This window comes from Sulfobacillus thermotolerans (assembly GCF_039623705.1).
In the GTDB taxonomy this organism is placed as follows: Bacteria; Bacillota; Sulfobacillia; order Sulfobacillales; family Sulfobacillaceae; genus Sulfobacillus; species Sulfobacillus thermotolerans.
This window is the reverse complement of record NZ_CP133983.1, coordinates 1,439,654-1,554,996: the sequence shown is the minus strand read 5'-3', so window position 1 is coordinate 1,554,996 and position 115,343 is coordinate 1,439,654. Positions and strand designations below refer to the sequence as shown.

Genomic DNA, 115,343 nt, shown 5'->3' with positions numbered 1-115,343 from the left:
ACTGTCGGTTGATGCATGAAAATAACAAGCACCACTGACCTGTGCAACGGGCTCCAACTGCAAGTGCTCCGTCAGATAAAAGTCAGGGGCCGAATACGTACTCATCCAAGGCAGTTGCTTATGCACCGTCTTGTTCAGGCGTTCTTTTGCCTTACGGGGCAAATCACCCGCCGCCAACGCCTCTTGATCAGCCTCGACGTCCGCTAAGCTTTGGCTTTCATAGGTCACGGACGGTACAGAAGCCTCAGACGTTCTGCCTATAGGCGGTTTCGGGGGTCTACGAAATAGCGGCATAACCTGCTCCTTTCATCGATAATCGCCTAACCATTCGTATCATTCATCGGCAACACGAGACCTGGGGCTTTAATCGCGGTCTCTTGAAATTTGACAACGGCCGTACCTACCGCGAAAAATTCAATAATGTGCGAATCCCAACTGTGATTGTTCTCATCAAGATGGACGCCAACAATACCCTGCGCCTGCAAATCTGCGGCTTCAAGCTGCATGCGCTCCATGGCCCGTTCCCGTGCATCATAAAGGCCTTGCGTATACGGCAGCAGTTCGCGGTTTTGGCCCATCTGACGAATGCTCGCCAACGCTCCTTGATGGGCGACATGATACACGCACGAACCCATCACTAAGCTAACCGGCCGATACCCCGCTTGCATGAGTAAATAAAAATCTTGGCCGGATAAATCGGAGGTAAACGGCTTATTTTTTATTGTCCGGTGGCTTGTTCCATCCTTAGCGCGTACCGCCGTGCCCACCGCTACAAATTCTGCGACGTGTTGGCCCCATTCTTTGTGACTTACCTGCAAACGCACCCCAATAATCCCATCAGCCTTTAAGGCATCCGCTTCTTCTTCCATACGGCTCATCGCCAGCTCACGGGCATTGTACATGGCTTGCGACAGAACCGTCATTTCTTGGTTTTTGGTCCAGTTTGCTTGTTGATAGCCGATATGGTAGATCGACGATCCCATGACAAGCCCTAACGGGGTAAATCCTGCTTCTTCCACTAAGACAAATTCATTCACGCTTAAATCGCTCGTAAAAACAAAGTGCCCACTATCTTGTTGTAAGCGGGTTAAAGCATCTTGTGGGATATCTGGAAATTCCGGCATGAATTTCATCGACTCGCAATACGGACGTCGTCCGCATCAACGGAGTCTGCCCCCTTTCTAGTGACTGATTTCCTCCAGTATACCAAACGCCACGAGCGAATCCGTGTTGAAGCGTGTGCTATACTAAATATGCTAAGAACCCGGTCGAAAAGCCAGGCACAGGGAGTTTAGAATGTACAAATCTCTTGGCCTGATATGAGCTAGGTACGGGGCGCTTCACATTCTCACGTAAGGCGGGACAAACGATGCCAGATCCAATTGAAACCGTAGAAGGTTGGTATGCACTGCATGATTTTCGCCAGATTGACCGTACCGTGTGGGCGAAATGGTCACCAGAGGAGCAGAAAGAGAGTCTTGCAGAATTTCGTCAAATCCTCACATACTGGAACCAAGTCGAGGACACCCGCCAGGGTAGCACGGGCAGCTATCAAATTATTGGGCATAAGGCGGATCTGTTGTTTTTAAACATGCGCCCATCGATGGACGAGTTAGCCGAGATTGAGCTGGCCGTCGATCAGTCGCGCTTAGGCCAAGTTCTACGCAAGCCCTATTCCTATTTCTCGGTGGTAGAACTGAGCAAATATCTTGTCAAATCTGAGCGCGATTTGACGGAACTACCCGGTACCAAAGAGCGCCTCTACCCGATTTTACCGAAAACCCACTACGTGTGCTTTTATCCGATGAATAAGCGGCGCGAAGGACAGGATAATTGGTATTCCCTCACCAAAGAACAGCGGCGTGAGATCATGAAAGGACATGGGATTATCGGGCATAAGTATGCTGACCGGGTCACTCAGATCATCACAGGCTCACAAGGGCTTGATGACTGGGAATGGGGGGTCACGCTTTATGCTGACGACACCTTGGACTTCAAGAAACTGATCTACGAAATGCGGTTTGATGAAGCCAGCGCGCGGTTTGCAGAATTCGGCCCCTTTCTCGTTGGACGGCGCATGACCACAGCCGATTTTCTACGCTGTTTTGCATAATCTCTCTTTCGATTGAGGAGATTTATGCGTGTATTCAACGTCTTGCCGTTATTATATCCCCTGCTCTCTTTCTCCGTTAGAAGACAGTAGGGGATATTTTATAGGTTATGGTGCTCAAGGCGACAATGATTGTAGTGGAACCGCCAATTTTCTCAAAAATGGTTGAGCTTCGTATCGAGACTATGCTAGCATGTAAACATCTTTCTCAGGAGTGTGCCATCTAATGAACAAGGGACTCATTCATCGCTACCACCCGTGGTTAGGACTACCTGATCTGACCCCCGTGACGTTAGGAGAAGGCTCCACCCCCATGGTCCATTGGGCGGATTGGGGTCCGCATCATATTTGGTTAAAGTTAGAAGGTTGCAATCCCACCGGGTCATTTAAAGACCGTGGCATGACCGTGGCGGTCAGTCAAGCGAAATATGAAGGGGCCACGGCGGTTATCTGCGCCTCGACGGGAAACACCGCGGCATCAGCGGCAGCTTATGCGGGGCGCGGTGGTTTAAAAGCTTTTGTTGTGGTGCCTCATGGCCAAGTGGCACTGCAAAAAATGATTCAAGCCAGCGCCTATGGAGCCATTATCTTGGCGGTTGAAGGCAATTTCGATCAAGCCCTCAGTGCTGTCCGTCACGTTGCAGAATCTGAACAATGGATTGCCTTGGTAAATTCTGTAAATCCATGGCGGCTTCGCGGGCAAGAAACGGGAGCATACGAGATTCTTGATGACCTTGGGCATGCGCCCGCTGGGTTTGTCCTACCGGTTGGCAATGCGGGCAATATTTCCGCTTATTTTCATGGATTCCGTAGACGCGGTGAGGGATTGCCGCAAATGTTCGGGATCCAGGCGCAAGGCGCTGACCCCTTAGTGCAAGGCCATGATTTGGACAACGTATCGACTGTCGCCTCCGCCATTCGCATCGGTAAGCCGGCTAGTGCTCATCTCGCCCGAGAAGCCGTTGCGACGACACGGGGACAGTTCCGATCTGTTTCTGATGACGCCATCTTGCAGGCGCAAAAAGAATTGGCTCATGGCGGTGTGTTTGTCGAACCGGCTTCCGCTGCCGCCTATGCCGGGCTCAAAATGTTATATCAAGAAGGGCGGCTTCCCGAAGGAGATATTGTGGCCATTTTGACAGGCAATGGCTTGAAGGATTCCGCCACAGCAGGACTGTGGGCAGCCGTTGAACCCCAAGTGGTGTCCAGCAACGAATTGCTGAACGCTATTGCAGACTTAATGACGCCCTAGGAGAGTGAGACTGTGCTTGAAGTGCGCGTGCCCGCTACGAGCGCCAACCTTGGATCCGGCTTAGACAGTCTCGGTCTCGCCTTATCTTTGGAGTTAACGCTCACATATCACCCAAGTTCTTCCCTTCATATTTTCACTGAAGGCGAAGGGGCAGACGAGCTACCGACTGACGAAAGCAATTTAATCTGGTCCTGTGCTACTAAGTTGTACGAAGAGATGACGGGCGAGCCGTTACCGTCTGGCGTCGTCCGCGTGACCAATCACATTCCTGTCAGTCGAGGATTAGGATCCAGTGCGGCGGCCGTTGTGGCCGGGTTATTGCTTGGCAATGCGCTATTGCCCCATCCCCTAGGTCGTGCAGCTCTCTTGGAACGTGCTACGGCATTAGAAGGCCACCCGGATAATGTTGCCGCAGCCCTATATGGCGGCTTTGTTTTAGTTTATCGCAATCGCCATCATCAATTAGCGGTCAGCCAATATGCTCCCCCGCCGTTAATCAGTTTATTAGCGATTCCTAGCTATCCCGTGCCCACGAAAGATTCCCGCGCCATCCTTCCATCTCATGTTGCGCGCGACGACGCGATTTTCAATGCCCAACGGGTAGGGCTATGGGTTCATGCCATGGCCAGTCGCGACTGGTCCCTGCTGCGTGACGCGGCTGAGGATCGATTGCATCAACCCTACCGTACCCAGTTGGTGGCGGGGCTTGACGACCTGATTCAAACCAGTTACGCCCATGGCGCTTATTCTGCCACGTTATCAGGATCAGGCCCCACAATTTTAGCGTTGGTGCCGCCTGACAACGTCTCAGACGTAGAATCCGCATGGACGGCGTTAGCCATCCACTATGACTGGCCCCTTCAGGTGGTGCGCAGTTCTCCAGTTGCTGACGCGGCATCGGTCAAGTTTCACTCTCCATCCAATGCCGCAAGCGACGGGTAACAGGCTCCCCCGATTGCGGCACCGCATACCATGCGGCGCCGACCGTACGTTGGTAGACTTCTGGATTTTGCAGCGCCTCGACATGGCGCAACCAATCCTCGGGTTGTGTTGCCACATGAATGCCTCGTTGAATGGTCTGCGGCAATGCCATGATCCCTGTAGGACTGCAAATGACGGGTCGACCAAAGCCTATCGCTTCAAGAATTTTATTTTGTGTTCCCGTGCCTAGTTCAACGGGACTGAGGCTAATGCCGGTTTGACGGTAGATCTCTTGAAGATTGGGCACATAGCCATAGGCTATAATCCCCTCCCCCCGAATGCGTTCGCTCCCGCATCCGACCACATGCAAGCGGTATTGATGGCGAGCCAAGTGGGGCCAAACTGTGCGTAAAAAGCGCTGCAATCCTGTGCGATTGGGCAGATAGGCAAGGTTGCCCACAAAGAGTAGATCACGGGGATTTCCTGGCGGTAGCAAGATTTTCTCCCGTACGGCATTAGCGACCACTTGGGCTGTGACCCCGTGCTCCTTGAGCCATTGCGCATCTTGCCAACCACTCACCCACACATCATCAAAACGCTTGGCCCACGCGACTTCTGCGGCCTCAATTCCGTGCAAGATCCACTGCCGCAAGCGGCCAACATGGGCCTGCTCCAGACGATGGCGAAACAAACCCAAACTATCGGTCAAATCCAAAATGCGGTGGCGGCCCCCAATGAGTGAAGCAAATGGGGCTGTTCGTAACTGAAAGGCTATCACCACATCATAGGCCGTGGTGGGTGGATTTCGCGGCGCGTAATACGCACGTGCCCAGTATAGCGACCGTGTCTGCCACCACGCCTGCATCTGGTGACGCACGTCATAGGTAGGCGTTAGACGCCAGTGATCCACAGACCCCAACGCTTGGGCGCCTTGAATCAGATTATCCAATCGGAGGCGATCCCCTTGAGCCGGCCCCATCAAATCAATCGTCGAGATAATCAAGGTTTTCATGCGCGTCGTGTCTCCGCCTGTAATAAGACCGCTTCCGTATTCCTGAGTTGGTGCTCCAACGTATAGTGTTCGGCAATGACGGTCTGTGACCTTTGCGCAATCGCCGCATAATGATGGGCCACATATTGCACAGCACGAACCATTGCCGCCGCATCGCCAACTGGAAATAGCAAAGCACCATCAATCGCCGTCATCAAATCGGGCAATCCTCCCACCGGCGTAGAAACCACGGGGATTCCCCGAGCTAACGCGTCTAAAACGGTATAGGGCAATCCTTCTTTAAAAGACGGTTGCACCAACACATCAATTTCCCTAAAAAACTCTTCCGGATTGTCAATCCAGCCCCGCCACGACACCTGCGGGCATGCCTCCACGGCCTCGGTCACAAGAGCGCGTAAGGCGCCGTCCCCCGCTATCATCCAGGTCCATTGGGGATTCATGCGTGCAGCGGTTAAAAACGTCGGCAAGCCCTTCTCTGCAGAAAATCGTCCAAGAAAGCCAATTCTCAACCGGTCGGGGAGGGTGGGTTGATGCCCCGTTTGCACGGTAACTCCGTTTGGAATATACGCCACCAAGGTTTTAGGCGCTACACGCCGGACAAACGCTTCGTCATACCGGGTCATAACAATCACCGCCGCACTGTGCCGACTTCCCCACGTCTCTAAGACCCGGTAGAGCCACCGACTACGTGGTGAGCGCATCGGATCCGTAAAGACCATCCCATGCGCTGTGTAGATGACAGGCACTCCTAAGCGCATACCCGCTCTGCGCGCTAAAATGCCTGCCTTCGAGCTATGGGCATGCACGACGGCTGGTCGAAGATCCCGAATAACCCGGGTCAAATCGCGCAAGGCCACCAGATCGTGCCCCGATATCGCCCGGCGCATGGGCGGCATATAGTGCACCGTGGCGACATGTTCCACGCGTTGGCTAAGCCAGTCCCCTCCACCGTGCACAACATGCACGTCATGGCCGCGATCTGCAAGATATAACGTCAGTTCTGCCACATGACGTTGTGCACCACCGGCCTCCCCTCCCGTGATGACTTCCACTATTCGCATGGAACCCTCCTGTCTTGCTATCTCTCGTATTATACAGAATTGTGGCAGAGTCGGTGGAATCGGGAACGATACGGCCTTGTCAGAATCTATCCACGGAATAGCGGAGGATTCTGCCGTTTTAAAGCCCAGGGCACATTTCTTTTCGAAACACTTTCAGTACCTCTCACAAAATTATTTAGAAGATCTCACAAATTTGTCGGCAAAGCCTCTTGGAAGCTCGCGCACATCGTGCTATCCTAAGAATTAAGTTATTCTCATGGAAGTTTATTCGAATCAAGGCATTGCACAGCTCGATTCCGTCGTTGTTACTCACGCAACACCTGTGGTTACCTTGACGCTGATACCCTAGTTTTTCAATGCGAAGAGGTCGTCCTCAACGATATTATTCTTTCGATTATCACTTTTTAAGTATTTTATGCATAAACTTTCATTTTATTGATTATTTGCCATCCGGCGATTTTTTTAGAAAGAAGGCGGATTGATGATGGAAAACTCCCTACAGGCGCTTCGCTATATCGGCATCGAACACGATGCCTGTGCTATTTACGCAGCCATTTCGAAGAAACCTACAGGTGTCGGCACCCAAAGCGTGGCGCTGTGGAAAGTTGGTGTGGAGTCGCTCCGCCAAATGGATCACCGGGCCGGTTGGATTGATGGACGCAGTGACGGTATGGGCCTTTTAGTGGACATTCCGCGCGCGTTATGGGCACAACGATTGTCCGAACATGATATCCCTCTTTCTCCGTTTACCGAAAACTTTTGGATTTTCCAAGTCGTGACGCCGATGACGCAGCGGCGCGACAGCCTTCACACATTAGGTCATGCGCTGATAGGAACGCCGTTTCGGCGTCTTTTATCACACCTGGAGTTAACAGATAATGGGCAAGCATTGGATTCTCATGCCTTATGGCTTGATGACGCGAGTGTGAACCCCCAAGAGATTTACCGCACCCTCGAAGCTCTCGAACGAGCCTTCCCTGGGCGCATCGCTTCGTTTAGTAATACGCATATTGTCTTGAAAGTCACGCAAGGGCCCGAAGCGTTAGAACGGGTCTTAGGAGATCAAACATCTTCCGCGTTTCAGCCCCGCGTCGTCATTGGTCATAACCGGTTTTCCACAAACACTGCCACGGATTTGTCGCGCGTGCAACCCTTTTTAGGTCTAGCCCACAATGGCGAAATTGACACCATCGACCGCCTCCAGCGCGAAATGGCGGCGCATGGAATCCAGACCATTCCGGACGGGAGTGATTCGCAAAATCTTGACCGCCTTATTACCGCACTGGTTTGGCGAGATGGGTTAGGCCACGCCGAAGCCGTTCGTACGGCCATCAGCCCCTCCCCGGCTGTCATCGCAGCGTTGCCCGAAGCCGAACAGGCGCTGTGGAACAAGCTTCATAGCATTTGGGGACCCTATGCGCAAGGTCCGGCCGCTATCGTTCACCGAATGGGCAATTCGGTCGTCGCCGCGGTCGATGCCTTAGGTCTTCGGCCGTTGTGGATCTTAGAAACTGCAGATGCTTATATTCTCTCATCCGAGCCCGGTATCACTTCCCCTGACCAATGGATTGCAGAACCACAAGTAATAGGGCCGGGACAAATGGTGGCCTTTGAATGGGATGCCACCAGCGAGGTTCGGCGTATTGAGCAACACGCCGTGATGGACCGATTGGCCACGCGTATTACGGGTCCCGAACCGTTATCATGGTCGCGGTCGTCGTCTTCCGTGAGTCCTCAATATCCGGTATGGTGGTTTCGGATGAACGGTTGGCATAAAGATGACGAACAACTCGTGCATACCTTTGCTCAAGAAGGCCGTGAACCCATTGGATCCTTGGGCTTTGATGGACCGTTGGCGCCTTTTTCAGAGTCCGTGGTGAATATCAGTGACTTCTTGCAAGAGACCGTCGCGGTTGTGACCAATCCCGCATTAGATCGTGAACGGGAATCGGAACACTTTTCCTTGCGCACCTATTTAGGCAAGCGTCCCGCATGGAGCAAGCAAATCAGCCCGTCCGTCATTCCGCTGACCTTGGAGTCGCCCTGGCTCAATGACGAGGACGTGACGGCCATTACTCAACACTTTGAGGGGTTTGTTGCAACTCTACCGCTCACACTGGCTTTGGACGCGGACGAATTGCCCACGTGTCAACTTCTCGCAGCAGCCGCAGTCCAAGCGGTCCGTGATGGCGCAGAACTCCTCCTTTTTGACGACAGTGATGCGGCCAAGACGCCAGGAACCCTTGGCTTAGACCCCGCCCTGGCCATCGCCGCCGTCGACCAAGCTTTGATTGACGCAGGGTTGCGACGGAACACGGGTATTGTGGTACGCTCGGCCATGATTCGCAACCTTCACGATGGGGCTGTACTCCTAGGGCTCGGCGCCAATGCTCTAGATCCCTATTTGATGTGGAGTGTGGCGGGCCCGGAGCAGTTTATCAAAACACGCACGGTGATGGATCATGGTCTCGAAAAAGTGATATCGACCATGGGCATTCACGAATTGGCAGGCTATGGCCGTGTATTCTCGGCTATCGGCTTGCCCGATCCCGTAGCTAATGTGCTTCAGGTCCGTTCGTTTGCCGCCAGCCCCTATGACTCGTGGTTAGACCACCGCCGCCAACAACAACAAGAGCGCAACATGTGGCGGGATGCGTCCACGCGCCTCATGCCCATCCCGCGGGCCACTAACTATGTCTTTAAGGCGGTTAAAAAATTAATCGCTGGATCGATTGACATTGCGACCTATGAAGAGGAAATGCGGCACAACGAGGCGAAACACCCGATCGCGCTACGGCAAACACTATCTTTTCGGACCGAACGCGCCTTACATGCTGACACGCCCGTCTCTTTAGAAGTTGGTGAACATTCGTTACCCTTTGTGATTTCCTCTATGTCTTTCGGGTCTCAGGGGGAGACTGCTTTCCGAGCCTATGCCGAAGCGGGCAAGCGTCTCAATATGCTGTCTATGAACGGTGAAGGTGGAGAAATTCCCGATATGATTGGGCAGTACTACCATTGGCGAGGTCACCAAGTTGCTTCAGGGCGCTTTGGCATTAACACCACGTTGTTGAATGGAGCACGCTACGCGGAAATCAAAATCGGACAAGGCGCAAAACCAGGCGAAGGTGGGCATTTGCCCGGGAAAAAGGTATCCGCCAAAGTCGCCGAAGCCCGCAGTGCCATGCCCGGGGTTGATCTCATTTCACCTAGCAACAACCACGATCTCTATTCGATTGAAGATCTGAAGGAGCTAATCGATGAACTGAAAGAAGCCAATCCTGAATTGCTCGTCGTGGTCAAAGTGCCGGTGGTGCCCAACATTGGGACCATCGCAATCGGCATCGTCAAGGCCGGAGCTGATGTCATCAATTTGTCAGGCTTTGATGGAGGCACCGGCGCGGCGCGTATGCATGCACTGCGGCACGTAGGGCTTCCTGCGGATATTGGCGTGCCCTTGACCCATACCGCTTTGACTCTGGCGGGCCTTCGCGACCGGGTTGAACTGTGGGCCGACGGCGGTCTTCGGAGCGCCGCCGACGTCGTGCGCATGATATTATTAGGGGCTAATCGGGTGGGTTTTGGAACCATTAGTATGATGGCGCTAGGGTGCACGATTTGCCGAGGATGCCAGCTTGATACCTGCCATGTGGGGATTACGACGCAGATTGAATCCATAGAAGAAGCGCAAATGCGGGGACTCAAACGGTTTATTCCCCAAGAACTAGATGCTGCGGTGAACGCGCTGGTGAGCTTTTACAGTCAACTAGGCGACGGCGTCCGCATGCACCTGCGCAAATTAGGCTTTACTAGCGTACAAGACGCTGTGGGTCAGTCGGGATTGCTTCAGCAGTCCGCCTTCAATGCGGTATTAGGCTATGAAACCTTTATTGAAGAGCTGGGTGACCTTATCCAACAAGATGAATACGGGGTGCAAAATAGCCAAGCCGTAGGCCTCTCCGCAAAGGGCGCCGTCCGTCTGCGCAATAGCCGTTCCATTGGGACTAATGTCTCTGGCCAACGTATTCGCTATAAGGACATCAAAACCCCGATACTGAATCCGGTTGAGCGTGTCGCGGGTCAAGGGTTTGGGGCGTTTCTTAGCCATGGCGTGCATCTGATTGCTCACGGCGGTGCACAAGATGGCGTGGGCAAAGGCGCGTCGGGTAAAGATGCGGCATCCTTGTGGGATAGCGCGGCGATTAAAGGGTTTGGCTTTGAATATATGACCCGCGGCCGTGGTCTCGTGCTGGGAGATCCAGGACCGTGGCTTGCATCCGGAATGACGGGCGGTGTCATTTATGTCAAGCACTCCCCCGAAGACGGCTTAACGGTAGACTTCTTGCGAAGCCGGTTGGCGGAGTCAGCCAAGGTGTCCATCGTGCCGTTAAGCGCACCGGATATTACGGCCGTTCGCGACCTGCTCACGCCCGCATTGCAAGTATTGCGAACCACCAATCAAGAGGACGCTGCAGACGCTTTGCAGCGCATCTGGGATACACCCGATGCGGCATTCGTCAAAATTGTTCCGTCTTCTGAGCAAGTCGATCCTAGCTTGTCAACCGAATGAGTGAGGAAGCCCGAAGGCCGCTAAACATTTAGCGGCCTTCGGGTCGTATGGTGGCACATAAGGCATCAATCACTTCAGGATTTTCAAGACCGGTAATGTCCCCCTTCACTTCGCCGGAAAGTAGTATCTCTTTGAGAAGTCGACGCACAATCTTTCCGCTCCGCGTTTTCGGCATCGCATCGACGACAAAAACTTGAGCAGGTTTAGCAATAGCTCCGATGTTTTCGGCAATCTGTTCGGTGACACGATGCGTCCACTCATCTGCCGTGATAGTCGCTTGCCGTGTCGTAATGAAAGCCACAGGAACCTGTCCCTTGACGGCGTCGTCAACGCCAATAACGGCGGATTCGGCTACTCCGTCGAGATCTAATATGGCGCTTTCCATCTCCATGGTCGAGAGGCGGTGCGCGGCCACATTAATGACATCATCCACACGTCCTAAAATCCACAATTGCTCGTCCCGGTCTTGGACCGCGCTGTCAAATGTCGTGTACTGACCAGGAAATTGGGAAAAATACTGCGTGGTAAAGCGTTCGGGGTCATGCCAAATCGTTCGCGCTAAGGCGGGAAACGGAGCCGTTATCGTTAAAATACCTGTCCCATTGGTCGCCACAGGCTGACCTTTTGCATCCACAATCGCATAGGAATGCCCAGGCAAGGCACAGCCGCATGATCCGGGTTTTAACGGCGTCACCCCCGCCACAGAGGACACCCACGCACTGCCCGTTTCACTTTGTCCATAGGTATTGTTGATATCGACCTGACCGGCTCCGACGTGACGCTGCACCCACTGCCAGGTGGCGGGGTCTAGGGGCTCTCCGACCAACCCAATGAGCTCGAGGGGCGACAAATCATACGCCGCCGGTAGGTCTGGACCATACCGTGCCAGCATACGCAACCACGTCGGCGCGGTAAAAATCTTGGTCACCCGGTGTTCTGCCATAATTTGATAGAAGGTGGACGGGTTCGGGTAATCCATTGCCCCTTCATACACGATGGCGGTCACTCCGTGGGCCAGGCCCCCCACCAATTCAAAAATGGGGAACGTTAACCATCCGGTATCTGCCGTGCACCAGTACACATCCTCTGGCCGGATATCCAAAGAATAGCGCACATTGTGATACGTTCCCACCAAAAAGCCGACGCCTGAGTGCACGAGGCCCTTTGGCCTGGACGTGGTGCCCGACGTATAAATAATGAAGCCCGGCTCGTTCGCTTCCACGGGCACAGGATCTGCTAAAGGTGTATTGTCGTTAAACGCCTCGTGCCAATAGATATCACGCGGCGCACGCATCGTCACGTCTTGACCTGTACGCCTTATTACCACGACATGTTCAATGCTCGGCAAACGGTCAATCACCTTATCGAGTGCAGCCTTTAAAGGCACCACGCGTCCACGCCGGAAGGTGCCATCTGCGGTAACGACAACGCGTGGCTGGGTATCAATCAGCCGGTCAAACAAAGCCTCGGGGGAAAAACCAGAAAAAACAATGTTGTAAATTGCCCCAATGCGGTAGCAGGCATGAACGGCCGCGAAGGTTTCGAGCAAATTCGGTAAAAAGATCGCCACGACATCCCCTTTGCCCACGCCCATGGCCTTAAGGCTCGTGGCAAAGCGAGCCGTCTCGGAGAGTAGCTGTTGATAGGTCCATTCGCGCCGTTCCCCCGTTTCACTTCGCCAAATCAACGCGGTTTTCGCCCCATTCGCTCGGGCATGCCGGTCGATACAATTGACGGACACATTGGTCGTGCCGCCGCTAAAGAAGCGAAAGTCGGGCAAGCTGCCCTCCATATCTACCTGCCATGGCTCCATCCATTCCAGTTCATGGGCCACCTTTGCCCAATATTGGCCAAGATTCTCAATCGACTGTTGGTATAACACCCGGTACTCGTCCATGGTCTTTATGGGCATGAGACCAGATGGCTGATAATGCGGGGCAATCAGAGGGACATCACCCAGTGCAAATTCACTCATGACAACGATCACTCCCTGCCTTTTTATTCTTATAATTCTCTCATTATACACTTTCCGCACAGTTAAGAGAGGGCCAAGTCATCCTCAACCGGAGCTTTCCGCGCTGAACCCAATCCGTTGGTCTTTGATCCCACAGGGTGCTCCTCCATTCCCCACACCGCCCGTCTGTAAAGCGTTCACGAGGAAAATTAGTCGGTCATCGGTGGGGGGTTGACCGGGGTTGAAGTTGCGGGCATGTTGGCCATTGACCACGATGTGATTCTTGTCGAAGGATTTAGCCGACTACTTCCGGCCTTAGGCATTGGCTTATCCACGTATGCCTATAAACGCCTGATTGCTGCGGGTGTCACCGTCGTCATGGGCCAAAAGCTCGTACGCGTCACAGACACGCATATTGAACTAGAAAAAGACCATTATGGGTATGATATTCTTATCTGGGCAGGTGGCATTACGCCACCCGCGTGGATTCGCCAAAGCGGATTGCCGGTGGATAGTCGGGGATATCCAGTGGCAGACGGTTATGGGGAAGTACTACCCCAAGTCTTTGTCGCCGGTGATTTATGGCACGTGGTTGTGGATGGAGAAGATATCCCTGCAACCGCACAATTAGCAGCCCTAGCCGGCAACTTCGTCGGACAGACGATTGCGAGCCGTTTGACCAAAGGCCAACCCGGCCCCGAATTCCGCCCTCATTTGCGTGGTATGCTCATATCCCTTGACGAAGGTCAAGGGGTCGGGTGGGTATTACATGGTGGTATTCCGGTTCGCGGCTTTAGTGCACGAACGCTCAAGAACTATTCTTTTCAACAATATCGGCTGAAATTGTCTAAGATTTTTGACCGTCCATGGCCCTAAGGGACGGATCACTCTGGTCGGTAAGGAGACTTGATGATCATGAAATATATGGCGTTTGTACTGGGCATCCTGGGCGGTGTTACCGGCATTTTGGCGGGCCTCTTTGAGCATATTCCCGGCGTTTATACTGCCCTATTCCATAATTACAGTCGTTATGGGGTTTCCGCCTCACACCTGACGGTCGCTGTCGGTGTGCTGTGCTTAATTTCTGGTGTACTGTTTTTGGTCAAGCCATTGGCCGCCTCCTGGATTGGCCTGGTAGCGACCGTGCTGGGCGCTTTGGGATCGTTGACGTTATGGCTGATCCCGGGGAGCTTTATCTTTATGGCTACCGTCATCGGGTTTTTTGATGTCGCTCCTAAACGTGCCCATCAAGAAGCCCATTAAGCATGCGACGATAAGTGGTTTAACGCCTTGGCAAACCATTGGTTAAGGCTCTGGTATACGCTTAACTGATCGGGCGTTGCCTCAATTGCACTTTGCGCGGCATTAAGCGAAGCGGCCAAGCTTGGCCTGTGTTCTTGCAAGGCCTTGATGACTTGGACACCCAATATGCCCTCGCGGGCATACAAAGATACCCATGGCTTTATTTCCTGGAATAGTTCGGGCGGCAGCTTTTGCTGCAAGACCGCACTATTGCGCGTCCAGCGGGCAAATTCGGCATATAACGCTGTCTTCTCGAGATCCTTGCCGGCCGTCTGTGCCGTCCAAAAGGCTTTGATATTGGCCGTTAAAGGATCTAAGGGCTCGGGGTGCAGAAAACTCACAGAATTAGCTCCGGCGAAACTTTGCAGCGCCTCCGCCGCCCCAGGTCCCGCCACCATGTCTAAGGCTTGATGCCATGCCTTCAGCGGATGATATGCGGATGGGGTACGAAGGTATTGAGCACCGGTCGCGATAGCCACTTCCGACGCGTAGGGCTGTAGCATGGGATTGAATAGATAGCCCCGAACCACATTCGGCAAATTGGGACTGCGCCCCATCACAGGTCCCAACAAGATTTGAGGATGGTGCCACATGACATATGTATAGTCGTTTACCGGGTAATTATCCCAAATCATTAACGGATGGTCCACGTCTTTTTGCACCTGACGGGCTTGTTGCGCAGTAATTGTGGCGGAAAGGACATAGGGGCCTGTCCAAATCACGGGAATTCCGGGATCCAACGCTTTGGCAAGAGTTTGCCAGTACAGTGTATTCTGGGTTCCCCAATATACGGTCGGGGTGAAAAAAAACTGCATGTGGTGCCCCAGGCTTTTTTCTCTGGCCACCATGCTATCCACGAGAGAGGCTTGTGCCAGAGCAAGATTATCGTGATATTGGGTTTGATCTGCCGCATTCAACGTCGTAGGAATATCATCAAAACTCAGCATGATGGCATGAATCCCAATACCCCACAACGCATTGATTTTATTCAAGAGTTCTTGTCTATCTCGCTGGCTCGAATATTGAATCGAAAGCCCTGGACTAATCGAACAAATGAAGAGCACATGGTGAGCGCGCGCGGACATCACGAGCGTATGGAGTTTGTTGAGATGACTTTGGGGATATGGTACATTCCACTGGGCGCGCAAATACGGGACATTTTTAGGTGCATAGACAAACGTATTGAGCCCTTGCTTGTGCATGAAGGAAAAAATCTGTTCGGTTTGGCGCCACGACCAACGAGGGCCATAAAAACCCTCCACAATTCCCGCATACAACGGCCTAGGGGCAATGGCGGTGTGTGCTGAAAAATGCTGTGGTGATACGGGTAAGGTTCGCTTCAAATGCGATGCCGAAACCACATGCCACATTACACCGCCGACGACCACTAGTCCCGCTATCAAAGCCGTAGCGCGCCATTTACCGGCTTTCTTCGCCATATTTTGCCGTCAATCCCCCTATTCCACCATGGCGGTAGATAAACTTTATGAAAATAACTGTAACATATTGCGCAACAGTTATTGCCCAATGCCCTCGATTGCGAGAAAATGAGGGCGAATGCCACATCATCAGGGGATATACGCATGACACGTCACGCCTTAACCGCATGGAAAATTGGATTTATTGATGGGTTCATTTTTCTTGCTTCCAATCTTATCGCTTTTCTCATACGATTTCATCTGACTCTACCACCCTATAATCTACGGGCCTTCGCCAATTTATTGCCGTGGGAGATTATTAGTCTTTGGGTGATCTTTTATATTTATGGCCTCTACGACCGCCCCACGCACAAAACCTCACACGAAGTGGTGAGCTCAGTGACCATGGCCATCATCACCAACAGCTTCGTATCTTCGATGATTAGTCTAATGTTGGTCACCATTGGGCTCCCTCGCACCGTCTTCTTTTTGTCGGCAAGCATTCAAATGATGCTCTTCCTGATTTGGCGTTTAGCGTACCGGTCATGGTCTTTACGCCACGCTCCCGTCGTCACGGTACTAGCCGTAGGCGAAGAAGCCGAATGGTCGGCGTTGACGCGAAGAGCCGGACAATATTTGCCCCGTATTACGATGGTGTTTCAAGAACCGAAGGACACCAATACGGTGATCCCGTGGTACCGCATTGGAGCGGTGGTCCTAGGCACCGTTGATATCCCCACAAAATCCCGTTACTTTATCGAATGCATGAAACATAATATTCCCTGTTTATGGAAACCCGATACGTATGACCTCCTTGTTGCAGGCTCCGAACTCACATCCGTCGGCGAGGTCCCGATGTTTTCGCTCGCCTCCATTCGGACCCGCCACGGATCAGCGGCGTTAAAACGGCTAGCCGATGTGGTCGTCTCCGCTACCAGTCTTATTGTCCTGCTTCCCCTTTTTCTTGTCATCGCTCTCGTCACACTCCTCGATTCAGGCCGTCCTGTCCTCTATTTCCAAGAAAGGGTAACGGCGGGCGGGAAACACTTTATGCTGGTAAAATTCCGGACCATGATTCCCGATGCCGAAGCGGCAACGGGACCCATTTTATCCCAGCCCCACGATCCCCGTGTGACCCGGTGTGGCCAGTTCTTGCGGACAACCCATTTAGACGAGCTGCCCCAATTATGGAATGTCCTAAAAGGCGACATGTCCTTAGTGGGACCTCGCCCTGAACGTCCCGTTTTTGTGGACCAGCATCGTCAGGCGATTGACGTGTACGATCTCCGTCACTTGAGCACGCCGGGATTGACAGGTCTCGCCCAAGTAGCGGGGAGTTATACGTCAAGCCCTGAAGAAAAGGCGGTCTATGACCTCCATTACGCAACCAGTTGGTCCTGGTTCAAGGACTTAATCATTGTCGCCCGCACTTTGGTGCAACTGCCCTTTAAAAAGGAAAAGTAGTCTCATGTCCCATCGTCTTCCATAGACGACGGATCAATAGAGCACCAAGGTCATAATCGCGTTGATGCGTTCTTTATGGCTAACAGCATGAACTGCAGAGTTTAAAAGGCAGATACCCATGATCTCGCGATATCGCCGATTAAGAAGGAGCGCTGATACGTTGGGTTTAGACATGGCACTCGCGCTGTTAGGAATCGCCCTTCTTGTTCTCGCCCGTTGGGCGGGTGTTTACGTCTCGATATGGCGTCAACGCCATCATATCTCTCGCCCCGTTTGGGCTCTTGCCGTCCTGTCTTTCTTGAGTCTCCTAATTGTCGCTGCTTATCTATTCCGACACGGGAAATAAAGCTCATACCTTACGCCGCTCCATCAAACCTATTTAAACGCGTACATAAGGAGCGGTAAGCCGGTTCGCGTGGTCGGGTGGCATGGCAGCATTCCATGCACCCTGGCTGGTCGCGCAGCACGCTAAAATCTTTGAAAAATCGCCAGGGGGACAGGAACTATTGCTCCTGCCCTCCCCCCCATCTTGTCTCACACTCCCGAACCGTGCATGCGCGCCGTCAAGTGCGACGCGCTTGGCGCTTGCATGATTCGGTCTCCAAAGACGTAATACCATGCAAGTCCGATGAATAGCGTAAAGAAAAAATCACCAAATGAGACACCCCCCAGCATGAGGGATTCGACCACTTGTTGCGCTAAGCTCGCTAATAAGAAGGAAAATATTGCACTCTCTTGCCAATGATGCCAAGGATTTGTGAATAGCAAGCCTAAAAGAGCCCCTCCAACAATCAGCACCCACATCACTAAGCCCCACAAGCCGAGTTCTACGGCGGTTCGCAATAAGGAGTCGGAGGGCGTTAATCCCGCATAAATAGCCGGTACAAAAGGGCGCAGTGCCGCAGGGGAATTGCCCGGTCCCACCCCTAATACCCAATGGTGCGCCATGGCATGAAAGCCTGCAGTCCATAAGACTAAACGGCCATTTAATCCTTTTCTCCATAACAGTTGCCACTTGTGTAGGCCGGTTTTCGCCACTAAGCCTCCGGCTAAAAGGATAAGTCCGCCGAACAGGTACAGCGTCCCACGCCGCCCGTAATATAGCATCACAAACGCGATGATTCCCACCATACTGGCAATCCATGAAGAGCGAGAATAGCGTTAGGAGCATTCCAAAGGTATTCTTATTGGCAAATGGCCATTGCCATGCCAGAATCTTGTGGTGGCCCACCGGAACAACAAAGCCAGAATGAAAACCAATCGCCGCAATACCGGCACTGAAAGTCGCGAGTATGCCTACAAGACCCATGATGCGAAAGACGTCCGCGACGGTGGTATATCCTTTCTCAATAGTCCATGGAAACACGAGCAGAGCGACCACCAAAACCGCTGGTACGCCCAGCGCATAGCGCAGTGAAACGGTTCGGTCAATGCCTACCACGGTCGACGCCACTATGCCTGCCAAATAGAGGGCAAAGAGAAGCACCGATACTTTTTGGCGTCGCAACAAGGCACCCCATTCCCGCCATACGCGGGGGCCCGCTGAAATCATAACGCCTAGCCAAACGCCGACCCAGGGCAGATATTGACCGATGCCTGCATACCAATGGTGAATCACTTCCACGCTGATAGCCGCTATCACAAGGCCTGGAATATAGAACTGCGGCCGCCCCCACACGAGGAATAAGCCGACAATAGCTAGAATACTGCACACGACAAACGCCACACGGACACCTCAATCTTTAATTGTTGGCCTTATTGTACCATGCTCCTCGTGACGAAGAGCCTTGCTTCGACAAACCAATACAGGCCAGGCGCCCGCTATGGAGCACCTGGCCTGTATTTTCATCCTGAGTTACCGATTCAGAATCAGCATATAAATGGCGACAATGATGACCACGCCGGAAAAAATAAAGTTCAACGTACGTTTTTGATGGCTTAACCGGCTGGCCAACCGAGCGCCCGCAAACCCACCTAAAGCGCCCCCCGCAATATATTCAATCACCACTAACCAATCCACCAACCCTGACAGGGCGTAATTGGTGGCCGTCGTCAACCCAAACGTTCCGACGGAGAACAACGAACTTCCAATCGCGTAAATCATCGGCATACCGGTCGAAAACATCAGACCCGGCACAATCAAAAATCCACCGCCAATACCAAAAAATCCCGACACCAACCCGACTGTGAATCCCGCGGGAATGACACGGCCTAGCATCCGCCGATGCCACACAAAATGCCGGTCCTCACTTTTCTCTTTAGGACGTAACATCAACCCCGCGACGACCAACATCAAAATCGCAAACAGAAACAATAAGTCTTTTCCATTCACCATTTTTCCAATAGTCGAACCAATTAAGGCGCCAATCGCGCCGGGAATGGCAAACCCCACGGCCGCTGCCCATTGCACATTGCCATTTCTCCAGTGCGGGATCAGGTTTAAATAGGCATTGACCGCCACCGCCAATGCGGTCGTGCCAATGACAATATGCGCATCATGAATGCCGACCACATAAAGCAGCAACGGTACCGCTAAAATCGAACCGCCCCCACCAATCAGCCCTAAGGAAAAGCCCACTAGTATCCCTGAAAAGACCGCAAGACCTTGCTGGACGGCTGTCACATGCACCATAAAGCCCATCTCCTACATACTTAGTCTAAAGTTATTGTACTCTTCGAGTATCTAATTGACGACACATTTTCAATAATAGTTAATTACAGTGTTTCACATATGAATATTAGCAAGGTACAAGTTCAAAAAAATTAGGGCCGGGTATTTACCCGGCCTCTACACTCGCATTTTGAATGGCTTGCGCCAAAATCCATTCATTTGCTGCCATCACACTTAGCGTATCGTTCACCATAAAGGCTGGCAATGTCTGTAGATTCCACTTGGCAATTAACCCTTGCTGCTTGTCTAAATCGACTGCGTATAACGAAATCTTAGGATTGCGTAGAGCCATGGCTCCAATTAACCGCACCGCTTGGGCGCATTTGGGACAACTTGGAATGGTAAACACCGCCACCCTAACCGGCTGCCGAATCGCGTCCACAATCGACTCCGTCATGGGAGTCAACAAGCGTTGTTGTCGTCCGACCGCCATGACCAGATCCTTCCAACTTCTTTCTTCTTGACCAATCGGCTCGCCCACAAACCATACCGAAGGCTCAGCATTTTCGGGACCAATGCCATAATAGGCCACCGTCGGGTCAAGCCAGTCCCATGCTACCGGCGGCTCCTTTGCCCTCCAGAGCATATTGTCTCCCGACATGGCGGTAATAAACCGCTCGTCTCCGCGTGCATTGTGGACCAATGTCACGGGGAGCGCGACCTCTTGGATCCACGCATAGGTGTTTTCCATCATAGTGCCCCTTTCTCCGATTGCAAGGTGCCGCCGCTGAATTCTTCGATAGCCTGACGCCAGCCCTCAAAGACTTGTGGGAGGCGGTGAGGCATAACAAATTCCCATGCTCGCGCCACCAGCTGCTCACGCAAACGGTGATTTTCCAACAACTCTTGGATTCCCTCTGCCCAGATCTCAGGTTTGGCAGGATCCGTCAATAAGGCAGGATACCCCACCATCTGGCGCGATACAGGAGTATCAGCAACCATGGCGGGAAGCCCAGCCGCATAGGCATCGAGCAATCCAAACAACTGCCCAGGTTTTTGGTCCGCATAGACAATTAAATCAGCGGATTGATACAAGGCTTCTCGTTCCGCAGGGGTTAAGGTCGGCGCAAAAATGGCCCGCTGCGCAAGACCCATGTGGCCCACGACGGGTGCCAGCTGAGCTCGGTATGCCGATCCGTCAAGAAAAATCACTTCTCCTTGCGATGACACCAGCGAGCGCACGGCTTTCAAAAACGTCGTAAGGCCTGCCCCATCTTGATACGTACCTAAATATAAAATACGCGGACGCTCTGTCAACCTTAAGCGGTCGGTCACGTCAAACACCGCACCGGACAACTCTGAAGCAAAGCCCCCAAGCACCGGAAGACGCAGGCCACCTTCTTCGGAAGGCCCCCACTGCAAAGGGATCCCTTGCTTATTCTCTCCGCCCAAGATGACTACGCTTCCCTCGTTGTCCTTATCAATCCGTGTTTGAATGATATAGGGACGATTATGCGACAGGAGCGGCCATGACGATCTATGGAGTCGCCAGCCGCTCAACATGGACGCACAACGTGTCTCCAGGGCTTGGCCCACTGCGCTACGCGTAGGGCCACGCACAACGACCTCGCGTCCTTTAGCCGTTATCTCAGGCATACGCTTGGCAAGACCTCCCCGTCTCAGGCATTTCGATTCCCGTTCACTCTAATCTAGCGCTTTCGCAGCCACCCTTCCGCAGGATGAATTTCAGGCATTCCACAAATCGTCGGTGCTCTGCGAACGCACAGGCATCACGAGTTCATCCATCCATTTATACAACTGGGCACATTGCGTTTCGGATGCTATTCGTAAACGCACCTGATCGTTCGGCACGCCACACCGAGCCGTGACAATGCGCAAAACGGCAGCCCGTAAAGCCACCAACGTTCCTTCATGTAGTCCAACCTCAATGCCTTCCTGCCAACCTTTCACCTAATCCCAATCGACTACGGTTGCCTTTGGATAGGGTAAGCAAGTCTTAGTGTAGCATACATCGCTTTTGGCTCCATTTTAAAAAAAGGTAATCCAATGCCTAAAGGGGTCGACACTTCATTCCCTCGTGAAGTGAATAACGCTAACGTCGTCACCGAACAGACTAGGACACAGACCATCCCGCTCGGTTGCCAAGATCTTGTCACGAGCGCAAAGCCGGTTCGCGTGAAATATCTATCCCCTACGGTACCATGCCTTGAGCTCACGCTACTGGTACTGTGTGGAAGCGCGGAGCAGGGCATGCGTTCCAAGACCCCCTCGGTGCGCCTAGATAAAGCCGTCTCAAAGCCACGGTTTCTCAACTGATCACAGCAAAGGCGCCATGGCCTCACCATTTTTCGCAATAATTCCCACTCTTTTCTTGTTACATTCGACAGCGATTGCGTTAATATTGTAAGAAAGTATATTAAGGAGGCCGTATGACAACCTATCAATATCTCGTAGGTCCCCATATTTGGGTGCGTCAAACACCCCAGTGGAATGCGGTAATCGAGACCTTCTCATTGCCGATGTTTTCTGATACGCAACGCATGCGGCTCATGCAATGGGTCGATCTTGACAACCGGCAGGTCAACTGGGAAGCTATTCACCAAGAAGCTGTCCATTACAATGCGGAACAGAAGATTCTTCTCCGCATTGCCGAAGCCTTGCACAGTGATGGTGATTGCCAATTGGCCGAACTTGGGCAATTATCCAGTGCGGGACGGTCGGCAGCCATTATGCTAATAGGCTTGCGTTACCGCTAAATCGATAGTCAAGGAGATCCATATGCCGCAAATTTATTCCGTAACCAATGTGCCCCCTGAAGTGCTGGCGTATGGCATGGCAAAGTATTCACGGTCCCGGCGCTCGTTGCGACAGAATTTACTAGAACTCTCAGAGGACAAAGCTGCGCAATTTCTCAACACCTTTTATTTTGATTATGGACATGCCTCCATCGCGGATCTTGCGCATGTTGCCCTCGCGGTGGAGGACATTTCTTTGCTTGCGGCGATGGAGATTGTCGACGAGCCGCTATGGGATGGTCAAGAACGCTCAACGCGCTATCAAAATTTCGATCACGCGCCATATTATCGTCCGTCCGATGCCAAGGAGTTTTACGACGAGGCCACACAAGAATTGTTTGCCCTCTATCACAGTGTCCTAGAGGAGTCCATTGACCTTCAAAGGGGCTGGTATCCTAAGCCTGAAGAGATGGACGCCAAAGCGTATGAACGGATTATTCGGGCACGGGCTCTTGACATTGCCCGCTACTGCTTGCCATTGAATGCGTTGACCAGTCTGGGCCAAATAACCAATGCGCGCACCTTAGAGCAACAAATCGCACGACTCTTGTCCTCCTCTCTTCCTGAGGTGCAAGATATCGCTTTACAGATGAAAGCCGCCGTAACAGAAAAGCCGCCCGTCAGTATCGCGCCCTCCACGGACGAATCCCATCCCGCAGTGCCCACATTGATTAAATATGCCGTGGCTGACTCGTATCGACAGGCCTTGCGGGCTTTATTAGAGCCGATTGCGGCCCAAGTGGCGCCATCATCAATGTCGTCCATGGCTGTCGATTTGATTATCGACACCGATCCGCTCCACGCCCAAATTGCCCAGCTGTTGTACCCGTTTGGCCAGGCGTCCTACCGCCAATATTTGGCCTACGCGGCCAGCCTCTCTCGTAGCGAGCAAACCGATTTGCTCAATGATGTGTTCGCCCGGCGTGGGCCGCACGATGAATGGCCAGCCTTCATGCGTCAAGCCCCTTTAACCTTTGACCTCACAATGGATGTCGGCGCCTTTCGCGATTTCAATCGCCACCGGCGGGTTTACAAGTCGGCTCAGAATCTCTCATTGGCCATGTCCTATGCGATTCCGGCGGTGCTTGGGGGAACCTCGGTACAATCACGTCTGACGCGCCACTTTGCCGCGTACTATGAACGCCTCGCGGCGTATGCGGTGCCGCCACGGCACCTTCCATATTTGCTGCCACTGGCTCATAAGCGCCGTGTCCTCATGCGCATGGATATCACCGAAGCCGCGTACATTATCGAATTGCGCAGCCGTTCCCAAGGCCATTTCAGTTATCGCCAATTGGCTTGGGACATGTATCAAGCGATCGAGCAAGCCCAGCCGGCATTAGCCCGCTACATTCGGGTCACACCACCAGATACCTTTAATCCCTTTCAACGCTAGGGGGCTCAAAAAATACGGCCGCGAGAGGAGGCAGCGTCAAGGCTAGCGACCAGGCCTGTCCTCCCCACGGCAAGGCTTCGGCCCATACGCCGCCTAAATTGCCTTGATTGCTTCCTCCGTAGCACGCCGCATCCGTATTCAACACTTCGTGCCACAAGCCTTCGTGAGGTACGCCCAACCGGTAATGGGTGCGGACAACCGGCGTGAAATTAAACACGGCCAACACCGAGCGCCCTTCAAGGTCTCGGCGAAAGAAGCTTAAAACACTCGCCGCACGATCCGCGAAATCGCACCATGCAAAGCCCTCGTTGTCGTGGTCGCCCTGATACCAAGCTGGAGTAGTTCGGTAGCGATGATTCAAGTCTTGCACCAATTGCCAGAGCCCCGCATGACTGCTCTCCCCGAGCAAAAACCAGTCAATTTCGCGGTCATGCGACCATTCGCGCCATTGACCAATTTCCCCCCCCATAAACAGCAGTTTTTTCCCCGGTACGGCATACTGATAGGCCAACAATAGACGTAAGTTGGCAAACTTTTGCCATGTGTCTCCGGACATTTTGGTCAATAACGACCCTTTTTGGTGCACCACCTCGTCGTGCGATAGGGGCAAGATGAAGCGCTCGCTTTGCGCGTACATGGGGCGAAATGTCAAAGCATCATGGTGATAGCGGCGGTAAATTGGGTCGAGGGCCATGTAATCAAGCGTATCGTGCATCCATCCCATATCCCACTTCAAATCAAACCCTAATCCACCCTCTTGGGCGGGCCGCGAAACGCCCGGCCACGCCGTGGACTCCTCCGCGATCATCAAAACCCCGGGAAATGTCTCATGAATCACATGGGTCACTTGCCGCAAAAAGGCAATGGCCTCTAAATTTTCGTACCCACCGTAGCGGTTGGGCACCCATTGGCCCTCTTCGCGACCAAAATTTAAATAAAGCATCGAGCTCACCGCATCCACGCGCAACCCATCGGCGTGAAAGATATCCACCCAGAACATGGCACTCGACACTAAAAAGCTGCGCACTTCATTGCGCCCATAGTTGAACACATAGCTATGCCACTGGGGATGAATGCCTTGCCGTGGATCGGCATGCTCATACAAATGGGTGCCATCGAACAAACCTAATCCAAAATCGTCCGTAGCAAAATGAGACGGCACCCAATCCAATAACACCCCAATGTCGGCTTGATGTAACCGGTCAATTAAATACATGAGGTCTTGCGGTGTGCCGTAACGTCGAGATGGGGCAAAGTAGCTTGTCGTTTGGTACCCCCATGACCCATAGTAAGGATGTTCCATCACGGGCATGAATTCAACATGGGTAAACCCGGTCCGTTTCACATAATCCACAAGCTCATCGGCCAACTCTTGATAGCTCAACGATGTTTGGTCCTGATGTTTACGCCACGATCCGAGATGCACTTCATAAATGCTCATCGGCTGCGCACGCCAATCGCCCGATTGCCGACGCGCCAACCACGCCGCATCATGCCACGTATAGGATAAATCGGTGACCACCGAGGCGGTTTTCGGCGGGATTTCCATGCCAAAAGCCACGGGATCGGCTTTGTCCCCCGAAAATCCCATAGAAGGCGTTTCAATATGGTATTTATATAAAGAGCCCACGGGAACGCCCTCGACCGTGCCAACATGAACGCCCGACACGCCGGCCGGTTGCAAGGGATTGCGCTTCGGATCCCACGCATTGAACGTCCCTACAACTGACACATACGCGGCCGCGGGGGCCCATACCGCAAATCGCACGGCATCTGTTAAGAGGTCAACCCGCTGCGCCCCAAAATGCCGATAGAGTTGAGCCTCAGACCCTTCGTTGAATAAGTAGAGCGTTGCATCGTCTAAATGGTCTTTATGCATCACGTCATGTCTCCTTTCCAATTTCATGCCTTACTCTTGGGGAATGAGACTTAAGATGCCTTCCATGGGAATACGGGTCCAGGCGGGACGATTGCGCAACTCATAGCGCAGTTCATAAATGGCCTTTTCGAGAATAAATGCTGATAACCAATCCGTCCCCCACTCGGGCAATAAGGGTGCCGGCATGCTAGCTCGGTACGAGTCCAAAAAGCGTACCGTCGCTGCTTGAAACCACGCAATGGCCCACGGTCGCAACGTGTCAAAGGCCACCCCAAACTCTTCTTGACGGAGGGCCTGGGTCAAAGCGGCATAATGGAAAGAGCGCACCATTCCTGCCACATCCTTGAACGGCGAGCGTTTGATGCGCCTTTGGGTTAACGATAGCAGCGGTTCTCCTTCAAAGTCCACCACTTTGAAGGCTTCACCAGTGTACAGCAATTGCCCTAAATGATAGTCACCATGACAGCGGATTTTTGCCCCTTGAACCGTGGGCCGTGCGGCCTTGCGCAGAAGCGTATCGATTCCCTCCCACCGCGCGATAACCGCTTCGGCTAAGGGTCTTAAGACCTCGTCTAAGTGCGGCAGACGGTCTTGAAGTTCACTTAACGTCCGGTCGGCCGTTTGTCGCATGGACTGGTAGGTGGCGCGTTGGTCAAGCGCAGAAAAAGGTTCAGGCCGAAATTCGGGGATGGTGGCGTCTGAGGCCAACAGGCGATGCATTTCGGCTGTCTGACGGCCCATGAGGGCTGCTTGGCCAATAAACTCCCCCATCATCGCGTGCACCGTTTCATTCGGCACCCAAGTGCGGTCGGTCCACCAATTGTGGCACGTGACCGGTTGCACGGTGTCCGTATGTGCGGCCGCTAATTCAAAATACCGCGTCAGGTGATCCAAGGTGTAGGTCCACGCATCCCCGTGGTTCACGACATATTCTTGCAAAATACCGAGTTGGTATTGATGTGTCCCCGGATGATATTCCCACCCCATCCATGTCCTGGGAGCCACCTGTTCTCCATGATGATCCGTCAGAAATTTCCCGACTTCCCAGTCCGGATTGATGCCATCTTCAAGACGACGAAACAATTTCATCATCCACCGCGTCCCAAACACTACTGACGTGTTGCTTTGTTCCGCATGCAGCGGGGTCGGATCTTCATTCAGAGCCTCGCCACGTTCTCGGTTGCGCCAGGCCCCGGTGGTTTTCCGTTCGAAATCTTTGCTGCTTAAGCGCTCTGGATAAATCCAATAGCGCCCCAGATCGTGCCAAAACGCGGGATAGTCGGTACCTTCCAACACACTCCACGTCTCATTGTGCCATGAAAAGAGGCCAAGAGCCGCGTCCGCCACTCCAGACTCCAACCATAAGGGCAGCTCGTAACGTTCCTCGCCCCCTCCCATATAGCGCACCCGGATAATCCATAATCCCCCATGCTGACCGACCGGAATCCACGCTTCATGCTCCACTTGCATAATGCGCAATCCCTTGCCCGCGAACCACCGTTGCCTAGGCAAATACTCGGGAATGAAGTCCGTTAAGGCATCTAAGACCCGTGGCATTTGCGCGAAATCGCTAATCGCGACGGATAGAGGGCCTGGCATTCCAGCAGGCGCAGCCAACTCCTGGACCGGGTCTTCGAGGCGAAAGAGATAAAAGTCGTGAGGCCCTAACGTGTAAACCGTGCTCTCATGTGAAATCGGTGGGAACGTCGAATGGGAGAACATTTCCGCCACACTTTGCCCGATCATATCCGCCGTGTCGATGGTGACCGCTTGAACAAAGCGCGAAAGATTGGCCACCACCATAATGCGCTCTGAGTCATACTCACGTACAAAGGCCAACACTTTGGGATTATCCGTGACCAAAAAGCGCAAAGCACCCCGCCCAAACGCATTTGAAGATTTTCTCAAAGCAATAATGCGGCGCATCCACCACAAGAAGCTAGAAGGATTGTTTTGCTGCGCTTCGACGTTGACCGATTCATAATGGTATTCAGGGTCGACAATGACGGGAAGGCACAGCCGCTGAGGGTTGGCGCGAGAAAATCCGGCATTGCGGTCTGGACTCCACTGAAACGGGGTGCGCACGCCGTCCCGGTCTCCAAGATAGACATTGTCGCCCATGCCTATTTCATTGCCATAATACAACACGGGTGTACCCGGCAAGGTCATAAGCAATGCATTCATCAGTTCCATGCGGCGGCGATTGTTTCCCAAAAGCGGGGCCAGCCGCCGGCGAATGCCGACATTAATGCGAAACTGTGGTTCTTTACCATAGACCCGGTACATATAATCGCGTTCCTCGTCAGTCACCATCTCCAAGGTCAGCTCGTCATGATTGCGCAAAAAGATGGCCCATTGTGCCGATTCGGGAATCGCGGGCGTATGCTCCAAGATGTCCATAATCGGATAACGATCTTCCATGTATAAAGCCATAAACATGCGCGGCATCAACGGAAAATGAAACGCCATGTGACACTCATCCCCGTTGCCAAAATACAAGGCTGCATCTTCTGGCCACTGATTGGCTTCAGCCAAGAGCATCCGTGAGGGGTATTTTTCGTCAATGTGGGCCCGAAGCTCCCGCAAGAATTGATGGGTTTCGGGCAGATTTTCACAATTGGTCCCCTCACGCTCGTACAAATACGGTACCGCATCCAATCGCAAGCCATCAACGCCCATATCCAGCCAAAAGTCGAGGATCTTGAAGACCTCGCGCTTGACGACGGGATTGTCGAAATTAAGATCGGGCTGATGGGAATAAAAGCGGTGCCAATAATACGCATCGGCCACATCATCATAGGTCCAATTGGATCGTTCAAAATCTTGAAAAATAATGCGAGCATCAGCATATTTGTCTGGGGTGTCGCTCCATACGGCTAAGGTCCCAGTGCCGGATTTCATATTTCTCGGAATGATCATATTCTTCGCTTCCTGGCCGTACAGGTCTCGATTCCAACAGTTCATAAGCTGGCCCATAAATCCCATAGCTCGCAGCTAAAGTGGCGGCGAGAATCAACCGGATAGCGAACGCTGTGACGTTGGGTGTCTGTAAAAATTCAGGCAAAATGTCCGGGGTATTTGGCCAGAAATTGGGACGAAAAAATTCCTTGACCTCGGTGCGCGTCAATTCCATTAAATATTGCCTCAAATCCGCCGGTGTATTGCGCCATGCAAAATAGGTATACGATTGACTAAATCCGGCTTTGGATAGAGCATACATTAATTTGGGCCGCGTAAACGCCTCCGATAAAAATATGGCATCCGGATATTGCGCTTGAATTTGCCCAATCAGCCACTCCCAAAACGCCAAGGGTTTGGTGTGGGGATTATCGACACGAAAGATACGCACTCCGCGGTCCGCCCAAAATTTTACGACATCCTTTAAAGCTTCCCACAAGGCTTGCCACGCCGGCGTGTCAAAATTTAAGGGGTATACATCTTCATACTTTTTGGGGGGATTTTCTGCATATTGAATACTTCCATCGGGAAAATGGCTAAACCACTCGGGATGTTCTTGCACCCAGGGATGATCCGGCGCGCACTGGAATGTGATATCCATCGCCAATTCCATGCCGAGCTGCCGTACGGTCTGGTGGAAATGATCAAAATCCGCAAGAGTTCCTAAGGACGGTTCAATCGCTAGATGTCCGCCTTGAGCACTTCCAATGGCCCAAGGGCTGCCGGGGTCCGATGCCTTTGCCGTGGTGTGGTTATTGACTCCCTTCCGATGAATCGTCCCAATCGGGTGAATGGGGGGCAGATAGACAACATCAAACCCGAGTCCCGCGACATATTCCAAAAACGGCTCACTCTCGGCAAAGGTCCCGTGCCGGCCCCCCTCCCGCGCGCACGAACGCGGAAAGAATTCGTACCACGCGCCAAAAAGGGCCCGCGGCCGGTCGACGCGCACTAAGAAAATCTCCGAGCGTCCCACATCTTGATCATCTTGCACCTTAAGCATGAGGTCTTGCAATACCTTCGATGTGGCAACATCGGCAGCGGCTTCGACATCCAGTGATTCCAACTGTTGTTGCACCTGAGCCAGCTGAATTCGAACATCCTCGGGCAAAGACGATGCCATGGCAAGATGCTGGGCGATAATCTGCGCCAATTGTGCCAGTTCCCGCGGAAGGTCTTGGTTGATAGCCCGCTTTTTCTCAAAGCGCTCCCGCCACGTCGCATAGGCATCAATATAACCTTCCACGCGATATTCATAGACACCGACGGTCGTGGTCTTAAATGTGCCTTGGTACCGGTCGTTCCCCTGATGCGCAAGGGGAACAAACTGCCATAGTCCATCAGGCCTTACCCGGTAAGCAAGACGTCCGCGTACCACATCATGACCGTCTGCCACCAAATCCGCTGATACGGTTACCGTATCATGGACAATGCGCTTAATCGGAAAGCGTCCGCAATCCACGCTGGGGCTGACGTTCAAAACGAACACCCGAGCCGGCCGCTTCATCTCCATAGACTTCTCCCCTTTAACCCCTAATCTATATGCTGCGGGTCCGCATGAATCATGAGCAATTTTTCCAACTCCGTCATCCGTTCGTGCCATAGGGCTGGGTGCCATGTTTTAGCCTCTTGATGGAGCTGAAACACGGCCATTTGCGCAAACCGTAAGTCTACAGTCATGGTTTTACCCAATGCTTCATGACCGCTTCTTGTTCATCGCGAAATAAATGGCGCAAAGAATACGTGCGCCCTTGCAGCCATTGGTCTAAGAGGCGCAGAACCTCAGGAAATTCTGCGGAGTCAAAGGCATGACCCATTTGAGCTTCCATAGCCGTTACAACGTCATCGGCCATGTCCGCGCGCACTCCGGCGGAGACGTTGTGATCGCCTAAGTGCAGCGCTCCGAACACGAACGTCTGGGAGGCTAGGGTTAGCTGCGACTTTACGCGCACCCGTCCTATCTTTAACACGATCGCTCCGGAACGCCATATCCGGACATGGTGCTGCCATACATGGTAACAATAAATGGTTTCCGGCCACGGCCTGCGCCAATCGCGCGGTAAACGATGCCGTCAGATTGATCCCAAAAACCTCGTTAGTCAGTTCGATAGCACGGGCCGCATATTTCATCACTTGCACCGCTTCAATTCCGGCAATGTCATCGAAAAACCAGCCACAACTGGTATACATCAATAGCAGGTGTCGGCATAGTTCCATCAAGGCCAACGCCTGCACACGTTCTACTTCCGACAATGCCATTGCTTGGTGTTGATGCAAAAACGTTTGCCGATGCGTCTCATCGCGCGATAATAACACCTCAATATAGTCATTGCGCGCTGCCCACGGATCTTTAAACCACTGCCGTCCGGCATTGTCTATCAATGGCACCACCGCGTCTCGCAGGCCGTCCATCGCGTCACGCAAGGGTTGTCGCCACTGTTGATTCCACTTTGGGTGCAACCCCGTGTGACAGCCGCAATCGCTTCGCCACCGTTCAATCCCGTGAGCACAACTCCATGAGGTATTTTCGCGGATGTCAGCTTCCCACTCGGCCGGATGCCCCGCTAAGTACTCCCCATAATTGGTCAGACACACATCAGTCCTATGCTCAATCGCCTCTAATGCATAGGCTAAAGCCATTTCTCCAAAGCGATGATGATGCCCGTACGTCTCCCCGTCTGTGGCGATATTCACGATCTGTCCATCTTCATCGCCCCGTGTAAATCCGCTGGCTAAACGCGCCGCGAAATCTGCTCCGTTATTGAGTAACCCCTCAAACGCGACGGCTCGCGATAACGGGGCGTGATAAAAAAATACTGTAATCGCACGGTTCGAAGCCAGACGAATACGGTAAGAGCTCACCTCGTCCAAGCGATTTTCTCGTGCGTCCTATTGTGATATGCCTATGGTATCACACGCGCTCGTCGGTGGGTGTCACTTCCTCCCTCACGCCCTCAACTTTCCCCGGTCAGTGAATAACGAATGGTTGGCTTCTTCTGTTAAATCTGATACACTGCAAAAAGGTAAAGATTACAATGCAAGGAATATCTTTACCTTTAATCTGGAGATTCTTGAAACATATAATCCCCGTCTCCTATCTTCCAATGCTTTATTTCGCGGCATTTTTGATCGATTCTATTTCTTTTCATTCGAAAAAGATTGCGCAGAACGCTATGCTTCGCAAGGTCAGACCCCAAGGAGGGATTCCATTGACTGTAGTTGACGATCGCCCCACCGGGCACAAGCGCTGGACACGGATTATTCCCGTGGCATTTCTTATGTATACGATTGGGTTTATGGACCGCATTAACATTGGGTTCGGTTTCAGCGGCATGGAAAAAACCCTGAGTACCAACGCCACCATGGCCGGTCTGGCCGGCGGTATCTTCTTCTTCGGTTACTTATTTCTTCAGATTCCGGGCGGCCATTGGGGCGTCAATTGGAGCGCTAAGAAATTTATCACGTTGTCGCTCATATTTTGGGCTATCTTTGCCATGCTCACCGGAGCCGTACAAAATGTACCCGAGCTATTAACGGTACGGTTTTTATTGGGGGTGGCCGAAGGCGGCGTATGGCCCGCCACGTTAGCTCTCTTGGCCAAATGGTTTCCGTTTGATGAACGAGCTCGAGCGAATTCTTATTGGATGTTTTGCTTACCGGTGGCCGCCATTATTATGTCCCCGATCGCTGGCTTGATTTTGGCCCATCTCTCATGGCGCTGGCTCTTCTATCTCGAAGGATTGCCGGCTCTCATTTGGGCCGTGGTATGGTGGATATTCATTGACGACTCGCCTGCGACCGCAAAATGGCTAAGCTCTGAAGAACGAGCGTATTTAGAAAGAAAGTTTGCCGAAGATGACCAACGAACAGTGCCGCTGGCGAATGATTGGCGGCAGGCCTTTACGAATAAACAAGTGTGGCTCTTAGTCGCCGTGTATTTTTTGGCCGTGACTGGACTCTATGGGGTGACGTTGTGGATGCCAACGATCGTACAGCACCTTTCGTCGTTTGGCCCCATCGGCGTGGGCTTGCTCAGCACACTGCCCTACATTGCCGCTGTGCTGGCGTTATGGCTTAATTCCCGCCACTCAGACCGCACGGGTGAACGCAAATGGCATATTGCCATCCCCTTAATTGTCGCTGGCGTCTCTCTATTACTCTCCGCCCTCGTTGGCACCGCAAGTCCTGCCCTATCGATGATTTTGTTATCCCTCACCGAAGCGGGAGTCATGGCTTTTCTTGGTGTATTTTGGACGCTTCCCCCCCTCATGGTCGGTCCCGCCGCATTAGGATCCTCCATGGGTCTCATTAATGGCTTAGGCAATTTGGGAGGATTTCTCGGCCCCTTTCTGGTCGGCTACTTGATGACCATCAGCCACAATAGCATGCTGGCCGGACTCGGGCTGATGACCACCCTCCTTGTATTAGGCGGCCTCCTCATTTTGGGAGCCCAATATCGCTCTCGGCCTGTGTCTGCCACCGAAACCGCCATGTAAATCGAGTAGGGGCGGGTGACTAACCCGCGCCCTCTCACACCACCGTACGTACCGTTCGGTATACGGCGGTTCATGACCAGCGTAGACGTGTGACCTCGTACAGGTTGAGGAGACGGTGCAAGCCTAGTGCATCCCAATAGCTCCTTGTCAGCACGCTGTTTAAGGGCCCCGCGGCCATGCGCCATGGGCCCTTGCGTGCATTGGCGAGTTCCCTGACTTTCCACGCGGGCACCCCGAGAGCCCGCAGTTCCCGGTACCGCGTGCGGACGCGTTTCCACCGGCGCCAGACGATGGCCCGGAAGCGATGGCGAATCCAGCGGTCGAGGTCCCGTAGGGGCGTCGGCGTATCCACCAGCGCGAAGTAGCCGATCCAACCCGCGAGGTATCGATTGACTTGCTGAATGCGCGTCTCAAGTCGTCCGGGAGCGTGTCGGTCCGTGAGTTCCCGCAGGCGGCGCCTGACGCGCCGCAGTGATTCACGGGCCAGCCCGATGCGGTATTGGCCCCGGTGCGTCAGGAACTTGAACCCGAGGTATGGGCGCCGAGTCAGTCGGTCGACCGCGCTTTTGGTTGGGTTCACCGGGAGATGCAGTGTCCGGTCAAGGTATCGGGTGACCGATGCCAAGACCCGCTCCCCGGCCCGGCGGGAGTGCACAAATATCATCGCGTCGTCCGCATAGCGGACGAACGCCAATCCCCGGCGCTCGAGTTCCTTGTCCAAGTCGTCCAACACGATGTTGGCGAGTAAGGGACTGAGGGGCCCGCCTTGGGCTGCCCCGAGCGTCCGGGGGGTGCTGACGCCATGGAACATGAGCCCGGCTTGGAGATAGCGGCGAATGAGCCGGAGAACCACGCGGTCTTGGACTCGGCGCGCGACGCGCGCCATCAGGATGTCATGATTAATCCGGTCGAAGAACTTCTCCAAGTCGAGGTCGACGACCCATTCGGCCCCGCCTTCGGCGAATCGGCGGGCTTGGCGCACGGCTTGGTGCGCACTGCGCCCGGGCGAAAGCCGAAGCTCAGGTCCGAAAACGTGGGGTCAAAGAAAGGCGTGAGCACTTGTAAAATGGCTTGTTGGATAAAGCGATCAACCACGGTCGGGATGCCAAGCATCCGGACGCCTCCGGTCGGTTTCGGGATTTCGACCCCCCGGATGGGCTGCGGATAGTAGGTTCCCTCACGTAGTTGCGTGCGAATCGTCAGCCAGTGCTCGCGGAGGTAGTCCATGAACTCCTCGGTGGACACCCCATCCACGCCCGGTACGCCCTGATTGGCCCGTACCCGGCGTAGCGCACGCTTCAGATTCTCTCCGTCCAAAATTGCGTCCATAAGGTTACGGGTTGACGCGTCGGGTGTCGAGAGGAGGTTTGCCGCGGCACTCATCCCGCCTCGCGACAAAGCCTTAGGCCGTATTTGGGACTTTCCATTGTCTAGCCCGTAGGGCTTTGCCTGGCCTTAAGATGGTTCATCCACCACCCCATTGCTGAGACATTGGATGGAAAATAAAAATGGGCATAGCCTGCGAGCAAAGCTCCTTGCGCATAACCGCTTTCTTCAGTGCCTCCGCGGCCCTCAAGACGGTAGGCGGCCGGCCCTTGCTGTTGTACCGTACGCGAATAATGAAATTCATGTCCTCGAAACGCCACCCCTGGCCCGAAGTGACTTGATTCTAAAAGCGTAATCGTACGGTACCCCACGGCTTGAAGACGTGGTTGCATCGCTGTCTTGTGGGGAATGACGCCCACCATTGGATAGTCCTGGCCATCTGTGCCGCGCAAACTTTCGCTCAAAAACATATAGCCGCCGCATTCTGCGATCGTGGGAAGCCCACCTGAAATCCGCTCTCGGTATCGCCTCAACAAGGTCGTTTGGGCACTTAATCGCTCAACATATCGTTCAGGAAATCCTCCCCCGATATACAACGCATCCGCCTCGATAGGAATATCGTCACCCGCCAAGGGACTAAATAGCACAAGTTTTGCGCCTAACTCCACCAACAATTCCAGATTCTGTGGATAGTAAAAGTTAAAAGCCTGGTCTTGGGCAACTGCAATCACCTTGGATGCCGCCGCAGGGCGCTGAACAGGAGCCACAATGCCTGAAAGACGAGGGGCGTGACGGGCGATGCGAAGAATTTGGTCCATATCCAAGGTCTGGCTCGCTAGGAAGGTCAAGCGGTCGATCAAGGCTTGGGTCTGGATATTCTCGTGGGCGGGCTCGATTCCCAGTGCCCGTTCCGCAATGGCCACCTGATCGTCAGCAGGTAAGTACCCTACACAGGAAAGGCCTGTGTAGTGCTCAATAGCGTCTTGCAACAACCGGTAATGTCGTTCAGAATTTACCCGGTTAATCACTACACCGGCTAGATAACTAGGCTGCACCATGTTTTGAAATCCCCACACGATGGCTGCCAGACTGGCCGCACTGCGTTGGCCGTCAACCACAAACAACACGGGCGCCTGCAGCAGCGACGCAATGTGCCACGTGCTCGCCTCTCGCGTCACCGGATTTTTTCCATCAAAATAACCCATCACGCCTTCAATGACGCCCACATCCGCTTGCGCCATTCCTTTGATGAACGATGCCTGCACGTCATCAGGCCCGCCCATCCAGGCGTCTAAATTACGCCCTGCGCGCTGGGAAGCCGCGTAATAGTAACTGGGATCAATATAATCGGGCCCCACCTTAAACCCCTGAACACTTTGTCCTACGCTGTGCAAGCCCGCCATGACGGCCAGCGTCACCGTGGTCTTCCCTTCGCCACTGCGCGGAGCCGCAATAACCAAGCGAGGATATGCTCCATCCAACCGTTGGCTCATGACACGGTCACCACCGTACCACTGGGCCCCGGCGCCTTAAGCCACTCCATAATAACGCCCGCGACCCGGTCGGCAGAAATCCAGTGTTGGGAACGGCTTTGCTGAATCAGCCGTTCGCGCTGTTCGGGGGACAAACTCGCCGCCCAACGGGTTTTGACCCATCCCGGCGCGATCACGCCGACCCTAAACGTTGGGGCTAGCGACCGAGCCAAACTGGCACTATAGCCAATAATAGCCGCCTTAGCGGTCGCGTATAATTCTGCAGATGCGCCTTGTGCACCCGTCAAGGCCTCGTCCCACGCGATGTTAATAATCACGCCGCCTGGGCGGAGTCGGGGTAAGACCGCTTGGGTACATTTGATGGTTCCTTCAACGTCCGTCGTCCACAATAAGTGCAGTCGCGATAAATAGGGCAGTTTCCGGACATCGCCTTGTAAAATATCAGCCCCTGCCAAATTGACCCACCCGTCAAAAAGCTGTGATGGTGCGATAGCCCCTGCTATCGTAGCGCCTATTGTTTCCCGGTCCCATGTCACATCGAGGGTCTGGTGGCCTGAATGAGGATTGCGCGCAAAGCCGATCACGGATATCCCGTCGGCCGTTAACTGCGCCTCCAGTGCGGTCCCGATTCCGCCGCTTACGCCGGTAACACCAACAATCATGCTCTTATTCCCCTTCGTTTGGCGCAATAATATTGACAACAATTCCGACAAGTGCTAAATTAATTAATGAGGGACGCACTATTAGGATTGTGGAGTGACTAATATCGCTTTTGGACAGATTAGCGTTTTATCGTGGAAGGCGGGATTCCTCTGAAAATGCGCCGCGCAGGATCCACCGCGGCCGGACGGCACCAGAGCATTGGCCTATCGGCTGGCATTATTTTTGTAGCCACACTGATCAGCCGACTCAGCGGCTTTATCCGAGAAATCGTGATGGCCGCCTATTTTGGAACCTCAGCCGCCAACGATGCCTGGCTCATGGCTTCGGTTCTGCCCAACTTGTTGTTCAGCACGATAAATGGGGCCATTTCCGTCACCCTCGTTCCCCTCATGACCCAAGGGGATGCGCAGTTGTCCAAACGTTCTGTGCAAAATTTTGTCAATGAAGTCTTTACGGCTATTGTCATTTTGGCAGCCTTTTTAATCGTCGTCGGCGAGCTGTTTGCGCCCACCATTATGCATATTGTAGCGCCAGGATTTCATCACCACGAGTTGGCGCTGACAATTTCCATGACACGCATCATGATTCCCACCATTTTGTTTTGGGGATTATCGGGGTTAGTCGTTGGTATTTTGCAAGAACGCGAGCAATTTTTTTATCCGGCCGTGTCTCCGGTCGCGATTAATATCGTCCGTATCCTCACGATTATCGTCCTCGGCCACTATTTCGGAATTCAAGGCGTTGCTATGGGGTTTTTGATTGCGGTTGTCTCCCAGCTTGCCATTACCCTCCCCGCGTTAAGCAAGACGGGGCTGCACTTGCATTTCCGTTGGCACTTCAGTCATCCCCTCTTACGAAAAATGATTCGCATGTCAGGGCCCTTTTTTCTGACCAGTTCGGTCGGTACCATTGGCGTGATTGTTGATCGCGTCTTGGCATCATCCCTGCGCACTGGCAGTCTTGCCGCCTTAAACTATTCATATGTCTTGGTTCAAATTCCCGTAGGTCTCGTCATTTCGTCCCTGACGACGCCGATTTATACGCGTTTAGCCCAACACCAGAGCCAACACGATCAATTGACCTACCAAAAGCTGGCGATGCGTGGTTTTCGGCTGGTCGTGCTGCTCATCGTCCCCATTACCATTTGGTTTATGATCTTGTCCGTTCCCATCTTACGCCTCATTTACCAGCATGGCGCTTTCTCCAATTACTCAACCCGCATTACCTCCGGCACTCTATTATTTTGGTCTGTCGGCTTACCGGGTTTTGGCTTATCGTTTTATCTGCAAAAGCTCTTTTTTGCCACGCAAGATACGAAAAGCCCGGCCCGTTTTAGCATCATCACGATTCTGTTCAACATTGTAGGGGACTTAATTCTCGTGCGTTTCATGCAAGCAGACGGTCTCGCCTTAGCGACGGGGCTCGCGGCTTGGCTCAATACGACCTTATTAACTATCCGGGCTCTCAATCCTGCACATAACAGCAGCCTACACTTTCGACCTTTTGCGGTGAAAACTCTCATCGCCGCCGCCGTGACCGCCCTTGCGGTATACGGCGCCCGCCACCTCTTCGCTTTAGATGCCATCCACGGCTTGATTCCCCTAACGTTAGGGCTTGTCGGGACGGTCAGCACATCCTTGTTGGTCTATCTCCTCATGTTAACCGTGTTCCGCTTTCCCGAGATTCGCGAGCTCGTGGCCCGTTTTAGAAAAATTCGTCGCAAATCCCCATCCTCTCTGGCTTGATCTACCAAATTTCTTCCTTTTTTGTATGTTACAATGGCTGTAAAGAGAGGTGACGGTCATGGCCATCAAACAGCTGATCGAGGCTCCTCTTGTTGTGGTAACCAACCGGGAGCCCTACATCGATGAACGCGTTGCCGGTGGAATACGCACAATACAAACCGCGGGAGGAGTGGTCTCTGCCCTTGACCCGTTACTGCAAGAAATAGGCGGAAACTGGGTTGCGTGGGGATCGGGCAATGCAGTCGTGAGACCGGGCGCATTGATTGGCAAGGACGTAGTGTCCATGTCAAATCCTTTCCTATTTCGGTTGATGTCAACGCCATTGAAGCGATGGTGGAAAGCCCACGAATTCGGCGTTGGGTCCGAGGTATTCGTCGCCACGTAGACCGTCGTGATCAAATTTTAGGGATTTCTGTCGATCGCGCCGATTACACGAAAGGTCTTTTACCGCGTTTAGACGCCATGAAGGAATTTTACACGTTGTATCCGCAATACCGCGAACACGTCACGTATCTTCAAATTGTTGTCCCCTCGCGGACGGAGGTGGCTGAATATCGGCGCTTCTACGAGCAGGTAGAAAAGAAAACGCAGGAAGTCAACCAACGGTTTGCGACGAACGGATGGAAACCCATCATTACATTGCCCCACAGTCTCGATCGCCCTCGTCTCATGGGGCTCTTCCGTGCCGCGGATTTTGCGGTTGTGAGTTCTTTGGTCGACGGTATGAACCTTGTCGCGAAAGAGTTTGTGGCCGCACAAGTTGACAAACGCGGGGTCTTGCTATTAAGTGAAACCACCGGGGCCGCCAATGAACTAGAACACGAATCCTTCCCCATCAATCCCTTAGACCCGGAGGGTTTTGCCAATACCCTGCATGAAGCTTTGAGTATTTCGGCAGACGAACGGGCGGATCGTATTTCAGCCATGCGTAAGCACCTCGAAGAACACACCATCTATGATTGGATGGCCGATATTTTTCTCACATTAAAGATGGCTGCGCAATCTTATGTCTAAACCGCTCTTTTCCGAGTTCACGTTGCATCGTCTCGTTTGTGATCGCCATATTCAAAGCTGTGTGTGGTTCATGGATATCGATGGCACCTTGTTAGATCTCGCTCCGAGCCCGGACCGGGTCCATGTCCCAGAGTCTTTGCTATGGGCTCTGGGGCAAATCGCACAATCACCTCAGCACCGGATTGCATTAATTAGCGGCCGGGCGCTCTCTGACATCCAACAGCGTTTTGCGCCACTGCCGCTGATCTTCAGCGGCAACCATGGCGCCGAGTATCAGGCCGGCCCAGAGCATTGGACGCATGAGAATGTCCAAGCCTTTGGCCGCCACCATGATGCGATCGCAAAAGCTTTGGCCCCTTTGCGCCAAGAGTTTTCAGGATTGCTTATTGAAGACAAAACCTATTCCTTTAGCGTCCACTACCGACAAGTGGCAGCGGCCGAAGGCCCTGCCGTTGCCCGCCGTGTGCGTGACGCCATGACGGGCATCGAGGCTATTGAGATCGTACCAGCTAAATTGTGTTGGGAGATTCGCCCTAAGCCCGGCCCAACGAAAGCGGATGCCGTTCACGTCTTGTGGCAACGGGTGCAGGCGATCCTGCCCTCCCCAACCCTAGCTGTCGTCATAGGAGACGACCGTACGGACGAAGACGCCTTTGCCGCGCTCCCGTCAGCCGTGACTATCCATGTTGGGGACGGCCCTACAACCGCCCAGTGGACCCTGCCCTCGCCTGCCGCAGTACGCGCTTTGCTCCAACACACAGCGCAGCACCTTACGACCTTTTTTTCGTGCTGAATTCCTGACGGATATAGGCAATGAGGGGCAAGAGCGGCTCAACGCGATTGAATGAAGGCACCAGATAGACACCCTGAATAACCGATTCGAGATCGTCAAGCAATGCACAGGCCATGTCAATCCCTAGCGCTGTCCCATCTTGGACATGTTCGAACTGTGCTAAAATCTCTGTGCCAATGGTAATCCCCGGCACCTCATTGTGCAAATACAATGCTTGACGATAGGATACCAAGGGCATAACGCCTAATAACAGGGGGACCGGCAAGGGACCAAAACGGTCCAAAAATCTCTCCAGTTGTTCTTTGGCATAAATGGGTTGAGACATAATAAATCCCGCGCCGGCTTCTAGTTTTTGCTGTAAGCGAAGCACTTCATGGTCGAGGTCCTCGGCCGTCGGATTCACCCCGACTCCGATATCAAACGCCGTATGGCCACCAATTTTCTGTCCCGACGCATCTTGCCCTTGATTAAAGCCTGCCAGCACCTTCACGAGGCCAATAGAATTGATGTCGTACACAGCGGTCGCATGGGCGTAGTCACCGATGCCCGGCGGATCGCCGGTGAGCGCCAGTACATTGCGAATGCCTAAGGCATGGGCCCCGAGCAAATCACTTTGTAGTCCCATCAGATTGCGATCACGAGTGGTAAAATGCAAAATAGTTTCGACCGGTAGCTGTTCTGCAATCAACCGCGCCGTTGCAAGCGCGCTGAGTCGCACCCGTGCCATGGGACTATCACCAATATTAATGGCGTCCGCGCCGGCTTCCCATACGGTGCGCGCGGCTTCCAGCACCCGGTGGGGATTGACGCCCCGAGGCGGGTCGAGTTCCACGCTCACAACAAAACGCTTGCCAAAAAGTTGCCTTATGCCTTCAGGAGCGCCTTCACCCCCCATTGTTTCATTAGCGGCATGTTCGTCCTCAACGTTCCACGTCCGGACCTGGGGCAAAACAGGCATATGCTGCAGTGTTTGAGCAATGGCTTGGATGTGCGCCGCTGTCGTCCCGCAACACCCGCCAATCACTCGACACCCAGCTTCCGCGAGGGCTGGGGCCATGGTCGCCACATAATGTGGACTGGCCGGATAATGGACATGATTGGCCACCATCGCGGGCTGCCCTGCATTAGGAAAGGCGGCTAACGGAATCTGCAAATCTTTGGCCCGTGGCGCCATTCGAATCACGGCATCCAGCAACGGAGCCGGTCCACTTCCGCAGTTGGCACCCACCAACTGAGGAGGACCGCCTGGTAATTGGCCCATCGCTTCAATGGCCTGTTCGGGCGTAAGCCCGTAACGCGTCGCCCCTTCCGGTGAAAACGCAAAACTCACAATAATCGGCAAGAGGCTTTCCTCGCGAATGGCTTCTACCGCGGCTAATACCGTGGGAATATCAGACATCGTCTCCACAATAAAGCCATCGACTCCACCAGCTAACAGTCCCGCGACCACCGGGCGATAATAGTCCACGGCCTCTTCATGCGTAAGGCTCTCCATAACCGGCGAGGCGACAGGTTGTGCCAAAGGTCCTATCGATCCAACAATCCACGCGGGTTCGCCAAAGATATCGCGCGCGTGTCGCGCAATTTGCGCTGCGCGGCGGTGCAATAAGACAACGTCGGCTTCGAGCCCCAGTGCCGCCAGTTTGCTCCCATTGGCGGAAAAGGTTTGGGTCTCTAACAACCGTGCTCCGGCCTCGAGATATTGGAGATGGAGATTCATTAACGTGTCAGGCTGTCTTAGCGGCACGAGAGGAAGAGCAGCGGGGTCGATCCCCGCCGCCATAAGCGCCGTGCCTGATGCTCCGTCCCCTATAATCCACGTCGGGTCCCTTAAAGCATCCGCTAACGATTTCACTCGAGGCCTTCCTCTTCCCGCACTGCTTGAACCGCTTGCGCCATTACGCGCAATTTCTCTGTCGCCTCGTCCCATGTACGCGTCTTTAATCCGCAGTCCGGGTCAATCAGCAAATTGTTGAGGGGAACAATTTCAAGTGCCCGCCGAATTCCCGCCTTAACCTCATCGACGGATTCAATGCGGTGCGTGTGCACGTCCACCACGCCTAATGCCAATTCTTTGTTTTGGGGCCAAGGATGGCGCGCCAAAAGGTCGAGCAATGCATAATTCTGATTAGCGGCTTCGAGGTCGAGCTGGTCCACCGGAAGCTCAAATAATCCCGGCAAAATGGTATCAAAATCCCCGTAACAAATATGACTGATGGTCTTCGCCGTCAATCCTTCTGTGACAATCGCCATGGCTTCAATAGCCAAATCCAATTCTTCGGGCCTCGTCGATAACGCGGGTTCATCAATTTGGATATAACGAGCGCCCGCTTTTTCTAATGCCACCGCCTCCTCGTGCACCAGATGAGCTAAATCCAGCACGAGTCCTTCCAACGCTAGGAGCTTCTGGTACGCTTCTTGAACGAACGCTGTGGGCCAACGATCCGCATAGCGCGCCAGCGCCGGCTCATCCCACTGCACCTCAACAATACCCGTATCAGCGAGGTGACGGACGGTCAACCGCATGACATCAACCAAGTCACTTAATAGCGTTTCCTCATTGTGGTAATTTTTGTCTTCCACCATAGATAAAAAGGTAAAGAGGCCCGGAAGGACAATTGTCACGGGAATACGAGATAAAGAGGCCGCTTCGCGACTCCATGCCGCTAGCGTTCCCCCTTGATATTGTAGGCGACCTGTGACGACCGGATGACGTACGTAAAAGTTGTTGTCAAACAGCCGCAGTAGACCCGCACTGTACACATTATCCAAGTCCCGAACGACGGGATCAAAGAGATCGTACCAGCGGATCTGGCCATCTGTGGTCCTATCACACTGTGCATCAGCGGCTAAGTCCACGACCCGTTTTACAACACTTTCATAGGTCGAGTACAGTTGCTCCGGCGAGATTTGCCCTTTTTCGAAACGTTGAATAGCAGTCCGGACACTCGGCCCCGGACCCGCCGGAATTTTCGGATAAGACCCCATAATCGTTGTCTTCATTATATAATTTCTCCCCTGTTCTGATCTCACCGGCATCAAAGTCGTTGAGGAAATGAAGCTGGACGCGTGGCGTGGACCAGACAGAGCCCGGCACATCCAACCATAAAAAAACGCCTACTTAGAGAAGAGGCGTTAGCTCTTCTCATCTTAAAGAATACGAATCCGTATTCTTCCGGAATTGGCACCCACCCTATGGGGGTTGCCGGGTTTCATCGGGCCAGTCCCTCCACCACTCTGGATAAGAAGTAAATCTTATTGAATTGTAAGCAAAATACCATGGCGTCGCGAAATGGTCAAGAGACATTGCATAAAATAATATAATTGCCATTTTTTGGTATGGATGATAGAGTATCCATAGGAGGTGGCACCATGTCGTCATCGGGCTCGTCTTTATCCAAAGAACGGCGCCACAGCGTGCTGGATTCCGACTCTAAACCAGCTCGCCGCCGCCATGTGTTCCGTTGGTTCGTCGTCATTGTTGCCGTTCTCGGCTCTGTCTTGTTATGGCAGTTGAATTTTTTCATCCACACCTTAGGGGATGCCCAGCGCAGTCTCGAGTCATGGCAAGGAGTCCGCGCCATATTAGGCTCCTTTTTAACCTTTGCTGCTATGCAAATCAGCCACACGGCCTTGACCTTGTGGCATCACGTCTTCCATTAAGCGACTCCCGCTGCCCTTAATGCGGCGGGAGCTCTTGCTCTCCTTCCCCTACCTCTCGCCCATTCTTTCTATACAAAAATCCTCCGTCTAGGAGTTTCGTGCCTTGCACACAGCCCCATCTTCGCTGAAAATAGGAGTGATGATTGCGGGACTACCTGTCCACAATACTTAGGCCATGCGCATTAGTGAACCGACAGCGCAGGAGAAAGAAGGCGTGCCACATGGATGATAATGCGGGAATGTCTTTTGAGATTCTCGCGGCTGGACTGGAGGATGTCCGCCATGACGTCCCAATGCTTATGACCGTCTTGGCGCATAAGCTGGAGGCGTCGTTGCCCGAAAACGTGCGGGTGGTTCGTCAGTCGGGCCTCTTCTCCAAAACGTCATCCATTAAGTCGATCACCCTAACCTTTGACAATGTACGCTACCAACTTAGTGCCAAGGGCGGTCAACTGCTTCCCGAACGGCAAAAGATCGTGCACGACGTCGTATTAAAGACGGACCGTATTCCCTTAGACGCCTGGCTACGTGACGTGCTCAATTATTTATTGGAAGAAAGCCGTCGCCATGAAAATGCCCGTGATATTTTGGATCGTTTTCTCACTTCTTGATCGGCTGATATTGCCCCAGAAAGGACGATTTTTGTGCATCATATGAGGAGCCCTCAGTGGCATCCTGAAACTCTTGCTGCTCACTGCGGCGTCGGACAAGATCTCGCATATGGATCTGTTAGCACCCCGATTTATCAAACGGTGACGTATCAGCATCCGGGTGAGAACCTTGGCCAATACGACTATAGCCGGACCGAAAACCCAACCCGCCACAGCGCGCAAGAGGCTATCAACCGTCTTGATGGAGGTGCTGGCGCTCTTTTATATGGAAGCGGCATGGCTGCTCTCACGGCTTTGGTGCACATGCTCCACCAAGGCGATCATGTGATTGTCACTGACGATGCCTATGGGGGGACCTATCGCTTATTGGTAGATGTTTTTGCAAAATTTGGCATTCGCTCCTCGATGGTTAACACGCGCCAACTCGATGCGGTCGAGCGCGCCTTTACGGACACGACGCGTCTTGTTATTGCGGAAAGCCCTAGTAACCCCTTATTGCAAGTCAGTCCATTACGAGCTCTTGCGGAAATGGCCCATGCCCATGGTGCCAAATTGGCTATTGATAATACGTTTATGACCGCGGTTCGCCAGCGGCCTTTAGACTTAGGGGCCGTCGGCATTGAACATGTGGATGATCTCATGGCCGACTTAGACCAAGCGCTCAACTCCCTATCCTAGATGCGTCAAAGGAGTCTATGATGCCACACAAACAGACGGAGTTTATTCACACCGGCCAGGAGATTGACCCTGCCACCCAGGCGGTTACGCCTCCCATTTATCGTGCCACCACCTATCACCAAGCCGATCCCTGGAATCCCCCAACGTATGATTACGCGCGTTCGGGCAATCCAACCCGGCATGCTTTTGAAGCGGCCATGGCAAGCCTTGAGCACGGGAGCCGCGGTATGGCTTTTTCCTCGGGCATGGCCGCTTTGACGGCGGCTTTCATGCTGTTTTCTCAAGGCGATCATCTCCTCGTCACGCGAGACTGCCAAGGAGGCACACAGCGCGTCTTACGCGGCGTATTCAGCCGATTTGGCATTCATGCGAGCTATGTCGATACCGAAGACCTTAACGCCCTAGAAGCCGCATTAACGCCAAAGACCAAAGCCATTTTAGTGGAAAACTTTAGTAATCCGTTCCTACATGTGACAGATATCGCTCGGGTCTCGACATGGGCGCACGGTCATGGCTTATTGGTTTTGGTCGACAATACGTTTATTACGCCGTACCTACAAAATCCTTTAGACCTTGGCGCCGACATTGTCATTCACTCGGCAACCAAGATGATTGGTGGGCACTCCGACATCACCGCGGGCGTTGCCGTCACCAAAGATGAGGATTTAGGACGACAGCTGTACTTCATCCAAAATGCGTGTGGCGCTATCTTGTCTCCGGACGATGCATACATGAGCCTGCGTGGCCTGCATACATTACCCGTACGCATGGAGCAAGCGCAAAAGACAGCCCAATTACTGGCCCAATTTCTCTTGACCCATCAAGATGTTCACACGGTCTATTACCCTGGACTACCCAGTCATCCCGGACATGATGTAGCCCGAGATACCATGCGCGGTTTCGGGCAAATGCTCACGATTCGTCTGCATCATGCCGAACAGGTTCCTGGTATGGCGGAACATCTCGCCTTGGCTCGCGTAGGCGCAGGTTTTGGGGGCACAGAAACCATTGTATCTCTGCCCGAACTGCATTGCCACGCCGCTTTAACGCCAGAAGAACGCACCGAGCGGCACATCACACCCGATGTTGTACGCATTTCCGTCGGACTCGAGTCAGCGGCGGACTTGATTCAGGATTTTCAACAAGCTTTGACGGCTTCCCGTCTTTAATCCTGTGAGAGGGGACCTCCTTCTTAGGACGGTCCCTAACCAGGCGTTTAGGCCGAATTTTTGCATCGTCCTCGAGAATTGAATTGCTCTCCTCTAAGAGATTTCCGTTCCATCGGTCCTACTCAAACCTAACTAAACAGGTTCAAAGCTGACTTCCGGCTTCGCTGAGGCCGATTTCACCGCCGTCTTGCGATGGCGCTCAGAGCCTTCTGGACCTAACGGCAAAGATCGCAACTTCCGCTTCTGCCCGGGTTCGGAATTTCGTCAGGTCAATGAGGGCTGCCGTAACGTTCCCCTGACGCGGTCAACACCGCCCGAATCCGTTCGACCCGCCGGGCCCGAACTTGCGCTGGAGCACTGGGAGGGCGATGGCGCCACGCCTAAGACCCGCTTCGCGAAACGTCGAGGATTTGGCACCTCTGCGTGATGGAGACGGGGAAACGGTGTGCATGAATGAACGGAACGATGACTTCCGATCGTTGGTGACCAGGCGCAGCGCTTGGTCTTCCGCTTTCAGATGCTTCCCGACAAAGGGTTCGACCGGGTCGGCTTTGTAGGCGGCAATCCCCCCATACAACGTGTTGCTGGGAATGCCCAGTTCGCGCGCCACTTTTTTGTCGGGTCAACACGCGTTGAACCGCTTGTTCTTTAAACGCGCGATCCTATGGATTGGCCATCGGATTCACCTCAATTGAGCATTATTGTATCATCTTGTCTCAATACGAGGTGTCCACAATTTAGACTAACATCCACATCGTGACACGGCAGAATCCGCCCGGTCTCGAGCACCAATCGGCACGACACGGGCGTGACGTCACCTTCTCTGTCGCGGAATCGGGCGGCCCTTATCACGATACCTTCTGTTTCTTCACAAATTCAACCCCAAGTACACTGCATCCCGCTCTTCCCGACGAATCCCAATGTAGGCCAGCGTGGTGCCCGGACTGCTGAGGTTCAAAATCTGCTGAATAATAGCGAGATCCACCCCGGAGCGAAACGCCCAGTACCCGAACGATATCTTGTCCAGTATTTTAGAAACTGATCTTCTTGCGCTGTGGCATTTCGAACAGAGTTTTCTGCAGGCGGTGAGACTAGCCCATCCGCTGGATGGGCGATATACTTATTTTGAGCGGGCTCTTGTGCCCCGATCGGCCTCCTCCCGGCGTGCCACGTCTGCGATCTGCCGCCTCTTTGCGCGAGCAGAACCGGAAGGAGGTGGTGCTGATGAGTCTCCACCTGACCGCACCCGTGGCCTTGGCCCTTGTTGGGTTGATGGGACGCTGGCTGTTTCGGCGTCGCAAAAAGTAATCCGCGCGGGAGAGCAGCCCGGCGGATTACGATGAGTCTCTAGCTCTTTGTTTATCGATCGCAGACGTGGAGCTCTGCACGGTGCCGGTCACCCACCCGGGTGCCGTGCATCTTTCTATCATGTTTAGAATACTTCGTTTTCATACGTTCTGCAACGGGCAACGCAGGTTTAGTCTAGGCCGTTACAATCGAAGGATACGGCAAGGACGTCCGCTTCTTGCCCACACCCCTACGATGCACCGGGGATGCGTAAACTTCACCCCTCGCGGGCGGCCTTTATCACGATCCGTTTGGAGTCTCATAAATTCAATCCCAAATAGACCGCATACCCATGATGATCACCTCATTCTATTAGATGAGCATCATCGAGTTCGTGGTGTCCATGGAATAGACTAACATCCACCCGTCGGCGAACCAGCACGACCGTCCTTGTGCCCCCACTTTCCAGAGCGAGTCGCAGCCGCGCCTATGTGTTACGTTGGGCAATCGGGGTGTGCAACGGACCAACCCCCTATAATTGGTCGGCGGATTTACTTGTCTTATGGTCTTATGGCCCGAAATTCAAGGAATCGTTGCCGAATGCCATTAACATTTCGTCGCATGCGGGTCTTAGGCCAAAAGGCCTCCATTCCTTATGCCATAAGCAAGGCCTCACTAAATCACATGACCAAAATGCTCGCGGTCACACGGGCTCCGGAAATCGGAGTCAATGCCATTGCTCCAAGTCTAGTGGACACGCCCATGACGCACGCTTGGCAAGAAGTCCATGACTTGTGGCGTGCCAAGTCCCCTATGCAACGGGGTGCGTCCCCCATGGAAATTGCTGAAATCGCTCTCATGCTGGCCAATTCCACCTATCTTACGCGCGAGGTCGTCAGGGGAGATGGCGGATTAAACCTTACGTAGGCGACCTTGTGTTCTCACGAGGCCATATCTTTGATATAGTCCAAAATGAACCAGCAATCCCATGATGATTGTGTAGAAAAGAAAGGAGGCACGAGGGTGAAAATCTTTCCGGTACATTTTAAATCCGGGGGACAAGAGATCCGAGGACTCGGATATGGTCCTGAAGACGGAGTCCCTGCACCTTTTCGGGCTATTGTCATCCACGGCTATAGCTCCTCGAAACACCTCATGGACCCCGTATCGACCGCTTTGGCCAAAGCGGGGTATCCTGTCGTGTCAATTGACCTTCCAGGCCATAAGTTGGGTGCCAGCGGCGGATCGTTGATCAGCTTTGATATGGCCGTGCAAGCGGCACTCGACGCGCATCGGCAGCTGACCTCCCCCGCACCTCCCGTGTATATTGGTCACAGCATGGGCGCTGCAGCCGCATTGGTGGCGGGCAGCTTGGACCCTGCCGCGGTCGGAGTGGCAAGTTTAGGATTAGGATATCCCGTCACGGTCATGCGCCCTAATCCCGAAGTGATCCAATATTATTTAGAACGATGGGCATGGGTTGACGGCGCCAGTCCCGTCGAAGTCGGACTCGCCATGGACAAAGCTTTGCCTCAAGCTCTAGAGAAATTAGCCACCCGTCCCTTTTTGCTGGTCAGTGGAAGCCGCGACAAGGAGCTTCCCCCCTCAAGCGCAGCCCAGCTCTTTGCCATGGCTCATGGTCCCAAAACGCATAATACCGTGGATGCCGACCACTCCGGCATCCCGCTCCTCGCCGCCCCGTTCGTGGTGGAGTGGCTTAATGCTGTTCAATCCTCAAAGGCCTCATCCTAAGCCAACAGGTCGAAGGCTGCATGCGACATCCTTCGACCTGTTGACCCGTTATTCAGGATGCCGCTGCAACCAGCCCTCTTTGGCCTGACGCCTGACCACTTTGCCCGAAGGCCCGATGGGAAGTTCTTCCACGACCTCAATAATATAGGGTCGTTTGTAATCGGCTAATTGCTCTTTGGCCAGCTGATATAAACTTTCCACGTCGACGTTATGCCCACTGCGCGGTACGACTAAGGCGACCACGCGTTCGCCTCGCCTCGGATCGGGCACCCCAAAGACCGTAGCCATCCCCAAGTCGGGATGACGTAACAACGCTTCCTCCACCTCGACCGGATAAACATTTTCTCCCGCGACAATAATCATGTCCTGTTTGCGATCCACTAAAAACAATAAGCCGTCCGCACTTAAATAGCCCATATCCCCAACGGTTAAGTAGCCGTCCTGTGTGAAGCTCTCACGGGTCGCCTCAGGGTTACCCCAATACTCTTTCATGAGACCGGGACCAAACTCTCCACACTGCTCAAAGCGGGCAGAAAATCTTTGTCCGCCACGATGAGGCTAATCTGACTATCCAATAACGCATAGCGAATTTCTTCTGGTGTCCAGCGAAGGTTAATCGGTACCCCAATGATCCCCGCCTTAGCGAGACCGAAATAGGCTTCGGCCATATCCAAGCCATTAGGCAATAGCAGTCCCACCCGCTGACCTTTGGTCAATCCTAAGGACAACAGTGCCTGCGCAATACGATTAGTCTTTAAATCTAATTCCTGAAAGCTAAGCTGCTCCTCCCCAAAAATTAGCGCCGGTTTGTTTTTATGGCGGACTGCCGCCCCATGTAATGCCTCTCCGACTGTTAGCACATTGTCCAACCTTTCTCATTACGTCGTGAACAAATTACGGAACTTCAGGCCCTTCCCGACCTACTCGCCCATACCCACTGACGACCAGCGTGACCCCCATCACCACAGCAGTGGCCGCGACGGTCGCGACCAGAATATGGGCCGTACTCAATGTAAAGGCGCGCAACGTATGATCGTGGACGAGCGTCCACGTCCATACGAGCAATCCACATCCTGTTGTCGTGATGACTTCCCATCGGCTTTGGGCGATCGAGTAAAACATCGCGATATTTAAAAGTCCAAGCCCTATCATGCCCCAATCATAAGACGGGAGCCATGGCGCAATCGCAAGAAAACGAGGGCCTAATATCATTATCACCAATCGCGCGCCGTGTGCAATAAAAATCCACTGGGCCAGCCCCGCTAAGAGCCCATACACGGCAACAGTCAATCCCAAGTATGAATAGCGGTGGCTGGGATCGGATAACATGGCCGTAAGCATCACCGTGGCCAAACTCCCCGACACAAAATCAATGCTATGCCCCATGATAGCCATACCGGTATATTGGCCCGCAATCTCTGGCGGTAATGCGTATTTGGCCGCCAGTCCATCGACAATCGCATATAACACATTGATGACCGCGACGACGCCCGTGGCCGTTACCATACCGAATCCGGTTGCCTCTTCTTGGACAGGCACGGTGCGTACCATCCGGCGGCTTACCACCCACGTCACCCACGCCGCCGCGCCTTCTAGTCCGCCCACTACCACCAAACGATAAACGGGCCACAATGCACTGCTCGCGGCAACAACGCGAAAGAGCCCGTTTAATACCGCAAGCGCGCCCACTAAGAGATACCTGCGGGCGTTTTGCAATATACCGGTATTCGCCGCCAAAGCGAGGCTGGGTACCACTTCTGCGGTAAAAATGATAAGTAACAGCTGACTAACATGAAACGTACGGGACAAGGGCCCGGCAAACACCCAAATCGCTGCCCACGAGACAACACCAATTCCCCACAACCACCATGCATCTCGTTGCCCTGCTGAGCGCGGCCGTTTGCCCAAGCGCGTATAGATGAGCACCACCACCGATGCCGGCATCACTAAGAAACTTGTAACATTGAGAAAGGTTGTCAAATCACCATACTTGTGGGGACCTAGAACATGCGCCAGAACCACATGATATAAATAATTGAATACCCCAACCAGCAAGGCCGAAAATCCTAGCACAACATTGTCCGACCAAAATTGGTGATTTTTAGCCACGTGTCCCACCGCCCCCGCTTGCTTTAGGACTATCTTGTCCATAAAGCAAGGGGATCTATTTCGACAAAAAAATTCGCCCAAGCTACACGCATAGCTTGGGCAATTAATATTTCGCGGTTCATTCAGCGGGAAACCAAATCACACATCCCAAGGACTTGGTTTCTCTATCATGATTATTCGACATTCCCCCTAAAAATCCTTTCATAATCTGCCAAAATGTTAGTCGTTTGGCGACTAAGCTAAGGCTGTGATCCAATTTGATGCAACAGGAGTTGCATCACGGCGTTGTTGGCATACCCGATATGCCACAAGGCCACCCCCGCCAAATGGTCTTGTTTCGCTAAAAGAATTTTCTGATTCATGCCTTGCAAACTTTCCCACCACGCAATACGCGGCCCCGAAGACGTGTCATATCGCGCATACGTTTCTTGATATTGTTGACTCCACACCGCATGCTGGTCCATGGTAGGAGTAACGGCATTATAAGGAATCGTTTGGGCATTCGTGCTGCCAATGGGCCAACTATATCCATAAAGGGCAATGCCTAGATCAATCTTTGATGCCGGAACCACGGTCATTAACCGCTTTAAGATATTCTCCACCCACGGCATGCCTGCCACAGGTCCTTCCAAACTCCCATCATCATGCTCATCATAGCTCATTAAGATAAACTGGTTCACTTCCCGACCCAAGACCCCGTAATTATAGGCTCCACCCGAATGCGGCACGATATCGATGGTAATCGTATCGGACCTAGGCAGGAAGTCACGCAAGTCAATCATAAACCCCGATAATTGATTGACCACGCGAGTGTGGGCGGGCTCAAAATCGATATTCACTCCTTGAAAATGCATTTTGCCGACCATGTCCGCGATATTGCGCGCCGCTGCCACGCGTGTCACTGGATTATCCAAAAAAGCCTGTGTGCCTGTCCCGTCATTGACCAGGGGAGTAATCGGAATATGCGCCTTTTGTGCCTGCTGCAATATAGTCGTATTAACATGAGCACTCAGCCCGCCATACGCGTCCACCGAATACCAAAAAGGTGCTAAGTCTGTGATAGCGTGCGGATGGCTGTAGAGATAGGTCAAGGGCGTCGACACATCATTGGCCCAAAATGCTACCACCTGTAACTTGGACGGCGCTTGGCTTCCGGATTTTGCCGCACGAGCCCCTAAACCACACCCGGATAGCGCGAGCGCTATGGTCACCACCAAACTTTTTGACAGCCATTGTTTGAATTTCCCGTGAACCATGTTAACCACCTCATCCTAAAGCTTGACCGAAAAAGGGGTCAAACATGCTCTCTTTGATCTTGAGAATTCTAGTAAAGTTCCCCAATTTGACTCATCCGTCGAATCATGGACAAGGCAATTCCTGGCACTTTCTTTGGGACCTCTCATATCCCTCTCATGCACCGCGGGGTATACTATAGAGAAGCTAAGCTGATGTTAGAGGAGGGATCGCGGTGCTCCATCAAAAACCGGCGGATTCCCCAGATTCCCATCACTCCGCCACTCCCAAAAAAGGTCGGTGGATACTGGTCGGGGCTGCCACGGTGATTGTTGGCTTGACCTTGTTTTACAGTGCCAATTGGTCTGGCCTCACGCATCTACCGCAACTGACCCGGCAGCGTTTACGCCAAGCCCACGCCCCCTGGACGTCATTCCATCAGATATCACCATGGTTCTCCAAGGCTTTAGTTGCCACCGAAGACCGGACATTTTATACCAACTGGGGCATTTCTTTTGAAGGCATTGCACGGGCAGCTTGGGTCGATTTGCAGACCGATGCCTTTACCCAAGGGGGGAGCACCATTACCCAGCAGCTCATTCGCGATCTCCTGCTGTCGCCTGTCAAAACCATTCCCCGTAAAATCACGGGCGTCTTATTGTCGCTGATGGCGACCCAACTCTATTCCAAAAAGACTCTCCTGACTTTGTATATGAACGAAGTGTACTTAGGCGATCACGCCTATGGTATTGGGCAAGCCGCTCGAAACTATTTTGGCATTGCACCAAGTCAATTGACTCTCCCCGAAGCTTCTTTGCTCGCAGGACTCCCCCAAGCCCCCTCCCTTTATGATCCATTCGTTCATTTTCGTCTCGCCAAGAAGCGTCAATTAGAGGTGTTAAACAGCATGGTGCAAGACCATATGATTTCAGCCGCACAAGCGAAAATAGCTTACCGTGCGCCATTGCCTTTAACCGGTTCCCACCCAGCATAAAAAGATAAGCCGACCTCCCAGATCACTCCTTCTAGGGGGGTCGGCTCCTTGGATGCGGCGTTTCGCTTACCGCCGCAGTTTCTTCAATTCTCCCATCAAGCGGTCATTGAGCACGCGAATGTGGGTCCCTTTCATACCCAGTGAGCGTGATTCAATCACACCAGCAGACTCAAATTTCCGCAACGCATTAACAATCACCGAACGCGTGATCCCGACACGGTCAGCAATTTTTGACGCCACCAGTAATCCTTCTTCTCCACCCAGTTCATCAAAAATGTGCTGAACCGCTTCCAACTCCGAATAGGACAGCGTATCAATCGCCACTTTCACAGCAGCTTTTTTACGCGCTTCCATCTCCAATTCATCCGACTTGGAGCGCAGAATTTCCATCGCCACCACCGTTGCGCCATATTCCGCGAGCACCAAATCTTCATCATTGAATTCCCGGCCAAAGCGCGATATCACGAGCGTTCCCAACCGATCACCACCGCCATTGACAGGCACTATCGTGGTAATCTTATTTTCGTACAAACACGCCTTATCGCGGAAGAATACGCACTTACGCGATTCCTGCGATACGTTCGGATAGGTTTCATCAACCTTGAGTAAGCCATTGTTGTAATTACTCGGAAACGCTTCTTCCGCTAAGACTTCACGAATCATGATGTCACATTCAAAGCCGTCCAATAAGCTATAGCCTAAAATTTTACCCCGGCGACTTACGACATATACGTTGGCCTGAATGAGTTCGCTTAAAATCTTAGCCATCTCTTCAAAATTGACTGGATGTCCAGCCGTTCGCTGTAGTAACCGATTAATGCGTCGTGTTTTTTCCAATAATTCTTCCACGACATGCACCTCCCTGATTCGACAAAGTTCCCTGTCGTCACAATTTTCACCACTTGAGTATACCACAGCGACGTTGGATTGTGTAAACGAAAAAAAACATTCAGAGTATATACCGATTGATGTCAATATTTTCGGCGATCTTTGCCAAGCGTTGTTGTACGTATGTTGCGGTGATGGGAATCTTTTGGCCTGACAACTCCGGGGCCGAGAAATTCAGTTCCTCGAGCACCTTCTCCAAAATCGTATGGAGCCGCCGCGCCCCAATATTTTCGGTATCCCGGTTGACCTGGTACGCATATCGAGCCATTTCCCATAACGCGCCATCATCAAACTCCACCTCCACGCCCTCGGCACCTAGCAGCGCCTTGTATTGCTTAATGAGGGAATGATGGGGTTCGGTCAAGATCTTATAAAAATCTTCCTCCGTCAAGGCATTGAATTCCACGCGAATGGGGAACCGCCCTTGCAGTTCCGGAATCAAATCGCTCGGTTTGGCCACGTGAAAGGCGCCGGCCGCAATAAATAAAATGTGGTCGGTTTTTACAGGCCCATATTTGGTATTGACCGTCGAGCCTTCAACTATGGGGAGAATGTCGCGCTGGACCCCTTCACGAGAGACATCGGGTCCATGCCCCTCCTTACTACTCGAGGCAATCTTGTCAAACTCGTCAATAAAGATAATCCCTTCTTGTTCTGCGCGCCATACCGCGTCCGCATGGGCCGCATCGGTGTCAATCAACTTTTGAGCTTCTTCTTGGGTCAACACCTTACGCGCTTCGGCCACCGTCATTTTCCGCCGTTTGGTCCGTTTAGGCAAAATGCCGGAAAACATCTCACCTAAATTCATTTGGTTTTCTTCGCTACCCGGTAAATTGCCCATCATTGGCAATGCCGGACCCGCGTCCTCGACTTCCACTTCGACGACTTCATGTTCCATGGCTTTCATGCGAAGCTTCTCACGGACCTTGCGGCGTTCATCTTCAATCCTGTGACGTTCCTCGGCACTCACGCTCGACGACGGCTTGTTTTGCCGGGCACCTCCGAAAAGCGCTTCTAAAGGGTTGACATTGGCAGAGGGTTCGTCAGGAAATGGCACAATGGCGTCTACCAATCGGTCCTCCGCAATGCGCTCAGCGCGGTCTTGGACCGCTTGCGACCGTTCTTCCTTCACCATGCGGACACTCGTCTCGACTAAATCCCGCACCATGGCATCTACATCACGGCCCACATACCCCACTTCCGTAAACTTAGTGGCTTCGACTTTGATAAAGGGGACGTGCAGCAAGCGGGCCAAACGCCGTGCTACTTCGGTTTTCCCCACCCCTGTCGGACCAATCATGAGGATGTTCTTGGGCGTAATATCCTCCTGTAATTCAGGATCTAACTGACTGCGGCGCCACCGGTGCCGCAGCGCTATCGCCACAGCGCGTTTAGCGTCATCTTGCCCAACAATGTACCGATCGAGCTCTTCGACAATCTTTCTGGGTGTCATTAACCGATCATCCATACCCAATCCCTCCCTACCCCAGTGTCTCAACCGTCAAATGATGGTTGGTGTAGATGCAAATATCGGCGGCAATGTCTAAAGAGCGCCGGACCACTTCTTCCAGCGGCATGGTTTGCTCGACTGAGGCAAAGGCCCTCGCGGCGGCTAAGGCATAACTCCCCCCTGATCCAATGGCGGCAATAAAGTCATCCGGCTCAATCACTTCACCGGTCCCCGATAGGATGAATAAGTGTTCTTGGTCTGCCACCAGCAACAAGGCCTCCAACTTCCCTAACATGCGGTCGGTCCGCCACTCGCGAGACAACGCCACGGCCGCTCGCGGTAGATTGCCATGACTTTCCTCTAATTTTCCTTCAAAATGTTCGAAAAGAGTTAAGGCGTCGGCCACCGAACCCGCAAATCCCGCAAGCACTTTCCCGTGATAGAGTCGGCGCACTTTGACAGCCGTGTGCTTCATCACCGTGTTTTGACCAAAAGTCACCTGGCCATCTCCACCAATCACCGCTTTGCCATCGCGGACCATCCCTAGCACGGTGGTGCCATGAAATTCCACATTGGACACGATGTATCCCTCCTAGCTCCGCTCCTGTGCTAGGCACGAGGATGGGCATGTTGATAGACTGTAGCAATATGTTCTTGTGAGACTAACGTATACAACTGTGTCGTCCGAAGCGTGCTGTGCCCTAAGAGTTCCTGAATGACACGCAGATCGGCCCCATTCATCAGCATGTGTGTGGCGAAGGAATGCCGGAGCCAATGCGGACTAACATTGCGCTGAATAGCCGCCTTGGCCAACACACTTTTAATAATGCGCCGCACGCTGCGCGTGGTTAAACGGCCACCTTGGTAATTCACAAATAACGCCTGAACGCTGGGACGCGCGAGCCACGGACGACTATGCTCCACATACTGATACAAGGCATCGTGGGCTTTTGTTCCAAACGGAACCACTCGCTGCTTTCCGCCTTTCCCTTGAACATGCACAACATTGGCCACCAAATCCACGTCGTGCTGATCCAAGGAGACCGCCTCTTGACTCCGCAAGCCTGCCCCATAGAGCAATTCCAAAAGGGCCCAGTCACGCAATCCGAGAGGCCCCGGACGTTTCGGCGCTTGTTCAATTAGGTCGTGCGCTTCATCCATCGTCAAGGTGCGGGGCAGAGACGGACGAAACCGCGGCGCTAACAAGCGTTGGGCCGGATTGTCCGCTCGCAATCCATGGCGCTGGGCAAAGCGGTAAAATCCTCGCACCACCGCCACCTTGCGCGCCACCGACCGCGGCGCTAGCCCTTGCGCCAGCAATGAGGCCGCCCAGCGGCGCAAATCTTGACTGCTCAAGGTTTCATAAGGACCTGCCGCTTCGACTAATTGCCGCAAATCTCGGCGGTATGCCTCTATGGTATTCACTGCAGCATGCTCGACATTCTGCAAATAGCGTAAATAGTAGGCAATGCCCTCACTCTCACTCATGCACAGGCTCCAATTGGCGGACAAACTCCTCCATCCGGGCCATGGCCCGGTCGCGAAGCCACTGGCGGCGCGCTTTTTTGTCACGGAGCCCCTGCACTTCCGGAGGCAGTTCAAACAATCCAAAATTCGCATTCATCGGCTGAAAATGCGCAGGGTCCGTATGCGTAATATAATAAGCTAAAGCGCCCATCATTGTCTCGCGCGGAAACACGGGCATTTCTCGACCCTCTAGGTATGCCGACATCCCCACCGCTGCCACGATGCCCATCGCCGCCGATTCCACGTAGCCTTCCACGCCCGTCATCTGTCCCGCAAACCACAAGTCTTCACGCCGCTTGGTATTTAACGTCGGCCTTAAAAGCGCAGGGGACTTGAGATAGGTGTTGCGGTGCATCACACCATAACGCACAAACTCTGGATTGGCTAACGCCGGAATCAACCCGAACACACGCTTCTGCTCGCCCCAACGTAAATTGGTCTGAAAGCCAACCAAACTCATTAAAGATCCTACCGCATTGTCCTGTCGGAGCTGCACAACCGCGTACGGACGGCGTCCCCCTTCAAACGGATTTTCCAATCCAATCGGCTTCATCGGTCCATATAACGGAGTCTTGGGTCCGCGCCGGGCTAGCTCTTCAATGGGCAAGCACCCTTCAAAAAAGGTGCTCGATTCAAAATCATGTCCCAGATGCTGTTCCGCATGAATCAGCGCATCATAGAACACCTCATACTCCGCTTTCGTCAAAGGGCAATTCAGGTAGTCCTCGCTGCCTTCACGCGATCCCCAGAACGCATGCTCCATGTCCACGGTGTCCGTCAGCACAATCGGCGCCGCCGCATCAAAAAAAGAGAGCATACTATCGCCTAAGGTCTCTTGAATAGCACCAGAGAGAGCCTCATGCGTCAACGGCCCCGTCGCAATCAGGCAGGGCTGTGAAGGGATATCTGTCACCACTTCGTGGTGGATAACAATGCGGGGATGCCCTTGTAACCGTTCTGTGACGCGCTGACTAAACACCTCACGGTCGACCGCCAAGGCCGATCCTGCAGGAACTTGCGCGGCCTGTCCTGCTTGAAGAATTAACGAGTCAAATAGCCGCATTTCATCTTTTAACAAGGCCGCTGGCGCTGTACCCTGAATGGACCCCAAAGAGTTGGAACACACCAATTCGGCGAATTGCCCGGTCACGTGGGCAGGGGTCATCACGTCCGGCCGCATTTCATACAGGTGCACCACCCAGCCCCGCTGGGCAAGCTGCCAGGCGGCCTCCGATCCCGCTAGACCTGCGCCTATGACCATCGCTTCATTGGGCCTGCTCTTCTTCATAACCGCATCCCTCCCGCAAACACATCAAACTATCGTGGTTGCCCCGCCGTTTGAAGGCCATGCTCGATCCGCACCGCGGACAGACCTTGTCGCTTGGACGATTCCACGTAACAAAATCACATTCTGGATAGCCCACACATCCGTAAAATGTCCGCCCTTTGCGGGTTCGCCGCACCACCAAATCTTTATGGCACTTAGGACATAAAGCTCCTGTCTTCTCGACATAAGGCTTGGTAAAATCACATTCCGGATACCCTGAGCACGCTAAAAATTTTCCAAACCGGCCATATTTGACCATCATGGGCCGCCCACATTTTTCACACACCTCGTCCGTCTCTTCCAAAGGCAGATCGACCTTTTCGATGTCGTCATCCGCCTTCGCCAGTTCTTCTGAAAACCGCTCATAGAAGCCCTTCAGAACATCTTGCCACTGCATATCATCTGCGGCCACATGGTCCAGTTCGGTCTCAATTTCGGCCGTAAAGCGCGTATCCACGATTTCCGGAAAATAATGTTGCAATAAGTCGACCACCACGCGCCCTAAGTCCGTCGGAATCAGCTTTTTCTGGTCGCGCCGCACGTAGTCTCGATGCAATAGCGTCTCTACAATCGGTGCGTAGGTCGAAGGCCGTCCAATCCCGAGTTCCTCTAAGGTCTTAACTAAGCTGGCTTCGGTATAGCGTGGCGGGGGCTCGGTAAAATGCTCTTGCGGTTCGATCCGGGCAATGGTCAAGACCGTGCCCGCTACAAGATCCAAGAGGGGCTTCGCTTTGGTGTCATCGTCTTGCAACTGGGGATCGGCTTCATCAAAGGACTCTTGGTACACGGTGCTATACCCAGGGAATAAGACCCGGGACCCAGTAGCTCGAAACTTGGCCTGATCTTGGAACGCGACATCAATCGTCGTCGATTCATACACCATCGCCGCCATTTGGCTCGCCACAAACCGTTCCCAAATCAGACGATATAGACGAAGCTGGTCGCGGTTTAATGCGCCCTTTAGCATATCAGGATGCCGACGGACGTTGGTGGGTCGAATCGCCTCGTGGGCATCTTGGACGCCGGGTTTGGCCTTGCTCTGCCGTATTTGACCACTTTCGGGAACATACGCCGGGCCAAAGCGTTCGGCAATATACTCGCGCGCCTCATCACGGGCACCGTCTCCAATCCGTGTCGAATCCGTACGAATGTACGTGACCAGACCGACGGTGCCTTCCCCTGGCACTTCTAAACCTTCGTACAGTTGCTGGGCAAGGCTCATGGTGCGCTTAACCGACAATCCCAACTTCCGCGACGCTTCTTGCTGCAAAGTCGATGTGGTAAAGGGCAAGGCAGGAAACCGCCGCTTCTCCTTAGTTTTGACATCACTCACCACCACTTGGGCGCCAACCTTGACCCCTTGCAGAATTTGTTCCATCTCTTGTGCCGTCACACGACCACGGTGGCCCAAGGGCGCATAATAATGACTCAGAAGTTCCCCATTTTCCGCCACGGCGGTCATATCCACGGTGAAGTATTGCTCTGGCACAAACCGTTGAACGGCATCTTCCCGGTCTACGAGCAGCTTAAGGGCAGCACTTTGGACGCGTCCGGCTGAAAGCCCTGGCCGCACTTTGCGCCAAAGCAAGGGCGAGAGCTGATATCCCACCACCCGGTCTAGAACCCGCCGCGCCTGCTGGGCATTAACGAGTCCCATATCAATAGGCCGTGCTTCTTTAATGGCATGGCTTACAGCGTCTTTGGTAATTTCATGAAATTCAATCCGGTGCACATCTTGAGGCGCAAGGTGCAAAGCCTCAGCCAAATGCCATGAGATCGCTTCCCCTTCGCGATCAGGGTCGGTCGCCAAATAAATCCGGTCGGACTTTTTGGCCGCATCTTTCAGTTCCTTTAATAAGGGGCCCTTGCCCCGAATGGTAATATACCTAGGCTTAAAGCCGTTATCCACGTCGACGCCAAACTGGCTTTTGGGTAAATCCCGCACATGGCCCATAGATGCCTTCACCTGGTATCGTGTTCCCAAAAACCGGCTAATGGTCTTGGCTTTGGCCGGTGATTCCACGATAATGAGCGGCTTCGATCTTGCCATGACAATCCCCCCGGTTCCAAACGTTTTTTCATTATAGCAAACCTCACACCCAGGCTCGGCGTTCTGGCTCGATATTAGCATGACTGTAACAGGGAAGTTCTACGGATGCAAATCTTATCCTGACTTTATCCTATGGCGTCATGGGATAAAATTTTCTTCAAAAAGGTCACACGGTGCACCGGTGACGGCCCATAGTGTTTTAACATCTCTCGGTGATACGTCGTCGGATAACCCTTATGTTGCGCAAATCCATAAACGGGAAATTGTTCGGCTAGGGCTTCCATATACCGGTCCCGCACGACTTTGGCGACAATTGAGGCCGCTGCAATGCTCGCCGAAAGGGCATCACCATGCACGATGGGGATTTCCTGCCAGGGCCCCCCAATACGCATCGCATCGGTGAGCAACACATCCGGGACGCGCCGCAAGTGCCCGATCGCTCGCATCATGGCTAGCCTGCTGGCTTGCAAAATATTAATGCGTTCAATAGTCCGTACCCCGACCATTCCCACTCCGACATCTTCGGCACAGCGCACAATCTCATGATAAAGATGAAGTCGCTGGCGCGCGGTCAATTTCTTCGAGTCATCAACACCCCAAATCGGGGTATCCGCGCGCAAAATGACTGCCGCAGCTACGACTGGTCCCGCCAATGGCCCCCGCCCGACTTCATCAACCCCGCCGATGCGCTGATAAGGCTGTTGCCACACAGCGCGTTCATAATGAGTGAGCTGTTCCCATGCCTCTGATTGACCTTTCATTGAGGCTCCTCCAAACTGAATCGGCCCAGTTTGCCTTGCTGGAAAGCGAGCAATACCGCATCTGCCGCGCGCTGCGCGTCAACGACCCCGCCGGTCCGAAGGAATCCGCGCCGTTTGCCCCAGTCTAACCAGCCTGAAGGATTATCATGATCTTGCGTGAGTTCCCAAATGCGGTCCGCCAGTTGACTGCGTTCTTCAGCAGGGGCGGGTACTATGCCTAGCACTTGCAGTCGCCAGTCATGACTATGTCCTGGCGTCACTACCCCTGGCAAATCGAGCCATTCCCACCCTCCCGGCAGCCTAATCCACTGCGGTCCTCGTGTAATGCCCGGCTTGGCGCCTGTGGCCACGCGGTTCTTTCCGACCATCCGATTCAGTAATGTCGACTTTCCCACATTAGGAACACCGACAACAGCAAGTCGGTAAGGCGGCTTCAGGACCCGACTAATGACCGATTCAATTTGCGTTCGGGCTTTGGGGTCTTGCGCTGTCACCGCAAATGCGTGAATCCCTTGTTTCTGGTATGCCGCAACCCACGCCCGCGTCACGGCGGGATCCGCCAAATCGGCCTTGTTTAAGAGAAGGATCCGCTGGGCTCGTCCAATCCACCGCGTCATAGGGGTATGACGACTAATAGCAGGCGCCCTGGCGTCTGCTATTTCAATAAAGGCCGTAAGGTAAGGAGCCAACTCACGAATAGTTCGCTGGGTCGCTACCATATGGCCTGGATACCAATTTGCTTTGGCCATAGCGCTTCCTTTCAGTTCAATGCAAAAGATGGAAATCACTTAAAGGCCACCACACCACAAACGCCTGGCCTTTAACATTTTTCATGGGCAAGAGACCAAAATACCGACTGTCATAGCTCTTGGGGCGGTTGTCGCCCTCAACCCATAAATACCCCGGCGGAACCTTCGTAGGGGGGACATTCATGGAAGTGCGGTATTTCAAAAAGGGTTCATGGTAACGATGACCATTAATATAGACGACGTTATTCTCCACGCTAATGGTATCCCCGGGCACTCCAATCACCCGTTTAATCCAATCTTGGCTTTTGATCACGGGCGAGCGAAAGACAATAATTTGTCCCGTCTTCGGGGTTTCAAAATCGTAAATGAGTTTGTTCACCAACACCCGTTCACCGGTATGTAAAGTGGGCAACATCGAGATCCCTTCGACCTCATAGGATTCAAATACAAACGTCCGTATGAGGAAGGCCAAAACCACGGCTATCACGATCGTCTCGATAACTTCCCAATAGCCCTTGCGGCGTTCCTTGGTCACGATCACAGCCCCCCAAAGCCTATAAAGATAGCGAAGACACCCGGAAATGAGTGCCTTCGCCACAAATTAGCGCCGTTCTTTAATTCGGGCTGCTTTGCCGCGCAACTTCCTCAAATAATACAACTTCGCTCGGCGTACTTTCCCACGCCGCACGACCTGAATGGATTCAAGCCGCGGAGAATGGAGTAAAAAGGTCCGTTCAACGCCGACCCCATAGCTGACACGACGCACAATGAACGTCTTGGACAATCCCGACCCTTTGATGCCAATGACGACACCCTCAAAATTCTGCACACGTTCACGGTTACCTTCGCGAATCTTTACCGCAACACGCACGGTGTCGCCTGGGCGAAACGCGGGAAGATCCGGTTTCATTTGCTCTTCTTCTAACAATCGAATGTAATCCAATATTTTTCCCCCCTTTACGGGCCAAATGACATTATATCATCCGAAGCATAGCGTCGCAAACGGCCCTACAACAAATCGGGACGGCGCTCGGCGGTTCGCCGCCGGGCTTGCTCAGACTGCCACTTGGCAATTTTAGCATGGTCACCCGATAACAACACGTCCGGAACCGCCTGATCCCGAAACACGCGCGGCCGGGTATACTGTGGGCCTTCTAATCCTCCAGCACCGCTAAAGGATTCTTGCCATGCTCCTTCGTCAGCACCTAAGGCGCCCGGTAACAGCCGCACAATCGCATCAATCATAACCATGGCCGGAATTTCTCCACCCGTCAACACCACGTCCCCAATGGAAACCTCTTGGCCGTGCACCATATGGATCGCGCGTTCGTCAATGCCTTCGTAATGTCCCGCCACGACAATCAGATGTTCAAGCTGGGCTAATTCACGAGCCATGGTTTGGTCAAAACGACGCCCTTGGGCTGATGTGACCAGGACCGTCGGCGCAGCAGCATGATGCACTGTGGCCCATTCCACTGCCGGCACGACGACATCTGCCCGAAGCAACATGCCAATGTTGCCACCAAACGGATAGTCATCGGTGACCCGGTGCGGCCCCACTCCAAACCACCTTAAAGGCACCCGGCGAATATCCACGAGGCCACGATCTTGAGCGCGTCGCACAATGCTGGTGGTCATGGGGCCTTCAAACATTTCCGGAAATAACGTGACGACTTGGATCACCATTACGAGAGATCCTCAAGCCCTGCCGGCACGTCCACTTCCATAATCCCCATATCCAAGTCCACACGTTTCACCACGGATTTCAGGGCTGGGACCAAAAGCGGAGCCCCCTCGTCGCGAGCGACTTCAAACACATCCTGATTGCCGCCTGTACGAATCACCTGCTGGATAACGCCAATCCGGGTATGATTGTGATAATCCCGTACTTCCAAGCCTTCGAGCTGAAACCAATAGTATTCTTGGTTTCCCAATGTAGGCAAGGAGTCAATAGGCACATATAAACCCGCTCCGCGCAAGAGTTCCGCTTGCTCCCTGGTGGCCACCGTGCGCAATTGCATAATCACGAGAGGTGGGCGCGGCGTGACACGCACTACGTCTTGGGGACCCATGAGGCCATCAATCCATACCGTTTTCCGTGACAACAAGCGTTCCGGAAAGTCGGTTGTCGGATACACCCGAAGTTCCCCGTGAATCCCATGCGGCGCCGTGACTTCCCCGACGCTTACAAAATCATCCCACTTACGACTACGCGTTTTTCTCATGTTTTTTGGCCTGTTTCGCCTCATGAATGGACTTCAAAATGCCCGCCTGCCGTAACAACGAGCGCGTCGTGTCCGTGGGCTGAGCGCCATTAGCAATCCACCGTTGGGCTTTTTCTTCATCAATTTTGACAACAGCAGGATCTTTGGTAGGATCATAGTACCCAATTTCGTCCAAGAACTTACCATCCCGCGGCGAACGCGCATCGGCAACCACTACACGATAAAAAGGATGCTTTTTGGCTCCCATCCGGCGCAATCGAATCTTTACCAATCGTATTCCCTCCTTTCCTAGGGGTCCCCTGGGGGATTCTGATTGATGTGCTCAAACGAATTAATGCAGATCGGGAAATCCTTTCAAGGGCAATTTAGGCATGCCCCGTTTCTTGCCCGCTTTCATCTGCTTCATCAATTTGCGCATATCGTTAAACTGTTTTAACAACCGATTGACCTCTTGCACCGTGGTCCCGCTGCCTTTGGCAATGCGAAGACGCCGGCTGCCGTCGATGATATCCGGTTTGCGGCGTTCCTGGATGGTCATGGAATTGATAATCGCTTCCACACGGTCCACCCCTTTATCATCGACTTGGTCTTTGTATTTGTTCAGAGCCCCCATGCCGGGCAACATTTCCATGACTTTGGACAGCGGCCCCAGCTTCTTCACCTGACCTAACATCGCTTGGAAGTCTTCGAAATTAAAGTCTTTCGTGCCAATACGCTTGGCGCGTTCCTCGATTTCGTCTTTGTCCAGCGATTGTTCGGCCTTTTCAATGAGGGTCAAGACGTCACCCATGCCCAAAATGCGAGACGCCATGCGGTCGGGTTGAAAGGGCTCGAGCGCATCCACTTTTTCACCGGAACCGACCAATTTAATGGGCAGCCCCGTGACCTGCCGAATGGATAACGCAGCCCCTCCTCGGGCATCCCCATCAAGCTTCGTTAGCACAACGCCCGTCAATGGCAACTTTTCCTTAAATGCCGACGCGACGCGAACCGCGTCTTGACCGGTCATAGCATCGACAACCAGCAAGGTCTCATGGGCGGGCAATGCCTCATGCATCTCAACCAATTCGGTCATGAGGGTCTCGTCCACGTGAAGTCGGCCCGCCGTGTCCACTAAGACAACGTCTTTGGCAAGTTGGCGACTTTTTTGCCACCCTTCTTGCGCCAGCTGAACCGGTGACAAGCCCGGCGAAAACACCACGGGGACATCAATTTGTTGACCTAAGGCCTGCAATTGGTCCACAGCCGCCGGGCGGTAGATGTCCGCCGCCACCATAAGGGGCTGGCGGCCTTGCTGCTTTAACATCTTCGCCAATTTTGCGGTCGTGGTGGTTTTTCCGGAACCTTGAAGGCCCACGAGGTAGATGACCGTTGGTGGATTGGAGGCCATTTTGATGCGCTCAACTTGACCGCCCATCAGGGTGGTCAGATGGTCGCGAACAATACGCACCACCCCTTGAGCCGGAGTGAGGCTGTCCAACACATCTTGACCCACCGCTTCTTCTTCAACCTGGCTTAGAAATTCTTTGACCACTTTGAAATTCACGTCCGCTTCCAGCAACGCAAAGCGTACATCCCGTAGCCCTTCACGGACATCGTCCGCCGTCAATCGGCCTTGACTACGCATCCGCTTAAACGTGGCTTGCAGCTTTTCGGTCAAATTGTCAAACATCGCCTCGGTCCTCCTCTCCCGCCAATTCGGCAATCCAGTGTAATGCTTGATCTTGCCATGTCCCAGCCGGTGCCGCTTCAACAGCCTGCCGGAGGTGTTCAAGCAGGCGAATTTGATGGTGCCGATGTTCCACTAAATGCAATGCCGCTTCAAACATTTCCAGACTTTTGGCCGTGCGGTTTAGCAAATCATGGATAGCCGTCCGCGTCACGTGGTGAGCGTCTGCAATCTCCATCAACGACCAGTCTTCCACATAATACAGTCGCCACACCTCTTGTTGGTGCTCGGTGAGCAAAGCCCCATAGTAATCGAAGAGGAGATTGGCGCGTTCTCGGTCTGGTCGCTGCATCTCACCACCGCCTTGCACCTGTAAAGCATTATTACTTAACAGACTGTCATATCATACGCATAAGGGGGACTCTTGTCAATGGCGCCCTCAGGACATCCATTGGCGCAGGGCATCTAGCACCCCAAACGCGCCGGGATATTGGGAGCGAATAATCCATTCGGGCAAACATTCGCGGACCCGAGGTTCGCCATTGGCCACAAGGACGCCCGGATAATGCCCATTTAACATATCGCCATCATTTTCGGCATCCCCGGCAACAAAACAATTTTCGGACTTCACCCTGATTCTTCGCAAAATATATTGCAATGCACGACTCTTTAACGCGGTACAGGGTAAAATGTCGAGGCGCAGTTCTTCAGGGTACCACAGCGTGCGCACCAGCAAGTGGTGTTCGGTCAAACATTGTTGCACCCGCGTTAACAACTGAGGATCCTCCAATTCGAAGGCAATTCGCCAATGAGAACTCCGCCCTCGGTAAATCACGCCCGATACTTCGCTCAAGGCCGAACGCAGTCGGCGCGGCGACCAATGGCGGCGCTGTTCAAAAGCCCAGACCTCGTCCGCTTCCAAATTCGGTCCCCAAAAAATATCAGCGCCAACGTCCGTCGCAATCGCCAAGGGGGTCGGAAAGCCATATCGGCAGATGATCGCATGCGCGTTGCTCAAGGTGCGGCCTGTTAGATAAATCACACCTAATTCGGGGTGCTCCATGAGATAGTCGCGAACCGCTTGCTCGCCACCGTGTCCAATTAATGTGCCATCAATATCAGTAGCCAACACTCGTTTCATGGTGGCCACTGGACGCCACCTCCTCATAGACCGTTTGGAGTCTTTGGGCCATATGATTCACCGTATGATGGCGTTGAACCATTTCTTGGCCGTTCATTCCCCATTGCCGCGCCTGGCTTGGGTTATTCCACAACTGTAACGCGGCCTCCCACAACTGGTCAATACGTGTACGGTCAATCAAAATCCCGTTAAATCCGGACTCGATCCAATCTTGAACACCCGGCACATTTGTCCCAATGACCGGGCAGCCGGAGGCCATGGCTTCTACCACGGCCATGCCCAATGTGGGCCCTTGATTGGGGGCAATCAGCGCCGCAGCCGATCCCATATAGATAGCAATGGCATGATGCGGTGTGGGACCGAGGAACCGAATGTGTTTGCCTAAAGGGCGCGCTAATTCGGCTAAGGTCGGATTGGTGGGGAGCCCTCCTAGAACCTCACCCGGGCTTCCTCCTACCACTAATAAGGTCAAATCGTCGGGTAATGGATGCTGTCCCATGACCTCCAGCACCTCTTTTATCCCCCGCCCCTCTTCTAACCGGCCAACGTAGAGCAAAGGCGGACGATAGAGGCCTAGTCCCCGGAGCAAGGGACCCGCGTCACGAACAAAAAAATTGGTAATGTCAACCCCAGGAGAGACCACGTACAAAGGGACATCAGGAGCTGTTTGATGAATCATTTCGCTCTCTTCTAAGTATGGCACTACAATGGCCTGGGCTTGCGTCAACAACTGCCGCTCCCATTGCATCCGTACCGGTGAAATACGGTCGCCCGGGCGCCTCGTCCACTCTGCCATTTTATAGGGCGAATGAATCCACGGCACTTGGAGCACTTCCGCCACCTTTTGCGCGACCATGCCCGAAATCCAAAAATGGCTGTGAATGGCGTAATATTCCCGGTGCTGGTCATTGACCCATGTCAAGACCTGATCCACTAATTGGTCCCGCACATTATGCCATTGATCATCCGACCAGACCCGATCTTCCCATCCGGTGAGTCGTATCACTTGTCCTAAATGCCCAAAGGACGAGCGTTCCGCCACTTCTTGACGTTGACGCACCGTCATCACATCGACCGCGTAACCTAAATGTTGCAAATTCCTGCCCATTTGGCGTACTAGGACTTGCTGACCACCTGTCTCCCCACCATCCAACGGATTTAAGGGATCGGCCCGCATAGACAACTGCAAAACTCTTTTCATCACCTTGTGGACACCTCCCTCATCACGGAGGGCAAGAAAAACCCCCCTAATTTCCCGGGGGGAACGAGAGATACCATGTCTTAACCTTGAGCCCCCTACGCCTGCGAAGTTAGCTGTCGGGTTCGGGCTCAGAGCCTGCCCGTTGCACCGCAATTCACCCCAAATCGAAATCGGTTCCTCCGCTTCCTTGAGAATTCGGCGTTTTCAAGGTATCTTCTAAGTATAGGATCGGTCTTTAGTACGCGTCAATCGCCTAAGATCGCGCGCACATAGCTGTCTGCATCAAACGGGAGCAAATCTTCCACTTTTTCTCCCACGCCCACAAAGCGGATCGGCAATCCCAATTGGCGCTTGATGGACAACGCTATGCCGCCTTTCGCTGTTCCATCCAGCTTCGTTAACACAATGCCCGTGACCTTGACCGCCTCTAAGAATACTTGCGCTTGGGCTAGCCCATTTTGACCTGTGGTCGCATCAATCACCAGCCACACTTGGTGAGGTGCCTGCGGACGTTCTCGTTGGATCACCCGAACCACTTTTTGCAACTCTTGCATTAAATTAGTCTTGTTATGCAGGCGGCCGGCGGTATCAATGATCGCTAAATCTTTGGACCGAGCGATAGCCGCTTGCACCGTGTCATAGGCCACAGCCGCAGAATCGGCGCCGGGCGCTTGCCGCACCACCTCGACCCCGGAACGCACGCCCCATTCTTGCAGCTGTTCCACTGCGGCGGCCCGAAAGGTATCAGCAGCCCCTAATATCACCTGATATCCTTGGCGCTTCATTAAGGCCGCAAACTTTCCGGCCGTCGTGGTTTTACCCGTTCCATTTACACCGACCATGAGCCAGATACTGGGTCTTTGGGGATCCAACAGTGACGGATCGGAAGGCACATCAAATAGGTCAACCATAATTTCCCGTAAGAGGTCCATGACGTCATCCGCATGCCGCGGGCGCCTGGTGCGGACAGCTTCACGCAAAGCCGCCGTCAGATATTCGATGGTGTCAACACCTAAATCTGCCTCATACAAAATTTCTTCTAACTCTTCCCATAGATTGTCGTCCCACTCTTTCCCGTGAAACAACGCGCGCAGACGTCCGCCCAAATTATTGCGCGTTCGACTCATTCCTTCTTTGAGTCGATTCCAAATTCCGGCCATGCCATCTCCTACCCTTCCGCCACCGCAGCATTTTGATCGAGCTTCACCGAAATTAACCGACTGCGACCTTGTCCATCGCCTGCAACACCCCATAACCCATCAGCAATGACCATCGTTGATTTATGATGAGTGACAATCACGTATTGCGTCGTACCATGATGGTTTTTGATATAGTGTGCCACTCTTTGCGCATTCGCCTCGTCCAAGGCTGCCTCGACTTCATCCAAAACCACAAAGGGCGAAGGGCGGACAGCAAGCAGTGCGAACAGCCAAGCAATACCGCCCAAGGCTTTTTCGCCTCCTGACAAGAGTGTCATCGTACTTGGTTTCTTCCCCGGAGGCTTAATCCATAACTCAACGCCTGGCTCCTCACCCGCCGTCCAGCGAAATCCTCCTTCGCCGCCAATCAACGCCCGGCATGCTTCTTGAAATGCCCGTTCCACTTGACCGGCCGTTTCCTCCAGCCGGGTATTGACATCGCGATCAATTTGTTCGAGAGTCGCCTGCACCTCATCTTTGGCTAATTGTACATCGCGGTACTCGTTCTCTAAATAGCTTAGCCGTTCCCCGAGTTGTGTGTATAGGGCAAAAACCCCCGGCTGCACGGGACCTACTTGGTCCATCTCCTTTTGGAGCGCTTCAATACGCAACTTGGCAGGACCCAATTCCTGATCCGACAACACTTCTTCTGCTCCCGCCTCATAGCCGTCCCACCGCGCCTCGGACTTCGCCAATTGCTGTTCAAGATAGGCCATGCGTTGCGCAATCTTACGTTCCTCCGCATCCATTGCCGCCTGCCGGGCCCGCAATTGTGACACTCGGCTGCCTAAAGCGGTCAGGGTCGCCCTGTCTTGAGCGAGCCTCTCGCGTTGCTGGCTCAGTGCCGCGTGAGTTTGCTCATGCTTATGGCGCGTATCGTCTAAAGCCTTATGCACCACGTCCAACTTGGTTTGGATGTCGTGCATCCGAGCCTCCATGCCGCCATGTTGCTGCGTTATCCGCATTTTTTCTGCGACAGCCCGTTCCCTCAAGTCCCATTGGTGTTTGAGGATCTCATGGCGTTGTTTGGCCTCAAGCACTAAAGCCTGGGCTTCTGACATGCGGTGCGCCGCTTCTTGCCACTGGGCCTGCACATCTTGAAAGTTCTGCTCGGCCGCTATCACCCTACTGCGCACGCTCTTTACATCTTGCGCCAACACCTTCGGATCATGCGTTCCCAATCCTGATAATCCCGCCAACAAGTGTTCGATCTGATCAAGGCGCAACCGGATGCGCGCATCTTCGGCTTGTATGCGTTCCATATCCTCGCGTATTTGACTCACCTGTTGGTGAGCCAAAGCTCGGTCCGCCTCTTGGCGCTCATACAGAGCTTTCACGTGGGTTAATCGGTTGGCAAGGGGCGTGATGCGCTCAGACACTCCGGGTCCCTGACGCCTGTCGCTGCCGCCGGAAATGGCCCCTCCTGCCAAAACCACTTGGCCGTCTAGCGTCACCATTTTATAGCGAAACTGGTGTTGACGGCCCACAGCAGGGGCCACCGTCAAGGACTCCAGTACCAATACCCGCCCGAGCACATGCGAGATAGCGGGGAAAAACGCGGGCTGAAATGTGACCATCGCCAGAGCCCAACCGTGGACGCCCAGCTGGTGTTCCAAAGCTTGATCACGGTCAGGTACAAGGGATGGCCGGATTTGATCCAACGGCAACAGCGTAACGCGTCCTGCTTTGTGCGCCTTGAGCCACTCGACAACCTGCCGAGCATGATGCTCCGTCTCGGTAATCAAGTGGTGTGCGGCAGCCCCCATCGCAACGTCCAACGCCAGCCGATAAGACGCCGCAATGTCTAAGACACTGGCGACCGTTCCCACGATACCTGACAATTGCCCTTGCTCGGCAGCTCGCAATACCGCGCGGACTGGCGCAGGCACCGCCTGCTGCTCTTGCTCCATAGTGCGCAGCGCTTTAATGCGTGCTTCTAATTCCCATGATTCTGATTGCAACCGGCGTGCTTCCGCCTCGCCGGCTGCATACCGAGCTTGAGGATCTTTGAGGCTTTGCGCTAACTGGGCCAGCGTTCGTCGATTAGCCTCTAAGGCTTGGTGTAACGTCTTTCGTTCTTCTTCGAGATGTCCAAGCTGGGCCAACGCTTGGTCTGTCGTTTGCGCTTGTAAAATGCCTTCCACGCGCGCTAATTGGCGTTCACTCTGTTGCAGTCGGCGCTGAGCCTCTTCTAGCGCCGCCTGCGCTTGGTCTCGCTGAGCACGCAAGACATGCACGGCATGTTCGTAATCTGCTAGCCTTTGACGGGCCATATCCCACGCTTTTTGGGCATCGGCCAGATCATCCATTGAGGGCCCTTCGTCATCTCCCATCGTCCCCATCTGCTCTGTAACGACACGAATTTGCCCTTGCAAGCCCTCACTTTCATGCTGATAGCCCTGCCATTCTGCTTCTAAGCGTGCTAACTGCGCCGAAAGGCTAAAAGACTCCTGCTCCAGCTGTCGTACCCGTTCTTGTTGCTGCGCTACTTGACTCTCCACAAAGACCCGCTCTTCTTCTACGCCTTGCAACGCTTTGTTCACGTCTGCCGTCTCTTGTTGCAACAAAACCCGCTGAGTGCGGATCGCATCAAGCGCTGTCTGCCACTCATGGCGATCGTGCATAGCTTTAACGTACTGCGTGTATTGATACCGGGCTAAAAGCGCCGCATGTTCGTGCTGCATCGTGAGATACGCCTGCTCGCGCAACGCCTCATCATGCACCAATTCCTGCTGATGTCGCACCTCCGCCATGAGGTCCGTCAAGCGCATCAAGTTTTTTTGCACGTCCCCAAGATGCTGTAACGTCTCTTTGCGGCGCACTTTATAGCGGGAGACTCCTGCAGCCTCTTCTAGTTGTTCAAGCCGTTCCCGCGGTTTCATCAACAAAGCCTCGTCGACCCGCCCTTGCCCGATAACGGCGTAGTTAAAACGGCCGACCCCGCTGTCCAAAAACAGGTCCACCACATCTTTCAATCGGCATGTGCGCCCATTAAGCAAATACTCGGAATCCCCGGAGAGGTAATAACGACGCGTCACCGTGAGCACTTCGGGCCATTTTTCCATCTCACCGTCATGGTTATCGAACGTGAGGACTACCTCAGCAAGTTTTGCTCTTTGACCCTTGCCTCCCACGTGGAGCAAGTCATCCCACCGCTCGGCCCGCAATTCTTTCACCCGCTGTTCGCCCAAAGCCCAGCGAATTGCATCTATGACATTACTTTTGCCGCCGCCGTTAGGCCCCACAATCACGGTAATACCCGGCGACAACACGATACGGGTGTCTTGCCCAAACGATTTAAATCCATAGAGGCTTATCGTTGATAAATGCATAGAAAAAATCATCCATTCCCGGCAGTCTGAGGCATTAGTGGAAATCATTGTACCATATCGGTCCCGTTTCAGACGACGAAATCCCATGTCGCTTTCCCCCCACTGTTCTCATGAAAATCATGGATGGAGACACCGTGGTGTATGTGCATCCGGAAACCTACGAGCCTGCCACCGTGCCGGCTCAGCTTCACGGAATTGTCCAAATTATTCGTGCGATGGTTTGAATGTGTATCTAACCCGTTGTACCAGGCGACCAGTCGACTTTTTTGCCCTGCGTCCCGTGCGACGCTGCGTTTGACTTGATGCCCTATGTGACTATCTCACCCTAGTGCGTTCCTTGTATCAAAGGAGCTTGGGTTTTGTGCGCCCCAGTGTCTTCAATAGGCAACACAAGCATCGTCTATTCCACGCAGTTCGGGCCTAGGCCAAAGGGTAGTGCGGCCATCCGCATCGTGATCCGTCTTGATGGCGGGCACGGAAGCCCGAAGTTACCCCATTGATAAGGAGGGTCCCGCCCCATAGGGGCCCTCCTTACTTAACAGAGGACGCTACGATCACCAGTGCAATAGGCACCCATTCCTTTTGGGACCTTAAATCAGATTCCTCTCCCTCCATTTATATTTACATGCTTTTAAAGATAGAAAGATGCTCTAACGGCTCACGCTTAAGCGCTGTAAGCCCTTCATGCACTTTAGCCGTTGGGCTTGTGTTATGCGCTTCGCGACCCACACCCGCTCTGGAAAGACGGACCAGCTCGTTCTCGAAATGATTTGTGCTACAATGATCTGCAATTAACCGAATGGGATGCGAGAGAATGGCGGACACGGCGCAAATTTCCCGTTGGACGCTTCGAATGATATAGTGAGCGTTAAAAGAACTCTAAGGCGAGGGATGACATCGTGTATTGCCGTCACTGCGGCGACCAGATTCCAGTTGATAGTATGTTTTGTCCCAGTTGTGGCAAAAACTTGCTACCTGACGATCCTGCGCCACAGGCTCAGGCCAGTCCCAGTGCCGCAACCAGCTCACCACGTACGCCTGCGCCATGGATGACATGGTGGCAAAGCGTGCCTTGGCGACGTTACCGAAATGTGCTGTCCGGCGTTATCCAACTGAATGCATCTCGTCTACGTGCCGCGTGGACGCTGTCTCAAATTCTATTTGTGGCGAGTGCCGCGTTTTCGATTGTCGGGTTTGTACTGAGTATGTTTCAGGTCGTACAGGGTCTTGCGTGGCTGCTGTTCGGCCTTGTCCTAGGGCTTAGCGCCCTTTATACCAAAGGTCCGCCGCATCAAGGAAATCCCCCATCTCTAGGGGGTTAAGTCAAGTATTTCAAGGAGATGACAAGATAGCGTGCGTTGCCCCAAATGTGGTCAAGAAAACACTGCCGGTTCGGCATTTTGCCGATTTTGCGGAAGCAAGCTGTCTGCGCCCTCAAAAAAGCGCCGCAAGCCGGCGTCTCCCTCCTCTGGTCCGGTGGCTAAAACCTCTTCCCCGTCCAATGACACAAAGGCGCAAGGCGTCAAACGGCGAATTCGCTGGGGGCGGGTGGCTCTTTTAGCGACCGTGGGAATATTAGTGGCCGGCTTCGGTTACGGAGGATATATTGGCTATCAAGCGTGGCAAACCCTGCCCTCGGTACAGTCAATGGTCTCTCTTCAGGCGATGGGACAAGATTCCGTGATTTATGATCGCTTTGGTCAACCGGTGGCGCGACTCCACGGCACGGTAAACCGTGTCAACGTGCCGTTGTCTGAGATTTCTCCGAATCTCCAACATGCCTTGGTCGCCATTGAAGACCACAGCTTTTATACCAACCCGGGCTTTGACATTACTTCCATTCTTCGAGCTGCCTTTGTGGACATCATTCATCGGCGCGCTGTTCAAGGGGCGAGCACCCTGACCGAGCAGTTAGCCAAAGACCTATACTTGAGCGATAAAAAGACGCTGGTGCGCAAGGCTCAGGAATTTATGATTGGCCTGGAATTGGCTCACACCTACACCAAGCAGCAAATCTTAGATATGTATCTTAATGAGGTCTATCTCGGCGATGGCGCCAGCGGCGTGTATTCCGCGTCGAAGGCTTACTTTGATGAAACGCCATCGCAATTGACGTTGGCCCAAGCGGCTATGCTCGCGGGTCTTCCTCAAGCGCCATCCTTATATGATCCCCTCGTTAACCTGAAATTGGCCAAACAACGCCAACTGCAGGTGCTCAATGCGATGGTGAAGTACGGATATATTAGCAAAGCGCAAGCCAACCAGGCTTATGCGGCGCCTCTGAACTTGCACCCAGTGGCGGTCAATTCCGCCAACAGTCAAATCTATCCGTATCCTTGGTATGTCGACAAAGTGATTCAAGTGCTCGAACAGCAAGGCTTTTCCGGGACACAAATATTTGATGGCGGCCTAAAAATCTATACCGCTTTAGACCCGACCATTTACAATATTGCGCAAAACGCGGTCGATCAGACCATGAATTATAATTTTGGGCCGTCTCAATCCCCCAATCCCACCTACCAGGCGGCAGCCGTGGTCGAAGATCCCCACAACGGAGATATCTTGGCTGTAATTGGAGGCCGCACATTCAGCCAACCGTTTATGGAAGACCTGGCGACTAATCCGTCGGTGCAACGGTCCACGGGGTCCTCGATTAAACCGCTTCTCGAGTACGCACCCGCGATTGCCAAGGGTTACACCCAAATGTCTGTGATTCAAGACGTCCCGATTTTTCATGTTAATGGCCAGTGGTGGCCGCATAATGACAACCACCTCTACCGGACACAACCACCATTGGCGATACGCATTATCCGGTCAAAGTTCTGGCCCGCAATCCCAATGAATTATGGCAGCAAGGGTGTGGAGCCTATGTGACAACGATAGCTTTACGCAGAGAGTCCGATTGGCATCCTGGGGGACCCTATATCTGGGATTCGCGCTACTGGGCTCCCACCAAGATGTGTACACCGTCAACGGCGCCATCCAAGACGTCTCCGTCGACGTCGCCGTCCAGTTCACCGTCCTCGCCTTCGGCCACAGCGGCCCCGTCCACGCCGTCGACGCCACCCTCGTCACCTGCATCCTCCATCCCCCCTCGCGTCCGGTCTCTCGTTCCTCAACGCCCGTCAACGCAAACCGCAACACCTCGAGAATAAACCGCCGCGCTTGCTCCAGGCCTCCATCCAGATAGATGGCGCCAATGATCGCTTCCATAGCATCCGCCAACAAGGAATGCTTTGTGCGTCCACCACTGCGTTCCTCACCACGCCCTAAGCGCAAATAGGACCCGACGTGCAAATTCGCCGCAGCTTCTGCCAACGTCGCCTCACAAACAATAGCCGCCCGGCCCTGACTTAGTTGTCCTTCAGTCCACCGCGCATTATTGGTATAGAGCCATTCGGTCACGACAAGCTGCAAGACGGAGTCACCCAGAAACTCTAAACGCTCATTATGGGTTTCCTTACGGAAACCCTCATTGGCGTAAGACGAATGCGTCAATGCTTGTTTAAGAAGATTTTGGTCCTTCACCCACTGCGATAAGTCATTGGGATTCATGAGACATACTCCCGTGCGACAATTGCCGCATTCTGCCCCCCGAACCCGAATGCATTGGACATCACCACATGAACGGGGCGCTGTTGAGGAGTGTTAGGTACATAATTCAGATCACAATCATCACTCGGCTCCATTAAATTGACCGTCGGAGGAACCGTTTGATGCTTGATAGCCAAGATCGATGCGATAAGCTCCACAGCGCCTGCCGCGCCCAAAAGATGGCCTGTAACCCCGCGAACGCGATGGGCAACAGGACCGCTTCCGAACCTCCTGCCAACATCACATCGGCTTCGCCGTACTGGATCGCGCGCAGCGCATCTCCAATGGCGCTCCCAGACGACGCGCAAGCGGTCACCAACGTCACATTAGGCCCTTGCAAGTTGAAACGCATTGCGACTTGCGCCCCGGCTATGTTAGCAATCATCTTCGGGATAAAGAACGGGCTGACCCGACCAGGCCCCTTCGTCAGCAAAATTTCATGCTGCTCCGTAAGCGTTTCCATGCCGCCAATCCCAGTACCTGCGGCAACACCTGAGCGCTCCGGATCCACGTCATGCAACTCCGCGTCGTCGTAAGCATCCTGTGCCGCAGCCACCGCCATTTGCACAAACCGGTCCATATGCCGCGCTTCTTTTTTCTCAACATATTTCAACGGATCGAAATCGTGCACCTCAGCGGCTATACGCGTGGGAAAGTCAGACGCATCAAATCTGGTGACAGGGCCAACACCGCTCTGACCACTTATGAGGCCAGCCCACAACGTTTCTAGAGTTGATCCTACCGGAGAAACCACTCCCATGCCCGTGACTACTACGCGTTCCCGCTGCATTCGCTGCTCCCTCCCCCAGTGTCGGGGCATTGACGCCCCGTCCCCAGGGCCATTAGTTAGGCGTTTTCCCGAATATACAGTCCCGCGATTGAAGAGATTGTCACGATTCGCCCAAAGCGTTGCTTGAGCATCGGCTTTAATGCCGCACGCGTACAGGCAAAAACGCCGGTTAAATTCGTCGCAATCACACGGTCCCAATCGTCCATTCGCATCCGCAGCACTAACGTGTCCCGCGTGATGCCAGCATTATTCACCAGAATATCAAGATGACCCCAGTCTTTCAGCACTGCATTGACCAGGTCTTGCGCCTGGTCTGCATCAGAAACATCCGCAGGGTACAGAGCGCATTGGCCGCCATTGGACCGGATCAGATCATGGGTTTCTTGTGCCGCAACGGCGTTGCCACGATAATTGATTGCAACAGCGATCCCTTGTTGGGCTAATTTGAGGGCGATAGAGCGACCGATGCCTCGCGAGGCACCCGTCACTAACGCCGTTCGTTGCTCCCAAGACACCCGCAAACCCTCTTCCTATCGTCATATAGCTACCAGGCGATAATTCTTAGCTATTATAGCCTGGCCCCTGGGCGAGTTCAAGAGCTTTGCGCAGACTGCCCTCGTCTTCTACATTACCGACTTTTTGACGGCGGTCAATCTTTTTCAGCAAACTACTTAAACTACGTCCCGGTCCGAACTCTAAAAACCCTGTGACGTTCATGCCAATCGCCTTCTCGACACTTTGTTGAAAGCGAACAGGATGAGAAACTTGGGTAATCAAGCGCGGAATGATCTCGCTGGGCTTTTCGCAAAGTTCAGCATCGACATTGGCAATCACCGGAAAGGCAGCCGGTGTTAATGGCACGGTAGCCAATGCCTTGGACAACACCGCGCCCGCGGGTTCAAGCAGACGGGAATGAAAGGGAGCCGATACCGCGAGCCGGATGACTCGGGCACCTTGAGCACGTGCCAATTCCTCAACCCGCTCGAGACCGGCCACTAAACCCGATACAACAATTTGACCTGGCGCATTATAGTTCGCCGGCTGCACCCATGCAACCGCAGACGCCTCTTCGCACAAAGCCTCAACGTCGCTCGCCATAAGTCCCAAAATGGCGGTCATTCCGCCTAACCCGCGGGGCACCGCTTCTTGCATCGCCTGTCCCCGAATGCGGGTGACACGTGCGGCGTCGGCTAAGGACATGACGCCCGCCGCCACGTAGGCGGAATATTCTCCTAAGGATAACCCTAGTCCCAGCGCCACGGGAAGATCGGGAAATTCTTCATGAAAGGCCCGCCAAGCCGCCACGCTTACTACCAAAATGGCCGGCTGCTGAATCTCGGTATCTTGGAGGCGGGATTCAGGCCCATTGAAAATGATGTCCGATAAGGCATAGTGTAACGCGTCGTCTGCCTCTTCAAATGTCCGTTTCGCACTCAACGAGGCATCCCACAAGGGCCGTCCCATACCTACATATTGCGCCCCTTGCCCCGGAAACATCACTGCCCAACTACTCATCACCATCGTCCTCCTTGTTACCGCCCCCACCGAATCACATTCGAACCCCACGTTAATCCCGCACCAAATGCGCACAGCACGACCACGTCATCGTCGTGGACCCGACCTTGTTCCCGGGCTTCTTGTAGCGCCAATGGAATGGTGGCCACCGAGGTGTTTCCATAGCGGTCAATATTGACCACCACGCGGGAGGGGTCGAGTTCAAAGCGCCGCACCGCCGCGTCGATAATTCGCAAATTCGCCTGATGCGGTACGAGCAGGTCCATCTCCGAAACAGCCAAACCGGCCTTTTTCAGCCCTTCTTCAACAGCCTCTGGCATCGCTTTCACCGCAAACCGAAAGGTCTCATTGCCGTTCATCTTGAGATAGTGTTGACGCGCCGCCACGGTCTCCTCAGATGCAGGCAGCATGGAACCGCCGGCAGGCTCAATCAATAGATCGCCTCCGCGCCCATCCGCTTGTAAATAGGAAGCCAAAAGACCCCGTTGGCTTCCCTCCTTGCCTTGGAGCACAAAGGCGCCCGCTGCGTCCCCGAACAACACCGCCGTCGTGCGGTCTTCATAATCCGTAATGCTTGTCAGTTTGTCAGCTCCAATTACCAGGATGTTGTGATAGGCCCCACTTTGAATCAAAGCCGACGCCATTTCCATCCCGTAAATGAGACCTGTACAACCGGCTTGAATATCGACCCCGGGGATGGGCTTGGTGGTCAGTTGATGCTGAACGCGCGCGGCGGTCGAAGGAAAAATGGTATCGGGGGTATTGGTGGCACAGACGATAAAATCCAAGTCGTCGGCCGTAATGCCCGCATCTGCTAATGCCCGGATACTCGCTCGCGTGGCCATAACCGACGTGGTTTCATCAGGCGCTGCGATATGGCGTTCTTTAATCCCCGTCCGGGTGACAATCCACTCATCGGAGGTATCCACCATTTGTTCCAAATCTTGATTGGTTAAAATCTTTTCAGGGACATACGTACCGAGTCCCGCTACGATGGCTCTTGTGGTCATTGATTCGCCTCTTCCTCTCTGACACGCTCACGAATACGGTCCTGCGTGTGCTTGTGACAATAGCTGTATGCCAAGGTGATTGCGGTATGAAAAGCCCTTTGTTGACTAGCCCCATGAACCTTGTACACAATTTGATCCAGGCCCAAAAGAGGAGCGCCGCCATATTCTTCGTAGTCCATGCGCCTCTTCAACGCCATCAGGCCATCTTTCAACATCCACGCCGCAATTTTCGTCTTGAAGTTGGCCAACAAGACTTTTTTGAACTCGCCCATCAAATCCCGCGCTAAACCTTCCGTCAGTTTGAGCGCAATGTTTCCGCTAAATCCGTCCGAAACCACAACATCCGCTCGCCCTTGTAACAACTCGCGCGACTCAATGTTGCCCACAAAATTCAGGTCGGACTGTCTAAGACGCTCATAAGTCTCACGAGCCAAAGGCGTCCCCTTTCGAGGCTCTTCGCCCACGTTTAACAGTCCCACGCGCGGATTTGGAATACCGTAGACTTCTTGACAATAATACGCACCCATCACGCCATATTGCACCAATTGACTCGGCTTGGGATCCAAATTGGCGCCCACATCGAGCAATAGCACACCCCAACCTTTCATCACGGGCAGCAGCGCCGACAGCGCGGGACGCTCAATGCCCGGCATCCGTCCAATGATAAAAAGGCCTGCGGTCATCAAAGCGCCGGTATTGCCTGCGGAAATCACAGCCATCGCCTCTTGCTGCTTCACCAATTTAATGGCTTGCACCATCGATGAATCAGGTTTCCGGCGCACAGCTTGAACAGGTGCTTCGCCCATGCCAATCACGTCCGGTGCATGGTGTAAAATCAATCGGGTCTGCCGCGGTTTATCCCTCAGTAACGGCTTTATTCGGTCAACATCACCGACTAAGACAATTTCCAGATCCCCAATCTCCTCGAGCGCGCTGAGCGCTCCCTGTACGGGAGCCAAAGGCGCGTTGTCGCCACCCATCGCGTCGACCGCGATTTTCACGAAAGAGCCCCCTCCTTGTTATCCATCGAGACCTTGGCTTTTCCGTCGAAGGGATCGGTCAGCACAACAAACTTGCCGCGAAAAACCGTAACGTCCCCCACGCGGCTAATCACCAAAACCACCCAACGGTGCCCTTGCCTGCGGATGACCTCTGCCCCCGCGATAATTTGTTGTCCCGCATGCACCATGTTTTTAAACTTAGCATTGGCCAATCCTGTGACCGCCATCGCCCCATCGACGACGGCTAGAGCCAATGAATCCGCTTGGGCAAAAATAAAATGAGACTGCACCACCCCGGACTGGGCAAACGCCATAGATTCGTCGGTCCGCAGCAGTGATCGTCCACTCTGGCCAATCACCAGGTCAATCAAGTCGCCTACCATGTCTTGCCGTTTTAAGGTCCGGGTATGCACCACACTTAACCGGGCCAGTCCTTCTGAACGCAAGCGGAGCTCCGGTATGCCGAGATGCAGTCGGTCCAAGCGTATCGTGGGCACACTGACGCTAAAGCGTTGTGCTAAATCCTCGTCCGTCTGCAAAGGGTTTTCTCGAATGGCTTCCGCCAACTTCCGCTGCCGTTCGACGCGATTGAGCCGAGCCATGCGCCACCCCCCACTTGTGATGAAATAATATCACTAAGTCATAAATATGGCGATAAAAAGATTCCATGACCAAAAGCCATGGAATCTGGCATTATGCTTCGTGCTGCACAACAATTCGTCCGTTATAATAGCCACAATGCGGGCAGACGTGGTGCGGCAACCGATCTTTGTGGCACCGCGGGCACTCGACCCACTGCGGGGCAGTAAGCTTCCATGCTGACCGACGCCTATGCGTGCGGGAACGTGATAATTTCTTTTTCGGAACTGCCATCAGATATGCCTCCCATAATCAAAGCCAATTGGGTGTTGCTAGTGGTCCGATGAGGACGGGTCATCAGGAAACTTGAGCTGTTCGAGAAGCGACCACCGACTGTCATGCGGCTCTTGACAGTTGCATGTTTCGACGTTAAGGTTTGCGCCGCAATGCGGACACAACCCTTGACAATCCGGTCGACAATACGGGGCGTAAGGCACGGACACCCCGAACGCATCGGCTACAATGTCATCCAAAAAAATTTTATCACCTTGAAATCGGTAATAATCTTGATCCGGATCGCTAGCGCCAGGCTCCTCTCGAAATTCTTCCACCGTGGAGAATGGAATCACAAGATCGAAGGACTCCAAGCACCGCGCGCACACGGCTTGAACATGAGCTTTGCCTGCAATTTCCGCAATGAGAGCCCTGCCCGTATTGCGCACATTGACATCCAGTTCCGCGAGTCCCTGCAACGGGTACTCGGTCCGTTCCTGAACCACGGCAGGCCATTCTTCGAAAAAATGCTGATGTTCTTCACGGCCAGCCCATTTTTTAACGTCCACAACCCGGATATACATCTAAACCCACCTCGCAAAACTGAAAAAATTATATCCAATATAGTCCTAAGCTGTCAACTTTGCCGTTAAAGCCGCTTCCGAAACACCCCTTCCACAACCACCCATAGCGCCACGACAATACCTAAAATCATGCCATATTCCGTCAAAGGAGCATGTCCCACACTCGCGTGGTCACGGTGCGCCACAAACGCCGTACCCAAAATGACGGAACAGAGGATAAACGTCAAGGCCATGCGGTTAGCTAACCGTTCCCAATGGAAGAAAATGCGTTCGATATTGCGTCCCTCAATCATCACACGGAATTCTCCGCGGGCAATCGTTTGCAACGCTTGTTCCATTTGGCCGGGCAACACTCTTCCCCAGTGGACCCAATCCATCGCCGCATCGGCCACAGGTGGACCCCATGCCGCTGGTTTCAACCGACTGATCAAAATACGGCTTGAGAATTTCTTACCAATCTCAATGAGAGAGAGATTGTCGTCCAATTGCCGCACAACGCCATCGGCAATCACCGCTGTACGCGCGAGCAACGTATACTCGACCGGCATCTGAATATGGTGGCGCTGGGCCAATTGCATAAGGTCCCCTAAGGCTTGCCCAATGCGAAAGTCCTTGAGCGATGTATCATAATACCGCCTGCGTAAGACCTCGACATCGGCATAAAGGCTCCGGGCATCCATCGCCCCAGGCCCCAATCCCATGGCTTGTAACGCATCCACCACTTTGTCAGACCGCCCCTGACTCAGTCCCAGCACAAGGTCTAATGACCGCGCACGCATTACCGGCGAGAGAACGCCCATTAAGCCCCAGTCCAAAAAAATCAGATGGCCTTGGGCATCAACATGCACGTTACCTGGGTGCGGATCCCCATGAAAAATGCCTTGTTCAAAGACTTGTTGATATAAAGACTCTACAAAACGTCGTGCAATTGCCCCAGGATCGAGGCCCATTCGTTCCATCGCCTGGTGGTCTGAGATTTTGATGCCTTCGAGCTCTTGCATGACTAAGACATCAGGCGTAATGAGTGGCCAGTAGGGTTCGGGAATCCATTGCTCAGCGCTTTGAAAATGTTTGTGGGCCAAGTCAGTATTATGCGCTTCGACCGTAAAATCCAGCTCATCGCGCAAAGCGCTAATTAATTCTTTCACCACGTGGCTTAAATCATATTGCCGCGCCCATTCGAGACGGCGCACGGCAAGGTCGGCTAAGTTTTGCAAAATCGCAAAGTCGGCTTCACTGCGTTCCACAATCCCCGGGCGGCGCACTTTGACCACCACCTTGCGCCCATCCTTCAATACCCCACGGTGGACTTGACCGATAGACGCGGCCGCTAAGGGTATCGGATCTAACGATGCTAAAACATGGTCAAAAGGTTGATGCCAAGCATGGGCCAAGGTCTCTTGAATTTGATCAAACGAAACGGGGGGAACCTGATCTTGCAATTGTTGGAGCGCTTGGATCAACGGCGCAGGTAGAAGGTCGGGTCGCGTGGAAGCCAACTGCCCCAATTTGACATAGGTGGGACCTAAATCGACCAGCACCAGCGGAATGCGTTCAGGCCAATTGGCATCAATATCGGGACGTAGGATCCCTAACAATCGGCGGGACCACGGCAGATGCGCAGAAAGACCGAGATTGTCCAAAACTAAGACAAACCCATGCTGCGCTAGGACCTCAGCAATTTCCCGGTAGCGGCGCCAGTGCCTTGGCCTAATGGGCATCGTGCGAACCGACTTCAAAGACATCGCGCACCACAGTACGCCCCTCTTGCACCATGACACGACCTTGTGCAATGACCGTATCAATCTGTGTGCCGTTTATAAGGACACAGTCCGCCGGCCCACCTTCCATTAAACGCCCGGCTGATTGGAGTCCCAAGATTGCGGCCGGGGTGGTGGTAATGGGAGTTATGCACTTCTCCCATGGCCACTGTGTCATTTCGTGAAGCGCTGCGGCTTCGGCAAACAACGTATCCGCTGACCCAACCTCCATGCGCAATAGACGTCCCTCCTTATCAAAAACCGGTATGGATCCTTGCGCATCGGAGCTGAACGAAATCCTATCCCACGGCACGGCGGATTTCTCAAGCGCGATTGCTGCCTCCGACGCCGAAATGCCAAACCGGGGCACACCATCATATTGGACGCGTCAATAACGGGGCCCTTGGCCCAAGAAGGTATCATCAAATTAGGCCCTATGGCCGCAATCATAGAGCCCACAATCAATACGTCCTGGACCCCTAAAGACTGAGGCGCATAAACCATCCCACGGCGAATCAGCACCGCCGACACCGTCATTCTTTATTGCCACTACCCTTCTCGCCATGCCCCAACACCAACTCAATTTTTTTCGCGATTTCCTGACTTTGACGAATGACGCTGCGTAGTTTTTGCAAGTTGGCTTGAAGCTCTTGACTTAGTTCATATTGAGCCTGCGTAAGCACTTCGGCCACGGTTTGATTTTGACTGCCTGATCCGGATGACTTGGATTGCACCTTGCCCTTTTTAGCTTGGGCCGATTGTCCAATAAGCGAGGCCGTCGACCCCTGTGATGATGAACCGCTGGTACTTGACTGCCCCGATGATCCATTTTGCTGGTTGTTCTGGCTTGAACCGTTATTCTGAGGTGATTGTTGGCCACTAGCGTTAGTCATTTCCTCTTGAATCATCGACCGAAGCTGTTCGAGGATATTGCCATTCGCATCGGACGCTCCCCCTTGCTGAGACTGTTGCTGGGAGCTATTACTGGATGACGATGAATTGCCTCCCTGCATCCGCTGCATTTCCTGTCGAATCATGTCACGTAGTGTTTGATTGCTCTGATTGGATCCATTTGACCCTTGTGTACCCACTATTGTCCCTCCCAGGAGATTAATATCTCCTGTAGTGTGGGCAATTTTGGCGTTTTTATGTAGTCGCTTTGGTGATATCGTGCAAAGCTTGCGTGAGATTCGACACGGGATAAATGGTCATGTGATACCCTTTGCGGCGCGCCATAGCCAAGGCTTTCGGATAATTGGCCGTGGGGCAAAGAAACACGGTGGCCCCAGAACGATGGACGGTAATAACCTTTTGAGCGACCCCTCCAATAGGCTGCACCTGTCCCGACGGGGTAATCTCCCCAGTTCCCGCAACAATTCGCCCGTGGGCTAAGTCTTTCCCCGTAATTTGGGAGTAAATTTCAAGAGAAAACATCATCCCCGCACTCGGACCGCCAATGCCCTCGCTGTTAATGCTTACAGGCCGTGGAATAACAGGTTCTTGCAACGACGAGATCATGACGCCAATCGCTGGCGCGGAGTCATGAGGAATATGGGTCGTCCGAATCGGCACTACCACAGTTTGGTGCTTGCGCACGACGGTAAAGGGCACAATTTCCCCAAACGTAAAATGCTTGAGCATAATATCATGGACTTGATTGGGGTTGGTAATGGAATAAGGCCCGATTTTAGTAATTAAATCACCAGGCTGCAGCTTGCCTTGAGCATTGCCCTTTTTTAACACCCCAATCACCAACGCCCCCGGTACGGTTTTCACATACGCATGAAGGCCTGCAAGGCGTTCACCCGCCACTTCAGCCGTTAACTGGCTATTGGTCATCAGGCTCTCATTATACTGAATGTATTGATTCATGTTCAGCCCGCCCATAGCGTAGCTCGCCTTTAATATTTCCATATTTGGGTCGAGTCGCGCACCCAAATATTCCAGTTCATTCACTTGCTGAAGCCCCACCGCGACCATGAGCAATTCGCCCTTTTCTGGCTCGGGGTGCCCATTTTTCACATGCACCATTTGGGCTAAGTTCCCGGTGACGCCCGGCGTAATGACCAGGTATGGCGTTGGGATAAACCATAAGACGACGGCGACAGCCACGAATATCGCGGCGACCCATACAATCCATTTGAGGGTCTTGCGCTTGCTCTTCATTGAATTCCTCCTCATCGTTCCCCTAAAAGCTCAATAATGTGAGATATGGCCGCTTCGCAGGCATCCTCCCCCGCTTGAACGATGGCATCCACATGATAGGCATGGCTCTCGCGGCTGAAGTCCACTTTCGGCTTAATGACAACATCTGCTTCAACTGGCTGATATCGGCTTAACTCGCGCGCCATGATGTCAAAAGACTGAAACAGTACGTCAAATAAGGAATGGACTCGCGGTGTGAGTGTCACGCCGACATCCACGGCGACCGTTACATTATGTGGAACTTGGGGGAGAACACTCACCGGTACGCGATTGACGATCCCGCCGTCGACCAGCGTACGGTTATCAATGACCACCGGACTAAAAACCCCTGGAATCGACGAGGTGGCGCGGACAGCGCGCGCGAGCGACCCCGTATTTAATACCACTTCGGCACCCAATTCAATGTCTGCCGCCACCAATTGCAAAGGCGGCTTGCAGTCGGCAAATGTTTTGCCTTGGGTATAGAGCTCAATCAAGGCTTCCAGTTTCTTTCCGGCCAAAATGCCCATTTTGGACAAAGAAAAATCCATCCAGTGGCTGCGCTTGATGCGGCGCGCAATATCGTGAATCATTTCCCCCGAATAGCCTGTACTATAGAGAGCGCCAATGACTCCGCCCATGCTCGAGCCCGCAATGGCCACAATGGGAATGCGGTGCCTTTCCAAGACTTTCAGCACGCCTATATGCGCGAGTCCCCTAGCGCCCCCAGATGACAAGGCCAACGCTACCCCGTACTTTTCCATTGTGTGGGTAATTCACTGCCTCCCCTATCACCGTATGCAAGGACAACCAAAACTTTGCCGCAGGTCCTGTGCTCTTATTCTTCCCTCAATTCTGCGCGGTTTGCTTCCAGGCTCTGGCTCAAGTGATTTAATTCGGTGACCAAACCGGCCAAAATTTCATCCGCATACACTCTGGCTGCCCGGTGAATTTCCCGCGCTGTCGTCCGTGCTTGGTCAACAATCTGGTCGGCTTTGCGACGAGCTTCTTGCAAAATCTCGGATTCTTCCGCTAGTTTCGCCGCTTGCTCCCGCGCGGTTTCCACGATCTGTTGGGCCTCTTTGTGAGCATCCTCCAACAATCGGTCTCGCTCTTGGACCACCCACCGCGCTTGTTTGACCTCTTCGGGCAAGACATGTTGAATCTGCGCCACCAAAGTGGTCAATTCCGCTTCGTCAAGAAGCACCCGGTGGGTCCACGGCAACTTGCGCGATTGCTGAATCAACTGTTGAAAACGGTCTAATAACACCGTCAATTCGGACACAATGGGTTCACTTGTCATGCTCATCCCCTGCTCCCCGCAAATTTTTCTTGAAGGGCTAGGGCGACCACGGGTGGCACCAGGCCCTTGACGTCTGCATGGTATGACGCGAGTTCTTTGACGAGGGTAGAGCTAAGATAAGAATATTTTTCACTGGTGAGAATAAAGATGGTTTCTAGGTCCGGCGCCATTTTTTTGTTCATCAAGGCGATTTGAAATTCGTAATCAAAGTCCAAGACCGCCCGCAATCCCCGCACAATGGCTTCGACCTGGCGTTCTTGTGCATAACGCACCAACAAATCTTCACTCTTCTCAACGCGCACATTGGGGATGTGTTGTGTGGCTGCCTGAACTAATTGCATGCGTTCCTCCGCCGAAAATCGCGGCGTTTTCCCTACGTTGACAAAGACAGCCACAATCAATGTGTCAAATAACTTGGCGGCCCGCTCAATCACGTCAACGTGCCCCAAGTGGATCGGATCAAAGGAACCGGGATAAACCGCAAGTCGTGCCATGTCTGCCTCCTTGCTCTAGGATCTTGTCCAATAGCTAATCGTGGTGTCTCCATAGCGTCGTGTTTTCACAAGGATAGTGCCCATCAAAGGACCAAAATCCTGACCTGTCGGGTGTTCCACGACCACCCATGCCTCTGGCGCCAAGACGTCTTGCAAGCCTTCGCGAATGGTGGCGCTTAGTCCATCTTTCCACGGAGGATCGCAGATGACCAGATTGAATTGATGCCCTTTGTCCCGAAAATGCCCCACAGCACTCTCCGCCGTACCGGGCCACAAACGCACCCACTCGCTCATGTTGACCCGCTCAATGTTAGCGCGAATCACCATCTGGGCCTTTCGGTTGGGCTCCACCGCTACCGACGACGCGGCGCCCCACGAGACGCTTTCCAACGCCATTGCCCCACTACCCGCATAGAGGTCGAGCACTCGCGCCCCCTCAACCTGATTCCGCAAACTATTAAAAATGGCCTCGCGGACGCGCTCTGTCGTCGGCCGGGTGCCTTGGCCAGGAGGGGCCTCGATGCGCAGGCCGGAGGCCCATCCCCCCACGATCCGCATGTCAGTCCTCCTCATAGCAAGAAACTTATTCCAGTATACCATCGCCGTCGGCTTTAATGCATCTGTGCCTGTGTTAGGAGCTGAGAGACGGTCACAAAGCGGTAGCCGCGCAAAGCCAAGTCTTTTAGGATAATCGGTAGGGCAGCTATCGTTTGGGAGCGGTCTGATCCTCCATCATGGAAAAGCACAATATCGCCCGGTTGAATGTGACTAACGACGCGACTGACAATCGCCTCCACCCCAGGGTTGGCCCAATCCCTTGTATCTTCTGTCCACGACCACATAATGACTCGCAGGTGGAGTTCTTGTGCAGCGCGCAATACCGTGGGGTTATAAGTGCCATAAGGAGTTCTTAACAACGTCGGAGGATGGCCCGTGACGTCTTTAATCGCCTGATTCGCTTGCGACAGGTCCGAGACAATTTGTGCATAGCTATGCTTGGCCAAATTCATGTGCGAAAAGGTATGATTGCCGATCTCCATATGATCTTTCACTTCTTGCCGGATAATATCCGGATCGCGCAGCACCTGCTGGCCAATGACAAAAAACGTGGCGAGCGCATGATGCTGCACTAAAATGCGCAAAATCTGCGGCGTCGACGAACGCCATGGCCCATCATAATACGGACGGCCACATCAAGCCGTTGATAGCGCCACATTAAGAACGCGCCGGTAAATTCAATACTGGCCGACAAAAACCGGATAAGGACCATACTCTTTAAGTACACATCATTGCCCATCATGAGCCCTCCCAATGACTACTTTAAGAAATGGCTCAGCCACCCCACCATTTCTAACATTAAATAAGTTGTCCCTGCGGCCATCAGCGGTCCCACCGGGATTCCGCCCCACAGGACAATTCCTAAAATCGAGCCAACAATCAGCCCAAACATTAAATGGCTGTTGTTAGCTAATAAATGCAAACCCCGCCCATTCAAATTGGTGGCAATCGCGCCCCCTACCACTGCGAGGATTCCTGGCAAGGTAAAAAAACTTTGAAAGACTTCCTTGACATTGACTTTGCCCAAGGCAAACGGAATCAGCATGGCCATGGTCAGAAATAGCAAACCGATTTCCACCCCACGGCGCTCGAGGATGGGATATAAAAAATTCATGCGGGTAAACCGAATCACCAACAAGATGGCCGCTGACGCGGCAATCAGATTCGTCGAGATCTTGTTGCACCTGTTGCCATAGGGGTTCCCCTGTTACCGCGTCGCGGGGATCTTTTTTGCCGACTTCACTAATCACTAAATGAAAACCGTACGCACGCGCCAGCTGAATCGTCGAAAATCGGGTCTCTGGGTCAATGGCAATCGTTCCATCTGAGACCTCAATCCCTGTAAATCCAAGTTCCCGAGCGCGATCAAGATATTCCACGATGCGCCCTTGCAATAACGCAAGCTCTAAGAACGTACCCCCGGGGAAAATATCCACACCATACGACTTGACCAATTCAATTTTTTGGCGAAGCAAGCGGGTTTTATAAAACGCCGATGTTCCAAAGGTCAGCTTCACCTGATCGACATAGTCACTCGCCAATTCCATTAAATCCCTAGTCTCCGTCATCCCGAGGCCTTTGTCGATTACCATGGTCATTCCCCGCTGCCGTGGTTTGTCTGTCCGGTCCGGGTGGGGAAAGTCCAGGATGTCAAACCAAGCCTTATCCTGTTTGCTCATATGTCGGGCCTCCCATTTGTTTTGCCGTTCCCTGCCACGATATTCGCGGGAAAAGCTGGAGGTGATTCAATAAATTTGATGTCATCTTGCCTTTCAAAACGGGACATCTTAACAGAGCATGAGTGATTTGAAGGAAATGGAGGCAGCGGCATGGCTCAACACGCCCAACATCGCAATAACCAGCAACCGTCAAAGCAAGAAGACCTTAAGTCGCATACGCGCAAGCTCTGGGTGCTAGCCACCGTCCCTTTTATCATGGTTCTGGGCAATTCCATGCTCATCCCGGTTTTGCCAAAGATGATGAAGGTCATGCACTTAAGCTTGTTTCAAGTCGGCCTGTTAATCACCATTTTCTCCATTCCCGCCGGCATCATCATTCCCTTTGCAGGAGCACTCTCGGATCACGTCGGACGGCGAGTGATCATGACCCCTGCGCTTTTGGTGTATGGCATAGCCGGTCTCGGTGCCGGGATTTCGGCATGGATTATCCCCCATCCCTATCCATGGATTATGGGATTTCGCTTACTTCAAGGTATTGGGGCGGGAGGAACCTATCAATTGGCTATGGCGGTGGCGGGCGACATGTTTCAATCGGAAAAACGTGCGGGCGCCTTAGGCACGTTGGAAGCCGCCAATGGTCTGGGCAAAGTCATTTCACCTATCGCGGGATCCGCGCTGGCACTTATCGTATGGTTTGCTCCGTTTTTTGTGTATGGTCTCTTGTCGTTTCCGATTGCCGCTGGGATTTGGTTTTTAATAAAGGAACCGAAAAACCAAAAGGTCGAAGGCGGCATGAGTCAATACTGGAAAGGATTGGCTACGACGTTCAAAACCAAAACGGGATCGATTCTCACCACCTTTTTGGGTGGAGCGGTCGTCTTATTTGTGCTATTCGGAGTCCTAAGCTATCTCGCAGACATTTTGGAAAAGAACTTCGGCTACGGGGAGTTTACGCGCGGATTGGTCATCGCCATTCCAGTGCTGGCCTCCGCCGTTATGTCCTATATCTCTGGCACGGTGTTGCAAAAACGATTAGCGCAGTGGTCGCGCCCCATTGTCGTCATTGGCATGGGATTAATCGCACTAGCGATGGTCATCGAACCGTTTTTTGCCACCACTAATCCTTATTTGGCCATCGGCATTTTGGTCATCCAAGGTATTGGAACGGGAAGTGTCTTACCCTCTATTAATCCGATGTCTTTGCGCTTTTAGCCCAACCTGGATTCAAACTAGGGCGGACAAACCCCAATACCGATCCGCAAGGCCAAGCCTTTGTCATGATGATTGAATTGGCCCAAAAGCAATACCATTTGAACCCGCAAATCGTCCATAATATTTTGGGACCTATTGACAGCGGATCCGAAATCTACACCGAAGAAGGTGTGCTATCCTTGCTCCAAAGTGGCGGTCTCGATGCCTCTAGCGCCTTTTTGTCCGAAGCCGTTGAACGCCACTTAGATTACATTGCATTACCCCCATCCTTGAACTTTGCCGACCCTCAGGATGCCGCGACTTATGCCTCGGCTCAGGTGAAACTCACAAATGGCAAAGTTATTACCGGTGCCCCATTAACGGTAGATGTCACCACCATTGGGCGCCCACCATCCACGCAAGCCGTTCGGTTTATCACATTTTTACTCTCTAAGCGAGGACAAGCCGCCTGGACGAAAAACGGCTATACGGTTTTTCCAGCATTATCGGCTCCAGGGGCGGGACACGCGCTAGCCGTAACCGTCGAATCGGGAAGTTTGGCACTGCTCGTTATTTTTATTTTGGGTCTACCCACGGCCTATTATCTGCGTTATATTCGTTCTCCTGCATTCAAACGCTTCGTAGCTGTGGTGTTGGTCTTAGCGCTATTGATGCCGCCTTTGGTGCTAGGCTTGGTACTCGCCTATGTCTTAGCGCCCGCGACAGCAAGTGGAGCCATCTTAAGCCAGTGGCAAGCCGCGTCCAATAGTTTTCCCGCTTTAACACTGGCCGAAGTCTACGAAGCGCTCCCCTACTTTGTTCTAACCGCATGGAGCGCTATCAGTGCCATCCCCAAGGCGTGGGAAGAAGACGCTTGGGCGCTTCACAAATCGCCATGGCAAACGTTCCGTTTTGTCCTATGGCCAGCGTCGCGTCCCGGATTGGTCACGGCGACCGCTCTGGCTTGGGCACGTATTGTCGGCGCATTTGGGGCACCGGTCGTAGTGGCTTATCACCCGACAGCTCTTCCGGTGCAAATATGGATAACCTTAGAAGAGGCGGGGCTTCCTCAAGCCCTCTCTTTAGCCTTGTGGCTAGTCCTAGTGGGTCTTCCCCTACCGGGATTTCTAACGTGGCGACAAGGAACGGCCTCATGAACCTTTATGCCCAGTTCTCTGCGCCCGGATTTTTACATGGCCATAGTGAATGGCCTGCTGGTATGCATGCTCTTATGGGCCCCTCGGGGTCCGGCAAGACCACGTTGTTGCGGTCATTGGCTGGCCTAGGTTCTACGCTCGCTACTATTGGCCTAAAAGACAGTATCTGGCAAGGTCCTTCCCATGATTTTCTACCGGCCTACCGCCGGCCTTTGGCGTATGTACCGCAGCGCCCAAGCCTTATCCCTTTTCGCACCATCGGTCAGCAGATACGCTGGATCCAGCCTGATTCCACAGTCCCCCTGGTTACCCCACCGGGTCTCGCCCTCTCGGACTTTTGGGACCGATTGCCTCATACATTATCGGGTGGCCAACAGCAGCAAATCGCCTTGGTTCGGGCTTTGGCGACAACCCAGCCTGTTTTGTTATTAGACGAATCCTTGTCCCAAGTGGACCACATCCAGCGTCAGCGCATTATGCACTGGTTATTTGAGACGCGTCCCGCCTCTTGGATTCTCTTCTCAACGCATCAACTCTCTGAAGCCCTAACTTTTAGCGATACCGTCACAATCATTTATGAGGGGAAGGTCTTCCCCACCCGTACCCCTGAGGATTGTCTCATCCATCCGGACACCCCGGAAACTGCTCGACTATTAGGTTACTGTGGGAGTTTCGCTCTGGACAATTGCCACCACCTCCTGATTCATCCCGACTATCTCCTGATTGGCGCATTTCCAGACAAGGGAGAAGTGCTCGAAGCGGACGTGACTAGTATCCCTGGCCCAAGCCCCCTTGAGCGCACGTGGCGAGCCGTCTACCATAACCAGGTCGTCCAGTGGCGAGCGCCACACGCTGCTCGCGAAACGACCGCTCAGGCCTTAACCCTTCTTCGCGCCCCCATTGTGTCCTTTACGTTAAATGACCATTGAGGTCCAGTTTTAGACCGTCAAAACCATTCTGAATCAGTTCATCCCATGACCTAGCATTAATAGACAAATCCCTTGTAGGCTAAATAACGATTTATCCGTGTCATAAGCGGCAAATTAAGCCTCAAACCTCTTACGACAGTGTCGTCGACCTCAAATAGCGCAAAAACCCTAGGAGATCGACGACAATTAAAAAAAACCGCAAATCCACGGTTGGTAAGGGATCTCACCGTTTTAAATGCTTAGAAGTATGGCGAAACTCAAAATGGACGACGTTGACATCCTTGATATCACGCGGCAAAATGGGTTTGTAGCCTACCTATGAGGAATTGAAACATCGTCACTGATCATGATTGGACCCTTCTTCCTGAGTTTGTAGCCTACCTATGAGGAATTGAAACTGAGGTTAGAGAAGTACCTGCTACCATGCCAAAAGTTTGTAGCCTACCTATGAGGAATTGAAACCAAGGGCACAGCTCATCAAGCTGGCCAGGGATTGCGTTTGTAGCCTACCTATGAGGAATTGAAACACGGATACTCGCCACATACGCCTGACACGCTACACAGTGTTTGTAGCCTACCTATGAGGAATTGAAACTCATTCTACCACAGCACGCTAACGCATTTCAACTGTTACGTTTGTAGCCTACCTATGAGGAATTGAAACTCAAGGTACAGGCCACTGCGGGACTTCAGCCCGGAGGGTTTGTAGCCTACCTATGAGGAATTGAAACTGAGGCTCAGCGTATCGCCGCTGGGCGGGCTGGCAAATTGTTTGTAGCCTACCTATGAGGAATTGAAACACACGAGATCCACGGGCTTATGCATCACGGCTTGTTGGTTTGTAGCCTACCTATGAGGAATTGAAACGGGTTCCATACTCGCGCTACATAAGCCGTCCGAAAGTTTGTAGCCTACCTATGAGGAATTGAATTGAAAAACACACGAGATCACGGAATTGAAACGTGGGCACGGTTTCAAAGAAGGAGGTGTCTGTCCCCGTTTGTAGCCTACCTATGAGGAATTGAAACGGAGGGTATAGAACATGCGTGTACAGATTCGGGAAGTTTGTAGCCTACCTATGAGGAATTGAAACTTGTTTGACGCGGACCCATATCGCAGACAGGGCATAGTTTGTAGCCTACCTATGAGGAATTGAAACCTTGCTCGCGAATCTCTTGCATCTCAGTATTAGTTATCCGTTTGTAGCCTACCTATGAGGAATTGAAACCTTCGTAAATCCCTTCTCTAACTTGCATCCTCATTGTTTGTAGCCTACCTATGAGGAATTGAAACGCCCATCAGCCTCTTAAGATCACCGCGGAGTTGCGAGACGTTTGTAGCCTACCTATGAGGAATTGAAACACCGTATCCATAGGGACGGACGAAGGAGAAGAAGAAAGTTTGTAGCCTACCTATGAGGAATTGAAACTTTGGCCACGGACACCGCCGCGTTCCGGGCCGTGATCAGTTTGTAGCCTACCTATGAGGAATTGAAACTCACCACACATACGACGATCGATACGACCATTGAACCGTTTGTAGCCTACCTATGAGGAATTGAAACGCTAATGCAATATCCTGACACTCAGAACAATCCTCAGGGTTTGTAGCCTACCTATGAGGAATTGAAACTGGTGCTGGTATTTACCGCATTCCCTCCTTTCTGTGTTTGTAGCCTACCTATGAGGAATTGAAACGATTTTTGAAACCCAGATTATAGAGGTGTCCCATGGGTTTGTAGCCTACCTATGAGGAATTGAAACGGTAATCGCTCTTCTGTATGGATCGGGAACTGTTCGGGTTTGTACGGCCTTCTGACACGTACCAACTTTCTACCCTTCCATTGTCGTCGTACTAGAGAGAGAGCGGAAACTCGCATTGGTATTCACTGAGGAAGATGAAGCACTTGCCGATGGAGCCATCGCCGAACGAATGCTAAAGAATCACACTTGCTCCCATTCGGAATCCCAAGCTCTTGCTATGCCACATGGGCGGTAGGATGGCTTCTAAGCTCACCGAAGGAATACGGACCGCGTTTAAGGCTTGGAGCGGTCGGCCCGTCTGAGTTTGCCAAGCTTGACCCATATCCATCAATAAAATCTTCGTCATCATTTCAGATTGTTTCCAAGAAGGCTGCGAACGCTAACTCCCTTGAAAAACGAGGACACATCGATTTTAACTGTTGTAGATGCCCTTCACCATTGTGCTTAGGGCACGACCAGCGTTATTGGCGCGTAGCAATAACCAACGTGGATTCGAGAGGGCCAGAATCCGCTTGCATGACAAACGGCATAATTGGACCGCAAGAAAACAAGCTGGGATCAAATAATTCGTCGACTAAGAAGTGTGTAATCGGCACAAAGGTTCCATGGTAGTCACGTGACGCTCCTCGCAGAAGAAATCGTCCGTGTGGCTTTAGAATTCGGGCGACCTCTTGGACATATCTTTGTTGATCAGAATAAACCAGATGATGCATTAATCCTCTGTCTGAGACAAAGTCACAACTTCTTGTTTCTAGGGGCATGTTAAGAGCATTAGCATGGATCCACTCAACGTAGACTTGAGCGTGCGCTGCATTCTGGCGGGCGATGTCCAATGCCGCCCGGCTGATATCCAAACCGATCACATGAAACCCTAACCCCGCCAAAAAAACCGCGTCACCCCCCGATCCACAACCCAAGTCAACCACTTGGCCTCCGGCAGGGATTAATTGAGCCGCAACACAGGTCACAAGTTCTTGGGATGGATGTGAATAATGCCATTGTGCTAAATGTATTCCCCGAGAATACGCTTCTTCCCAATCAATACCCATCCAGCATCTCCTCCTTCGACAACGAAGTGAACGAATAGGGAATTCGCCGACTAGCGCTTTCCCAAACCGCCTCTTGCAAATCAATAGGCTAGCATGTGCCCGAGCCAATTTTCGACTGCCGCCGTAGAGTTCAGCGCGCCACCCGCGGTTCCTATAAACGGGCCAAAGCTGACCTTAAAGGATGATGTACTGTCCCGAGGCGTCCACGTCTCTAGGACAATTGCCCCATTAACGTGCTGCATCTTGGTCAATGTACCATTTTGTGACAGTAATTGCCTCACTGCACGTGTGCATGGGTTTCCCATAGCCACAATCCATCCGTCGGGCTCTAGCACCTGCATGATGGTCTGCAGTAACGTGGTATGATACGCTTGAACTTGTTTGGTGACCGAGCTACCAGGACCAAGGGTCCTTGTTACGGTTTTCCGTGAATGCATCGGTAGATACTCTGCCGCCATGATTCCGTAATCCTTAGCGATATCCCAAAAGGCTTGCAAACGCTTCTGCGACGGATCAACGGCCTCCTCATACTTGTCTTTCAATAACGTAAACTGCTTGTCTTTTAAGGTGCCCGTTATCGTGCCGAGATTGTAGTAATACCTGCTATGGATAGCCCACGGGAGACTTCCCGGCCATGGTGCGGAAGCTGAGAAAGGGTAGTTCAAGTAAAACTGGGCATAGGAATACCACGTGCCAGGAGGTTCTTCCACGTGGTAGGAGCTAGCAACTATTTTTTCCTGCAGTGCTCCCGCGTCGTAGTGAGGATTCAGGCCCCAAAACACTACATGGATTGGCCATCCAGTCACGGTAAAGGGAATCGGGGCGATGGGAACCAGCTGCTGCGTCTGGGGATGGGGTTCCGCATCACGGAATCTGGCCTCCCCTTTCAAACGCAACGCTTGGTTCCACTTCAGCACAATACTTTGTAGAGGCTGAAGGGCCACCTTCGTGTGCTTGTCAATCGCAAATCCTAGATCATTAAGCGCTGTAATAAACCGGTGGGGCAAAAAGGCTTCTGGACTGTTCGTCATTGATTAGCCCCTTAAGTATGTCTTATGACTCCATTTCCAATCCCGCTCATCATTCGCTCACGCTTACGTTCTAGGGCCGGATTTCGTGCGTCAAAGATGACCCTTGCTGCCTGTCGCCATTTCTCATTCCATTATATCCCCCACATCTTGGGCAAAGGAGAACGTTTCGTAGCCGTCATCACAATTTTTCAACGTATGACAAAACTTAGGAACTATCGTGGTTCGTGCAAGCAGGTTGGCCAATCTCTCATGGCCGTTGATACAAATCCAACCGCGTCAAAAACCAATCCTAGATCAAGGCGATTCCTCAATGATAGGCGCATCGAGCATAGCCAGCACGGTATATGAATCCCGCCATTCCCAAGGGGGCAGAAGAACAAGATGTGTTAGTTGTTTTAACAACGCCGCGAAGCGGCTCGAGGTCATGGAACGTCAATTTCCGTAGGTTTCCGAAACGTAAGTGGTCTACAAAGAATCCTCACGAAGCGACGAGCAAATTTGCCTCGCGTTCACGAGATCTAACACTCAAGACGTATAGGTTAGTCACCACCGAGTCGCTACGACCTTGTCCTAAACAGAAACTTGAGGAGTGGATCCTTCCTGTAGTTGTGGTAAGATAGCCGCCAGGGCACAGTCCCTTGGCGGCTTTGAACCCCGCTCTATTTGACAGCGATACCGCGCTCTTTGGCTCGGAACCTTTACGCCCATTCGCTACGATCAAGCTGCGGCTGAAGCGCGCGATTTAGGGATTCCGCGAGCACATCGGCCATATCGTTAATTAACAAATCAATTTCTTTAGGGGTCACCATCAATCCCCCCAAACGCTCTCCGAGAACTTCTTCGATAAGGGCATTTTGATTCGGCTCCCCCATCTCTTCGAGAATCTTATAAAACTTAGCATCATCCGCCAACTGCTGTACTAAGAGCCTCAGCGCTTCTTGGGCGATACTCATCGCTTGCACAACGGTACATACGCCAATCGCCGTGACCGGGACCCCCACAGATTCATGACTTAATCCTTGCCGTTTATTGCCCACCCCAGAACCCGGATGAATTCCAGTATCCGCAATTTGCACGCTGCCCAGCAGCCGGTCTAAACTCCTAGCTGCCAGGGCATCAACCGCAATGACCAAATCAGGATGGGCTTCGGAGACAATGCCTTTAATCATATCAAGGGTTTCGATGCCGGTGGTCCCCAAGACGCCGGGGGCTACAGCGGCGACAGGCCGCATACGCTCTTGAATCTCAGGAGGAACCAGCTCACTTAAATGCCGGGTCACCAGCAAACGTTCTACCACACGAGGGCCTAACGCATCCGGTGTGGCATTCCAATTGCCTAGTCCGACCACCAAGATGCTTTTACGGGTATCTTCGGGAATCAAGGCCTTCAATTCATCCGTTAATACGTCCACTAAATCCGCTCGCAATCCAGCTTCGCGCTCTTTAAACCCCGGCACATCGAGCGTCACGTAATGGCCTTGGGGTTTGCCCATAAGACGCGCTCCTTGGCTGTTGAACACCTCCACCCGCGTCACATCCACGTGGCGATCTTTTTGTTTGTCAACGCGCACTCCCGGCACTTCTTCATGCGCTTCTCCCCGAACAATGTCGCGTGCTTCAATAGCCATATCCGTAGCTACTGAAATCGGACGAAACTCAGCCATTGGCCGCCCCCTTTCCTTAGCGTTAGACTGCGCCCTCGGTTGGCACTTTATGCGAAACGAGGCGCCTCTCGCTTAAGTGCCAACGTTCATACACCGCTGACCATAAGACAACATCACGCCACGCAATAACAGGCACGACGGCCCGGCCAAAGCGAGCAGCCACCGGACTTCCCAGCGTTCCTAGCGCCAGCCAGCGCATGGCCAGCAAAAAATCCAACAGGCCCGCCACGTTGACCGCTACCAATAAAGGGGGGCTGCTGTCCACCCACAGTAGCGCGTACACGACCCATAGCATATATTGCGGGCTATACACCTTATTGCACAACAGCCACCACGCCAAAGCCGCCGTCCCAGCCTCTATGGGATCCAAGCGCCCCTGGGCCTGCGCCCAGAGTAAGGCTACCCCGCCTCCCACGGTCAGCACTAAGCTCAGCAAGTTGACGGTGTCAATGTGCAAGACACCACGCAAGATAAGCCACTGATAAAGGCCCGGGGCGGGTCCGCGGCCACTATTAAATGTAAAAAATTCCGCCCATCCCGGGCGTGCCCACAATGCGCAGGGCAAATTCAAGCCGCCCGCCGTTAAGACGAACCCCCACAGTAACCGCCGGGCCTCACCTCGCTGGTGGCGTTGGCGCAAACCCCAAAACAAGTACGGCACCAGCACCACGGGGAAAAACTTGGTGGCCATACCAACGCCTAGAGCCACGCCGGTGAGAGCCCAACGCTGATCTTTCCATTCCCAAAGCGCCCATCCCCAGGTCATAATGCCCAACAAATCCCAGTTCAATAAACCACAGACGAGAAGAAGGGGTGACGCACTAAACCACAAGGCTGCCCGCCATCCTCGGCTATGCCACAATGCATAGAGGGCTCCCACAAACGCCAACACCAAGCCAATACCAGAGCCCACCCAGTAGCCCCAAAACCCTGGCAGCCATGCCATGGCCCACATGTAAAAGCCGATTATCACGGGATATTCAATAATGTTGTGAAAATAGGGCAAGGCGCGTGCATACAAATGGCGGGAACTATATAGAGCCGCCACATCGGAATACGTCCCGTGGCTAAAACTATAGGAATAGTATTGCCGGTCGGGATGGCCGTGTGCTAAGGCTAACGCCGGCGGGGCCATTCGGATCAATGCCCACAGTAAGGCTCCTATACCCGGCACACTTACAACCCAAAATGTTCGTGTCTTCACCCCACTCCTCCTCATTTCGATAATGGTGCTCTTTTTCCCGCCGTTAGCAATTTCTTTGGCCTTGTCTCATACATCTAAGGGGAGGGATGGACATGCGCAAGAAACGCTCCTTGTGGTGGGGCACGCTAACGTTAACCGGAGCGGCCGTTGCGTCGCGAGGCTTAGGCCTCGTGTACCGCATGCTCCTCGCACGCTTTTTAGGGGCGGAAGGCTTGGGGTTTTTTCAGATGATCTTCCCCTTTTACGTGGCCCTCGTCACACTGGCCGTTGCCGGGACTCCCGTAGCGGTCTCGCAACTCATTGCCGAAGAGCACACCAATCCGAGACGTTTAATGCGTCTGGCCCTAATCATTGTGACCGTAGTAAGTGTGCCCTTAATTGGCTTGGTCATCATGCTCGCGAAACCTTTGGCCGTGATGCTGTACCATGACCCACGGTTTATCCCCTTGATTATTACGATTGCCCCTGCGCTCATCGCCGTGGGATTTTCCGCAGTACTGCGCGGGTACTTTGTAGGAATTCAACAGCTCACCTATCCGGCCTTGTCGCAAGTATCAGAACAACTTAGCCGCGTGGTAATTCTTTACACGATTCTCAACTTCATTGGCCGACATGCCTTTCACAATGCCCCGTTAGTCGCCGTGGCCCTTATTCCCATAGGGGAAGGTGTAAGCCTTGTCATCTTAGCGCTCGCCTATGTCCGGTCCTACGCCCCCCTCGCTGGGGTGATGTCCCACACCTCGAAAATCCTCCTCCGGCCTTTGGCGTCTTCTATTCCCGTCCTGTTAACCTTGGCGCTATGGCATATCTGGGGAATGGGACGGCATCTGCCCCAGGCAGAAAGCCTCATGGGCAGCATTGGCCTCACCATTTTGGCCTATCTACTGTCCTTGAGGCTTACAGGTCCAACCCATCACCGCTTACTCTGATGCGGGTGAAAAAGGTCAAGAAGAGGCAAGCAGCTTATGCAAATACGGCGCAATGCTTTGAGGAGACAACAAAGCCCCGCTGTAAATGGCCCGGATGCGTCCATGAGGCCCAATAAAGACAGACATGGGCAAGCCTTGCACCCCATAGGCCGCAGCCACGGCGCCTTGGGTATCAAGCAACACCGGGTAGTTAACCCCTTTGGCCTTCATGTACTGGGCCACGGTGGCTTGGGATTGCTGAACATCGACCCCATAAATGTCAATACGCCCTGCGTAGCTCGCTTGCACTTTTTCAATTTGAGGAATTTCTTTATTGCACCAGGGACACCATGTCGCCCAAAAGTTCAGCCAAACAGGGTGCCCACGCAGCGAAGCCAGACTCACCGTCTGCCCCGCGGTAGTGGTTAAGGTGAAATTAGGAGCGAATTGGCCCGCAGTCAGCCCATATTGAGCTGTCGAGGCGGACGCCGTGGACTTGGTCTTAGGCGCCGCCACCGTATGCGGTTTCGTTCCACGCCCCACCAGAAAGCCTGCATATATCAAGGCCGCGAGCAAAACAATCCATCCCGCCCACCGTTTCATCGCGAGAGACACCCTATCGCCTCCTTACATCAGAATACCGGGGCTTCCTTCATGTTCTCAATCGCAAACGTCAGCTCGCCATTGCGCTCATCCACTGTCACTTTTTGATGACCCGTTAATTCTCCATCGAGCATCTTCATGGCTAACGGGTCTTGAATCGTGCGTTGAATGAGCCGTCTTAGCGGACGTGCCCCATATTGCGGATCATAGCCGCGTGCCGCTAAATGGTCTAAAGCCGCTTCGGTAACCACCAGCATAATATCACGTTCGTCCAGTCTTTGCTGAATATCCTTCAAATTCACTTTGACGATCAGCCGCAACTCTTCGGGGGTCAGCCGCGAGAAGGTAATCACTTCGTCAATCCGGTTTAAAAATTCCGGCCGGAACGCTTCGCGCAAAATCCCTTCCAGTTGTTGTTGGCGTCGAGCAGGATCAGACTCCTCCAAAATCACGTGGCTGCCAAGGTTCGACGTCAACTGCCTGCTCCAACTCTTTTTGCAAAGACAGAAGTTTTCCGTAACGCAACTCGGCTGCGCGTCCCAAATCGCCTTCCCGCTCTGCCTGCTGTTCTTCAGTCCGCGCCTGCTCAATGGCTTGCTTGACCTGACTCACTTTGGCAACTTGCTGCTTCTCCTGCTCCCAGCGCGCCATAAGTGCGTTGCGTTTTTCGCGCACATTGGCCAGTTCTTCTTCGAGCTGCGTTAAACGCGCTTGCGACGCGGGGTCATCCTCTTTGGCCAACGCCTCGCGCTCAATTTCCAATTGCAGACGGCGCCGTTCGAGCTCGTCTAACTCCTCCGGCATGCTATCCATCTCGACGCGCAAATGCGAGGCAGCCTCGTCGATGAGGTCAATCGCTTTATCAGGCAAAAACCGGTCCGTAATATAGCGGTGGCTTAACCGCGCAGCCGCAATTAACGCCCCATCACGGATCCGCACCCCATGGTGTACTTCGTAGCGCTCCTTTAATCCCCTCAAGATGGCAATCGTGTCCTCGACCGATGGCTCATCCACATAGACTGGTTGGAAACGCCGCTCTAACGCCGCATCTTTTTCAATATACTGGCGATATTCGTCGAGCGTGGTAGCACCCACAGCGCGCAGCTCGCCCCGCGCCAAAGCCGGTTTCAGCAAGTTGGCGGCATCGACCGCGCCTTCCGCTTTCCCTGCCCCCACAATTGTGTGCAATTCATCGATAAAGAGAATAATCTGGCCTTGAGCGCCTTGGATTTCTTTCAATACCGCTTTAAGACGGTCTTCAAACTCGCCCCGGAATTTGCTTCCGGCAATTAACGAGCCCATATCTAAGGCGAGAACCTTTTTGTCTTTCAGTCCGTCGGGAACATCTTGTTGCACAATGCGCTGGGCTAGCCCTTCAACAATTGCGGTTTTGCCAACCCCCGGTTCTCCAATGAGAACGGGATTGTTCTTTGTCCGGCGCGACAACACTTGAATAACCCGGCGAATCTCCTCATCGTTCTTCGGTTCCATCACTTGTCCTAGTCCTCCACACCGCGGACAATCGGCATTCGTACCGTGGCACACAGGGCACACTACAGGTTCTGACACAGAAATTGGAAGCGACACGCCACGCGCGACTTGTTCCAACGTCAACGTCACCGTCTCTTCGGGGACACGCTGGGTGCGCGTGTACGTGGCCCCAAGGTCCGGTCCGGCTTGGGCGAATAAATCTTCGAAAATGCTGCCCCAATCCCCAAATCCGTCCCCATCGTAGGAGACGCGCTGATAGCCAGGACCTTGGCTGCGGGCCTTGCGATTAGCATATCCTCGCCGCATCTGGTCGTACTCTTCGCGCTTTTTGGGATCTGAGAGCACCTCGTACGCCTCATTAATTTCTTTAAACTTGTCCTCCCCAGCTTTACCGCTAACATCAGGATGATATTTCCTGGCCAATTTTCGGTATGCAGCTTTAATCGCTGCCTTGTCAGCGGATTCGCTCACCTCGAGGATCTTGTAATAGTCCTTTGGAGCCGCCATCCACCCTCACCTCATCTGGAAAATGGGAGGACCGCTGAGCTGTGCTCTTGGTCCTCCCCCGTTATCATTATTCAGTCGGCCGGAAATCCGCGTCGATGACGTCGTCTCCGGGTCCCGCACCCCCGTCTCCCGGTGGTGGGTTGCCGGGATTCTCGGGATTGGCTCCCTGCTCTTTGTACAACGCCTCTGCCAACTTATGCGATACCGACTCGAGACGACTGAGCGCCGATTCAATGGCACTCTTGTCACTCTTCTCAATGGCCGCACGCACGTCTTTAATCGCCTCTTCGGCTTGGCTCTTGTCCGACGCGTCAACCTTGTCGCCCAAGTCTCGAATAGTCTTTTCCGTTGCGTACGCCATTGATTCAGCACGGTTCTTCAAATCCACAAGAGCCCGGCGCTCTTCATCCTCCGCGGCCTTCTCTTGCGCTTCCCGTACCATTCGTTCCACTTCTTCCTTCGACAATTGTGTCGAAGCGGTTACTGTAATCCGTTGCTCCTTCCCTGTGCCCAAATCCTTAGCCGAGACATTGACAATGCCGTTAGCATCGATGTCAAACGTCACTTCGATTTGGGGCACACCCCGGGGCGCCGGTGGAATATCTGCTAGACTAAAGCGTGCCAGCGTCCGGTTATCCGCCGCCATTGGGCGTTCTCCTTGCAAGACGTGAATTTCAACCGACGTCTGATTGTCCGACGCCGTTGTAAAAGTTTCGCTCTTGCGCGTCGGAATCGTGGTATTGCGCTCAATAAGCTTGGTGAACACGCCACCCATCGTTTCAATCCCTAAGGACAACGGCGTTACGTCTAACAAGATAACGTCTTTGACTTCACCTGCAAGCACACCACCCTGAATGGCGGCACCAACGGCCACCACTTCATCCGGATTGACGCCTCGGTGAGGCTCTTTCCCGGTAAGTTTCTTCACTAATTCCTGGATGACGGGCATCCGGGTGGACCCGCCCACGAGAATGACCTCATTGATTTGGCTTTCCGTAAGCTTCGCGTCCTTCAAAGCTTGTTTGAAGGGAATGACCGTACGTTCTGTCAAATCTTGGGTCAATTCCTCAAACTTGGCACGGGTAATCGTCATCTCCAAGTGCTTAGGCCCGGTTTGGTCCGCGGTGATAAACGGCAAACTGACCTGCGTTTCAGTCACCGACGACAATTCGATTTTGGCTTTTTCCGCCGCCTCAATGAGGCGCTGCAGGGCTTGCCGGTCATTGCGCAAATCAATGCCATTTTCCCGCTTGAACTCAGCAGCTATGTAATCGACAAGTTTCATGTCGTAGTCATCGCCGCCTAAATGCGTGTCCCCAGCCGTTGATTTGACTTCGAATACGCCATCGCCCACTTCGAGCACGGATACGTCAAACGTCCCGCCACCCAAGTCCCATACTAAAATGGTCTCGTTCTTTTGCTTGTCCAAGCCATAGGCTAACGCCGCCGCCGTTGGCTCGTTGATAATGCGTAACACATCAAGACCGGCAATCTTGCCTGCGTCTTTGGTCGCTTGCCGCTCTGCATCGTTAAAATATGCGGGAACAGTAATGACCGCCTGGGTTACACTTTCGCCCAGATATTTCTCGGCATCGGCCTTGAGTTTTCCGAGAATCATCGCCGAAATTTCTTCGGGGGTCATTTTCTTGCCCGCATTCGGCAAATCCACCAACACTTGTTGATTGGGCCCTTGAACGACCTTATATGGCACCCGCTCACGTTCTTGAGCCACTTCATCGTAGCGCCGTCCAATAAAGCGCTTAATTGAAAAGACCGTGTTCTCAGGATTCATTACCGCTTGTCGACGGGCTAGTTGACCGACAAGCCGTTCCCCTGTCTTTGAAAATGCCACCACTGATGGGGTGAGCCGACTCCCTTCCGTATTCAAAATAACGGTGGGCTGTCCTCCCTCCATCACTGCAATTACAGAGTTAGTCGTTCCCAAATCGATTCCTACGACTTTGGCCATAAGTCAATTTCCTCTCCTTGTCATCCGTAGTACGTTCTATGGATTGCTTCGCGGGCACCTCGGTGATTCCAAGAACCATGCGTATTCCCGCCGCATTCACGCCTTGTCGAGTGAGATCCCGAATTCTGACTAGACGATAATAGTCATTTTCGGAATACAACCGATTATTTGTCTCAGTCCGCGCGGGCGACAGAAGACACTCTTTTTCCCATACGCGAAGCATCTGCGATGACACTCCGACCAGCCGTGCCATGACGCCAATCGTGTAAACTGGCTCGTCAGGACCGTGGATCGGCATATCACATCACATCCTTAAATCGTACTCCGTTAGTCATGGTTATCTGACACCCCTATTGTAACAACAAACTTAAAAAAGATCTATAAGAAATCTATAATGCTTTGACAAGAATATGACAACAGCGGTCAGCATATGTATCTCTTGGAATTAAAAACAGTGTTGTGCCAGAATCCCCCCAAAGGAGGAACCCTATGCGCAAAGACCGGTTACTCCCTGGCTCCATCGCGCCCCGGATTGTTTCGTGGCGGCTTCCGTGGCAACAAGGACATGGCCCCGATCACCGCACCTTGCAAAGCCTTTATGGATGGAGTATTGCTGCCACCGCACTCTTAGTATCGCTCTACCAGTTCTTTAGTATTCTCCCTGCGGGCCGCGCGTTGACCCGTATGCTGTTGGGCATTGTGTTCGTCGTGGCTGGCGGATACGGACTGGTCGCGGGTCTATCCCGCGTAACCGGTATTTTGCTGCGCCGCATGGGGTTTTATCAATCCCAGAGAGAACTTGCCGCGCTCTTTATGGCCCTAGGGCCGTGGATTGTCCTGGCGACATTGGCAGCCGTGTTAACATCACGCACTTGGGTCACCGGTCTTGTGGGCATCTTAGGACTCATAGCCCTGGCTTATCACATGCGCCGAATGATAGGCGTGTCCTTGATGCAAGCATTCACCATTATTGCCGTCGAATTCGTGCCGCTAGTAGCCCTCGCCATTTACTGGTCGTGGTCCATGGGCTGGAATTTTACTCCTTTTTACTAAAATTTGTCCGGGGCATAAAAAAACCCGGCACAAAGCCGGAGACGAAGGGATGGGAATAACTCTCATCCCCTTTACCGTTGGTAGAGTACATGGCCATTTTTAATGGTACTAAGCACCTGATATTGCGCATCAAAAATCGCTAAATCAGCCCAAGCGCCTTCTTCAATCCGGCCGCGGCCGCCCAGAGCCAAGCGCCTAGCCGGCGCCTCACACCATGCTTGCACCACCTCACGCAGCGGCACCCCCCACTGCAACAAATTGCGCAAGGATTGATCGGGGGTCAAAATGCTCCCTGCCAAGGTTCCGTCATCAAGGCGCGCGGATACGCCGTCTACGTGCACCATCCACTGCCCTAATCGGTACCGGCCCGGGGTTTGGTCAATAGCTGAAATACCATCCGTTATCAAAATGATGCGGTGCGCTGCCAACTGAAACACCATGCGCACAATATCGGGATGGACATGAATGCCATCGGTAATCAGCTCCAGCCATAAATTCTCGGCGGAGAGCCCAAGACCCAGTAAGCCTGGCTCCCGGTGGTGCAACGGAGCCATCGCATTAAACAAGTGCGTAATGGCATCCGCCCCCGCTAACATCCCTTCCCACGCCTGTGAGCGGCCAGCTCCCGAATGCCCCATATTCACGTGAATCCCGTGATCGGTTAAAAGTCTTATCGCCTGGTCTGCAGAGCTTTGATTCGGCGCCAGCGTCATGACGCGCAACGGTCGCTCAGCGTGGCGCAAGGGGACAATAGCGCGTTCAATTTCCTCCAAATTGACTGCACGAATTGCTTCGAGGGGTTGCGCCCCCTTATACTGGCGATCTAAGTACGGGCCCTCCCAATGCATTCCAATACACGTACTAAGGGGACTCGGTGTCCATTGGCGAGCGAGGTCTGCCACCGCCATCAAATCGTCCCACGGCGCGGTAATCGTCGTCGCCAAAAACGCCGTCACCCCGTGACGACTGAGCGCATGCTCGATCTGTTCCCATGCCTCCGCATGGGCTTCCATGACATCATGACCACAAGCCCCATGAATATGTTCGTCAATAAAACCTGGTAAGACCACAGGCAAGGCCGTAGACCGGGTATCTAAGCGGGTCAAGCGTGTAATACGGCCTTGGACGTTCCACTCAATGCGCGCGGGCACCAATTGTCCTACAGTAGAAATATAAACCCGTCCTTCAATGGCTTGGTTCAATATGATATGGCCGCCCTTCTTGTTCCCACAACGCGCCCAACCGAATGGCGCCATAGACGGGATTTTCTGATATCACGCGCCACGAAGGACGCAAGGTTCGCACATACGGCTCCCACGCTTTGGCGAGTCCGCCACTGAGACCAACCAGAGAACACGCAGGCGCGCTGTCGACCATGCACACGATACCATACGCCTCCTCCGTTAATAACTTTTGACTCACAAGATCGCCCTCCCTGGCCAACGCAAAGACAAGCGGTGCAAAATCAGCAGGCGCTCGTACAGGTCGGCTGGGATCGTAAAGATAGTTTATTAGGCCCACCACATCCCGCGCTTGTGCCCACTGAAGAGCCGCTTCGGCTAACGCCGTCGGTTCCCCGGTCCCTTCTAATGCTTGAACCGCTAAGCGTAACCCTTGTTGGCCAAGCCATAATCCCGACCCCGTATCCCCAAGCTTCCAGCCGTACCCCCCGCGGCGCTCGGTTTTCCCCTGACATACCGAAAAGACCAACGATCCCGTCCCTAAGATCACAATGGTGCCGTCAGCGCCCCCCGTTAGAGCCGCCCACGGCAACCAATAATCTCCCACAATCCACGTATGATCCAGGTGTCTGTCACGAAAAAAAGCCTGCCAGCTTTCCCATACGGCCGGCCGGTCCGCCCCGGCTATCCCGACCAACCCGCTCTCCTGAGGTGAAGGGTTGAGAACTTCAAGAACCTGAGCCATGGCCTGGTACGCCGTGACTTGCCCTACCGCCAATATATTCGAGGGGCCTTGGGCCACGACCGGGCCACAGTCATGGATTCGTTCACAGCGCACGCCCCGGGTGGTTGAACCCCCTCCATCAATTCCCCACATCTTCTTGCCTCCCACAATCAAGGCTATTCGGCATCAGGCGCGATTTTCCTGCTTCTAACTGGCAAATGACTGACCCTGGGTCCATTGATGATATTGCGTAAAAAAGTCGGGATAACTAATCGCCACGTGCTGAGCCCCCTCTAAAAATACAGGCCCGTCCGCAACAGCGGCCGCTACCGCCAACATCATAGCCATGCGGTGGTCGCCTGCGGCCTCTACGGATGCCCCATGAAGCCGGGTAGGGCCATGAATCACCATACCGTCTTCCCGCTCTTCAATGCGAGCCCCCAGCGCCCGTAAATTTTTTACCGTGGCCGCTATACGGTCACTTTCTTTCACCCGCAATTCATGAGCGCCTGAAATGACCGTCTCCCCTTGTGCCTGAGTTGCGACCAAAGCGAGCAAGGGCACTTCATCAATCATGTCAGGAATATCTTCGGGCAATACGGTCACTCCCGCTAGCTGCCCTGGCGCAACGCGAATGTCCCCAACGTCGCCCTCTGCTCCCTTCCGCTCCGTCGTCACCATCGCCCCCATCGCTTGCAACAGACGATAAAATCCCATGCGCCGTGGGCTTATGCTCATTTCCCGTAATGTCAAATCTGAGCCCGGAATCAGTGCGGCTAAAGCCGCCCAAAAGGCCGCCGATGAGGGATCGCCTGGCACCATGGTATCGACAAGATGCAAGGAGCTGGGTTCGACCGTGATGAACCCCTCTTGATGCTGAACCTGTGCCCCCATCGCTCTCAACATACGTTCCGTATAATCGCGAGTAGGATAAGGCTCTTGGACACGGGTCGCTCCCAACGCCGTCACGGCCGCTAAGAGTATCGCCGATTTGACCTGAGCCGACGCCACTGGCATTACGTAGGTTGTTCCGTGATGGGCTCCCCCTTGAACAGTGACCGGGGCATGACCATCTTGGGTTTCGACAGCGATTCCCATACTGCGCAGGGGTCGTGCCACTCGCTCCATAGGCCGTGCGGATAGCGAATCGTCCCCGCTCAATTGGTAGCGTCCAGATCCGGCCGCTAGGAGTCCCATCGCTAAACGCATGGTCGTACCGGAGTTCCCACAATCGAGCACGTCCTGAGGCTTGCTCCACCCTTGTGGTCCAGGAGACTGTAAGATCCAGCGGTCTTGTTCGGCTCGGACTGTTACGCCCAAGCTCTCCACCACATGCCGACTCGATAAGGTATCGGCGGCAATCAGAGGATGTTCAATCACACATGCCCCTGGGGCCAGCGCAGAGAACAAAATTGCCCGGTGCGTTACCGATTTGTCGCTGGGGGGTCTTAAATGGCCTTTTAAGGGATTACGGCAGGGTGTCAGTTCCATGCGGAATATCGGTCCTTTCAGAAGAGGATAAGGTGCGTACGCGCTCGACTAATTGACGCACCGACGCCGCGTCCCTAAGGGCTTGGGGCCATAAACCTTGTTGAATATGATCATTCCATTCATTAATCAATGCGGTGTAGCGGGCGAAGGTGTCTTGGACGTTCTGTCGGTTGGCATTCAGAATGTCTTGCCAAAGGTCCACGTCACTTGCGCCAATGCGGGTCACGTCCATAAATCCCGTCCCTGCTACGTACGGCCAATGAGGCCATAAATCAGGCACCTTCTCCGTCAGGGCGAGAACCGACGCGGAAATGAGATACGGCACATGGCTCACCATACTCATTAGCGGATCGTGCCACTCCAGTGGAACCGTGACGGGCGTCGTGCCTAAAATCTGCATCCATGAGTCGATCAATTCCGCTCGGGGCTCGGCGTTGTTCCATGGCACCACTAAACAAGGCCGACCCCGAAACAGGTTCCCATCGCGGTGGGCAAACCCCCGCACTTCTTTACCCGCCATCGGATGGAGAGACACCAAGCACGAAGGAGAAAAGACGTGGCGGTAATAGGGCACCAAGGGCATTTTGACCGAGGAGACATCAACAATGACCAACGATTGGCTCGCCTCGTTTACCAGCCGTACAATCCACTCGCCCACGGTCGCCAAGGGAGCTGCAATCACAATCTGGTCAACCTCATCCAACCAGTCTTGCCAAGGCCCAAAGTGCATCGCTGCTTGCTCGCAGGCCTCTTTTAGCGTTTGATCGACGTCCCAGGCCCACACGTCCCAGCCGGCATTGCTAAATGCTTGGGCAATGGACCCTCCAATGAGCCCCAACCCGATGACTCCAAGTTTCACACGGTCCGTCCAATCGCCTCGGCAATCAACCCGAGAGAAGACACTAACTCGCCCAGATGGGGAAGATTTAAGCTTTGCGGACCATCAGACAACGCTTCGGTCGGATTGGGATGCGCCTCAATAATCAATCCATCCGCTCCTGCAGCCACGGCCGCCCGTGCCATAGGTGCCACCCAATTCCATTGCCCCGTTGAATGAGACGGATCAATCACAATCGGCAAATGTGATAACTGTTTAACCACTGGAATCGCACTCAAATCGAGGGTGTTGCGCGTCTTGGTTTCGTAGGTACGAATCCCCCGCTCACATAACACGATGTCGCGATTTCCATTGGCGGCAATGTATTCCGCAGCCATGAGCCATTCGTCAATCGTGGCGGAGAGTCCCCGCTTGAGCAACACCGGCTTTTGAATCTGGCCGACCGCTTTGAGCAACTCAAAGTTCTGCATATTGCGCGCCCCAATTTGAACCATATCAGCCCACTGAGCCACATGGTCCAAGCTTTCCCGGTCTACAGCTTCTGTCACGACCATAAGACCATAACGCTCACGGGCTTGAGCTAAAATTTTTAATCCGTCCACGCCCATGCCTTGAAAACTGTAGGGCGATGTACGCGGCTTGTACGCCCCACCACGCAGGACCGATAGCCCAAAGTCATGAACCGCTCGAGCCGCCTGCATGACCTGGTCCTCACTCTCCACCGCACAAGGTCCTGCAATGACAATGACGCGCTTGCCCCCAAAAGCGGCCGGTCCCACATTAACCACAGTATCTTCAGGATGAAAATCGCGACTTACCAACTTGTATGGGCGCCTCACCGGCACGACTTGTTCAACCGACTGCATGGATGCCAACCGAAAGACCTCCTCTGTGCGTTCACCGATCACTCCAATAATGGTTCGCTCGACGCCGCGAGAAATGTGGACTTGAAACCCTTCAGACTTTAATCGTTCTGTCACCGCATCAATATCCGTATCCGGAGCGTTTTTCGACATCACCACAATCATTGCTGATTCATCCCCTCACCACGCCGTTTTTGAAAAAAAATAAGGCCTCATTGTCCCTAGTTAGGGACGAAGGCCTTGTCTCCGCGGTACCACCCTATTGGTTGGTTGCCCAACCTCTCAGCTAGCTGCTAACACAGCTACTCCCTTTTAACGGTAGGACTCCGGATTCTCTACTAGCGTTTTGCCGCGTTCGATGCACACTCATGGGGGTACGGTCTGGATTCGAAGTATCGGCTTACACCACCCGCCGACTCTCTGCGCCTTCGAGAATCCGACCCCTTCCCAATCATCGCTTTCGTTATTTCCCGCATCATACACCGCATAACCAGCGGTGTCAAGGCCTTCTTAGGGATTTAATGCCTCACGCAACGAGGCCACAAATGCGCGTGCCGCTTGGGGGGCTTCGTCGCCCGCGTCATCGATAATACGCACCAACGCACTGCCCACAATGACACCATCTGCAACCGCCCCAATGCGGCGTGCATGTTCCGGTGTGGAAATTCCAAAGCCAATGGCCACTGGTTGGGTGATAAAGCGTTTGATGCGGGCGACCATGGATTCTACGCCGCTGTCAATATCTTGACGGACGCCCGTCACCCCGGTCAAAGACACCCCATAGATAAATCCGGTCGCGATCTCCAACGACGCTATATGGGCATCTGTAGACGTCGGTGCAACCAAGGGAATGAGAGAAATGCCTTCCGCCTCGCAATCATGAAACACCTCTTGGCTTTCTAGCCATGGCAAATCGGGAATAATGAGCCCTTTGACCCCGCTTTGGGCTGCCGCCCGAATAAACGCGCGGACCCCAAAGTGGTAGACGGGATTCATATACGTCAAATACACAATGGGCACAGAACTTTGGCTAATCTCTTTAGTTTGGTCCAAAATATCCCGCAGTTTGGTGCCGTTATTCAAGGCTTGGGTCGCAGCATGCTGTAAGACGGGGCCATCGGCTAAAGGGTCTGAAAAGGGAATCCCGATCTCGATAATGTCAGCCCCGGCCTCGTTCAAGGCCGAGATGAGCTGAGGTAAATCGTTCAAGTGAGGGTGTCCCGCGGTCACATACGGAATGAGAGCGGCTCGCCCCTCGCCTTTGGTTCGTGCAAATACCCCGCGTAGAGTAAGATCTGATGATGTCAATGCATTCCCTCCTCATATTCCCGGACTGCCTCAACATCTTTGTCGCCGCGGCCAGATAGATTAATTAAGACACGAGCTCCCAAGCTCCTGAGCCGCTCTTGCTCTTTAATGACCCAAGCGACCGCATGCGCGCTTTCCAGCGCGGGGATAATCCCCTCGAGCAACGACAACTCGTGAAACGCCGCCAATGCTTCTTGGTCGGTTATCGCGTGATACTCAGCGCGCTGGGTGTCGTGGAAATAGGCGTGCTCTGGTCCCACGCCCGGATAATCAAGTCCGGCCGAAATCGAGTGCGCGGGAATGATTTGGCCATCTTCGTCTTGCAACAAATAACTCAAACTGCCATGCAAGATGCCCTTCATGCCCACCGCAATCGTCGCCGCGTGCTTGCCAGTCTCCACCCCTTCTCCCCCTGCTTCAATCCCCACCAAGGTGACGGGATCATTTCGAAAAGCATAGAAGACGCCCATGGAATTTGATCCCCCACCAACCGGAGCCACAATGTGCGTGGGTAATGTCCCTGTGACGGCATGAAACTGACGACGCGCTTCATCGCCAATCACCGACTGAAAATCCCGCACCATCATCGGATACGGATGCGGGCCCACGACCGACCCAATGACGTAAAACGTGGAACGGACATTGGTGACCCAGTCCCGAATTGCCTCGTTCGTCGCATCTTTCAACGTCCGCGATCCCGATTGCACGGGAATGACCTCCGCACCTAGCAACCGCATACGATATACATTTAACGCTTGGCGTTTGACGTCTTCCTCGCCCATATACACTTGAGCCGACAAACCAAACAGAGCCGCTGCAGTGGCTGTCGCCACGCCATGCTGACCGGCGCCCGTTTCGGCAATGATGCGGGTTTTTCCCATTCGACGAGCCAACAGAATTTGGCCCATAGTGTTGTTAATCTTATGAGCCCCCGTGTGGTTTAAATCTTCACGCTTTAAGTAGACGTCGTATCCGACTTTCGCGCTTAATCGGTCCGCCCTCCGCAAAGGGGTAGGACGACCTACATAATCTTTGAGCAACGCGGCTAGCTCCGCTTGAAATGTCGGATCGGTTTTCGCCTCGGCATAGGCGCTGGTCAGCTCGTCGAGCGCTGGCATCAACGTTTCTGGAACATACCGACCTCCAAAACCGCCGTAGCGTCCTGCTTCGTCCGGTCCATCTTTCATGACTGCCATTGTTTGGCCTCCTTAATGAATGCGGTGATCTTGACAAGATCCTTTTCTCCGTCTGTTTCCACCCCGCTTGATACATCCACACCCGATGGCTTCAATGTCTCGACCACCTGCCGTACGTTGTCGGGAGAGAGCCCGCCAGCAAGCCATAAGGGTTGTGAAATCCACGGCCGCTGCCACGCCCAGGTGCGTCCTTGACCCGGTTCAGGCCCATCTAAAAGCACGATGTCCGCACGCTCATCCACCTGCGTGGCAATAGCTTGGCGTCCAGCGTGATGCACCATGCCGATCCAATCAAAAGTACTTGCACCATGATATTGAACCCCCCACACCCCGGTGGCGGCCAACAATTGCTCGAGGTCCTCTGCAGCCATATCCCGTACGACAGCAATAAAGCGGATGTGAGGCAACTGGCGTGTCAATGCTTGAGCTTGGTCTAGGGAAACGCGCCGGGAACTGGGGGCTAACACTAGGCCAATGAAATCCGCCCCCTGGTTGACCGCAGCTTCCGCCATCGCAGCGGTTTTCACGCCGCAAATCTTGACGCTTACCTCACTCATGACGCAAGTCCTCTAAGAGGGTGCCCCCTCGCATTAAATGTTCGCCCACTAATATGGCCGAATATCCCGCGTC

At 53.3% G+C, this 115,343-nt stretch carries 109 protein-coding genes, 8 pseudogenes, 1 CRISPR repeat array and 2 riboswitches (2 of these 120 running past the window's edge); of the genes and pseudogenes, 30 read left to right on the top strand and 87 right to left on the bottom strand.

What is annotated here, in order from left to right; all coding sequences use genetic code 11:
- On the bottom strand, positions 1 to 294 hold the 5' end (the start) of the coding sequence (locus ORD20_RS07880; protein ID WP_146039121.1) for a heavy metal-binding domain-containing protein. The gene continues 708 nt to the left of window position 1, outside the view; 294 of the gene's 1,002 nt are visible here — the first part of the coding sequence; it begins with the start codon at positions 292 to 294; its stop codon lies beyond the left edge, outside the window.
- A 26-nt stretch (positions 295 to 320) separates the two neighbouring features.
- On the bottom strand, positions 321 to 1,124 hold the full coding sequence (locus ORD20_RS07875) for a heavy metal-binding domain-containing protein (protein WP_103377000.1): 804 nt from the start codon (positions 1,122 to 1,124) through the stop codon (positions 321 to 323).
- Between the two features lie 245 nt (positions 1,125 to 1,369).
- Between ORD20_RS07875 and hemQ the strand changes: the two genes are divergently transcribed.
- The 3 genes from hemQ (at position 1,370) to thrB (ending at position 4,304) form a co-directional block, all read left to right on the top strand.
- Entirely contained in the window at positions 1,370 to 2,113 is a 744-nt protein-coding gene (gene hemQ / locus ORD20_RS07870) for a hydrogen peroxide-dependent heme synthase (RefSeq protein WP_103376857.1), read from the top strand.
- Positions 2,114 to 2,336: 223 nt separating this feature from the next.
- Entirely contained in the window at positions 2,337 to 3,362 is a 1,026-nt protein-coding gene (gene thrC / locus ORD20_RS07865) for a threonine synthase (protein ID WP_103376858.1), read from the top strand.
- A 12-nt stretch (positions 3,363 to 3,374) separates the two neighbouring features.
- Complete coding sequence (gene thrB / locus ORD20_RS07860; protein WP_103376859.1) at positions 3,375 to 4,304, top strand: homoserine kinase; 930 nt, start codon at positions 3,375 to 3,377, stop codon at positions 4,302 to 4,304.
- Here thrB and ORD20_RS07855 read toward each other — a convergent pair.
- Positions 4,264 to 5,295 carry a glycosyltransferase family 4 protein gene (locus ORD20_RS07855; RefSeq protein ID WP_103376860.1) on the bottom strand — a complete coding sequence of 344 codons (1,032 nt, stop codon included), beginning with the start codon at positions 5,293 to 5,295 and terminating at the stop codon, positions 4,264 to 4,266. The genes thrB and ORD20_RS07855 overlap by 41 nt on opposite strands.
- On the bottom strand, positions 5,292 to 6,356 hold the full coding sequence (locus tag ORD20_RS07850) for a glycosyltransferase (RefSeq protein WP_103376861.1): 1,065 nt from the start codon (positions 6,354 to 6,356) through the stop codon (positions 5,292 to 5,294). Before ORD20_RS07850 ends, ORD20_RS07855 begins: the two co-directional genes overlap by 4 nt.
- Positions 6,357 to 6,837: 481 nt before the next feature.
- On the opposite strand from ORD20_RS07850, the gene ORD20_RS07845 reads away from it, so the two are divergent.
- Positions 6,838 to 10,926 carry a glutamate synthase-related protein gene (locus ORD20_RS07845; protein WP_430626665.1) on the top strand — a complete coding sequence of 1,363 codons (4,089 nt, stop codon included), beginning with the start codon at positions 6,838 to 6,840 and terminating at the stop codon, positions 10,924 to 10,926.
- A 28-nt stretch (positions 10,927 to 10,954) separates the two neighbouring features.
- On the opposite strand, the gene ORD20_RS07840 is transcribed toward ORD20_RS07845, so the two are convergent.
- Positions 10,955 to 12,901 carry an acetate--CoA ligase gene (locus ORD20_RS07840; RefSeq protein WP_103377001.1) on the bottom strand — a complete coding sequence of 649 codons (1,947 nt, stop codon included), beginning with the start codon at positions 12,899 to 12,901 and terminating at the stop codon, positions 10,955 to 10,957.
- Between the two features lie 198 nt (positions 12,902 to 13,099).
- On the opposite strand from ORD20_RS07840, the gene ORD20_RS07835 reads away from it, so the two are divergent.
- Both ORD20_RS07835 and ORD20_RS07830 read left to right on the top strand, forming a co-directional pair.
- Positions 13,100 to 13,756 (top strand): NAD(P)/FAD-dependent oxidoreductase, encoded by a 657-nt coding sequence (locus tag ORD20_RS07835; RefSeq protein WP_430626696.1) that lies wholly within the window; start codon positions 13,100 to 13,102, stop codon positions 13,754 to 13,756.
- Positions 13,757 to 13,789: 33 nt separating this feature from the next.
- Positions 13,790 to 14,143 (top strand): hypothetical protein, encoded by a 354-nt coding sequence (locus ORD20_RS07830; protein WP_146039122.1) that lies wholly within the window; start codon positions 13,790 to 13,792, stop codon positions 14,141 to 14,143.
- Here ORD20_RS07830 and ORD20_RS07825 read toward each other — a convergent pair.
- Positions 14,140 to 15,621: a beta-N-acetylglucosaminidase domain-containing protein gene (locus ORD20_RS07825; protein WP_103376865.1), complete on the bottom strand. Its 1,482-nt coding sequence runs from the start codon at positions 15,619 to 15,621 to the stop codon at positions 14,140 to 14,142. The two genes, ORD20_RS07830 and ORD20_RS07825, sit on opposite strands and share 4 nt — an antisense overlap.
- Before the next feature lie 144 nt (positions 15,622 to 15,765).
- On the opposite strand from ORD20_RS07825, the gene ORD20_RS07820 reads away from it, so the two are divergent.
- The gene (locus ORD20_RS07820; protein WP_103376866.1) at positions 15,766 to 17,064 is read left to right on the top strand and encodes a sugar transferase; all 1,299 of its coding nucleotides are present in this window, start codon (positions 15,766 to 15,768) and stop codon (positions 17,062 to 17,064) included.
- A 534-nt stretch (positions 17,065 to 17,598) separates the two neighbouring features.
- Here ORD20_RS07820 and ORD20_RS07815 read toward each other — a convergent pair.
- The 5 genes and pseudogenes from ORD20_RS07815 to ORD20_RS07795 all read right to left on the bottom strand — a co-directional run.
- A pseudogene (locus ORD20_RS07815) lies at positions 17,599 to 18,210 on the bottom strand (O-antigen ligase family protein); the annotation flags it as partial.
- A 709-nt stretch (positions 18,211 to 18,919) separates the two neighbouring features.
- A complete protein-coding gene (locus tag ORD20_RS07810; protein WP_103376868.1) occupies positions 18,920 to 19,696 on the bottom strand; it encodes a sulfite exporter TauE/SafE family protein in 777 nt (258 codons plus the stop codon).
- A 145-nt stretch (positions 19,697 to 19,841) separates the two neighbouring features.
- Positions 19,842 to 20,429 carry a thioredoxin family protein gene (locus ORD20_RS07805; protein WP_146039123.1) on the bottom strand — a complete coding sequence of 196 codons (588 nt, stop codon included), beginning with the start codon at positions 20,427 to 20,429 and terminating at the stop codon, positions 19,842 to 19,844.
- Entirely contained in the window at positions 20,426 to 21,331 is a 906-nt protein-coding gene (locus tag ORD20_RS07800; RefSeq protein ID WP_103376870.1) for a glycosyltransferase, read from the bottom strand. Before ORD20_RS07800 ends, ORD20_RS07805 begins: the two co-directional genes overlap by 4 nt.
- A gap of 90 nt (positions 21,332 to 21,421) precedes the next feature.
- Entirely contained in the window at positions 21,422 to 21,646 is a 225-nt protein-coding gene (locus ORD20_RS07795; protein ID WP_430626664.1) for a hypothetical protein, read from the bottom strand.
- Between the two features lie 479 nt (positions 21,647 to 22,125).
- Here ORD20_RS07795 and ORD20_RS07790 point away from each other — a divergent pair, with 479 nt between their 5' ends.
- Both ORD20_RS07790 and ORD20_RS07785 read left to right on the top strand, forming a co-directional pair.
- Positions 22,126 to 22,452: a hypothetical protein gene (locus tag ORD20_RS07790; RefSeq protein WP_103376873.1), complete on the top strand. Its 327-nt coding sequence runs from the start codon at positions 22,126 to 22,128 to the stop codon at positions 22,450 to 22,452.
- 22 nt (positions 22,453 to 22,474) lie between these two features.
- The gene (locus tag ORD20_RS07785) at positions 22,475 to 23,887 is read left to right on the top strand and encodes an FAD-dependent thymidylate synthase (protein ID WP_103376874.1); all 1,413 of its coding nucleotides are present in this window, start codon (positions 22,475 to 22,477) and stop codon (positions 23,885 to 23,887) included.
- On the opposite strand, the gene glgB is transcribed toward ORD20_RS07785, so the two are convergent.
- The 6 genes and pseudogenes from glgB to ORD20_RS07755 all read right to left on the bottom strand — a co-directional run.
- Positions 23,868 to 25,766 (bottom strand): 1,4-alpha-glucan branching protein GlgB, encoded by a 1,899-nt coding sequence (gene glgB, locus ORD20_RS07780; protein WP_103376875.1) that lies wholly within the window; start codon positions 25,764 to 25,766, stop codon positions 23,868 to 23,870. The two genes, ORD20_RS07785 and glgB, sit on opposite strands and share 20 nt — an antisense overlap.
- Before the next feature lie 30 nt (positions 25,767 to 25,796).
- A complete protein-coding gene (treS, locus tag ORD20_RS07775; protein ID WP_430626663.1) occupies positions 25,797 to 28,685 on the bottom strand; it encodes a maltose alpha-D-glucosyltransferase in 2,889 nt (962 codons plus the stop codon).
- Entirely contained in the window at positions 28,609 to 30,237 is a 1,629-nt protein-coding gene (locus ORD20_RS07770; protein WP_430626662.1) for an alpha-1,4-glucan--maltose-1-phosphate maltosyltransferase, read from the bottom strand. The genes treS and ORD20_RS07770 overlap by 77 nt, the downstream gene beginning before the upstream one ends.
- Positions 30,238 to 30,257: 20 nt before the next feature.
- Positions 30,258 to 30,404, bottom strand: a complete 147-nt coding sequence (locus ORD20_RS07765; RefSeq protein ID WP_430626661.1) for a hypothetical protein — start codon at positions 30,402 to 30,404, stop codon at positions 30,258 to 30,260.
- Complete coding sequence (locus ORD20_RS07760; protein ID WP_430626695.1) at positions 30,401 to 30,697, bottom strand: DUF3536 domain-containing protein; 297 nt, start codon at positions 30,695 to 30,697, stop codon at positions 30,401 to 30,403. Before ORD20_RS07760 ends, ORD20_RS07765 begins: the two co-directional genes overlap by 4 nt.
- Positions 30,698 to 30,773: 76 nt before the next feature.
- Positions 30,774 to 31,595, bottom strand: a pseudogene (locus ORD20_RS07755) (DUF3536 domain-containing protein); the annotation flags it as partial.
- Between the two features lie 338 nt (positions 31,596 to 31,933).
- Here ORD20_RS07755 and ORD20_RS07750 point away from each other — a divergent pair.
- A complete protein-coding gene (locus ORD20_RS07750) occupies positions 31,934 to 33,220 on the top strand; it encodes an MFS transporter (RefSeq protein ID WP_242968659.1) in 1,287 nt (428 codons plus the stop codon).
- A gap of 70 nt (positions 33,221 to 33,290) precedes the next feature.
- Here the strand turns inward: ORD20_RS07750 and ORD20_RS07745 are convergent, their stop codons facing one another.
- The 4 genes from ORD20_RS07745 to ORD20_RS07730 all read right to left on the bottom strand — a co-directional run bounded on the left by ORD20_RS07745 (position 33,291) and on the right by ORD20_RS07730 (position 36,701).
- A complete protein-coding gene (locus tag ORD20_RS07745) occupies positions 33,291 to 34,202 on the bottom strand; it encodes a reverse transcriptase domain-containing protein (protein ID WP_242968660.1) in 912 nt (303 codons plus the stop codon).
- Positions 34,106 to 34,447, bottom strand: a complete 342-nt coding sequence (locus ORD20_RS07740; protein WP_430626660.1) for a reverse transcriptase domain-containing protein — start codon at positions 34,445 to 34,447, stop codon at positions 34,106 to 34,108. The genes ORD20_RS07745 and ORD20_RS07740 overlap by 97 nt, the downstream gene beginning before the upstream one ends.
- 203 nt (positions 34,448 to 34,650) lie before the next feature.
- Entirely contained in the window at positions 34,651 to 36,039 is a 1,389-nt protein-coding gene (locus ORD20_RS07735) for a cobyrinate a,c-diamide synthase (protein ID WP_430626659.1), read from the bottom strand.
- Positions 36,036 to 36,701: an SDR family oxidoreductase gene (locus ORD20_RS07730; protein WP_103376880.1), complete on the bottom strand. Its 666-nt coding sequence runs from the start codon at positions 36,699 to 36,701 to the stop codon at positions 36,036 to 36,038. The genes ORD20_RS07735 and ORD20_RS07730 overlap by 4 nt, the downstream gene beginning before the upstream one ends.
- Before the next feature lie 156 nt (positions 36,702 to 36,857).
- Here ORD20_RS07730 and murJ point away from each other — a divergent pair, with 156 nt between their 5' ends.
- From murJ to otsB, 3 genes are all read left to right on the top strand, one after another.
- A complete protein-coding gene (gene murJ / locus ORD20_RS07725) occupies positions 36,858 to 38,447 on the top strand; it encodes a murein biosynthesis integral membrane protein MurJ (protein WP_103376881.1) in 1,590 nt (529 codons plus the stop codon).
- A 222-nt stretch (positions 38,448 to 38,669) separates the two neighbouring features.
- On the top strand, positions 38,670 to 39,461 hold the full coding sequence (locus tag ORD20_RS07720) for an alpha,alpha-trehalose-phosphate synthase (UDP-forming) (RefSeq protein ID WP_430626658.1): 792 nt from the start codon (positions 38,670 to 38,672) through the stop codon (positions 39,459 to 39,461).
- Positions 39,454 to 40,254, top strand: coding sequence for a trehalose-phosphatase (otsB, locus tag ORD20_RS07715; RefSeq protein ID WP_103376883.1), 801 nt, complete (start codon positions 39,454 to 39,456; stop codon positions 40,252 to 40,254). Before ORD20_RS07720 ends, otsB begins: the two co-directional genes overlap by 8 nt.
- Here otsB and ORD20_RS07710 read toward each other — a convergent pair.
- The gene (locus ORD20_RS07710) at positions 40,232 to 42,109 is read right to left on the bottom strand and encodes a bifunctional homocysteine S-methyltransferase/methylenetetrahydrofolate reductase (RefSeq protein WP_103376884.1); all 1,878 of its coding nucleotides are present in this window, start codon (positions 42,107 to 42,109) and stop codon (positions 40,232 to 40,234) included. The genes otsB and ORD20_RS07710 overlap by 23 nt on opposite strands.
- Complete coding sequence (locus ORD20_RS07705; RefSeq protein WP_430626657.1) at positions 42,106 to 43,257, bottom strand: hypothetical protein; 1,152 nt, start codon at positions 43,255 to 43,257, stop codon at positions 42,106 to 42,108. Before ORD20_RS07705 ends, ORD20_RS07710 begins: the two co-directional genes overlap by 4 nt.
- A 139-nt stretch (positions 43,258 to 43,396) precedes the next feature.
- Positions 43,397 to 43,502: riboswitch (SAM riboswitch) on the bottom strand.
- A 124-nt stretch (positions 43,503 to 43,626) separates the two neighbouring features.
- Between ORD20_RS07705 and ORD20_RS07700 the strand changes: the two genes are divergently transcribed.
- The 7 genes from ORD20_RS07700 (at position 43,627) to ORD20_RS07670 (ending at position 49,414) form a co-directional block, all read left to right on the top strand.
- A complete protein-coding gene (locus ORD20_RS07700; RefSeq protein WP_103376887.1) occupies positions 43,627 to 43,917 on the top strand; it encodes a hypothetical protein in 291 nt (96 codons plus the stop codon).
- Positions 43,918 to 44,138: 221 nt separating this feature from the next.
- Positions 44,139 to 44,528, top strand: a complete 390-nt coding sequence (locus ORD20_RS07695) for a hypothetical protein (RefSeq protein ID WP_103376888.1) — start codon at positions 44,139 to 44,141, stop codon at positions 44,526 to 44,528.
- 42 nt (positions 44,529 to 44,570) lie between these two features.
- Positions 44,571 to 45,206: an aminotransferase class I/II-fold pyridoxal phosphate-dependent enzyme gene (locus ORD20_RS07690; protein ID WP_430626694.1), complete on the top strand. Its 636-nt coding sequence runs from the start codon at positions 44,571 to 44,573 to the stop codon at positions 45,204 to 45,206.
- A 17-nt stretch (positions 45,207 to 45,223) separates the two neighbouring features.
- On the top strand, positions 45,224 to 46,375 hold the full coding sequence (locus ORD20_RS07685) for a trans-sulfuration enzyme family protein (protein ID WP_103376889.1): 1,152 nt from the start codon (positions 45,224 to 45,226) through the stop codon (positions 46,373 to 46,375).
- Positions 46,376 to 47,593: 1,218 nt separating this feature from the next.
- Entirely contained in the window at positions 47,594 to 47,683 is a 90-nt protein-coding gene (locus ORD20_RS07680; RefSeq protein WP_304465930.1) for an MYXO-CTERM sorting domain-containing protein, read from the top strand.
- A 579-nt stretch (positions 47,684 to 48,262) separates the two neighbouring features.
- The gene (locus tag ORD20_RS07675) at positions 48,263 to 48,589 is read left to right on the top strand and encodes an SDR family oxidoreductase (protein ID WP_207654699.1); all 327 of its coding nucleotides are present in this window, start codon (positions 48,263 to 48,265) and stop codon (positions 48,587 to 48,589) included.
- Between the two features lie 96 nt (positions 48,590 to 48,685).
- Positions 48,686 to 49,414: an alpha/beta hydrolase gene (locus ORD20_RS07670; protein WP_158246401.1), complete on the top strand. Its 729-nt coding sequence runs from the start codon at positions 48,686 to 48,688 to the stop codon at positions 49,412 to 49,414.
- A gap of 48 nt (positions 49,415 to 49,462) precedes the next feature.
- Here the strand turns inward: ORD20_RS07670 and ORD20_RS07665 are convergent, their stop codons facing one another.
- From ORD20_RS07665 to ORD20_RS07650, 4 genes are all read right to left on the bottom strand, one after another.
- Positions 49,463 to 49,906: a class I adenylate-forming enzyme family protein gene (locus ORD20_RS07665; RefSeq protein ID WP_430626656.1), complete on the bottom strand. Its 444-nt coding sequence runs from the start codon at positions 49,904 to 49,906 to the stop codon at positions 49,463 to 49,465.
- Entirely contained in the window at positions 49,903 to 50,274 is a 372-nt protein-coding gene (locus ORD20_RS07660) for an AMP-binding protein (protein WP_430626693.1), read from the bottom strand. The genes ORD20_RS07665 and ORD20_RS07660 overlap by 4 nt, the downstream gene beginning before the upstream one ends.
- 34 nt (positions 50,275 to 50,308) lie before the next feature.
- On the bottom strand, positions 50,309 to 51,523 hold the full coding sequence (locus ORD20_RS07655; RefSeq protein ID WP_103376891.1) for a capsular biosynthesis protein: 1,215 nt from the start codon (positions 51,521 to 51,523) through the stop codon (positions 50,309 to 50,311).
- A gap of 239 nt (positions 51,524 to 51,762) precedes the next feature.
- Positions 51,763 to 52,779: a glycosyl hydrolase family 18 protein gene (locus tag ORD20_RS07650; protein WP_103376892.1), complete on the bottom strand. Its 1,017-nt coding sequence runs from the start codon at positions 52,777 to 52,779 to the stop codon at positions 51,763 to 51,765.
- A 212-nt stretch (positions 52,780 to 52,991) separates the two neighbouring features.
- Between ORD20_RS07650 and ORD20_RS07645 the strand changes: the two genes are divergently transcribed.
- Entirely contained in the window at positions 52,992 to 53,750 is a 759-nt protein-coding gene (locus ORD20_RS07645) for a transglycosylase domain-containing protein (protein WP_242968663.1), read from the top strand.
- Positions 53,751 to 53,816: 66 nt separating this feature from the next.
- On the opposite strand, the gene codY is transcribed toward ORD20_RS07645, so the two are convergent.
- From codY to smc, 19 genes are all read right to left on the bottom strand, one after another.
- Positions 53,817 to 54,599, bottom strand: a complete 783-nt coding sequence (codY, locus tag ORD20_RS07640; RefSeq protein ID WP_103376894.1) for a GTP-sensing pleiotropic transcriptional regulator CodY — start codon at positions 54,597 to 54,599, stop codon at positions 53,817 to 53,819.
- 100 nt (positions 54,600 to 54,699) lie between these two features.
- Positions 54,700 to 56,106 carry an ATP-dependent protease ATPase subunit HslU gene (hslU, locus tag ORD20_RS07635; protein ID WP_103376895.1) on the bottom strand — a complete coding sequence of 469 codons (1,407 nt, stop codon included), beginning with the start codon at positions 56,104 to 56,106 and terminating at the stop codon, positions 54,700 to 54,702.
- Between the two features lie 13 nt (positions 56,107 to 56,119).
- Positions 56,120 to 56,659, bottom strand: a complete 540-nt coding sequence (gene hslV / locus ORD20_RS07630; protein ID WP_103377007.1) for an ATP-dependent protease subunit HslV — start codon at positions 56,657 to 56,659, stop codon at positions 56,120 to 56,122.
- A 38-nt stretch (positions 56,660 to 56,697) separates the two neighbouring features.
- Positions 56,698 to 57,576, bottom strand: a complete 879-nt coding sequence (locus tag ORD20_RS07625; protein ID WP_103376896.1) for a tyrosine recombinase XerC — start codon at positions 57,574 to 57,576, stop codon at positions 56,698 to 56,700.
- Entirely contained in the window at positions 57,569 to 58,903 is a 1,335-nt protein-coding gene (trmFO, locus tag ORD20_RS07620; RefSeq protein ID WP_242968664.1) for a methylenetetrahydrofolate--tRNA-(uracil(54)-C(5))-methyltransferase (FADH(2)-oxidizing) TrmFO, read from the bottom strand. Before trmFO ends, ORD20_RS07625 begins: the two co-directional genes overlap by 8 nt.
- Complete coding sequence (gene topA, locus ORD20_RS07615; protein ID WP_103376897.1) at positions 58,881 to 60,992, bottom strand: type I DNA topoisomerase; 2,112 nt, start codon at positions 60,990 to 60,992, stop codon at positions 58,881 to 58,883. The genes trmFO and topA overlap by 23 nt, the downstream gene beginning before the upstream one ends.
- A gap of 125 nt (positions 60,993 to 61,117) precedes the next feature.
- Positions 61,118 to 61,753 carry a ribonuclease HII gene (locus tag ORD20_RS07610; RefSeq protein WP_103376898.1) on the bottom strand — a complete coding sequence of 212 codons (636 nt, stop codon included), beginning with the start codon at positions 61,751 to 61,753 and terminating at the stop codon, positions 61,118 to 61,120.
- Positions 61,750 to 62,502, bottom strand: coding sequence for a YlqF/YawG family GTPase (locus ORD20_RS07605; protein ID WP_103377009.1), 753 nt, complete (start codon positions 62,500 to 62,502; stop codon positions 61,750 to 61,752). The genes ORD20_RS07610 and ORD20_RS07605 overlap by 4 nt, the downstream gene beginning before the upstream one ends.
- A 16-nt stretch (positions 62,503 to 62,518) precedes the next feature.
- Positions 62,519 to 63,037 carry a signal peptidase I gene (gene lepB, locus ORD20_RS07600; RefSeq protein ID WP_103376899.1) on the bottom strand — a complete coding sequence of 173 codons (519 nt, stop codon included), beginning with the start codon at positions 63,035 to 63,037 and terminating at the stop codon, positions 62,519 to 62,521.
- A gap of 66 nt (positions 63,038 to 63,103) precedes the next feature.
- Positions 63,104 to 63,445 carry a 50S ribosomal protein L19 gene (rplS, locus tag ORD20_RS07595; protein ID WP_103376900.1) on the bottom strand — a complete coding sequence of 114 codons (342 nt, stop codon included), beginning with the start codon at positions 63,443 to 63,445 and terminating at the stop codon, positions 63,104 to 63,106.
- Positions 63,446 to 63,510: 65 nt separating this feature from the next.
- Positions 63,511 to 64,188: a tRNA (guanosine(37)-N1)-methyltransferase TrmD gene (trmD, locus tag ORD20_RS07590; protein ID WP_103376901.1), complete on the bottom strand. Its 678-nt coding sequence runs from the start codon at positions 64,186 to 64,188 to the stop codon at positions 63,511 to 63,513.
- The gene (rimM, locus tag ORD20_RS07585) at positions 64,188 to 64,727 is read right to left on the bottom strand and encodes a ribosome maturation factor RimM (RefSeq protein ID WP_158246402.1); all 540 of its coding nucleotides are present in this window, start codon (positions 64,725 to 64,727) and stop codon (positions 64,188 to 64,190) included. The genes trmD and rimM overlap by 1 nt, the downstream gene beginning before the upstream one ends.
- Complete coding sequence (rpsP, locus tag ORD20_RS07580; RefSeq protein ID WP_103376903.1) at positions 64,711 to 64,998, bottom strand: 30S ribosomal protein S16; 288 nt, start codon at positions 64,996 to 64,998, stop codon at positions 64,711 to 64,713. Before rpsP ends, rimM begins: the two co-directional genes overlap by 17 nt.
- Positions 64,999 to 65,058: 60 nt before the next feature.
- Entirely contained in the window at positions 65,059 to 66,399 is a 1,341-nt protein-coding gene (ffh, locus tag ORD20_RS07575) for a signal recognition particle protein (RefSeq protein WP_103376904.1), read from the bottom strand.
- Positions 66,392 to 66,748, bottom strand: coding sequence for a YlxM family DNA-binding protein (ylxM, locus tag ORD20_RS07570; RefSeq protein WP_103376905.1), 357 nt, complete (start codon positions 66,746 to 66,748; stop codon positions 66,392 to 66,394). The genes ffh and ylxM overlap by 8 nt, the downstream gene beginning before the upstream one ends.
- Before the next feature lie 87 nt (positions 66,749 to 66,835).
- Positions 66,836 to 67,537: an HAD family hydrolase gene (locus ORD20_RS07565; RefSeq protein WP_242968677.1), complete on the bottom strand. Its 702-nt coding sequence runs from the start codon at positions 67,535 to 67,537 to the stop codon at positions 66,836 to 66,838.
- Entirely contained in the window at positions 67,515 to 68,738 is a 1,224-nt protein-coding gene (locus tag ORD20_RS07560; protein ID WP_242968678.1) for a glycosyltransferase, read from the bottom strand. Before ORD20_RS07560 ends, ORD20_RS07565 begins: the two co-directional genes overlap by 23 nt.
- A gap of 83 nt (positions 68,739 to 68,821) precedes the next feature.
- Positions 68,822 to 68,949: riboswitch (cyclic di-AMP (ydaO/yuaA leader) on the bottom strand.
- 34 nt (positions 68,950 to 68,983) lie between these two features.
- Positions 68,984 to 69,898 (bottom strand): signal recognition particle-docking protein FtsY, encoded by a 915-nt coding sequence (ftsY, locus tag ORD20_RS07555; protein ID WP_103376908.1) that lies wholly within the window; start codon positions 69,896 to 69,898, stop codon positions 68,984 to 68,986.
- A gap of 8 nt (positions 69,899 to 69,906) precedes the next feature.
- Positions 69,907 to 73,356, bottom strand: coding sequence for a chromosome segregation protein SMC (smc, locus tag ORD20_RS07550; RefSeq protein ID WP_430626655.1), 3,450 nt, complete (start codon positions 73,354 to 73,356; stop codon positions 69,907 to 69,909).
- 812 nt (positions 73,357 to 74,168) lie between these two features.
- On the opposite strand from smc, the pseudogene ORD20_RS07545 reads away from it, so the two are divergent.
- From ORD20_RS07545 to ORD20_RS07535, 3 genes and pseudogenes are all read left to right on the top strand, one after another.
- Positions 74,169 to 74,234 (top strand): annotated as a pseudogene (locus ORD20_RS07545) (zinc-ribbon domain-containing protein); the annotation flags it as partial.
- Positions 74,235 to 74,237: 3 nt separating this feature from the next.
- Positions 74,238 to 74,591, top strand: a complete 354-nt coding sequence (locus ORD20_RS07540; RefSeq protein ID WP_242968665.1) for a hypothetical protein — start codon at positions 74,238 to 74,240, stop codon at positions 74,589 to 74,591.
- 31 nt (positions 74,592 to 74,622) lie between these two features.
- Positions 74,623 to 76,143: a transglycosylase domain-containing protein gene (locus ORD20_RS07535; protein ID WP_430626654.1), complete on the top strand. Its 1,521-nt coding sequence runs from the start codon at positions 74,623 to 74,625 to the stop codon at positions 76,141 to 76,143.
- On the opposite strand, the gene rnc is transcribed toward ORD20_RS07535, so the two are convergent.
- The 21 genes and pseudogenes from rnc to ORD20_RS07430 form a co-directional block, all read right to left on the bottom strand.
- Entirely contained in the window at positions 76,084 to 76,824 is a 741-nt protein-coding gene (rnc, locus tag ORD20_RS07530; protein WP_430626653.1) for a ribonuclease III, read from the bottom strand. The genes ORD20_RS07535 and rnc overlap by 60 nt on opposite strands.
- A pseudogene (locus tag ORD20_RS07525) lies at positions 76,821 to 77,653 on the bottom strand (beta-ketoacyl synthase N-terminal-like domain-containing protein). The gene rnc and the pseudogene ORD20_RS07525 overlap by 4 nt, the downstream one beginning before the upstream one ends.
- Positions 77,654 to 77,709: 56 nt before the next feature.
- Positions 77,710 to 78,168 carry an SDR family NAD(P)-dependent oxidoreductase gene (locus ORD20_RS07520; protein ID WP_430626652.1) on the bottom strand — a complete coding sequence of 153 codons (459 nt, stop codon included), beginning with the start codon at positions 78,166 to 78,168 and terminating at the stop codon, positions 77,710 to 77,712.
- 46 nt (positions 78,169 to 78,214) lie between these two features.
- Positions 78,215 to 79,168 carry an ACP S-malonyltransferase gene (gene fabD / locus ORD20_RS07515; RefSeq protein ID WP_103376917.1) on the bottom strand — a complete coding sequence of 318 codons (954 nt, stop codon included), beginning with the start codon at positions 79,166 to 79,168 and terminating at the stop codon, positions 78,215 to 78,217.
- 17 nt (positions 79,169 to 79,185) lie between these two features.
- Positions 79,186 to 80,178 carry a beta-ketoacyl-ACP synthase III gene (locus ORD20_RS07510; RefSeq protein ID WP_103376918.1) on the bottom strand — a complete coding sequence of 331 codons (993 nt, stop codon included), beginning with the start codon at positions 80,176 to 80,178 and terminating at the stop codon, positions 79,186 to 79,188.
- Positions 80,175 to 81,179: a phosphate acyltransferase PlsX gene (gene plsX / locus ORD20_RS07505; RefSeq protein WP_103376919.1), complete on the bottom strand. Its 1,005-nt coding sequence runs from the start codon at positions 81,177 to 81,179 to the stop codon at positions 80,175 to 80,177. The genes ORD20_RS07510 and plsX overlap by 4 nt, the downstream gene beginning before the upstream one ends.
- Positions 81,176 to 81,781: a transcription factor FapR gene (fapR, locus tag ORD20_RS07500; protein ID WP_103376920.1), complete on the bottom strand. Its 606-nt coding sequence runs from the start codon at positions 81,779 to 81,781 to the stop codon at positions 81,176 to 81,178. The genes plsX and fapR overlap by 4 nt, the downstream gene beginning before the upstream one ends.
- 91 nt (positions 81,782 to 81,872) lie before the next feature.
- Positions 81,873 to 82,052 carry a 50S ribosomal protein L32 gene (gene rpmF, locus ORD20_RS07495; RefSeq protein WP_103376921.1) on the bottom strand — a complete coding sequence of 60 codons (180 nt, stop codon included), beginning with the start codon at positions 82,050 to 82,052 and terminating at the stop codon, positions 81,873 to 81,875.
- Positions 82,053 to 82,090: 38 nt separating this feature from the next.
- Positions 82,091 to 82,615 carry a YceD family protein gene (locus tag ORD20_RS07490; protein WP_103376922.1) on the bottom strand — a complete coding sequence of 175 codons (525 nt, stop codon included), beginning with the start codon at positions 82,613 to 82,615 and terminating at the stop codon, positions 82,091 to 82,093.
- A gap of 65 nt (positions 82,616 to 82,680) precedes the next feature.
- The gene (locus ORD20_RS07485) at positions 82,681 to 84,336 is read right to left on the bottom strand and encodes an ABC1 kinase family protein (RefSeq protein WP_158246404.1); all 1,656 of its coding nucleotides are present in this window, start codon (positions 84,334 to 84,336) and stop codon (positions 82,681 to 82,683) included.
- Complete coding sequence (locus ORD20_RS07480) at positions 84,326 to 84,607, bottom strand: hypothetical protein (protein WP_430626651.1); 282 nt, start codon at positions 84,605 to 84,607, stop codon at positions 84,326 to 84,328. Before ORD20_RS07480 ends, ORD20_RS07485 begins: the two co-directional genes overlap by 11 nt.
- A gap of 301 nt (positions 84,608 to 84,908) precedes the next feature.
- Entirely contained in the window at positions 84,909 to 85,466 is a 558-nt protein-coding gene (locus ORD20_RS07475; protein ID WP_103376925.1) for a hypothetical protein, read from the bottom strand.
- A gap of 55 nt (positions 85,467 to 85,521) precedes the next feature.
- Positions 85,522 to 86,541 (bottom strand): YlbL family protein, encoded by a 1,020-nt coding sequence (locus ORD20_RS07470; RefSeq protein WP_103376926.1) that lies wholly within the window; start codon positions 86,539 to 86,541, stop codon positions 85,522 to 85,524.
- A gap of 11 nt (positions 86,542 to 86,552) precedes the next feature.
- Positions 86,553 to 87,323: a patatin-like phospholipase family protein gene (locus ORD20_RS07465; protein ID WP_103376927.1), complete on the bottom strand. Its 771-nt coding sequence runs from the start codon at positions 87,321 to 87,323 to the stop codon at positions 86,553 to 86,555.
- 74 nt (positions 87,324 to 87,397) lie between these two features.
- Positions 87,398 to 87,862, bottom strand: coding sequence for an ATPase (locus tag ORD20_RS07460; protein ID WP_103376928.1), 465 nt, complete (start codon positions 87,860 to 87,862; stop codon positions 87,398 to 87,400).
- Positions 87,863 to 87,864: 2 nt separating this feature from the next.
- Entirely contained in the window at positions 87,865 to 88,356 is a 492-nt protein-coding gene (gene coaD, locus ORD20_RS07455) for a pantetheine-phosphate adenylyltransferase (protein WP_103376929.1), read from the bottom strand.
- A 15-nt stretch (positions 88,357 to 88,371) separates the two neighbouring features.
- The gene (gene rsmD, locus ORD20_RS07450; RefSeq protein ID WP_103376930.1) at positions 88,372 to 88,914 is read right to left on the bottom strand and encodes a 16S rRNA (guanine(966)-N(2))-methyltransferase RsmD; all 543 of its coding nucleotides are present in this window, start codon (positions 88,912 to 88,914) and stop codon (positions 88,372 to 88,374) included.
- Positions 88,915 to 88,967: 53 nt separating this feature from the next.
- A complete protein-coding gene (locus tag ORD20_RS07445) occupies positions 88,968 to 89,498 on the bottom strand; it encodes a polysaccharide deacetylase family protein (RefSeq protein ID WP_430626650.1) in 531 nt (176 codons plus the stop codon).
- Positions 89,486 to 89,656 carry a DUF2619 domain-containing protein gene (locus tag ORD20_RS07440; protein WP_430626649.1) on the bottom strand — a complete coding sequence of 57 codons (171 nt, stop codon included), beginning with the start codon at positions 89,654 to 89,656 and terminating at the stop codon, positions 89,486 to 89,488. The genes ORD20_RS07445 and ORD20_RS07440 overlap by 13 nt, the downstream gene beginning before the upstream one ends.
- Positions 89,657 to 89,671: 15 nt before the next feature.
- Complete coding sequence (locus ORD20_RS07435) at positions 89,672 to 90,028, bottom strand: DUF441 domain-containing protein (protein WP_430626648.1); 357 nt, start codon at positions 90,026 to 90,028, stop codon at positions 89,672 to 89,674.
- 109 nt (positions 90,029 to 90,137) lie between these two features.
- A pseudogene (locus ORD20_RS07430) lies at positions 90,138 to 90,482 on the bottom strand (phosphosulfolactate synthase); the annotation flags it as partial.
- A gap of 261 nt (positions 90,483 to 90,743) precedes the next feature.
- Between ORD20_RS07430 and ORD20_RS07425 the strand changes: the two are divergent.
- The 4 genes and pseudogenes from ORD20_RS07425 (at position 90,744) to ORD20_RS07410 (ending at position 93,870) form a co-directional block, all read left to right on the top strand.
- The gene (locus ORD20_RS07425; RefSeq protein WP_430626647.1) at positions 90,744 to 91,805 is read left to right on the top strand and encodes an MFS transporter; all 1,062 of its coding nucleotides are present in this window, start codon (positions 90,744 to 90,746) and stop codon (positions 91,803 to 91,805) included.
- Positions 91,806 to 91,852: 47 nt separating this feature from the next.
- A pseudogene (locus ORD20_RS07420) lies at positions 91,853 to 92,212 on the top strand (extracellular solute-binding protein); the annotation flags it as partial.
- Between the two features lie 129 nt (positions 92,213 to 92,341).
- The gene (locus ORD20_RS07415) at positions 92,342 to 92,941 is read left to right on the top strand and encodes an ABC transporter permease subunit (RefSeq protein WP_430626692.1); all 600 of its coding nucleotides are present in this window, start codon (positions 92,342 to 92,344) and stop codon (positions 92,939 to 92,941) included.
- Positions 92,917 to 93,870 (top strand): ATP-binding cassette domain-containing protein, encoded by a 954-nt coding sequence (locus ORD20_RS07410; protein WP_158246406.1) that lies wholly within the window; start codon positions 92,917 to 92,919, stop codon positions 93,868 to 93,870. The genes ORD20_RS07415 and ORD20_RS07410 overlap by 25 nt, the downstream gene beginning before the upstream one ends.
- 303 nt (positions 93,871 to 94,173) lie before the next feature.
- Positions 94,174 to 95,633: direct repeats of the CRISPR family, unit length 30 nt; unit sequence GTTTGTAGCCTACCTATGAGGAATTGAAAC.
- Between the two features lie 172 nt (positions 95,634 to 95,805).
- Here ORD20_RS07410 and ORD20_RS07405 read toward each other — a convergent pair.
- From ORD20_RS07405 to ORD20_RS07385, 5 genes are all read right to left on the bottom strand, one after another.
- Positions 95,806 to 95,982, bottom strand: coding sequence for a hypothetical protein (locus ORD20_RS07405; RefSeq protein ID WP_158246407.1), 177 nt, complete (start codon positions 95,980 to 95,982; stop codon positions 95,806 to 95,808).
- A gap of 112 nt (positions 95,983 to 96,094) precedes the next feature.
- Positions 96,095 to 96,682, bottom strand: coding sequence for a class I SAM-dependent methyltransferase (locus tag ORD20_RS07400; RefSeq protein ID WP_103376939.1), 588 nt, complete (start codon positions 96,680 to 96,682; stop codon positions 96,095 to 96,097).
- An 80-nt stretch (positions 96,683 to 96,762) separates the two neighbouring features.
- Complete coding sequence (locus ORD20_RS07395; RefSeq protein WP_103376940.1) at positions 96,763 to 97,713, bottom strand: hypothetical protein; 951 nt, start codon at positions 97,711 to 97,713, stop codon at positions 96,763 to 96,765.
- A 698-nt stretch (positions 97,714 to 98,411) separates the two neighbouring features.
- Positions 98,412 to 99,377 (bottom strand): GPR endopeptidase, encoded by a 966-nt coding sequence (gpr, locus tag ORD20_RS07390; RefSeq protein ID WP_103376941.1) that lies wholly within the window; start codon positions 99,375 to 99,377, stop codon positions 98,412 to 98,414.
- Positions 99,378 to 99,399: 22 nt separating this feature from the next.
- The gene (locus tag ORD20_RS07385; protein ID WP_103376942.1) at positions 99,400 to 100,581 is read right to left on the bottom strand and encodes a glycosyltransferase 87 family protein; all 1,182 of its coding nucleotides are present in this window, start codon (positions 100,579 to 100,581) and stop codon (positions 99,400 to 99,402) included.
- A gap of 92 nt (positions 100,582 to 100,673) precedes the next feature.
- Between ORD20_RS07385 and ORD20_RS07380 the strand changes: the two genes are divergently transcribed.
- On the top strand, positions 100,674 to 101,510 hold the full coding sequence (locus tag ORD20_RS07380) for an oligosaccharide flippase family protein (protein ID WP_430626646.1): 837 nt from the start codon (positions 100,674 to 100,676) through the stop codon (positions 101,508 to 101,510).
- Positions 101,511 to 101,525: 15 nt separating this feature from the next.
- Here the strand turns inward: ORD20_RS07380 and ORD20_RS07375 are convergent, their stop codons facing one another.
- The 6 genes and pseudogenes from ORD20_RS07375 to ORD20_RS07350 form a co-directional block, all read right to left on the bottom strand.
- Positions 101,526 to 102,104, bottom strand: coding sequence for a TlpA family protein disulfide reductase (locus ORD20_RS07375; protein ID WP_242968670.1), 579 nt, complete (start codon positions 102,102 to 102,104; stop codon positions 101,526 to 101,528).
- A gap of 17 nt (positions 102,105 to 102,121) precedes the next feature.
- Positions 102,122 to 102,568 (bottom strand): hypothetical protein, encoded by a 447-nt coding sequence (locus tag ORD20_RS07370; RefSeq protein WP_430626645.1) that lies wholly within the window; start codon positions 102,566 to 102,568, stop codon positions 102,122 to 102,124.
- A gap of 7 nt (positions 102,569 to 102,575) precedes the next feature.
- Positions 102,576 to 103,568 (bottom strand): annotated as a pseudogene (locus tag ORD20_RS07365) (AAA family ATPase); the annotation flags it as partial.
- A gap of 336 nt (positions 103,569 to 103,904) precedes the next feature.
- Positions 103,905 to 104,090 (bottom strand): annotated as a pseudogene (locus tag ORD20_RS07360) (DnaJ domain-containing protein); the annotation flags it as partial.
- Between the two features lie 67 nt (positions 104,091 to 104,157).
- Positions 104,158 to 106,059, bottom strand: coding sequence for a molecular chaperone DnaK (dnaK, locus tag ORD20_RS07355; protein WP_103376946.1), 1,902 nt, complete (start codon positions 106,057 to 106,059; stop codon positions 104,158 to 104,160).
- Positions 106,022 to 106,357, bottom strand: a complete 336-nt coding sequence (locus ORD20_RS07350; protein ID WP_103376947.1) for a MerR family transcriptional regulator — start codon at positions 106,355 to 106,357, stop codon at positions 106,022 to 106,024. The genes dnaK and ORD20_RS07350 overlap by 38 nt, the downstream gene beginning before the upstream one ends.
- Positions 106,358 to 106,548: 191 nt before the next feature.
- Here ORD20_RS07350 and ORD20_RS07345 point away from each other — a divergent pair, with 191 nt between their 5' ends.
- On the top strand, positions 106,549 to 107,112 hold the full coding sequence (locus tag ORD20_RS07345) for a hypothetical protein (protein WP_103376948.1): 564 nt from the start codon (positions 106,549 to 106,551) through the stop codon (positions 107,110 to 107,112).
- A gap of 71 nt (positions 107,113 to 107,183) precedes the next feature.
- Here the strand turns inward: ORD20_RS07345 and nagA are convergent, their stop codons facing one another.
- The 9 genes from nagA to trpC all read right to left on the bottom strand — a co-directional run.
- Positions 107,184 to 108,314, bottom strand: a complete 1,131-nt coding sequence (gene nagA / locus ORD20_RS07340) for an N-acetylglucosamine-6-phosphate deacetylase (RefSeq protein WP_158246408.1) — start codon at positions 108,312 to 108,314, stop codon at positions 107,184 to 107,186.
- Positions 108,298 to 109,170 (bottom strand): N-acetylglucosamine kinase, encoded by an 873-nt coding sequence (locus ORD20_RS07335; protein WP_103376950.1) that lies wholly within the window; start codon positions 109,168 to 109,170, stop codon positions 108,298 to 108,300. Before ORD20_RS07335 ends, nagA begins: the two co-directional genes overlap by 17 nt.
- 54 nt (positions 109,171 to 109,224) lie before the next feature.
- Entirely contained in the window at positions 109,225 to 110,508 is a 1,284-nt protein-coding gene (aroA, locus tag ORD20_RS07330; RefSeq protein WP_103376951.1) for a 3-phosphoshikimate 1-carboxyvinyltransferase, read from the bottom strand.
- Positions 110,486 to 111,367 (bottom strand): prephenate dehydrogenase, encoded by an 882-nt coding sequence (locus ORD20_RS07325; protein ID WP_103376952.1) that lies wholly within the window; start codon positions 111,365 to 111,367, stop codon positions 110,486 to 110,488. The genes aroA and ORD20_RS07325 overlap by 23 nt, the downstream gene beginning before the upstream one ends.
- Positions 111,364 to 112,374, bottom strand: a complete 1,011-nt coding sequence (gene aroF / locus ORD20_RS07320; protein ID WP_103376953.1) for a 3-deoxy-7-phosphoheptulonate synthase — start codon at positions 112,372 to 112,374, stop codon at positions 111,364 to 111,366. The genes ORD20_RS07325 and aroF overlap by 4 nt, the downstream gene beginning before the upstream one ends.
- Positions 112,375 to 112,719: 345 nt before the next feature.
- Positions 112,720 to 113,517, bottom strand: coding sequence for a tryptophan synthase subunit alpha (gene trpA, locus ORD20_RS07315; protein WP_103376954.1), 798 nt, complete (start codon positions 113,515 to 113,517; stop codon positions 112,720 to 112,722).
- A complete protein-coding gene (gene trpB / locus ORD20_RS07310) occupies positions 113,514 to 114,713 on the bottom strand; it encodes a tryptophan synthase subunit beta (RefSeq protein WP_103376955.1) in 1,200 nt (399 codons plus the stop codon). Before trpB ends, trpA begins: the two co-directional genes overlap by 4 nt.
- Entirely contained in the window at positions 114,701 to 115,270 is a 570-nt protein-coding gene (locus ORD20_RS07305; RefSeq protein ID WP_103376956.1) for a phosphoribosylanthranilate isomerase, read from the bottom strand. The genes trpB and ORD20_RS07305 overlap by 13 nt, the downstream gene beginning before the upstream one ends.
- On the bottom strand, positions 115,263 to 115,343 hold the 3' end of the coding sequence (gene trpC / locus ORD20_RS07300) for an indole-3-glycerol phosphate synthase TrpC (RefSeq protein WP_103376957.1). Its footprint extends 687 nt past the window's final position; only the last 81 of its 768 coding nucleotides appear in the window; its start codon lies off the right edge, out of view; the stop codon is at positions 115,263 to 115,265. The genes ORD20_RS07305 and trpC overlap by 8 nt, the downstream gene beginning before the upstream one ends.

Coding starts and splice junctions, on each gene's coding strand:
- ORD20_RS07845 (WP_430626665.1), top strand. CDS start 6,838: ATGATGGAAAACTCCCTACAGGCGCTTCGCTATATCGGCATCGAACAC.
- gpr (WP_103376941.1), bottom strand. CDS start 99,377: ATGGCTGAGTTTCGTCCGATTTCAGTAGCTACGGATATGGCTATTGAA.
- ORD20_RS07650 (WP_103376892.1), bottom strand. CDS start 52,779: ATGGTTCACGGGAAATTCAAACAATGGCTGTCAAAAAGTTTGGTGGTG.
- ORD20_RS07825 (WP_103376865.1), bottom strand. CDS start 15,621: ATGGCGAAGAAAGCCGGTAAATGGCGCGCTACGGCTTTGATAGCGGGA.
- murJ (WP_103376881.1), top strand. CDS start 36,858: ATGCGCCGCGCAGGATCCACCGCGGCCGGACGGCACCAGAGCATTGGC.
- ORD20_RS07625 (WP_103376896.1), bottom strand. CDS start 57,576: ATGAGTGAGAGTGAGGGCATTGCCTACTATTTACGCTATTTGCAGAAT.
- rpmF (WP_103376921.1), bottom strand. CDS start 82,052: ATGGCAGTTCCGAAAAAGAAATTATCACGTTCCCGCACGCATAGGCGT.
- ORD20_RS07605 (WP_103377009.1), bottom strand. CDS start 62,502: ATGGCCAAAGCAAATTGGTATCCAGGCCATATGGTAGCGACCCAGCGA.
- hslU (WP_103376895.1), bottom strand. CDS start 56,106: ATGGATGATCGGTTAATGACACCCAGAAAGATTGTCGAAGAGCTCGAT.
- coaD (WP_103376929.1), bottom strand. CDS start 88,356: ATGGCACGACTTGCGGTTTATCCCGGTTCCTTTGATCCGATCCACTTG.
- ORD20_RS07875 (WP_103377000.1), bottom strand. CDS start 1,124: ATGCCGGAATTTCCAGATATCCCACAAGATGCTTTAACCCGCTTACAA.
- ORD20_RS07465 (WP_103376927.1), bottom strand. CDS start 87,323: ATGGAAAAGTACGGGGTAGCGTTGGCCTTGTCATCTGGGGGCGCTAGG.
- ffh (WP_103376904.1), bottom strand. CDS start 66,399: ATGTTTGACAATTTGACCGAAAAGCTGCAAGCCACGTTTAAGCGGATG.
- ORD20_RS07490 (WP_103376922.1), bottom strand. CDS start 82,615: ATGTATATCCGGGTTGTGGACGTTAAAAAATGGGCTGGCCGTGAAGAA.
- rimM (WP_158246402.1), bottom strand. CDS start 64,727: ATGAGAAAAACGCGTAGTCGTAAGTGGGATGATTTTGTAAGCGTCGGG.
- ylxM (WP_103376905.1), bottom strand. CDS start 66,748: ATGCAGCGACCAGACCGAGAACGCGCCAATCTCCTCTTCGATTACTAT.
- thrC (WP_103376858.1), top strand. CDS start 2,337: ATGAACAAGGGACTCATTCATCGCTACCACCCGTGGTTAGGACTACCT.
- ORD20_RS07790 (WP_103376873.1), top strand. CDS start 22,126: ATGACAACCTATCAATATCTCGTAGGTCCCCATATTTGGGTGCGTCAA.
- dnaK (WP_103376946.1), bottom strand. CDS start 106,059: ATGGCCAAAGTCGTAGGAATCGATTTGGGAACGACTAACTCTGTAATT.
- topA (WP_103376897.1), bottom strand. CDS start 60,992: ATGGCAAGATCGAAGCCGCTCATTATCGTGGAATCACCGGCCAAAGCC.
- ORD20_RS07460 (WP_103376928.1), bottom strand. CDS start 87,862: ATGACAAGTGAACCCATTGTGTCCGAATTGACGGTGTTATTAGACCGT.
- ORD20_RS07560 (WP_242968678.1), bottom strand. CDS start 68,738: ATGAAAAGAGTTTTGCAGTTGTCTATGCGGGCCGATCCCTTAAATCCG.
- rnc (WP_430626653.1), bottom strand. CDS start 76,824: ATGAATCCCAATGACTTATCGCAGTGGGTGAAGGACCAAAATCTTCTT.
- ORD20_RS07695 (WP_103376888.1), top strand. CDS start 44,139: ATGGATGATAATGCGGGAATGTCTTTTGAGATTCTCGCGGCTGGACTG.
- ORD20_RS07800 (WP_103376870.1), bottom strand. CDS start 21,331: ATGCCTGAGATAACGGCTAAAGGACGCGAGGTCGTTGTGCGTGGCCCT.
- ORD20_RS07850 (WP_103376861.1), bottom strand. CDS start 6,356: ATGCGAATAGTGGAAGTCATCACGGGAGGGGAGGCCGGTGGTGCACAA.
- ORD20_RS07345 (WP_103376948.1), top strand. CDS start 106,549: ATGCGCAAAGACCGGTTACTCCCTGGCTCCATCGCGCCCCGGATTGTT.
- ORD20_RS07820 (WP_103376866.1), top strand. CDS start 15,766: ATGACACGTCACGCCTTAACCGCATGGAAAATTGGATTTATTGATGGG.
- ORD20_RS07665 (WP_430626656.1), bottom strand. CDS start 49,906: ATGAAAGAGTATTGGGGTAACCCTGAGGCGACCCGTGAGAGCTTCACA.
- ftsY (WP_103376908.1), bottom strand. CDS start 69,898: ATGGCCGGAATTTGGAATCGACTCAAAGAAGGAATGAGTCGAACGCGC.
- ORD20_RS07435 (WP_430626648.1), bottom strand. CDS start 90,028: ATGAATTTTTTATATCCCATCCTCGAGCGCCGTGGGGTGGAAATCGGT.
- ORD20_RS07470 (WP_103376926.1), bottom strand. CDS start 86,541: ATGAAGAGCAAGCGCAAGACCCTCAAATGGATTGTATGGGTCGCCGCG.
- ORD20_RS07690 (WP_430626694.1), top strand. CDS start 44,571: ATGAGGAGCCCTCAGTGGCATCCTGAAACTCTTGCTGCTCACTGCGGC.
- aroF (WP_103376953.1), bottom strand. CDS start 112,374: ATGATTGTGGTGATGTCGAAAAACGCTCCGGATACGGATATTGATGCG.
- rsmD (WP_103376930.1), bottom strand. CDS start 88,914: ATGCGGATCGTGGGGGGATGGGCCTCCGGCCTGCGCATCGAGGCCCCT.
- smc (WP_430626655.1), bottom strand. CDS start 73,356: ATGGGATTTCGTCGTCTGAAACGGGACCGATATGGTACAATGATTTCC.
- hemQ (WP_103376857.1), top strand. CDS start 1,370: ATGCCAGATCCAATTGAAACCGTAGAAGGTTGGTATGCACTGCATGAT.
- trpB (WP_103376955.1), bottom strand. CDS start 114,713: ATGGCAGTCATGAAAGATGGACCGGACGAAGCAGGACGCTACGGCGGT.
- trmD (WP_103376901.1), bottom strand. CDS start 64,188: ATGGTGATCCAAGTCGTCACGTTATTTCCGGAAATGTTTGAAGGCCCC.
- ORD20_RS07830 (WP_146039122.1), top strand. CDS start 13,790: ATGATCATGAAATATATGGCGTTTGTACTGGGCATCCTGGGCGGTGTT.
- ORD20_RS07765 (WP_430626661.1), bottom strand. CDS start 30,404: ATGACTGTAGACTTACGGTTTGCGCAAATGGCCGTGTTTCAGCTCCAT.
- ORD20_RS07705 (WP_430626657.1), bottom strand. CDS start 43,257: ATGAAGACAACGATTATGGGGTCTTATCCGAAAATTCCGGCGGGTCCG.
- ORD20_RS07305 (WP_103376956.1), bottom strand. CDS start 115,270: ATGAGTGAGGTAAGCGTCAAGATTTGCGGCGTGAAAACCGCTGCGATG.
- trmFO (WP_242968664.1), bottom strand. CDS start 58,903: ATGAAGAAGAGCAGGCCCAATGAAGCGATGGTCATAGGCGCAGGTCTA.
- ORD20_RS07770 (WP_430626662.1), bottom strand. CDS start 30,237: ATGGAGATGAAGCGGCCGGCTCGGGTGTTCGTTTTGAACGTCAGCCCC.
- ORD20_RS07335 (WP_103376950.1), bottom strand. CDS start 109,170: ATGTGGGGAATTGATGGAGGGGGTTCAACCACCCGGGGCGTGCGCTGT.
- ORD20_RS07700 (WP_103376887.1), top strand. CDS start 43,627: ATGTCGTCATCGGGCTCGTCTTTATCCAAAGAACGGCGCCACAGCGTG.
- ORD20_RS07840 (WP_103377001.1), bottom strand. CDS start 12,901: ATGAGTGAATTTGCACTGGGTGATGTCCCTCTGATTGCCCCGCATTAT.
- glgB (WP_103376875.1), bottom strand. CDS start 25,766: ATGCATAAAGACCATTTAGACGATGCAACGCTCTACTTATTCAACGAA.
- ORD20_RS07485 (WP_158246404.1), bottom strand. CDS start 84,336: ATGCCCATTAGGCCAAGGCACTGGCGCCGCTACCGGGAAATTGCTGAG.
- ORD20_RS07855 (WP_103376860.1), bottom strand. CDS start 5,295: ATGAAAACCTTGATTATCTCGACGATTGATTTGATGGGGCCGGCTCAA.
- fabD (WP_103376917.1), bottom strand. CDS start 79,168: ATGAGTAGTTGGGCAGTGATGTTTCCGGGGCAAGGGGCGCAATATGTA.
- ORD20_RS07565 (WP_242968677.1), bottom strand. CDS start 67,537: ATGAAACGAGTGTTGGCTACTGATATTGATGGCACATTAATTGGACAC.
- ORD20_RS07675 (WP_207654699.1), top strand. CDS start 48,263: ATGCCATTAACATTTCGTCGCATGCGGGTCTTAGGCCAAAAGGCCTCC.
- ORD20_RS07425 (WP_430626647.1), top strand. CDS start 90,744: ATGGCTCAACACGCCCAACATCGCAATAACCAGCAACCGTCAAAGCAA.
- ORD20_RS07510 (WP_103376918.1), bottom strand. CDS start 80,178: ATGACCACAAGAGCCATCGTAGCGGGACTCGGTACGTATGTCCCTGAA.
- treS (WP_430626663.1), bottom strand. CDS start 28,685: ATGATCATTCCGAGAAATATGAAATCCGGCACTGGGACCTTAGCCGTA.
- ORD20_RS07400 (WP_103376939.1), bottom strand. CDS start 96,682: ATGGGTATTGATTGGGAAGAAGCGTATTCTCGGGGAATACATTTAGCA.
- ORD20_RS07730 (WP_103376880.1), bottom strand. CDS start 36,701: ATGATTGTTGGTGTTACCGGCGTAAGCGGCGGAATCGGGACCGCACTG.
- ORD20_RS07735 (WP_430626659.1), bottom strand. CDS start 36,039: ATGAGCCAACGGTTGGATGGAGCATATCCTCGCTTGGTTATTGCGGCT.
- ORD20_RS07440 (WP_430626649.1), bottom strand. CDS start 89,656: ATGATGGGCAATGATGTGTACTTAAAGAGTATGGTCCTTATCCGGTTT.
- ORD20_RS07810 (WP_103376868.1), bottom strand. CDS start 19,696: ATGGTGCATGTGACAGCCGTCCAGCAAGGTCTTGCGGTCTTTTCAGGG.
- ORD20_RS07805 (WP_146039123.1), bottom strand. CDS start 20,429: ATGATGGAAAACACCTATGCGTGGATCCAAGAGGTCGCGCTCCCCGTG.
- ORD20_RS07380 (WP_430626646.1), top strand. CDS start 100,674: ATGCGCAAGAAACGCTCCTTGTGGTGGGGCACGCTAACGTTAACCGGA.
- otsB (WP_103376883.1), top strand. CDS start 39,454: ATGTCTAAACCGCTCTTTTCCGAGTTCACGTTGCATCGTCTCGTTTGT.
- ORD20_RS07395 (WP_103376940.1), bottom strand. CDS start 97,713: ATGACGAACAGTCCAGAAGCCTTTTTGCCCCACCGGTTTATTACAGCG.
- fapR (WP_103376920.1), bottom strand. CDS start 81,781: ATGGCTCGGCTCAATCGCGTCGAACGGCAGCGGAAGTTGGCGGAAGCC.
- aroA (WP_103376951.1), bottom strand. CDS start 110,508: ATGGAACTGACACCCTGCCGTAATCCCTTAAAAGGCCATTTAAGACCC.
- ORD20_RS07610 (WP_103376898.1), bottom strand. CDS start 61,753: ATGAAAGGTCAATCAGAGGCATGGGAACAGCTCACTCATTATGAACGC.
- ORD20_RS07740 (WP_430626660.1), bottom strand. CDS start 34,447: ATGGACTACCTCCGCGAGCACTGGCTGACGATTCGCACGCAACTACGT.
- ORD20_RS07480 (WP_430626651.1), bottom strand. CDS start 84,607: ATGGAGGTTGGGTCAGCGGATACGTTGTTTGCCGAAGCCGCAGCGCTT.
- ORD20_RS07350 (WP_103376947.1), bottom strand. CDS start 106,357: ATGCCGATCCACGGTCCTGACGAGCCAGTTTACACGATTGGCGTCATG.
- ORD20_RS07785 (WP_103376874.1), top strand. CDS start 22,475: ATGCCGCAAATTTATTCCGTAACCAATGTGCCCCCTGAAGTGCTGGCG.
- ORD20_RS07405 (WP_158246407.1), bottom strand. CDS start 95,982: ATGATGACGAAGATTTTATTGATGGATATGGGTCAAGCTTGGCAAACT.
- ORD20_RS07685 (WP_103376889.1), top strand. CDS start 45,224: ATGATGCCACACAAACAGACGGAGTTTATTCACACCGGCCAGGAGATT.